Origin of the sequence: Fluoribacter gormanii, from assembly GCF_900156395.1 — a bacterium.
Taxonomy (GTDB): domain Bacteria; phylum Pseudomonadota; class Gammaproteobacteria; order Legionellales; family Legionellaceae; genus Legionella; species Legionella gormanii.
Map to the genome: position 1 here is coordinate 1 of NZ_FTNL01000002.1, position 115,343 is coordinate 115,343.

The following is a 115,343-nucleotide window of genomic DNA, read 5'->3' on the forward strand; positions in this document are numbered from 1 at the left end:
AATGGCGAAGGAAAAATTTGAACGTAAAAAGCCACACGTAAATGTTGGCACGATTGGTCACGTAGACCACGGTAAGACAACATTAACAGCGGCTATTACCACAATTATGGCGAAGAAGTTTGGCGGCACGGCGAAAGCATATGACCAGATTGATGCGGCCCCTGAAGAGCGCGAGCGTGGTATTACGATTTCTACAGCACACGTAGAATACGAATCAGCGAATAGACACTATGCGCACGTAGATTGCCCAGGACATGCTGACTATGTTAAGAACATGATTACTGGAGCGGCGCAAATGGACGGAGCGATACTGGTAGTATCTGCAGCTGATGGTCCTATGCCACAAACTAGAGAACATATTCTGTTATCACGCCAAGTTGGTGTACCCTATATTGTTGTGTTTATGAACAAAGCCGACATGGTTGATGATCCTGAATTATTAGAGTTGGTTGAGATGGAAGTGCGTGACTTGTTGAGCAGTTACGATTTCCCTGGCGATGACATCCCAATCGTTGTTGGTTCTGCACTGAAAGCATTGGAAGGCGATGAGAGTGATATTGGTGTTAAAGCAATTGAAAAATTGGTTGAGACCATGGACTCTTACATTCCTGAACCAGTACGAAATATTGATAAAGCATTTTTATTGCCGATTGAAGACGTATTTTCTATTTCTGGACGTGGAACAGTAGTAACTGGCCGTGTAGAGAGTGGAATTGTGAAAGTGGGCGAAGAGATTGAGATTGTGGGAATCCGTGATACTCAAAAAACCACTTGCACAGGTGTTGAGATGTTCCGTAAGTTGTTGGATGAAGGTCGAGCTGGAGATAACGTAGGTGTGTTGTTACGTGGAACCAAGCGAGATGAAGTTGAGCGCGGACAAGTACTAGCGAAGCCAGGTACAATTAAGCCTCATACAAAATTTGAAGCTGAAGTATACGTGTTGTCAAAAGAAGAAGGTGGACGTCATACTCCATTCTTTAATGGCTATAGACCACAGTTTTATTTCAGAACAACAGACGTAACAGGTACATGTGACTTGCCATCTGGAGTAGAAATGGTAATGCCTGGTGATAACGTACAATTGACTATTCACCTGCATGCACCTATTGCGATGGACGAAGGTTTACGTTTCGCAATTCGGGAAGGTGGCCGTACTGTTGGCGCCGGTGTTGTCGCTAAAATTATCGAGTAATTACAATGAGTAGCAATCAAAACATTAAAATTAGATTAAAATCCTTTGATCATCGGTTGATTGACTTATCAACTCGAGAAATTGTAGAGACAGCAAAACGTACTGGCGCACAAGTTCGTGGGCCAATACCATTGCCAGTCCGTAAGGAAAAATTTACTGTATTGACTTCACCGCATGTTAATAAAGATGCTCGAGATCAATATGAATTACGTACTCACAAACGTCTGGTCGTTATCGTTCACCCAACTGAAAAAACAGTTGATGCGTTGATGAAATTAGATCTGGCTGCTGGGGTTGATGTTCAGATAAGCCTTGATGACTAAATGTTAGGGTGAAGGATATTAAAGAGGTGTTAGAATGATGATCGGTTTATTAGGCCGTAAAATCGGTATGACGCGGGTCTTCATGGCAGATGGAGTTTCTGTTCCAGTTTCTGTTGTTGAAGTTCACCCTAATAGAGTCTCACAAGTTAAAACCAAAGAAACTGATGGTTACTCTGCTGTTCAATTGACTGGTGGAACTAAAAAAGCAAGCAAAGTTAACAAACCTTTAGCAGGACACTTTGCAAAAGCTGAAATTGAAGCAGGTGATGTTTTAGTTGAGTTTTTAGTGGATTCAGAAGACGCATTCAAAGCTGGTCAGGTAATATCAGTATCAGATGTGTTTGCTGCTGGCCAGTTTGTTGATGTTGCCGGAATCACTAAAGGTAAAGGTTTTGCTGGTACTGTAAAGAGATATAATTTTAGAACACAAGATGCTACTCATGGTAACTCCAGATCGCATCGTGTCCCTGGTTCTATTGGTCAAAACCAAACTCCAGGACGTGTGTTCAAGGGTAAGAAAATGGCTGGTCACATGGGTAATGTTCGTTGTACAGTTCAAAGCCTTGAACTGGTGCGCGTAGATGCTGAAAGAAATTTACTTCTTATCAAAGGTGCTATACCTGGTGCTCCTGGCTCACAAGTTGAAATTAAGCCTGCAGTTAAAAAGCAAGTACGAGGTGAGTGATGGAAATTACTACTATAGATACAAATTCAAAATTAACACTGAACCAAGAAGTATTTGCGTATGGTTATAATGAAGGCTTAATTCATCAAGCTGTAGTAACCTATATGAATAACGCACGTAGTGGTAATAGTGCTCAAAAAACACGGTCTGAAGTTAGAGGCGGCGGCAAAAAGCCATGGAATCAAAAAGGTACTGGCCGTGCTCGTGCTGGTACAATTAGAAGCCCTCTCTGGAGAAGTGGTGGGGTGACTTTTGCTTCTAAGAAAAGAGATTATTCACAAAAAATTAATAAAAAAATGTACAAACGTGCATTACGTAGTATAATCTCCGAACTTTGTCGCACTGGTAACCTCGTAGTTGTAAGTGATTTCCAATGTGAAAGCAAAAAAACTAAAGATTTTGTTAATAAAATGAACCAAATGAGTGTAAAAAATGCTCTTATTATCATGACTGAAGTTGGTGAGAATGAATATTTTGGTTCAAGAAACTTAATTGACTATGACATCTGTGACGTTACAACTATAGATCCTGTATCTTTACTCAGATTTGAGAAAGTTGTTGTTACAGAAGCTGCAATTAAAAAAATTGAGGAACAGTTACAATGAACGCTGAAAGATTGTTGATGGTTCTACGTGAACCACATACTTCTGAAAAAGCTACTGTCATAGCTGATAAGCTGAAACAGTTCACTTTCAAAGTATTGAAAACTGCAACTAAAAATGAAATTAAAATGGCGGTAGAGCATATATTTAACGTTAAAGTTAAAAATGTATCTGTTATCAATGTGAAGGGAAAAACAAAGCGTTTCAAACAAACAAGCGGTAAGCGTAGTGATTGGAAAAAAGCATTTGTAACTCTTCATGCTGATCAAGATATTGACTTTACAGCTACCGAATAAGGCAGATTAAGATGGCACTATTAAAATCTAAACCTACATCGCCAGGAAAACGTGGCGAGTTACGCGTGGTTCATCACCATATTCATAAAGGGAAACCACATGCTCCTTTAATTGAAAAGCTAAAGAAGACTGGTGGACGTAATAACCAAGGTAGAATTACTGTAAGACATATCGGTGGTGGTCAACGTAATCAATATCGTATCGTTGATTTTAAACGTAACAAAGATGGTATTGAAGCACGTGTTGAGCGTATTGAATATGATCCAAACCGTACAGCTTTAATAGCATTAATAGTTTATAAAGATGGTGAACGAAGATATATTATTGCTCCAGCTAACTTAAAAGCTGGCGATACTGTTGTAAGTGGTGCTGATTCACCCATTAGCATAGGCAATTGTCTTCCATTAAAAAATATTCCTGTTGGTACTACAATTCACTGTGTTGAAATGAAACCAGGAAAAGGTGCGCAGGTCTTAAGAAGTGCTGGAGCTAGCGGACAAATCGTTGCTAAAGAAGGTATTTATGCAACATTAAGACTTCGCTCAGGTGAAATGCGTAAAATACATGTTCTTTGCAGAGCAGTGATAGGTGAAGTAAGTAATAGTGAGCATAGTCTTCGCGCATTAGGTAAAGCTGGAGCTAAACGCTGGAGAGGTATTCGCCCGACAGTTCGTGGGGTAGCTATGAACCCAGTTGACCATCCACATGGTGGTGGTGAAGGCCGTACTTCTGGTGGACGCCATCCAGTATCTCCATGGGGAATGCCTACTAAAGGTTATAAAACCAGAAGTAATAAGCGTACTGATAGTTTTATTGTCAGAAGACGTAAAAAGAAATAATTATTGAGAGGATATCAAGTGGCTCGTTCTATAAGAAAAGGTCCTTTTGTTGACCATCATTTGATTGCCAAAGTAGAGGCTGCAATTGAATCAAAATCTAAAAAACCAATTAAAACATGGTCTAGACGATCAACAATCGTTCCTGAAATGATTGACTTAACAATTGCTGTTCATAACGGCAAAGATCATATTCCTGTATATATTACAGACAATATGGTTGGTCATAAATTAGGTGAGTTTGCCATGACTCGAACTTTTAAAGGTCATTCTGGTGACAGAAAGGCTAAAGGTAAATAAGAGGATATGATGGAAGTTACAGCAAAGTTGAAAGGTGCTCCCTTATCCGCTCAAAAGGGCCGATTGGTAGCCGATATGATACGTAATATGAAAGTATCTGGTGCGCTTGATGTCCTCAAGTTTACACCAAAAAAAGGTGCTCAATTGATGCTTAAGTTATTAGAATCAGCTATTGCAAATGCTGAAAATAATAATGGAGCAGATATTGATGATTTAAAAGTAGGTATGGTCTGCGTTGATGAAGCTATGACGTTAAAACGTATTAGTCCCAGAGCTAAAGGGCGTGCAAATAGAATTTGTAAACGTACCTGCCATATCACGATTAAAGTGTCTGACGAGGAATAGCAATGGGACAAAAAGTTAACCCTATAGGTATACGGCTTGGTATTATTAAAGACTGGAACTCCAAATGGTTCGCAGGAAAAAAATACGCTGAATTTTTAATTCAAGATATTAAATTACGTACAGATCTTAAAAAGAAACTTATGGCAGCAGCTGTGAGTAAAATTTTAATTGAGCGTCCTGCTAATAATGCTGTTGTTACAATACTTACTGCCCGACCCGGTGTGATAATCGGTAAAAAAGGTGGCGGTATTGAAACATTACGTACTGAAATTTCTAATAAATTAGGTGTGCCAGTTCACCTTAACATTGAAGAAATTAAAAAGCCTGAGTTAGATGCAACTTTAGTTGCTGAAGGAATTGCACAACAATTAGAACAACGCGTTATGTTCAGACGTGCTATGAAGCGTGCGGTTACTTCTGCTCTTAAAGCAGGTGCTAAAGGAATTAAAATTTGTGTTAGTGGAAGACTTGGTGGTGCTGAAATTGCTCGCAGTGAATGGTATCGAGAAGGACGTGTACCTTTACATACATTCAGAGCAGATATTGATTATGGTACAGCAGAGTCTAAAACTACCTACGGTATTATTGGCGTAAAAGTCTGGATCTTCAAGGGCGAAATTCTCCCTCAAAAGAAAAGATCTTCTGACGTTGCCCAGTGAGTGAGGATTAAGAATCATGTTACAACCTAAACGTACAAAATACCGAAAACAGATGAAAGGCCGTAACAGAGGTTTAGCCTTACGCGGTAGCAACATCAGTTTTGGTGAATTTGGTTTGAAAGCTCTTGAGCGTGGTCGTTTAACTGCACGTCAAATCGAAGCTGCTCGAAGAGCAATGACTCGTCACATCAAGCGTGGCGGAAAAATTTGGATTAGAGTATTCCCAGACAAGCCGATTACTCAAAAGCCTTTAGAAGTAAGACAGGGTAAAGGTAAAGGTAGCGTTGAATATTGGGTTGCTCAAATACAACCTGGCAAGGTTTTATTTGAAATGGAAGGTGTATCCAGAGAGCTTGCTATGGAAGCTTTCGATCTGGCTAAAGCAAAACTTCCTTTCAAAGTTATATTTGAAGAAAGGAAGGTGATGTAATGAAAAAAATTGAAGAATTACGCGGTTTATCAGTAGAAGAACTGCAAAATGAACTGCTTTCATTGCGTAAAGAACAACTAAATTTGCGGATGAAGAAAGCAAGTGGCTCACTAGATAAAACACATCTCATCACCATGGTGCGTAAGTCAGTGGCAAGAGTAAAAACAATGTTGACTGAAAAGGCAGGTAAGTGACATGTCTAATAGTGAATCAAATGCCAGAACAATGGTTGGAAAAGTAGTTAGCGACAAAATGGATAAAACCATAGTTGTGATGATTGAGCGTTCTGTTAAGCATCCAAAGTATGGAAAAATTATGAAGCGTAGAGCTAAGTTACATGCTCATGATGAAAATCAAGTATGTAAAATTGGTAATATAGTAAAAATCCGTGAGTCTAGACCACTCTCTAAAACAAAAAGCTGGGTATTAGTCGAAGTAATTTCTTAATCAACCCTGTTGATTTACTTTTAAAACCCTAAAAGGCCTGATATAATCAGCAACCTTTTTCTGGTCGAAATCAGAGCTGGAGTAAAAAATGATCCAAATGCAGACAGTGCTCGAAGTGGCTGACAACAGCGGAGCACGTAAAGTTATGTGTATAAAAGTGCTAGGCGGGTCACACCGTAGATATGCACGTGTAGGTGATGTAATTAAAGTTAGTATTAAAGATGCAATACCCAGAAGTAAAGTGAAAAAAGGTGCTGTAATGAAGGCAGTTGTTGTTCGTACAGCACAAGGCGTTCGTAGAGATGATGGGTCATTGATCCGTTTTGACGGTAACGCTGCAGTACTGTTAAATAACCAAAACGAGCCAATAGGTACTCGTATATTTGGCCCTGTTACTCGCGAGCTACGAGAGAGATTTATGAAAATAATATCTCTGGCTGCAGAAGTTTTGTGAGAAGGATTTAGATATGAAACGTATTCAAAAAGGCGATGATGTAGTTATAATTGCCGGAAAAAGTAAAGGTCATAGAGGTAAAGTCCTACGTGTAACTGATAATGGCGTTGTTGTTGAAGGCGGAAACTTGATTAAGAAACATGTTAAGCCTAATCCACAGAAGCCTGAAAATAAGGGTGGAATTGTAACCCTTGAAGCACCAGTTCACGTTTCAAACGTTGCTCATTATAATCCCAACACTAAAAAAGCAGATAAAGTAGGATTTAAATTCATCGAGAGTAACGGTGAGAGCAAAAAAGTTAGATATTTTAAATCTGACAATGAAATAATTGACCGTGTTTAATTAGGTGATTCAAATGGCAAGACTTAATGAATTTTATAAAAAAGAAATCATCCCTATGATGATGAAACGGTTCAACTATTCCAGCGTTATGGAAGTTCCAAAGTTGCTTAAAATCACCTTAAATATGGGTGTAGGCGAAGCTGTTGGTGATAAAAAGGTAATGAACCATGCTGTTGAAGATATGACTTTAATTGCTGGTCAAAAGCCTGTTGTTACTAAGGCAAGAAAATCTATTGCTGGTTTTAAGATTAGGGAAGGATGGCCAATTGGCTGTAAAGTGACTCTAAGACGTCAACGTATGTATGAGTTTTTAGACAGATTGATTTCCGTAACTTTACCGCGTGTAAGAGATTTTCGTGGTTTAAATCCAAAATCTTTTGATGGAACTGGTAATTACAGTATGGGGATACATGAGCAAATCGTATTTCCAGAAATTGATTACGATAAAACAGATGGTATCCGTGGTTTAGATATCTGCATTACTACGAGTGCCAAGACAAATGAAGAAGCTAAAGCTTTATTAGAAGCCTTTAACCTTCCATTGAAAGATAGAGATAAAAAATAAGGGTGAAATTGTGGCTAAAAAATCAATGCTTATGAGAGAGTTAAAGCGTAGCAAGCTTGTAAATAAGTATAATAAGCGTAGAAACGAATTGAAATTATTGATTAAATCATCTGATGATTTTCAGGTAATTATGGATAGTCAGTTAAAATTAGCTAAATTACCTGTTAATTCAAATCCTGTTCGTTTTAAAACACGATGTCAACAATGTGGTCGTCCACATGGTGTTTATCGTAAATTTGCTCTTTGCAGAATTTGCTTAAGACAACAACTAATGGTTGGTAATATACCAGGCGGAAGAAAATCTAGCTGGTAATTTTTTAATTGGAGAACGATTGTGAGTATGCATGATCCAGTTGCTGATATGCTGACCCGAATTAGAAATGGTCAACAAGCAAAACATCAGCAAATAACTTTAACTTCTTCTAAGTTGAAAGAAGAAATTGCTCGAGTTTTAAAGGAAGAAGGTTATATAGAAAACTTCTTTGTAGAATCACTAGATAATAATCTTAAATTGATGACGATAAAGCTGAAATATTATCATGGCAGACCTGTTATCGAACTCATTAAGAGAATTAGCAGACCTGGATTGAGAGTATATAAGTCTTATAAAGATTTGACTTCTATTCCTGGTTTTGGTGTGGCTATATTGTCTACATCACAAGGTATAATGACCCATATATCTGCAAAGATGAAAGGCGTTGGTGGTGAAGTCATTTGTGAAGTGGCTTAATACTTGCGAGGAATGATATGTCTAGAGTAGCAAAAGCCCCAGTAGTTCAACCTGCAAATGTTGAAATAACAATAGGCGATGGCGAGATTACTGTTAAAGGGCCTAAAGGAACACTAACCCAAAAAATAAATAGGTTAGTAAAAGTAACAAAAAATAATGATTCAAACCATGTTGAATTTGCTCCTGCAGCAAATGATCCAAAAGCCTGGGCTCAGGCCGGAACTGCTAGAGCATTAGTTAATAATATGGTTAAAGGTGTAACTGAAGGTTTCGTTGTTACCTTGGAACTGGTCGGTGTAGGTTATAGAGCACAATCTAAAGATAGATCGATCTCATTATCGTTAGGTTTCTCCCATCCTATCGAATACCACTTGCCTCAAGGTGTTTTAGTTGAAACTCCAAGCAACACAGTAATATTGTTGAAGGGGTTGGATAAACAAATTTTGGGCCAAGTAGCTTCTGAAATAAGAGCATTTAGACCACCAGAGCCTTATAAGGGTAAAGGTGTTAAACTTGCTGGCGAGTATATTGCTCGTAAAGAAGCGAAAAAGAAATAAGGTTTAAGTTATGAATAAACACAACTCACGTAATCGACGTGGATTAAAAGCAAAAGCACTGATTCGTAAATCAGGCAGAGCAAGACTTGTCGTTTTTAGAAGTGGTTTACATATTTACTCACAAATTATTGAAGCTGATAAACTGGGTGATAAAGTAATAGCTGCATGTTCAACTAACGATAAAGAATTACGTGCCAGTCTGACCGGTAAATGTAAAGTAGAACAAGCTAACCTAGTTGGCAAACTACTTGGTAAACGTGCGAGCGAGCAAGGCGTTACTCAAGTTGCATTTGATCGTGCTGGTTATAAATATCATGGCCGAGTGAAAGCCCTTGCAGAAGGTGCACGCGAAGCTGGATTGGATTTTTAAGGAACGATTATGGCATTCGATGAATCATCACCTAAATCAGATGGCTACCAAGAAAAGCTAGTATCAGTCAATCGTACAGCTAAAGTTGTTAAGGGAGGCCGTGTTTTTGGTTTTGCAGTGCTTGTTGTTGTTGGTGACGGCAAGGGTAAGGTTGGCTTTGGTAGAGGTAAAGCCAGAGAAGTTCCAATTGCTATTCAAAAAGCAATGGAACAAGCAAAGAAAAACATGGTTTATATACCACTTTCTGGAACAACAATTTTCCACGAAATCACTTGGAACTATGGTGCTTCTAAAGTATTTATGAAGCCTGCAAGTGAAGGTACTGGAATTATTGCTGGCGGTGCTATGAGAGCTGTGTTGGAAGTTTTAGGCGTACAAAATATATTAGCGAAAAGTATTGGTTCTACCAATCCAAGCAATATTGTAAGAGCAACAATTGCTGCTTTAACTAATATTGGTACACCAGATTATGTTGCAGCCAAGCGTGGTAAAACTGTTGAAGAAGTTATGGCGGGCTAATTATGGAAAAGAAAATCAAATTAACTTTGGTCAAAAGCATTATAGGCAGAAAACCAAAGCATGTTTCTATCGTAAAACAATTAGGTCTTGGTAAAACTAATTCGAGCGTATCACATAATGATACCCCAGCGATTCGTGGCCTTATTAATAAAGTTGATTACCTATTGCTGGTTGAGGAGAGTGTATAATGAATTTAAATTCACTATCACCAGATCCTGGTTCAAAACGTCCAAAAAGACGCTTAGGACGTGGTATAGGATCCGGTTTAGGTAAAACTAGTGGTAAAGGACATAAAGGTCAAAAAGCCAGAGCAGGTGGTTATCACAAAATTAACTTTGAAGGCGGTCAAATGCCAATTCAAAGACGACTACCAAAAATGGGCTTTAAGTCACGAGTTGGTAGAACTGTAGATCAAGTTTGTCTCAGTGAGCTTGCAAAATTATCTGCTGATGTAATTGATCTAAATGTCCTACGCGAAGCTGGACTAATCAATAGTTCTATTAAAGATGTAAAAGTTATTTTATCCGGTGAGTTAACTACAGCCATCAAACTTAAAGGTTTAAGGGTCACTAAAGGAGCTCGTTTGGCCATTGAAGGTTTAGGCGGCAGCATAGAAGAGTGACTATGAAAAACCAAAAACATAATGCAAGCCAATCTCGTGGAGGATTGGCTGAACTAAAATCTAGATTATTGTTTGTTGTTCTTGCTATTCTGGTTTATCGCTTAGGCGCCCATATTCCTGTTCCAGGTTTGGATCCTGCACGATTAGCTAACTTTTTTAATGAGCAACAGAATACAATTTTTGGCTTATTCAATATGTTTTCTGGTGGTGCATTATCGCGTGTGACAGTTTTTGCTATCGGTATTATGCCATACATTTCAGCATCTATTATTCTTCAACTTTTTACAGTTGTTTCTCCTAAACTGGAACAACTAAAAAAAGAAGGTGAATCAGGGCGCAGAAAGATAAACCAATATACGCGATATTTAACTTTAGTGCTTTCTGTGTTTCAATCTTTAGGGATGGCGCGGTGGTTAGCTGGACAACAAATTGCGCTTCAAGCTGACTTTTCATTCTACTTTACCGCAGTTGCTACCTTAGTTACCGGTACTATGTTTTTAATGTGGTTAGGTGAGCAAATTACTGAAAAAGGTGTTGGTAATGGTATTTCGCTAATTATCTTTTCAGGTATTGTATCAAGTATGCCTACAGCAATCGCTTCAGTTCTTCAGCAAGTAAAAGAAGGACAAATGCAAGCATTGACTTTAATCATTATTGCGGTAGTAGTAGTAGCAGTAACAGGATTTGTAGTATTTATGGAGCGTGCGCAGAGACGTATCAGAGTTAATTACGCGCAAAGGACACAAGGTAGAAAAGTATATGCTGCACAAACGAGCCATTTACCTTTAAAGATAAATATGTCTGGGGTAATTCCTCCAATTTTTGCATCCAGTATTATATTGCTACCAGCAACCTTAGCACAGTTTTTCTCTCATACTAAAGGTTTAGGATGGCTTGCTGATGTTGGAATGGCTTTATCTCCTGGACAACCTTTGTATTTAATTGTTTATGCAGTAGCAATTATATTCTTTGCGTTCTTTTATGCCGCTCTGGTATTTAATCCCAAAGATACTGCTGATAATTTAAAAAAATCTGGTGCATATATACCTGGAATTAGACCAGGGGAACAAACAACTAAATATATTGATGGTGTAATGACTCGTTTAACATTAGTCGGAGCACTGTATTTGGTTTTGGTCTGTCTTTTGCCTCAGATATTGATGTATACATGGCATGTCCCTTTTTATTTCGGAGGAACGTCTTTGCTGATTATCGTAGTTGTTATTATGGATTTTGTAGCTCAGGTACAAGCTCATTTAATGACTCAGCAATATGATTCTTTAATGAAAAAGGCTAATTTTAAAGGTACAAAATTACCTGGTCTTTTATGATTTTTATCGGAGTTAGGAATGAAAGTAAGAGCATCTGTAAAGCGAATTTGTCGCAATTGCAAAATTATTAAAAGAAGTGGCACTATACGGGTTATTTGTAAAGATGCCAGACACAAACAAAAGCAAGGTTAATATCTGCTTGATTTAATTTTATAAAAATAGTATTCTTCTGTCCCTTTCGACAGAACAAATAACGTTCGGAGAAGTTAATGGCTCGTATTGCAGGAGTTAATATACCTGATCACAAACATGTTGTGATTGCTTTAACAGCTATATATGGTATTGGTAAACCTACATCCTTAAAATTATGTTCTACAGTTGGTATTGAACCTTCTAAAAAGGTATCAGAGCTGACCGATGCTCAATTAGAGTCATTGAGAACAGAAATTGCAAAAATAACAGTGGAAGGTGATTTGCGTCGTGTTGTGACAATGAACATTAAGCGCCTTATGGATCTAGGATGTTATCGTGGTCTAAGACACAGAAGAGGGTTGCCATTGCGGGGTCAACGTACGAAAACTAATGCTCGTACACGAAAAGGCCGCAGAAAAGGCACTACCGTTTGATTTTTCATGTAGGAAAGTAAGATGGCAATAACTAAGTCAAAACAACAAAAAGTACGCAAGAAGGCAAAGCGTGTCGTATCTGATGGTATCGTTCACGTACATGCTTCTTTTAACAATACTATAGTGACCTTTACTGACAGGCAAGGCAATGCACTGTGTTGGGCAACATCTGGTGGTTCTGGATTTAGAGGCTCAAGAAAGAGCACGCCTTATGCCGCACAAGTTGCTACTGAGCGTGCTGCTGCTGTTGCAAAAGAATACGGTATGAAATCTGTGGCTGTATTTGTTCATGGTCCTGGACCTGGAAGAGAGTCCACTATTCGTGAATTAATATCACAAGATTTTAAAATTGTTGAAATTACCGATGTTACAGGTATACCTCATAACGGGTGTAAGCCACCTAAAAAACGTCGTGTATAAGACTCAGGAGTAATTAATGGCTAGATATCTTGGTCCAAAATGTAAGCTATCACGTCGTGAAGGTTGTGATTTATTACTTAAAAGTGGTGTCCGTGACCACAAGTCCAAATGTAAATCTGAAAAATTACCTGGACAACATGGCGATAAGAAACCACGCCTGAATGGTTATGGAATTCAGCTTAGAGAGAAACAAAAAATAAGAAGACTTTATGGTGTTCTTGAGAAGCAATTCCGTGGCTATTACAAAATGGCTGCTCGTATGAAAGGCGCGACAGGTGAAAACTTAATGTCTTTGCTTGAAAGACGTTTAGATAATGTTGTGTATCGTATGGGTTTTGCGACTACACGTGCCGAAGCACGACAATTGGTTACGCATAAAGCCATACTTGTTAATGATAAAATAGTTAACGTTCCATCATTTTTAGTAAAGCCTGGTGATGTTGTATCTGTTCGACAAAGAGCAAGAAGTCAAGGTCGTATCCAAGCAGCTCTAACTTTGTCTGAGCAAAGAGCTCCATGTGATTGGATTACTGTAGATACTTCTTCTTTTAAAGGAACATTCTCTACAGCACCAACGTTAACTGACTTATCTTCAGACTACAACGTAAACTTGGTTGTAGAACTTTACTCTAAGTAAGCTCGGAGAAATAGCTGAATGTATACTGAAATCAATGAAATGTTGACACCTAATGTTCTTAAGGTCCAGGCAGAATCGCCATATAAAGCTAAAATAGTTTTAGAGCCTTTGGAGCGTGGCTTTGGTCATACTCTCGGCAATGCTTTGAGACGTATTTTACTATCATCAATGCCTGGAAGTGCAATTACTGAAGCTTCAATTGAAGGTGTTCTACATGAATACAGCACAATTGAAGGTGTACAGGAAGATGTCGTTGACATATTACTGAACCTAAAATTAGTTGCAATTAAAATGTCAGTCGGTGAAGAAGCTATTGTAACATTGAATAAGCAAGGTCCTTGTCAAGTTACAGCTGGAGATATTCAACTGACTCATGGATTAGAGATTATTAATCCTGAGCTTGTCATTGCTAATTTGAATGAAAAAGGCAAATTAAATATGACATTGAAAGTTGAACGAGGAATTGGATTCCACAGTACTGATTCATTCATTAGACATTTCGATGATGAAGTAGAAAGAAAATCTGTTGGGAAGCTTAAAATTGATAATAGCTTCTCACCAGTTAAGAAAGTAGCTTATTATGTTGATAGTGCTCGTGTAGAAAATCGTACAGACCTTGATAAGTTAACTATTGAATTAGAAACTAACGGAACTATTGATGCTGAAGAATCAATAAGAATTTCTGCTAGTATTCTTCAAAGACAACTTCATGCTTTTGTTGATATGAAATTTGAAGAGTCGCGATCAGATAATAAAGAACGCAATGATTTTGATCCTGTTCTATTACGTTCCGTCGATGATTTAGAGTTAACTGTTCGATCTGCAAATTGTTTGAAAGCAGAAAATATTCATTATATCGGCGATTTAGTACAAAGAACTGAGAATGAACTCTTAAAAACACCTAATCTAGGTAAGAAATCATTAACTGAAATTAAGGATGTTTTAGCTTCACGTTCGTTATCGCTAGGTATGAAACTTGAGAATTGGCCGCCAGCAAATCTTGGCGAATAATGTTTAGGAGTTTTGGTTATGCGTCACCGTAATTCTGGCCGTAGTTTTGGCCGTACAAGTAGCCACAGAAAGGCTATGTTTGCAAACATGTGTTGTTCTTTGATTGAGCATGAGTTGATAAAAACAACTCTGCCTAAAGCTAAGGACCTACGACGTTACATTGAACCTTTAATTACTGTTTCAAAGGTTGATTCAGTGGCTACACGCCGTCATGCGTTTGATATTCTTAGATCTAAATCAGCTGTTGGTAAGTTATTTAAAGATTTAGGTCCACGTTTTGTTGAGCGTCCTGGTGGTTATTTACGTATCATCAAGTGTGGTTTCAGAGATGGTGATAATGCACCTATGGCTATTGTTGAATTATTAGATAGACCTACTGCCAGTGACGATACTGAAGAGTAAGTTATTATTCTCATAATTTTGAAACCCGCACTATGCGGGTTTTCTACTATCGGATTATGCTTCACACCTTCGAACAAAATATAAAACTCGCCCTCTTTTAACATGATTACTTTCTCTGATAATCTTAATCTTCAGAGTTCCTTTAACAGACCAAAAAACTCATTATCTGTGGTATGGGTATGTCATCTATGCTCACCTTTTAACTGTGCACGCTTGCCGAATTGACCATTTAATTCACCCTTAATTTGATATGATCTATCTTATTAAAGTGTATAAATTTTCAGATGAATCAACTTTTACGGTGTTTATACGGAAGCATTTGTTAATGTAGATATTGACTAATTTAGTTTGTACTCCAGAAGTAACGATTACACATTGGATTATGAATACTATGTAGTATCGATCTGTTGAAATGGAACTTTTGGTAATGCGATTCTGTATTGATAAGTATACCTGGGTTCCGCCTTGCCGTACCCAGGATACATTTTGTTTGTAAAGGCTTATATTTAAGTGCCTTAGAATGGAACATCATCATCCAATTGATCAAAAGCATCTTGCGCTACTTGAGGAGACTGTTGTCTGCCAGAATGCTGATTGCTCGGTGCAAATTGGGTTTGTGGCATCTCGTCGAAACTTGATGAGCTAGAGCCTTTACTGTCAAGCATTTGAATATCATTAGCTACTATCTCAGTAGTGTATCTGTCTTGGCCTTGCTGATCTTGCCACTTTCTTGTTCTTAAACTGCCTTCTATATAGAGCTTGGATCCTTTGCGTACGTATTCACCGGCGATTTCACCTAAGCGGTTAAAACATACTACACGATGCCATTCAGTCCGCTCTTGTTTTTCACCGGTTGCTTTATCTTTCCATGCTTCACTAGTGGCAATTGATAGTGTAGTGACCGCATTGCCGTTCGGTAAGTAACGTACGTCAGGGTCAACACCGACATTACCAATTAAGATGACCTTATTTATACCACGTGCCATTTCTGATCTCCTGTATGCGAAAGTTAGGAGAAGAGTATACCTAATTTATATTTTCCTTGCACGGATGTGTTGAAATAGGGACTCGGTAACAAAATGACAAGCAAATTGTCCGGTGTGCTTGTTGCCAGCTTATAGTTTGGAAACCCTTTCGAGCCCATCTTTTGTCGATCTGCTCACTTTTCGCCGTTAATTATTTTATTATAAACAATAGCTTTCATTCCCTTGAATTTCCAAAGGTTTTCCATGAGTTGATTCTATACGATTAATGATTCGGCAAAATGAAGCTGATTCGCCTTGGTGAGTACCTCATGAATGCATTGAAACCAATATCCATCAATGCTGCGATCACGCAAGTCAACAATTTCGGTTCTTAGTCCGTGATCCTCCGGACTATGTCCTCCTTAAAACCATTTTCTAATTAGTGGCTCGTAGGTTTGCATTTTCTTTAACCTATAGGTTATTGATTAAATTTATGAATTCTTTTGTCACGGAAATACCAATTGTTGATTGAGGAGCGTTAGGTACATTATTCATTAACCAAATTGAACCAATTATCCTAAAACTGTTTTTTTCTTTTTCGTTAAAACGAAATTGCAGATTTGCTTCAACTTGAGCTTATTGCGCTAACTCTTTGTGATTAACTACTTGTTTAATGCATGAAATTACAAGTTGTGGTGTCATACGACAACCCTCTATTGGTGATGGAGCGATTTACCGAAACTTCTGTCAGCTGGTTAAACTCTTTCGAATACCATTATTTCATCGCTTTTCCTCCTTGTTGCCAAGGCTAATGGATGGCGTAAGGTTAGAGTTCAGCATAGTTAATCAAAAAGTGTTTTATCCGAACTTGAAACCAGTTCATACAGGCGTGTAATTTGTTTTTGAGTCACTCGATGTGTTGAAAGTGGTGGTAAGTGGGTTAAGTCAAAAAAATCAATTTCAGAAATCTCTAGATTTTCTTGTGCTGTTCCTGACAAAATTTTGCAATGAAAAAAACATTTATAGGTGTGGGGCCATTGTAGTGGATGATCATGTTTTTGTTTATCCCATAAAGCAAGTAGTCGGATTACAGATACATCGAATCCAGTTTCTTCTTTAGCCTCTCTAATGACTGATTCTGAAGCGGATTCATTTGTTTCTGCCCAGCCACCAGGTAAGGTCCATAGTTCATCCGCGCGTTCTTTAACCAATAAGATTTTATTATTTTTTAGAATAAAAGCACGAACATCTATTTTAGGTGTTGCATATCCTTTTTCTAATGAAAAGATCTGTTTTATCTCCGAAAGCGGAGTATCTGAATAGTTCGCCATCAATTCAGAAGCAATCTCACGAAGTCTTAAATAACGTTCTATATCAAATTCATTATTTGAATAACATAGTCCATTTTGAGCGATTGCTTGGATTTCAGTAATATATTTTAGCCAATCAAAATCACTTTTAGACACAATGCATTATCCCTGTATAATGTTATTTTTATTTTTCTATTGACTCTCACGTTGCGTGATAGTTTAAAATTCGCTTTCTGGAGAAAGTTGAATGAAATATTACCAAATTAAAGAGATTAGCCAAATGACCTCATTAACAGTTAGGTCATTACAATATTATGATGATATTGGTTTATTAAAACCAACAAAACGTTCTATAAGTGGCTATCGTCTTTATTCTGAAATGGATTTAATACGATTACAACAGATTACCACGTTAAAGTTTTTGGGTTTTTCTTTATCGACCATCAAAATGATTATAGAAAATCCAAATTTTGATGTGATGGCATCTATTGGCATACAAGCACGTGAATTAACTGAGAAAGCGGCGCGGATTAATGAAGCGGCTTCTTTACTCACTTACATTTCCAGTCAAATGGAAGTGAATCAACCTGTGAATTGGAAAAGTACTGCAAAAATTATAGAAATATTGGAGTTAAATACAATGAATGATCAAGTTCTGCAGAAATATCACTCTGAAGCAGCAAAATCGGAATTAGGGAAAAAATCTGCATATGATGATACATATAACCCGGATCGGTTATACCCCATTCCGAGAGCAGGCAAGCGACAGGAAATCGGAGTGGATCCAATGCAATTGCCTTTTTATGGCTTTGATTGCTGGAATCACTATGAAGTTTCCTGGCTTAATAATAAAGGCAAGCCTATGATCGCCATTGCTGAATTATTTTATGATTGCAGCTCACCTAATCTGATCGAGTCAAAATCATTAAAACTTTATTTTAATTCATTCAACAACACGCGTATTCAAAATGTTGATGAACTGGAAAATACAATTAAAATAGACTTACAAGCTCGTGTTGGTGCAGAAGTTTGGGTGAAGCTTCATCTTTTAGATACAGCTTATCAGTTTGTGGTACAACAGTCTTTAACGGGAGAGTCACTGGATCATCTTGATATAGAGTGTTCTGTATATCTTGTTGAACCTTCATTTCTCTCTACTAGCGATGAAGTAGTAGAAGAACAATTATTTTCCAATCTATTGAAGTCAAATTGTCTGGTCACCAATCAGCCTGACTGGGGAAGTGTGCAAATTTCTTACAAAGGAAAAAAAATTAATCGCGAAGGTTTATTGAAATATCTTGTTTCATTTCGAAATCATAACGAGTTTCATGAACAATGCATCGAGCGAATTTTTGTTGATATTATGAACTATTGCAAACCAGAACAGTTGACTGTGTATGGTCGTTATACACGACGAGGAGGTTTGGATATCAATCCCTACCGTTCTACAGAAAAGACTTCATTTACAGATAAAAATTTGCGTTTGGTCCGTCAATAATACAACAAATATATAGAGGTTTGAGTTACCAATAAAGTTAACTCAAATCGGATCTAAGGAGGCATCATGACAAAAAAAATATTTTGGCAAGATCCTTATCTTACTGAATTTGAAACAACATTGAATACAGTCAATGGAAATCAAGTAACAGTTTTTATGTCTTTTCTGGAGGCCAGGAACGTGATCATGGAACCATAGAGGGGTATGAGGTTTTAGAAGCGAAGAAAGAAGGCAAATAAATCGTTTATACTTTTCCAAGCCACCATGATTTAAATACTTTTCACAAGTGCCTTGTGGAGGAACTGATGTCAAGCGCACTCGGGATAGCGGAACAATTTGCCTGAAACGGGTTAATCCTGGAAAAGGAAAAGAACGTATCGAGATTTATGTAGATTAATGCTGTTGATTAATTATTTTGTACTTTAGACCTGCAAATAATTAAGAAAAGAAGTTAATGACTTTTTCATTAATATAGGTCCTTAGATTGCTGCGAATATCTGTTTCTCTAAAGATTTTTTTGAGGCAATTTGGTGACAATTCACTGATTCATATTTTTAATATTTTGTTAATAATTATTGGATATAATTTGCGCACAAATTAAGCTGTGTGATTAACCAATGAAGATATTGTATATCCCATTTTCTATTGAGGATGCTTTGTTTGATTTACAAAGAAAAGCCAATATTTGGTATGAGCGATCTAAAAAGAAGAATGCGGATGTATTCATTGTCTATCACGATAGCGGCAAAGTCGCTCAGCAAGAAAAAATTCAACAGGCTTTGCAAAATGGGGAATGCCACATTTATATTTTAAGTCATGGAATGGATACCTCAAAATTCATGGTATGTAATCAATCAATTGATGATGATACTTATCAAGAACTGACGATAGAGAAGGTTGCAGAGCATTTTATAAAGGATTTAGTAATATCGAACTTTAGTGATAAAAACATCGTCAAGTTGTTCTTTTGTGATGAATGTCGACTTGAGAATAAATCTCGTAGCATGGCTGAGCAATTTCGTAAACAATTAGGAGAATCACTCCAAAAGATAGAGATCGAATATTATTCAGAGGTGAGTCTGAGTGTCCCTGGAGTAGAGGAGCACAGCTTGTTTGGGGGCGCTAAGGGTGCTTTGAAAACACTCCGCATGAGCAATGATATATTTGATTTTAACTTAACTTGTCTTGTGGGAAAAGCTAAAACATTTAGACATGGGTTAAACGAAAAGTCATCTATAAGTGCTCTCTCTTCTTCTGTATCTTCAGCACGATTCTTTGACAGCCGAGTACAACAGGAAAAAGTAAAATATCCAAAATATTCACATCCAATTCTCAAAAATTTGGCTGAAAAATTAGTTAAACTTATACAGTCTGATAAACTCTTATCAAAAAATCAAGAGCATATTATTGATGAGTTACTCGCTTTTTTACCTTGCGATATAAAAAGCTATAAGGAGAGTTCAATAAAATTTACAGGCAAGAGTATCAAACTTGAATTTACTATCAATAAAGCAATTCTCGCGCTTTATTTGAATAAATTAGGGATTACTACAGAAGAATCTGAAACGTTAGAGAGCGTCAGAAAATAAAATAATCGCGGAATGCTCATAAAAGTACGATTCATCAAATTCATTTGTCAATAGGATCTTTTTGCAGTATTGCCCCAGTTATAAACACCCTTTTTCAGGGGGATAAGTCGATAAAATTATTTCTGCACTGCCTTCCGTGTAACGTTCTCTATTAATTCGCAAATAAATAACATGCTCATTTTCTGCGAGTGCAACTTCAATCACACCTTTGATGTTTAAAAGTTGAGCAATAATGTTTTCATTTCTCATGGACCAAGGATAGGGCAAAATAAGTGTTGAAACGGAGACATTTGATTTCATTGAAACGGAGATAATTAACCATAAAACACCTAGGATAGCATTAGTAATAAAGATTCCTTGGCTACTGTTCCATTGGTATAACACACCAGATAGTGCTCCGCCAATAAAAAGTCCTAAAAATTGGCTGGTTGAGTAAATACCCATGGCCGTTCCTTTACTATTGGGATTTGCCTGTTTCGATACCAAAGAGGGTAAAGCTGCTTCGAGAATATTAAAAGCAACAAAGTAAATTAACATAAGAAAGCACAAACTAAACCAATTTTGAAACGTATACGCCAGTAATAATTGTGCTACGGTCATTGTAAGAACCGATGAAAGAAAAATGCTTTTCATGCGCTTTTTCTTTTCCGCAAGCACAATAAACGGGATCATCAGTAAAAATGATAGGAGCATGAGAGGCAGATAAAAATGCCATTGTTCGGATAAATGGCCTTGTTCTACTTGTTTTCTTAAGATATAGGGGATAGCAAAAAATGTGGCTGTGAGAATAAAATGTTGGCAGAAAATACCTACATTCAGGCGTTGTAGTTGCAAGTTGGACATAACTTGTTTCAATAAAGCAGGATTTGTTTCGCTATCAATATGAAAACGTTCATTTACAGGTTTAGGAATCACCAAATGAAGTAAAATGATTCCTGCTATTGCTAACAATGCAGTGAGGTAAAAAATACCGGCTAGTCCGAAATGATGCGTAATGGCAGGACTCACAACCATCGCCAGACTAAAAGATGTCCCTATAGTCATACCAATGACTGCCATTGCTTTAGTTCGTTGCTCATCAGGCGTAAGATCAGCAAGTAAAGCGATTAAAACGCTTCCAATGGCACCTGTACCTTGTAATGCTCTAGCAAAGATCATCCCATAAATAGAGTCAGTTATAGCGCCAAGTAAGCTTCCACAAGCAAAAAGAAGCAAGCCCAAAGTAATCATGGGTTTTCGACCTATTTTATCGGAGAGCATACCAAAAGGCATTTGGAGGATCCCTTGAGCAAGTCCATAAATTCCTAGCGCCAATCCGACTAATGCAGGGGTCGCGCTTCGCAAATTTTCTGCATAAATGCTAAATACAGGAATGAGTAAAAACAAACCTAGCATGCGAAAAGAAAAAATTGCAGCTATAGGGAATACAGTTTTAAACCAAGAATGCTTCATTCATTAATATATGTTTATCTTAATCGTGTGCCGATAGTACAAAGTTAGCCCTCTAGAAACAAGATATTTAAAAATTTAATGATCTAATCATTGCTTTATCGATAAATAAAAATGAAAATGTGGTTTTTTGTAACTGATCGTCCAAGGGTGTCGATTTACGAGCGCTTGGTATCTTGAAATCGTAGCCTGGGTGGAGCGAAACGGAACCTGGGGTTTTGTAGGGAACAAATTCCCGGGTTCCGTTTCGCGTTCACCCAGGCTACACGCAACAGGGACATGATTTCTTAAGTGGGTACCATTGTTTTATCAACAGTTGCTTTTATTTTTAATAAATTGAAGTTGATGAGGAATATTCCATGAGTTTGGTTTTTGCAGATAAAGTTGGATTAATTACTGGCGGTGCGCGAGGTATCGGTAAGGCGACTGCATTAAAGTTAGCACAGGCGGGATGCGATATTGCTATAGTTTATTACAACAGTTCTGATGAAGCTCAAGCTTTAGTTGAAGAAATTCATGCCATGGGACGCAAGGCAATTGCTCTGCAGGCTAATGTGGCCGATCATCAGTCTGTAAAAGAAATGTTTACTCAATTCCGAGAACACTTTGATCGACTTGATTTCTTGATTAGTAATGCAGCCAGTGGTGTTTTAAAATCGGCACTTAAGATGTCAACCAAGCATTGGCGTTGGTGTTTGGAAACAAATGCCTTGGCATTAAATCATTTAGCGACAGAAGCTCGTTCATTAATGCCTAGAGGGAGTCGAATTATTGCTTTATCCAGTCTTGGCGCAGTTCGAGCGATTCCAAATTATGCCTTTATTGGTGCGTCCAAAGCCGCTCTTGAAGCGTTAGTTCGTTCTTTAAGTCTTGAGTTAGCTGTTGATGGGATTACTGTGAATACTGTTTCTGCGGGAGTAGTTGATACAGATGCATTAAAGCATTTTCCTAACAGAGAACAATTACTTGATGAATATCAGGCCCACTCGTTGACAGATAGGCCATTGACAACACAAGATGTGGCCAATGCAATTTATCTCTTATGCTTGCCGGAAGCAGCCATGATTAATGCGCATACTTTATTTGTTGATGCAGGGTATAGTCAGGTTGGTTAATACCGCATCACTTTAATTTTGTGTCTTTAAAAAAATATATGGTATAATTCCGGGCTTTTTAAATTAGCTGATCTCTGAGGAACAAAATATGAATGTAGCAGACGTTTATCCTAAAGTTAGGGAAATTGTTGCTGATGTGTTAGTAATTGATGCAGAAGACGTATCTCTTAATAGTCGATTGATAGCAGATCTAGGCGCTGAATCTATTGATTTTCTTGATTTGGTTTTCCAGTTAGAAAAAGAATTCAAAATTAAAATTCCTCGTGGTCAATTGGAAAAAAATGCACGTGGTGATTTGGCAGAAGATGAATTTGAAAAAGGCGGCGTCCTCACTGAGCAAGGTTTGAAGGCATTGCAAAACTATTTAAGTGAAGTTCCTGCAGATCAATTCAAACCGAACATGAAAGTCAATGAAATCCCCTTGTTATTTACTATTGAAACATTTTGTAAATTAGTTGTTGTTGCAATCAAAGAGCAACAAACGGCCGGAGCTGGGGCTTAATTTCGGTGTTACTTTTAAAATCAAGATTAATAGGGTTTAATAAATACTGATGAGATTCTTATTTGTTGATCGTATAGTGGAGTCATCTCCTGGTCAGTTGATCCGGGGAATCAAACATGTTACCTCAAATGATACGTTCCTCACAGTTGATGAACAAGGGCGGCCTTGTTTTATCCCTTCTTTAATCGGAGAAACACTGGGGCAATTGGCTGCATGGAATGTGATGGCACTGCAAGGATTTACTCATAGGCCTGTAGCTGGAATCGTCGCACGTGCCTCCATGCATCGGAGAGCATATGTCGGCGAGACTTTATTGCTTGAGTCATTTATAGAACACTTGGATGATTCAGTCATGCAATATCATAGTGAAGCCAGGGTAGGTAGTGAGCTTGTCTTCAGTATTGATGGCGCTCTAGGCCCTTTACTGCCTATGGATGATTTTATCAATTTGGATGAAGTGAAACAGCAATTTTCTGAAATTAACCGTCCTGGTGATTGGTCGGTTATTAGTACAGAGAGTGGTCCCGTGGCAGATGAATATCTGATAATGGGTTCGGAATTATCTGTAGTGCCCATGACCTTTGATAGAATTTGCTCCAGTCAACCAGGGATTAGTTTAATCGCTGAAAAAAGAATATCACGAGCAGCCCCTTATTTTGCAGATCATTTTCCTAAAAAACCAGTATTACCTTTGACGGTATTATTGGAATGTAAGCTCAATTTAGCTTATGAGTTTGTTTTACGCGCAGGATATTCAACGCACTATCAAGTGAGCGAATTTCGCAAAATAAAAATGAATGAATTTGTCTATCCTGGCGATGTTCTTGAATGTTATGTAACAGTTAAAAAACAAACCGAAGACGAGTTAATTTTGGCTTATCGCAGCGAGGTTGCTGGTAAACGTGTTTGTGTTGTGGATGTAGTACTTATTCCCAGAGGTAAATAAAGTGAAAAAAAGACGAGTCGCTATTACAGGTTTGGGAGCGGTTTCCCCTTTAGGGCTTGATGTCCAGTCAACATGGTCTAATTTATTGGCAGGACACTCCGGAATTGCTGAAATTAAGCAATTTGATGCCAGTGCTTTTCCAACTTATATTGCGGCTGAGGTAAAAAACTTTACCCTCGATCCCAAATTAGTTACCAAACGTAGTCGATTCTCTGTGCACTTTACCCGTTATGCTCTTGCAGCTGCCCAACAGGCTTTTGATGATGCTGGGATCGTGCCTACAGAACAAACAGCAAGTCATTGGGGGGTAGTTACAGGCAGTGGTATGATGACTGCTGAATTTGATTATCTATCCCGATTTCAACGAATTTGTGCTCAAGATGGTGAAGCAGATTGGGGACGTTTGCTTGCTAATACCCAAGAATTTTACAAATTATCCGATTTTGGTAAAACGACGCCAAACTCAGGGTTGTCTTTGTTGATTCAGCAATTTGGAATCAGAGGCTATGCTTCCTCAGTACACACCGCTTGTGCGTCAGGCGGCCAAGCTTTAGGATTAGCAATGCAAGTAATTCGTCGGGGTGAAGCAGACTTTATGTTAGCTGGCGGGTTTGATTCAATGATTAATCCTTTGGGATTATCCAGCTTTTGCCTATTAGGTGCCTTATCAACTTACAATACTACACCGGAAACCGCTAGCCGTCCCTTTGATGCCACACGTAATGGTTTTGTCTTGGGAGAAGGAGCTGCATTTTTAATTCTCGAAGAATGGGATAAGGCAAAAGCCCGCGGCGCTCGTATTTATGCGGAATTGGCTGGCGAGGGCAATTCTTTAAGCTCTTATCGAATTACTGATTCACATCCCAATGGTGACGGTGCTATTCAAGCAATCGAACGTGCTCTTCAAGATGCAGGAGTGCAGGCTTCCGATGTAGATTATATTAATGCACATGGTACCTCAACCAAGATGAATGACTTAAGTGAAACGAATGCGATTAAAGCAGTTTTTGGCGAGTCTGTAGCATCCTTGCCTGTAAGTTCGACTAAAGGTCAAACAGGACATTTGATTGCTGCGGCAGGGGCACTTGAAGCTGTATTATCAGTTAAATCGATAGAGCAGGCACAGATACCTAAAACGGCTAATTTAACAAACCCCGATCCAGAATGTGATTTGGATTATGTAATTGATGGGCCACGTGAACGTTCTGTGGGAGTGGTTTTATCCAATTCTTTTGGATTTGGTGGCTCCAATAGTTGCTTGTTGTTTAAGCATCCTGAGTTTGGGGGAGCAGATTTATGAGTCAGGACAATAGAGTATTTATCACAGGTCGAAGTGCATTAACTGCATCAGGCGCTACTGCAGATGCAACTTGGGATTCAGTTCTTTCTGGTAAAAGTGGAATTGCTGAAATCGTACAATGGGATTTATCACAATGGTCTCATCGTTTGGGGGGCGAACTAAAGGAGTTCAATCCTGCAAAAATGCTGCCGGATCGTAAGTTGATGAAAGTCATTTCACGTCAAGATGTGATGGGAATTAATGCTGCAGTACAAGCAATCGAGCACAGTCAAATGATTGATTATCGCGATACTCTTGATGATCCTAATTCATTTAATGAGCAAACTGCGGTGTTTGTAGGTTCGCCTGGGAATAAATATTTTCAACAGTATGATTTTTTACCGTTGCTGGCAAAAACTCAGGGCAATATGCAGCAATTTGCCCAACAATTATTTGAAACAGTCCATCCGATGTGGTTATTACGAATACTACCTAATAATGTTCTTGCATACACAGGGATTACTTATGAGTTTAAAGGTCCTAATCATAATGTAACGAATCATGCTGCTGGTGGAACACAAGCTTTATTGGAAGCATATCATGCAATTCGTAGTGGTCAGGCAGAACGCGCTGTCGTTGTTGCCTATGATATGGCTATTGAGCCTCAAGCTCTATTTTACTATGAGCAATTGGGGGTATTGAGTACTCAACATTTAAAACCTTTTGATGAAGCCCATGATGGCACTATTTTAGCTGAAGGCGCTGCGGCTTTGGTATTGGAAAGTGAAGCCAGCATGCGTGCCCGATCTGCAACGTGTTATGGTGAAATTATCGGCGGTTTATCAACTAGTGAAACAGAGGGATTATTTTCTGTGGATACAAGCGGGCAAAAGCTTGCTGAATTGATGCAGCGTACTTTGGATCTTGTAAAACTAAATACTAATGATTTAGGTTTTATCGTTGCTCATGGAAATGGTAATAGTAAATCAGATTATAGCGAATCTCAGGCAATACAGAATGTTTTTGCCCAAGAGGAGGTTCCAGTAACTGCCTTTAAATGGTCTATGGGGCATACTATATGCGCTTCTGGTTTGATTGATGCAGTAATGACAACCTATGCACTTTCATCTAAATGTGTGCCAGGGATAGCTAATTTGCAAAATATTGCACCCAGTTGTAATGGTTTATTCGTAAGTGCAGATCATCAACCTCTAAAAAGAGGGCCTTATGCACTGACAATTAATCGAGGATTTGCCAGTATGAATGCGTGTTTGGTGATCAAAGCTTGTGACTGAATTAGAACAAAAAATTAATGAATTGCCAGTGAGTTGGCTAGGCCGATTTGTCCATAAATTTTTACCCTATAAGCGGCAAATAGTTATGGCTAATATCGATCGTGTCTTCGGTGATCAATTAAGTAAAGGGCAAAAAAAGCGACTTGCTATATCGTATTACTCACATTTGCTTAAATCCTTTAAAGAAGCCATCCAATTGCGTTTTATGTCTGAAGATGATTTACGGAATCAGGTTGAGGTTCGTGGTCATGAAAACATGTTGGCGGTTGTAGCACAACAAAAAGGTGTTTTGGTTCTGACAGGGCATTTTGGAAATTGGGAAGTTGCACCAATCGGCGGTGTTTTAAATTTTAAAGAATTTCAGGGGCAGTTTCATTTTATCCGTCGCACTTTATCAATCAAATTTATTGAGCGAAGTTTGTTTAAGCAATACTACCAAGTCGGTTTAAACGTTATTCCTAAAAAAAACTCGCTAGATAAGGTTTGCGCTGCTTTAGAGCAAAATCATGCAGTCATTTTTGTTCTTGATCAACATGCTTCTTTAGCGAACCGAGATGGTATTGCCGTGGAGTTTTTTGGTACGAAGGCAGGAACTTATCGGAGTTTAGCCACTTTATCCCGTTATACAGGAGTACCAGTAATTCCTGCAGCAGGCTATAGATTACCCAATGGCAAACATGTTTTAGAATTTTATGATCCAATTCCTTGGAAAGATTATGGGAATGCTCAAGAATCTCTTTACCATAATACATTGGCTTATAACCAAGCTTTAGAACGTATTATTCTGGCTCATCCTGAGCAATGGAACTGGATGCATAAACGTTGGAAACTCAAATTGTAATCGTTTAATTACTTATCGCAGTATTAAACGATTCAATATGTTCCACCTCAAAGGTATCTTCCTCTTCTTGTGCAGGCTGTTTCATTTTAGAAAAAAAACCTTCAGCCCAATGGAATGCGCTTTGTGCATATACAGTTGCTTCACACGCATATTCAGAAAACACTTTAGTGGCGCTTGTAACGAAATCAGTGGTTTCCTGTGCTTTTAAAGGTTTTGGGGTGGGAGTGATTATTAATTCCGGCATTGGATAATCCAATTCGTCAGAAACAGATTGTAGATGATCCGAATCTTCATTGACTTGTGCAAGTAATAAATCCACCTCGCTACGTTGTTTTTCTTTTAATGTTAATTCCAACAAACGGAATCGATTTACAATAAATGGAGTTTGGTTTTCTTTTAGCCAGCGATATAGCCCTTCGTTGTTCTCTTTATGAGTCATCACGTAATGATACAAAGTATGGAGTTTTTGTCTTGTACTGAACTCTTCTTTAGGCATTGGCTGTAACGAATAACTATCTAATGCTTTAATAATGTCTTCAAATTTTTCCTGAGTTAATGGCAAACTAATTTTTTTTAACAAATCCAGAATATCTTTTCCTGTGTCTGGGGCTGGAATGTTTTTCGGGACTCGTTTTGTGGATTTTTTTCTATTGTTTTCTATTGGTGCCCATGACTCTGAAGCAACATAATCAGGTGCGTTAGGTTTAAAAAAACCAGTCCAGCCATAAGTCCAACATCGTTTAATCCATTTAATTAGATTAGCAAAAAATCCCTGATTTTGAGTATAAGTTAACTCTTGTTGTGCCTCTGAAAGCGCCTGTTGAGCCACTTGAATAATTTCTTGATTTATTTCGGAATTAAGATTTTTTAGCGCCAAGGTACACAACTCGATCACGCGTTGATAATTATCTTTTCCACCCCGTAAACCAAAATAACGGATGATCCTCTTTGCATCAAATAAAAACAATTGATAGCTGACTTGTTCATCAAAAAAAATGGGATGATTTAAAAAAGCAGTAAATATTGCTTCCTTGATTGATTCATCTAATTCAGGACGTCTTAACATAAAACTGATATGGTGTATTGCTTGATTTCGCGATCTTAACTTTTCTGATCCCCCATAGAACTCCATGTAGTCATTAATTAGTTGTGTGATAGGTTCTGGGCTGCCTTTATAGTGTATTAAAAAATACTCAAAACAATTTATCGACTTATCATGTTTAATCAATCCCTCAATAAAGGGGTTTTCATCAGAATGTAATGATAGATTTTGCTCCCTAGAAACTCCGGGAATGGTTGGGCTTAAATATACAGTTTGGATCAGTCGTTGAATATTGATTCGCTTATTTTGATAAAATAATGCAACTTCGCCTTTTAGTGCACTATTTCTTAAATAGCGATTCGTTAAAAAAGCGGTCCCTTTTGCTAACTCCTTAAATGCAAGTTTATCATTTAGGAAAAAAAGCAATTCTATTGCTTCCAGCGAAAAAGAATGATTTTTACCTAATAATCTTTTTGCTAGTTGATTGATATAACTTGCATAAGCCTTATTGTAATGGCCGTTAAGATATAAACGTATCGCCAAAATCAAATGAGATTCTTTATTCGCATGCTCTAAAAATTTCAGAGACATGTTATTAAACAATCCTAAATGCTCAATAATATTGATAAGGATTGTTTCTTTCTGATTTGATTCCATTTTGCTTAATTCATCGATGACATTGGGTGCTGCAATGTTCATTAAATGCGCCAAGACGTAATGGGCATTAGGCATAGATGAAAAATGGTTGAGCCAATAGGTAAGAACCTTGTGTCTCTCATAGAGGGGGTATCTTTCAATCAGCGCTTCTATTTGTTTTCTGGTTAATTGATGAAAGTGAGGAATTGAGCAAAGAATACTTACTGCTGCCTCGGGTTCCAATTTGCCAATTAATTGGGGTGAGAGTGTTTCCAAATCAAGTTGATGAACCAGGACATTAAGACGTGATGGGATATGATGATCTTGAAGTGTTAATCTATTTAATAATGAATCCCCTCTTAAACAAGACAGGAATTCTTTTTGGCTTAGCAAATGAATAATTAAGAGGGATTTTACTTTTAGGCTTTGCACTATTTTTATCGACTCAAGAATGTTTGAGGCGGTAAATTGCTCTTCTTCAAGGGTCGTTAAAAATTGAGCTTGGCTCCTTATATCCTTATCGATCTCTTTTAAATATTCAGAGTTTCCCATAGCGGCTTTGAATAAATCAAAACTTTGTATTTTGCTTCCTGTCATGGCACTCTCCTTTTAGCCAAGCACCAGTTTCCAAAATAGATTTCTGTCGAACTCTACCGTGGCGGCAAATCACTTCGTCAATGTGGTGCTCGAATCCTCATGTACTCCGTGTACACTCCGGTTCTGCGCGCTCCACTTCTTTCTCGTATGTACTCACTGCCGCGAGTTTCTAAAGAAGTTTAATGGGGCGTTGCGAGTGTGAGGTCGTTCTTTCAGGATAACTCTTTGTAAATAAAATTCAATACTTGTGTTAATTTTGCATAAAAAGTGAAATTGATACAAAGATGAGTAACTATCGACTTTTAAAACAAGATACCTTCATAAACAAAAACAGCCGGACCAGTCAGGGTGATTGCTTTATTAATTTCTGGCCAGTCAATAAACAAATCTCCGCCAGGTAAAGTAACTTTTATTTGTGCATCCAGTTGATGGTATAAACGTCCAATAGCCGCCGCTGCCACAGCACCACTTCCACAGGCCTTTGTTTCTCCACAGCCGCGTTCATACACACGTAATCGGATATGTTGTGGACTTATAATTTGCATAAATCCAACGTTGGCTTGAGCAGGAAAGTAGGGATGTAAGCTGATTTGTTTTCCTAGAGTGTCAACTGGAGCGGTTTCTGTATCGTCTACCAATAATACTGCATGTGGATTTCCAACACTTAAAGCATGGAAGTTGACCCTTTTGGGGGATTGAAGTTCTAAAGAATACTCAATGGCTTGTTTCTCCGCTTTAAGTGGAATAGCCGATGGAGCTAACTCGGGAATTCCCATTTCGACGCTTACACTAGAGTCTGAATTGATATGTAAACTCATCTGAGTCGTTTGGGTCGCAACGGTTAAGTGATTTTTGTCGGTTAAACCGTAATATTTTGCAAATAAAGCCAGGCAGCGTGCTCCATTACCGCATTGGCCCACTTCCTGACCATCGGCATTAAAAATTCGATAATTAAAGTCAATACCATTTTGCTGGCTTGATTCAATCAACAAGCATTGGTCAAAACCGATGCCTGTATTACGTTGAGCCATAGCGGCGATTTGTTGGGGATTTAGATTAATATTCTGATTAATTCCATCAATCACCATGAAGTCATTGCCTAAACCATGCATTTTAGTAAATTTAATTTTCATATTTTTATCTATTGAGTTGATAGTTATTTGCTAACAGAACTTTTTGTTGATTCAGGCAAATAAAGCGGTCCTTTTTGCCCACAAGCCGACAAGAGTAGTGCAATACAAACCATAAATAAAAAGTAAATTCGTTTCATTGGAAATAAGCAAGTTAACGATTAGAGGATTACTATCTATTTATTTAAGTAAAAATTCAAGTAATATACAATTTTTTTAAAGTAACCCGGGAAAATTAAATAAAAACCCCGGGTTCTGCTGCTTATACTTTGCGATCTAGTGCTCTTGCTGCTCGTTCGTCATCAACTTCAGCATCATCATCAATCGATACATCGAGCTTTTTTCTATGTTCGTTCAATGTAGAAACTACATTTTGTCCGGCAGATTGCCAAAATAAAAACGATTTTACCGAGGAATAGCCAACATTGTTATAAGCGGCGAGTGCAATTAATCCGAGGCCTGCCAAAAGAATACCTGCAGCAATTACGACATTTCTGATATATCGAATTAATTCCGGATCACGATGTTTTGTCAGAGTCGTTTCCACTTTATCAAGATAGTTGTAAAACTGACGCGCGCGATCTTTAGGGTGAGGAATTCTCTTTTTATCTTGCAAAATATTAAGCAGTTTGGTGACTTCTCTAATTTTGTCCATTATTTTATCATCGGATTTTTTAATTTCATCATCTTCTTCCAATTCTTTAGCTCTATTGGATAATTGAGATTGGAGTGAAGCCAAATATTCTGCGGTTAATGGAATGAGCTTTTTATTAATAAGACGTAAATGCTTCGAATCGTTTTCATCGTTCATTCCATTAAGATATTCGTTCATGCCTTTATAATATTCGTTTTTTTTGATTCGTACACTTCTTAATACAGCGTTAGTCTTTTCCAGTTGCTGTTCTTTTTCCACTAGATTTTGCTGCAGCTGTGCAATTTGCGATGTTAATCCTTTCTTTTCTGCTTCTAAGGCGGTTTTTTCTTGCTTAAGGCGATCAATTACCCCATATTTGTTAATCGCATGGCGTTCAACTAACTCTTGAAACGTGCCTTTTTCAGCGGGCTCAGGCAATGCATTAGGTCGGTCTCGATAAAATTTTTGTGCTGCAATGTCAATTAACGCACTGGCTGTTTTTCGGAGAGACAGTTCATGTTTATTGAAAACAGCTTCTTCAGTAGCAAGCTCGCGTACTCGACCTAATGCTGCTAGGTCATCAATAAAGACTTCGATTTGATGGTACAGTTTTTCAAATTCATCAAAAGAACTGCCATATTGCTCCTCAAATCGCGTTACAAGTTGATCGACTAAATCTTCTTCAGCCTCACTTTGAGGCAGTTTATCTTTCAATTGTTGGCAAATGTATTCTATTTTTATTTTAATTGGATGATCCGCTAATTTAGCAAAATCAGGACTATTAAAGATCGCAAGAATTTGCGGATTAATCTCTGAGTTAGAAGCGCTCTCATCATTTTCCGGATTAACTTCCGCATTTTCATCTTTCTTATTAATCTGAGTTAATAAGGTATTAAAAAAGCGCTGCAAGTTTGCATTGATTGGCGTTTGCAAACGATTAAAATCATCCTGCAAGTTTGCATGTTGTTGTACCACTGTTTGGGCAATTACTTTTAGACTCAAGGTATAAAGAGATTTGACAAATTCTTGTATAGTCGGGTTGTCTATTTGTAATAAGTGATCAAATTCTTGAAATGTTGCAATGATTGCATCAAAGAGGTCTTGCTTTTCTATTTGCTTACTCTCTTCACTCCAGTCATCTATCAGATATTGTTGGCTTACTCTTTGAAGTAATGTACCAAATGAACTCAAGACATCTTTACGTGCATCCTCATTATCAAGTATTGCTTCGCGAGCAATTGGTTTATCAACACCAGAAGATGAAAGATTCGTAATGACTTTTATGTTCTTAGATAATACATTTTGTGCTGATTTAATTAGTCCTGCCAGGGTTTGATCTTCGTGTGAATCGACTTGGAGTATTTTGAAAAAATACTCTTTCATTAAAAAACTGTGCTCTTCGTTAACATATCCCATGTTTTTAGGAAAAATCTCAGTTAGGAGTCCATATTTATGGTCAGTGCGTAGTACTTTTCTTTGCGGCGCTACGCCCATAGCAAGGTAGCAAGTCATATTGAATGCTTCATAGGCTGCTCTATTTGCATAAATTTTGTCATAAAGCTTGCGAAATATGGTTGGAAAATCAAGTTTTGCTACATCAACACCCTCATCAATATCTACCTCGTCCAGAAATGAGATATTTTTTCTACCTAGACCGGTGTATTCATGAAAAATTTCTTGAGCATCTTTAAATTCAACACCATGATTCACTAAAAAACGAAGTAATTTAAAAATCATTAATTTTTGCACGTGGGTCGATTTGGTTTTCTCAGGAGAAACGACTTTGCTCCGTTGTGATGCATTACTGCCAGCAGAGCCTGTACCATGATGACCGGGTAGCGTGTTGCGAATGAGTACCTGATTTTCTGGATCTGAAGCTTCTGGATAGATTGGAGTAAAGCCCCAGTCTGAATGTTCATTTTCGTAATAGACAATTTCTGCGTATTTAACAATAGCTGGAATAGTAAAAAATCTCGAGTCGTACCAGGTTACTGGCCAGACGTCCCCAGGGACAGGGTCAATGATAAAAAGGCTCATTGATACGTTGGGGATATTAGTTTTTAGTGCATTAAACCAGAGCTCTTGGGCTGCTTTGTCTTTAGGTAATTGAGTCAATAGGGGTTTAATAATGTCAGGAGTATTATTAGTGGGTTTGCCGTTTTGTCTCTCTGTTTGTTGTTTCGTTAGCTCTTTTATTAATTGCTCGAAATTTTCACAAGAGTTAATCGCTTCTTTTATTGCATTGATTTCATGAGCAATCAGAATGGATTCAACTCCGCCTCTACTGTGTGCAATCTCATTAAGGTCAGTTTGTCCTCGAACAAGAGCATTTAAAGCAATACCTAGCCCAATTCCAATTTTTTCGCCAACATTGGTTCCATCATTTTTAGGGCCATTAACAACCCCGACGTTTAATGATTGATAAGGAACAAGCAGTTTGTGATCAATAACTGGGTCATCTGTTTTAATCAAGGTAGAAACAATACTTAGAGTTTCTCCCTTAGGGTAATATTCCTTTACTGTATCCCCTAATTTTACAGGTGCTTTTTTCTTGTCTTTTAGAGTGGGAGTATAGACTGTGCCTGTCCCCAACATCGTAAGGGTAAATGATTTAGATTCTATCTTCTTAAACATATTCTTGCCACTTATTGACTCACTGTAGCGCACTATAATTCATGTTGGCTAATAATGGAATAGGCCGAGCGGTTTTTTTGATTTCTAATTGTGCAAGTTGGTATTATTTTATTTTGTTTTTGATGAGATTAGATTCAATTAAATATCGAAAACGTATAACTTGCACTGTGCTAATGCATTAGCGATAATTTCCCTTTTTGTCTGTGAGGGGATTTGTTTTGAATGTACTTATAAATGAGTCACAGGCTAAAGCCCAGGCATGCGTTATTTGGATGCATGGATTAGGCGCTGATGCTTCCGATATGATGGGTTTAGTCGATCAGTTAACGATTGCAGATCTTGCGATACGTCATGTATTTATTAATGCTCCCTTGCGTCCTGTGACTTTAAATGGAGGCATGGTCATGCCTGCCTGGTATGATATTATGGGCATGAAACTGATTGATAGAGAAGATAAAGAAGGAATTGAACAATCCGAATTGCTGATTCGTAAAGTCATGGATGAACAATTAAACGATGGTTTGGCGTATAATCAGATTTTTTTAGCAGGATTTTCACAAGGAGGAGCGATGGCATTGCATACCGCCCTTCATACAACAGCGCGCTTAGCAGGGGTTGTTGCTTTATCTGCTTATTTACCTTTAGCAATGCATACCAGACCAAAGCTGGATAAAAGCACACCTTTTTTCATGGGAGCAGGGCAATTTGATCCCTTGGTTTTGCCTCAATGGACTGAATCAAGTAAAGATTGGATATTGAATAAAGGATATGAGCATATTTCTTATTATAAATATCCTATGGAACATTCAATTTGTTTTGAGGAAATTAAAGACTTAAGTCTTTGGTTTAGAGATAAAATTCGGGGAGAAGCATAATGCCCATAGTAAAAAAGTCACGAACGGTTAATTATACCTGTGAACAAATGTTTTCCTTGGTGAATGAAGTAGAGCGGTACGCGGAATTTCTACCTTATTGCGCAGAAAGCTTGGTGCATCATCGCGATGAAGATGAAGTGCAGGCAACTTTAATTATAGGCGCTGCCGGTATGAGTAAGTCATTTACCACACGCAATATGCTACAAGTTAATAAAATGATAGAAATTCGTCTTGTTGATGGGCCATTCAGTCATTTAGAGGGGTTTTGGCGCTTTGATGAGGTCGAAGAAGGATGCAAAATCTCTTTTGATCTGGAATTTGAGTTTGCAGGACGCATGTTCTCCATGCTGCTAGGTCCTGTTTTCGAACAAGTAACGGATAAAATGGTTGATTCATTTTGTGAGCGAGCCAAGGCAATTTATGGTCAGAGTTGAGCTGGTTTATGTGGCTGTAGACAAGACCACGGTACATATGACTTTAGAGCTCAAACAGGGGGCAACAGTCCTTGATGCGCTGAATGCATCAGGAATATATGATATCCATCCGGAAACACAAGGCATGTCTGTTGGAATTTATGCAAAGCAGGTTTCTTTAGAACAGGTGCTGCAAGAAGGGGATAGGGTAGAGATATACAGACCCCTGGTTTTAGATCCAAAAGAGAAGCGTCGTCAAAAGGCGATTCGCATCCGATGATATTCTATAGAGTACGCAGCGAAACCCGGGTTTCGCTGCGCTGCACCCGGGCTACAATAGATCAAGACTTTATGAGTCCTACTTATTCTTGATTAATGTCAGGTTCATTCATAGACGCTACACCTGGTTTTAGCTTGCCGCGTTCGATTCGTGCCAGAGCACCATTTTGAAAGTATAAGCTCACTGTTGACATGGTCATATATCCTCGTCCTCTACGCCAAGTGTATGCATAGTCCCAGCGGTTATCGTTAAACGTAGGACTTAACAAACTGGTTCCCATCAATATAGCAACATCATTTTTACTCATTCCTATTTTCAGTCGATCTATTTTTGACTGTGGTAACAAATTTCCTTGTTGAACTACTCGTCGAGACAGATCAAACGATGAGCATTGAGTAAGGGTTAAGGTGCATACGATTCCTAGTAGAAAAATTATTATTCTCATTTTTTTGCCTATCGTGAAAAATTTCGCCATAATAACACGTCATTTACTGAAAGACACCTTTAACCTGGAAAAGCAGTTGAAACCTTACTGTGCAAGCTAAAGGTACCGAATCTTCTGGAATTTTTCCAGGTTTAGAGAAGACAAATTCGTTACTGCGAAGGAGCATTAATGGAAGAGAGTAAGCAGCTAAAAAATGCTGGATTGAAGATTACTTTACCACGTTTAAAAGTATTGCAAATATTGGAGCAATCTCCTAACCATCATTTAAGCGCCGAAGGTGTGTATAAGGCGTTATTGGAGACAGGGGAAGATGTTGGTCTTGCTACCGTTTACCGCGTGTTAACGCAATTCGAAGCTGCAGGATTGGTGAATCGGCATAATTTTGAAGGAGGACACTCAGTATTTGAATTGAGTCAGGGAGCGCATCATGACCACCTGGTTTGTATCAAATGTGGCTGTGTTGAAGAGTTTGTTGATGAGGTCATTGAACAAAGGCAGAAAATTATAGCTGAGCGCGCCAATTTTCAGATGACGGATCACGCATTGAATATTTATGGGATATGCCCACGTTGCCATAAAGGCCAATAAAAATCGTTGGCAGTTTTATTGTTCTTTTTTCCCCAAAAGGAAATAAGTTTTCACAGTACCAATCCCTTTCATTTCTGTAGTTCCTCGTGGCTCAATAAGGAATTCATCTTGAAGCATAAAGGCCATTTTTTCCGAGATATGGATTTTATTAGGAAGAGAGGTTTCTTCCAGTCGACTGGCTAAATTGACTACATTACCCCATATGTCATAAACAAATTTTTTGTGACCAATGATTCCTGCGATTACGGTACCATAGGTGATGCCAATCCGAAATTGAAGATCCATGTGATTTTCTTGATTAAAAGTCATCATTCGTTCCAGAATGGCCAAAGCATAATTCGCAATATTAATTGCATGTCGCGTTGTTTGTTCGGGAACTCCTGATACTGCCATATAGTTATCACCAATGGTTTTAACTTTTTCTACATGATATTTTTCAGTAAGTTTATCGAGCTCAGCAAATAATCGATTTAGAATATTTACCGTTTTTTTAGCTCCCAACTGTTCTGTGAGTTGAGTAAAATTAATAATATCAGCAAACATGACACTGGCTTGGGAATACTCATCAGCAATATCCTCTTCACCCATTTTCAAGCGTGAAGCAATCGCTTCTGGCAAAATATTCAAGAGTAATAAATCATTTTCCTCATTTACCCTCGATAATGTCTTTAATGCATGAATGATAAAAAAGAGCATAAGTATGGTCGATAGAAGTGAAAGTGCAAGTGCTAAAGCAATAATTTTTGACATCTTGAGATCAATTTTTTCGTTAGTTATGAATGTTCGATTATCTACCAGAGTAAAAAATTCTTGTAAGGGTTTCATCACCTGTAATTTGGCGCTCATATAATCAGCGCCAAAAACCATTTGTTGCGCTAATTGAGGATTCGGTTTCCCGATAATGGTGTAATCACCTGATTTATCTTGATATTTTCCATCAAATAAATTCATTGCTTTGATTTCAGTTTCTGAGAGTTGATTACTTTGGTTTTCTGCTTTAGCCAATAAAGAAAATTCTTTTAGAGTAAAATGATGTTCTAACATCATTGCAGATAACGATTTTGCTGGGCCATAAGGTTGGGGACGTTTGTTATCAATAACCAAATCCCAATACAATTCGTCATAATTTAAAGGTAGTGGCGAAGTTCCATTACGTATACTTAAAATTTCATCGTAGTACTTACGGTATTTTTTCTCGCCGGTGACCACATAAAGGCGAGCCATCTCAGTTAAATCATCGGAGCTTTGACGAAGTTTGTTAGCTAGCATATATAGTTGGTAGCGTTCATTTCCATCAATAACCTCTTGAACTGCGATGTGTTTTAATGCAAATAAGCAAATGATTAGGCTCACTAAAGAGAGCGCTAAGAAGAAAAAAAAGTAGTATAAAAGACGTGTGTTTTTAAGATGGAGCTTTGTAAGCACGTTTAACTCTCCTATTAACTTACATTCAAGAATAGCTTATTTATATAATTATGGAGCTATTTCTAATAACTAATTTTAAATGCTATTCTTTAAAGAAGAATATATCTGTTTTATTAGGGAATGTTTAGGACGAGCCAGACTTGATCCTTAAATTAGTTCAAGGATTAATTAATGAAATTGTTATTTTTAGGCGCCGGTAGCGGTATTGGAACGGATTTCGAAAACTTTCAATCAAACATGTTACTTCTAACAGATAGTGGTAAGAAACTATTGATAGATTGTGGCACAGATATTCGTTTTTCATTAACTAAACTAGGATACCATTCTCAAGATATTGATGCAGTGTATATTAGCCATTTACATGCTGATCATATTGGTGGTATCGAATGGTTCGCCTTTCAACGAAAATTTGCTTCCCAACCGAACCAAAAGCCTCACTTAATTATTCATGAACACTTAGTAGATCTATTATGGAACAGTAGTCTCAGTGGGGGGTTGAAAACACTTGATGATAAAGAAGCTACTTTGAGTGATTATTTTAACGTCCAAGTAGTTCATACTGGCCACACTTTTAGTTGGGAAGGTCTGAAACTAAATCCAGTGCAAACAGTTCACATCTATTCCAACAAGGAGTTGATGCCAAGTTATGGGTTGGATATTAGTTATCAAGGAAAAAACTACTTCATTACCACTGATGCACGATTTACGCCGGAACGCTTCGAACCATATTATCGAGATGCGGCTTTGATTTTTCATGATTGTGAAACCTTAGATACTCCCAGTGGAGTGCATACTCATTTTAATCAGTTAGTTACATTAGATCCTCAAATTAAAGCAAAAATCTGGTTATATCATTATAATGATGGAGTGCTACCCGATGCACAAGCTCATGGTTTTGCAGGTTTTGTTCGTTGTGGTCAGAAGTTTGATTTCAGTTAAAATCGAGTAATGGCTTACTTAAGAAGTTCAATTTAAAAAACAAAGCCCAATTGGAAAACTGTTTGCCAGAATTATATTCTCGCCAGATTATAGATAGCTTTTCTTTTCAAAAATGAAAACTATCTAATAACTTTATGCATAATTACATAAGAAAAACTCCAGTTTATTCTTAAAGTTTTATGTATTTCATTGATATAATGATCTACTTTTCAAATCGTTAATATGGATATTTATGTGGATTGTATGGATTGCGCTTTCGCGACCTTACACGTTTATTGTAATGGCTCTGATGCTTCTTATTATTGGGCCTTTAGCAATAATGCGGACTCCTACAGATATTTTTCCTGACATCGATATCCCGGTTGTGAGTGTTGTATGGAATTATGCGGGCTTGCCTCCTGATGAAATGGGTAATCGCATTGCGAGTGTATTTGAGCGAGCCGTTACTACCACTGTGAATGATATTGAACATATTGAATCCTCGTCGCTGATTGGTGTCAGTGTGATCAAATTATTCTTTCAACCTGATGTCAATGTTGACTTGGCTTTAAGCCAAGTTACAGCAATTGCACAAACGATACTCCGTAATTTGCCGCCTGGGACTTTACCGCCATTGGTATTGAGCTATAAAGCCTCAACAGTTCCTGTTTTACAACTGGTGTTATCAAGTGGAACCATCCCGGAACAAAAGCTAAATGATTTAGGTAATAACTTTCTTCGTACGCAACTTGCAACAGTACAAGGAGCCGCGGTACCGTATCCCTATGGAGGAAAAATACGTCAAATCCAGGTCGATTTAGATCTGCAAGCCATGCAAACCTATGGTATTTCGGCACAAGAGGTGAATAATGCAATTCTTGCCCAAAATCTGATTATCCCTGCAGGTACACAAAAAATAGGTGAATATGAATACATTGTTAAATTAAATGGTAGCCCGCTTTCAGCAGTTGAATTAAATGATGTGCCGGTTAAATCTACTCCTGGTCGCGTTTTATATGTGCGTGATGTTGCGCATGTACGCGATGGATTTGCACCGCAAACCAATATAGTACGAGTGGATGGAAAACGGGCAGTAATGATGTCAATTCAAAAAACCGGCAATGCGTCTACTTTAGATATTGTGAATCGGGTTAAGGCTTTATTACCTAAAGTTAAGAACATGCTTCCGGAAGGACTTAATTTGTCTAACTTTGCGGATCAATCAATCTTTGTTACTGCTGCAATTCGCGGGGTAATTACGGAGGGAGTGATAGCGGCTGCATTAACTGGGCTTATGATTTTACTCTTTTTAGGCAGTTTACGTAGCACTTTTATAATAACTTTGTCCATCCCGTTATCCATCATCGCATCAATTAGTATCCTGTCTGCTTTAGGAGAGACAATCAATATTATGACCTTGGGTGGTTTGGCACTTGCTGTGGGTATTTTAGTTGACGATGCGACGGTAGCTATTGAAAACATTAACTGGAATTTGGAGCAAGGTAAAGAAGTAGAGCAAGCAATTCTTGATGGCGCGAAACAGATTGCGATACCTGCATTGGTATCGACTTTATGCATTTGTATCGTGTTTGTTCCTATGTTTTATTTGGGAGGTGTCGCCCAATATTTATTTGTGCCTTTAGCTGAAGCCGTAATTTTTGCCATGCTCATGTCTTATATTTTATCACGAACCCTGGTTGCTACCCTGGCAAAATATTGGTTGCACAAACACGAGCTGATGACGGAAGAGAAAAATAAAAGCCGATTTGCTCGTGTGCACGAAGCATTCGAAGAACAATTTACACGATTGCGGTCGCAGTACTCTAAATCATTATCTTGGGCATTGAACAATGCTAAGGTTTTTATTTTTTATTTCTTAGGCTTTGTTAGTATTTCAATAGTATTGCTTTGGCCATGGCTTGGTTCGAATTTTTTTCCTAGTGTGGACGCCGGACAAATCAAATTGCATATTAGTGCTCCTACAGGAACCCGCGTAGAGGAAACAGCACGGCTTGTAGATAATATTGATACCACGATTCGACAAGTAATACCGCCTAAGGATCTAGGAAGTATTGTTGATAATATTGGCTTACCGGTAAGCGGAATTAATTTATCGTACAGTAATTCAGCAACGAATGGGCCAGAAGATGCGGATATCTTAATTTCTTTGAAAGAAGGGCATCGACCCAGCTCGAATTATGTGCATCAATTAAGATCGGTTCTGAGAGAACGTTTTCCAGCAGTGACGTTCGCATTTTTACCTGCTGATATAGTAAGCCAAATCATCAATTTTGGTTTGCCATCACCCATTAATATTCAGGTTATTGGCTTAAAAAAAGAAGACAACGCTCATTATGCCAATAAACTGATGAATCAGCTAAAACGAGTACCTGGTCTCACCGATGTACGAATAAGGCAATCTAATGATTATCCTGAGTTTTTTGTGGAGGTTGACCGTAGTTTGGCAAATGAACTTGGATTTACGCAATTCAATGTCGCCTCTGATTTGTTAGTTACGCTATCAGGCAGTTTTCAAACAACACCCACATTTTGGTTGGATCCTAAAAATGGAGTGTCTTATCCGATTGTTACACAGGCACCGCAATATGTGATGACCTCATTAAATGATTTGCTTAATATTCCAATTGGAAGTTTAACTCTGCCTAGTCAACTGCAAATTTTAGGTTCTTTTGCAAAGCTGAAACGTACTTGGACCTCAGTTGTTGAGTCACATTATAATGTTCAGCCTGTCATTGATATTTTTGCTTCAATCCAGGATAGAGATTTAGGCTCAATAACTAAAGATATCCGGAGGATAATCCGTGATACGCAGAAGGACCTACCGAAAGGATCATCTGTAGCGATTCGCGGTCAGATAGATACTAAGGAGCATGCATTCAATGGTTTATATTGGGGATTGGCTTTTTCTATTTTATTAGTTTACCTGCTGATTGTTATTAACTTTCAATCCTGGGTTGATCCATTTATTATTATTACCGCATTACCTGCTGCGATTGCAGGAATTGCCTGGATGTTATTTATTACTCATACCGCAGTAAGTGTACCTGCTCTAACAGGAGCAATTATGTGTATGGGAGTTGCAACAGCAAATAGCATCCTCATCATTAGTTTTGCTCGCGATCATCTTGCAACTGAAAATGATCCCATGAAAGCCGCGCTTGAGGCAGGGCAGACGCGTCTAAGACCGGTAATGATGACTGCATTGGCCATGATAATCGGTATGTTTCCTATGGCATTAGGCTTGGGAGATGGGGGTGAGCAGAATGCTCCGTTAGGGCGGGCAGTAATTGGAGGGCTATCTTTTGCAACGATGGCTACTCTCTTTTTTGTCCCTTCAGTTTTTTATGTGATTCACGAATTCAAGCTGAAGAAGAAGCAAAGGAAGGATCATGCTTAAATCAATTCAATCATCTGGACAGGACCATAAACATAGGCGACGTATTATCGCGATTACAGTTTTTTTATTCATCATGTTGGTGATAGTTTTTTTACGTGTTTACGCAGCAATTCACTTGCGTAATGAAACGCTTGCTGATGCGGTTCCTGTGGTGCGAGTGATGAAAGCCCAACAAGAGAAAGGAGTTGATAAAATTATTTTACCAGGCAATGTTCAAGCTTGGCACGAGTCACCTATTTATGCACGCACTAATGGTTATATTAAAAAATGGTATGTCGATATTGGCAGTCACGTTAAAAAAGGGGATTTGCTTGCGGTCATTGAAACACCGGAGCTTGACGCGCAGGAGCGCCAAGCAAGAGCCGATTTGAAGACTGCAATAGCAAATAATCAATTGGCACAGATTACTGCAAGGCGTTGGCTTAATTTAGTTAAAACAGAATCAGTATCCCAACAAGAGACAGATGAAAAAGTAAGTACAGCTGCAGCTTTAGAGGCTGCGATGTTTTCAGCTAAGGCTAACTTGCAACGATTACAAGAATTAGTTGGATTTGAACGTGTTATCGCCCCTTTTGATGGAGTGATCACGGATCGCGCCACAGATATTGGTGATTTAATTGATGCAGGAAGCAGTTCAACAGCAAAACCTTTATTTCGTATTGCCCAAACAAGTCCTTTGCGAATTTATGTCAAAATTCCCCAGTATTACTCGTCGCGAATTAAACCAAATATGATTGTAGATCTACATTTCGCGGAGCATCCCAAGCAAGTTTTTTCCGCCAAACTATTTGAAACAGCACAAGCAATTGATCCCGATACACGTACTTTGCTCGCTCAATTTATTTCTCCTAATAAAAATGGGGAGTTATTGCCGGGTGGTTATACTGAAGTATGGTTTACTTTGCCCATTCCTCCAAAAACGGTGATTCTTCCTGTAAATACCTTGCTTTTTCAGGCTCAAGGATTACAAGTAGCAACTTTGGATAAAGACAATAAGATTGTCTTAAAATCGGTTACTCTTCGACGTGATTTTGGCGCAACAGTTGAAATTGCCACAGGAGTATTGCCGGGCGATCGAGTAGTGCTTAATCCTCCTGATGCTATTGTTAATGGGGAAATTGTGCGAGTTGTTTCATGAGAAAATTGATTGGTGCTGGGGTACTTGTTTTTGCATTAATGGGTTGTTCTATGGCCCCAACCTATCATCGCCCAACCATGCCTGTCCCAGAGCACTTTAAGGAACCAGGAGCATGGGTGGAAATTAAATCGACACCACGAATTGTGGCTCCAGATGGCTGGTGGCAAGCGTTTAATGATCCTGTATTAAATGATTTGGAAAACCAGCTGAATAGTGCAAACCAAGATTTGAAATTGGCCTATGCTCATTTTCAGGAATCAATTTCATTAGTACAAGTAGCTCGATCGTATTTTTTTCCAACCATTCAGGGATTATTCAATGCAGATCGTCAGCAAAGTTCACGCACGGTAGCAAATCCAGTAAAGACCCCTGTATTTAACCAATTTCTATTGGGTGGTTTTCTCGCTTATGAGCTTGATGCTTGGGGCAGTGTTCGCAATTCGGTCATTGCCAGTGAGCGTAATGCTTCGGCAAGCGCGGCTGATGCTGCTTCGATTCGGTTGAGTTTACAGGCAGAACTTGCTAATGATTATTTTGCATTAAGAGGGAGTGATGAGGCACAACGTATATTGGATACTACCGTTATTGCTTATCAAAAAGCGCTTTATTTAACGAAAAATCGTTATCGAGGCGGTGCTGCGCCTATAGCCGATGTTGATGAGGCAGAAACTCAGCTTGAGAATGCAAAAACCATGGCGGCTGACATGCGATTACAGCGAGCCCAGCTTGAACATGCAATCGCAGTATTGGTTGGGGAAATACCCAGTAATTTTTCTTTACCTCCTGCCCAATCACCTAAAGTTTTTCTGGAAATAGCCCCTAATATTCCTTCGACCCTTCTAGAGCGAAGACCTGATATTGTTGCTGCCGAATCTCGGGTGCAAGCGGCCAATGCAAATATTGGCGTAGCACGAGCTGCTTTTTTCCCTGTGATTGACTTATCTGGAAGTACTGGTGTTCAGAGCAAAAGCCTTGCGAATCTCATTTCAAAACCGAGCCTTTTTTGGTCACTTGGTCCTTTGAGTTTATTGACCTTAACTCAACCTGTAGCGCAAGTAACGATTTTTGATGGTGGTCGATTGCGTGGTCTATTAAATCAAGCTAAAGCCCAGTATTTTGAAACAGTTGCTACTTATCGGCAAACCGTCTTAACTGCATTTCAGGAGGTGGAGGATAATCTGATTGCGGTTCACCAGCTCGATCAGGAATATCGAAGCCAAGAGGCAGCAACTCGAGCAGCAAAACGAGCTTGGGATCAGGAGTTATACCGATACAAAGGAGGCTTGGTTACGTTTCTGCAGGTTGTCGTCGTTGAAAATACTGCATTACAATCAAAACTGGCATTAGTTAATATCCACACTCGTCGTCAAATTGCGAGTATTCAGCTGATTAAAGCCTTAGGCGGTGGTTGGTCTTTAGATATGGGCAAGAAAGGATAAGATAGGGATAAAGGCAAGGAGTCCAGACTGATATTTATACTCCAGGAATCTCTCTTGCCTTAATTCTTCATCACAGGTTTACTTATTAATCAAGATTAATAGTATAGGAGTAACTACCCATGCCATCGTATACAGTATCAATGTAGCGAATTCCATTACAAGAAGCACTAACAACTGGATGATTCATTAATGGACCATCTTTAATATCAAGAACACACCAATTCTCTGAATCATAAGCTACAGTAACATGGGCATAACCAGAACGGCATGCAAATGAGTCTAAAATCTCAAAACTACGTGGTCCAATTATGTGAAGCATCACATCTGCATCATTAAATCCACTTACGACGTAGATACCAGGGTGGGAAGTATCGCTTAAGCGGAAATAATCTTTATATCCACACCAAGATTTATCAGCATGAGCATTCATCATCATTAAGCTGGTTGTAGCCAGTAGAATCCATTTTTTCATTTCAGAACACCTTTTTTATTATTTTTATTATTTGGAGCCGTTGGCGATTATAGGGAAGTATTGACTCAAAAACAATCACTCTGCTGCAAACTTTACGGATGAGCGTACAAAGGTGGGCTGAGCAAGCCAAATCATGGCAAGCAAGAATATGAAAATCCAGGCTGCGAGTCTGAAAATGTCGTTTGTAGCGAGCATAAATGCTTGATTGATTATCGTGGCATAGAGGACTCCGAACCCCTTGAGACCCGTAATTCCCAATGAATGCAGTTGATTGAGTGATTGTTGCAACAAAGGATTGTATGCGGTTATTTGTTCCACCAGATGACTTTGGTGCAAAGCCTCTCTATGATTCCATAAGGTGACGCTGATTGATGTTCCAAAGCTGCTCCCCAAAATTCGGCAAAAGTTGACAAGGCCCGATGCACTTGCCAAGCGATCAGGGGGCAGCTCAGCCAAAATAAGCACAATTAATGGGGTAAAGAAAAAAGCAAGTCCAATCCCTTGAATAAATCGAGGTCTAATCAGTTGAATAAAACTCATTTCAGTATAAAAGGTAGATTGCCATATGCACGTCCCCGCAAACACAATAAATCCAAGGCTGATAATAATGCGTAAATCAAATTTACCCATATAATTACCTACAATAGGCGTTAAAAAGAAGGGCAAAATCCCTACTGGAGCCACTGCAAATCCTGCCCAAGTTGGGGTGTAACCCATTTGCGTTTGTAGCCATAATGGGAAAATAACTACAGTGGAGAAATACACCATAAACCCTAAAGTTAAACTCATTGTCCCAATAGAAAAATTGCGATTAGTAAATAAATATAAATCAATAATTGGATGTTTTTGTGTTAAAAGCCAAATGATTAAGAAGCTAAGCGTAACGGTCGAGACGATTGCTAAAGTAACAATAAACGGTGAATGAAACCAATCTAAATCATGTCCTTTATCTAATAAAATTTGCAAACAGCCAACTCCTATTGATAACAATAACAAGCCAATAAGGTCAATTGGTAGTTTTGTGATAGGTGTCTCTCTTCCACTAAGAGTAATCAACGTAAATAGTACTGAAAAGATACCCACAGGGACGTTAATATAAAAAATCCACGGCCAGGTGTAATTATCGGTAATAACACCACCCAGGATTGGACCAAATATAGGTCCCACAATAGCAGTCATGGTCCATATACCAGTTGCCAATCCTCTTTTTTCAGGAGGATAATTAGCGAGGAGGATACTTTGTGATAAAGGAATCATTGGTCCCGAAACAGCACCTTGAATCACTCGGAAAAAAACCAACATTTCTAAACTCATTGATAACCCACAAAGCACAGAGGCAATTGTAAATAAGGTTGTAGAGAAAATAAATAAACGAACCTCGCCAAAACGCTTGGCTAGCCATCCGGTTAGAGGAAGCATAATGGCTTGACTTACAGCAAACGAGGTAATAACCCACGTTCCATTATCTGGGCTAACGCCTAAATCGCCTGCAATGGTTGGAATGGCTACATTAGCAATAGAGATATCAAGGACATTCATAAAGATAGCCAATGATAAAGAAATGGTCATCAGAGTCAATCTACTGCCAACTAGTGGAAGATGCTCGGCCATTATGATTTTGTCCTTGGGAGGAACATATCGGGTGAGTTTGCATGTAAAATTTCATCAATAAGTGATTTTACTTCTGCGAGCTGTTTTTTATAAATTTTTGTTTGATACTTAAATTTAGGCTCGGCTGTTTGTGGAATCCGATTGCCGTTTAAGTTATGAGTATCAATAGTAACCCGCATGGATAATCCTAGTTGTAATGGAATTTTTTTCAATTCAGCGGGGTTTAAACTAATACGCACAGGAAGTCTTTGTACGATTTTAATCCAGTTTCCTGTGGCATTTTGTGGGGGGAGTAAAGAAAAAGCCGAGCCTGTTCCCGCATTTAGGCCAACAACCTTTCCATGATAAGTTATTTCAGGATAAGCATCAGCATAGAGAGTAACTGGCTGACCAATGCGAATATCGTTGAGAGAAGATTCTTTGTAGTTTGCATCTACCCAGGTATCGTGGAGCGGAATAATCGCCAACATGACTGAGTTCAGCGATACTTGCTGTCCAGGTTGCACACTACGTTTTGCTACGTAACCGGTGATTGGGGCGGCAATAGTTGTTCTTTGAAAATTCAGATAAGCTGTTTTTAGATTTGCTTTCGCAGTTTCAACAAGTGGATGAGTATACAGATGTGCATTTTCAACTAGCGCAAGAGCTGCATCCAGTTGATGCAATGAGCTATCATAAGTTGCCTGAGCCGCTTCCACGGTTGTTTTATAATGTTGCATCTCTTCACGGGATACAGCACGATTACCAACCAAACCTTCGCGACGTTTTAAATCCAGTTGCGCTTTGACCAGATTTGCTTTGTTCACATTCACATTTTGTTGTACCTGAGCTGCATTTTCAAAATACTGACGCACTTGTCGTACGGTTTGTGCCAGATTTGCTTTAGCTTTTTGTAGCGCTATTGCATAATCGGTAGGATCTAATTTAATTATGATTTGACCTTCAGTGACCAGTTGAGTTTCATCGGTGTTTATCGTGATAACTGTCCCGGGGATTTGAGGCATCAGTTGCACCATATTTCCGTTGACGTAGGCATCATCGGTATAGAGTTCAAACCGTCCCCAAATGAGCCAATAGAGAAACCATAACAATGCAGTAAGTAAAAAAATACCGCCAAGAACGAGCATAGCAATTTTGCGTTTGCGTAATGTTTCAGTTGTTGCACCAACTTTTTTCGATTCGACCTCAGTTTCTTCTTTTTCTGCCATAATTCTATAGCTCTCCACCTAAAGCTGCTAATAAGGCTACAAAAGCTTGCTTTTGACGTGTTTGCAAATTATTCAAAATAGCTTTTTGCTGGATTAATAACTGTTTTATTTCAATTAGTTGGGTGTAATCAATAATTCCTTGAGTATAACGCGCCTGAAATAATTTGTAATTGGATTGGATATTAATTAATGCTTGGTTCTGTGCTGTAATTTGAGTATTAAGTGTTTTTAGGGCTGAAAGTTGATCACTGACTTGTTGTAATGAATTTAAAATAGTTTGATTATATTGGTTCACAGCAAGTTCAAATTGTGCATAGTTAACCCCAAGATTCGCTCTTCGTGCACCTGCATCAAAAATAGGTAAATCAAAAGCAGCAGCGGCATTATCGTTTTGGAGCCATATATTAAACGCTTTACTAAAGTACAGACTTTGCAAGCTGAGCAACCCCTTCAAATTAATATTGGGGAAAAAAGCGGTTTTTGCAACATTCACTTGATGTGCTGCAGCTTCGGTAAGCGCCCGTGCTGAAGCAATATCCGGTCTTTGTGCCAGTATATTTGCCGGGATTATTGGGGGTAACTGGAGCTGCTTTTTGTCATATACAAAAGGAGCTGGATCAATTTGTGTATTCAAGGGATTTTTACCCATTAAAACGGCTAATTGATGTCGCGATTGCATTTCAGCACGCTTGTAATCTTCTATGGACAATATAGCTTCTTGAGCATTAGCAACAGCTGTTTTTACGGGAATATTTGATTCAATGCCTTGTCGTTCGCGATCAGCGATGATATCAGCAAGTTGCTTTAACAAGCGTGCGTTTTCTTTGGCTAAATGTTGTTGAATAATGTTATTTTGAACTTCAAAATAAGCGGTTGCAATCGAAGCACTCAAAACCAGTCGGGTTTCAGCCAGCTCCATCTGTGCCGCAAATGTTTCACTTAATCTAGTAGCTAAGGTTTCTCTATTTTTGCCCCAAAAATCCAGCTCATAATTAAATTTTAAGCCAATATCTGCAACTTTTACTTGATCGATTTTTATTGAGTTAATTGGAGGCGGTATTTTGCCACGTATAGGAAAGTAAAATTGTTCCAAATAACCGCCCGAGTCTATAAATGGCCATAGTGATGATGAGGCGATTTTTGCAAGTTGTTGGGCACGTATCACTCGTGCTTTGGCGCTGCGCATATCAGGGGTATCCGCAAGAGCGACTGAGACAAGTTGATCTAATTGCGGATCATTAAACTGTTTAAAATAATGCGCTGATTTAATTTTTTCAGGTTTTTTATAAACGTGTTTTACTGCTAAATCAGTTGTATTGAGCGGTTCTGTACTCGTATGGGTTTCACCCAATAGGGAGCAGCCTGTAGATGCTAACGTGATTAAAATGCAAGTTACAAAAGACAGGCGCAAAATTTATTTCCCTTTATATGCGTGAAATTGGATAATGTATCAATATTTTGTGAAAAATACATTAATGATCATATTACTTAAACTTATTATTAATTTCTAACTTTATAAAAATATGGACTAAAATAATCTACATAAAGGAAATTTTTAAAAACAAAAAAGAGGGGAAAATTATGAATACTCTGAAAAAAATAGCAATCGTAAGTATTTGTCTTACAACACTTGGCCTGCTAAGTTCTTGTGGAACGGTGCATGGCTTTGGAAAAGACGTGTCTACCGTGGGTAAAGATATTCAAAGAGCATCACAATAATTTCTTTACGACTCCCCTTAAGGGGAGTCGAATCTTGGATAATAAGTTAAATCTTCATCTATGGCTGAATCAATTGTTGAGTCTTCATCTAAGCCTGAATCAATATAAAAAACACAAGCGTAGGGTGTTGCTGTAATTGTAATGGATTGATCGCCACTGGTTAAAAAATGATGATGCTCGATTGCATCAGGATGAAGAATAAAAAAATGTCCCTTAAAATCAAATTTTTGGACTATTTTTGTTAATGAGCTCACTTCGGCTTCTGTGCCATGCAAGGTTATTTCATCATCGTCAATTTCTTCTTTTTCTCCACCGATAAATTGAAGTGATATTATGTCAATCGGAGTATCAGGATATAAGTTAAATTCGGCACGAAGACTTTCGAGGAAGTCTTCAAAAGTTTCCTGAGCTAACTGGTCTCTGTTTTTATTTGAAAATCCAAAGCCTGACCAATGATATAACCCACAAAAACTGATTTTCTCTTCAAGCTCATCATCCCAGTATTGGCCCCTAATCATAAAAGCAATGCAAGTACAAACCCCTTCAGTAATCAATGCTGTAAATTGGTTATTTGTGAATGCGAGCTCATCCATCTCAACAGTTATTTTTGAAAATATTTTAGGCATAGTGAAAAAAATGTATGGATCACATAAATATTTCATGCGAATTGTATTAAAAAAAGTCATTATACCGGAACAAGACTCTGAAGTCTTTATCCGTTCAATTCCTATTCTATGATTAATTTAAAGAGACTGGACGATTTCAGGTAGGGCCTGGATTCTCCGGTTTTTGGCTTCAAATTCCTTTTTTATAAAAGGCTGCCATTGCCATGAAGGGATATCGTAATTTTGCGCATGAAATAATTCGTTTAAATGAGCGATTAATGCATTTTTATCGGGCAAGTCAGGGGTGATTTGAATTGTAAATTGATTTAATGCGTGTTGTTGGATGGTGTAATCATCGAATTCAAAAGTGAAGGAGGCCATTTTCTGACGTATCAGATCAGCAAAGAGGGGAAATACTTTATTATTTTGGGTTGCATAACAAATATCACCTACACGGCCTTCAATTCCTTCCAACCGTGTAAAAACGTCATTTGATTGTTCTTCAATCAACACATCATCTAAACGATAGCGGATTATGGGTTGTGTTGTTCGCAATAAGTCCGTGATAATGGGGACAAAACGCTTTTCATCCAGCCAATCCTTTTCGATAATTAAATATTCTTCATTCATTAATAAACGATTACTGTCTTTGTCACTAATAGCTAAAAATCCTTCCGTGCATTGATATACTTGCGCGACCTGACAATTAAACGCGGTACTTATAATTGCTTCATCACGTTTTTCCAAAACTTCAGCAACAGCAAATATTTTTTCAGGAGTAATTGATAAGCGTTGTTTTTCCTTAGTTAAAGCTAGTAATACTGAGGTGGGTGCTGATAAAAGGGTGGGTTGTATTTCATTTAAGCGATCAATATGAGTTTCGAAGTTTTCGAGTAAATCAAAAAAATGAAATTGAATTTTTTTACTTTTGCTCAGCGTCGTGTAGAGCTTATTATTAGCTCTAAGGAAAAATGCAATGCGCTCTTTTCTCTTTAAGCCCTTCGGTAAGGCCTTAGCTAATAAAATGCCAGCCCAGGCATCGCGTTCCTTTTTATTGACAAGAAATAACCCTCGATTTCCTGATGTGCCAGAAGAAAGTCCAACGGCAATCCCATCGATTAAGGCGGAAAAATCGCGTGTATTTTCTGCTTTTAAAGCCAGCTTCAAGGCCCGATCTTTCTTAATTTTGACCGTATTTATTTCATCAAAATGCTGCATCATTATTTTTTTGTTGATAATTGGCCATTCATTAAATGGTTTATCCAAATAGGGTTGATAAAAAGGAGATTTATATAAGGTTTTTTTTATTAACTTTCTAAATTGCTTTTCCTGATAAGTCGATAATTGGTCTCGTGATTTAAATCGCTTTCGCAGAAAGTGGGTCTTGAAATAAAAATAAAGGAGTCTGAGTATCATGATTGATTTCCTGAAAGACGAGCCCGTATATGCTGACAATGGGAAGGAATCATATCGATTTCTTTGTTATTATTAAAAAGTTGGTGCAATTTCTTGATTGTTTGCTGATAACTTTCTTTATTATCGTGAATCAAGTATGTGAGATTACTTGGAAACATCATTTTCTTAAAGGATTCTTGATGCCAACAACTGTCTGCAATCAAAAAGGTTTCTTGAGCTGCTTTAAAGTATAAACCTATTTGTCCCTTGGCATGTCCTGGTAAGGGGATGGCAATGAGCTGTCGATCATTAAAGAGATCAAATCCAGTAGTAAAGGGTAATAGATTGGGTTTCAGCGTAACCTCGTTTTTTAATAAAACCAGGCGCTCATAAAAGTCTTTAGGAAGTAATCCGGGTAAGAATCCCTGCATTAATGCTTTTATTCCTTTCTTTTGATGTATGTCGCTTATGGCATCAGGATGGCAGAAAAATTGTGCATTAGGAAAATCTTTTAAACCACCAATGTGATCTGCATGAAAATGTGAGATCACAATCCCTTTGATCTCTGATGCTTGGATACTTTGTTCCGCTAATTGTTCTTTAAGTGATTTTTTTATATGTACCGGTGTTAAGTGTCTGTAAAGGGAAAAAGGGAATTTCTGGGTTAATTCGTAGAATCGGTTGCTATACCCCGTATCGAATAGAATATAACCTTGAGTTGGATGTTTGATTAAAGCACAGAGGGCAGGATATTCGCTTTGTTTCCAGTGAGCATTCTTTAAGGTCATGCGCGCACAATGTTTGCAAAAACCAACTTCAAATAATTGATATTCTATCATGATTTTTGATACCACTCCGCAAAATGTTCTATTCCTTGATTAATAGTGACTTTCGGTTGATAACCCAAATCTTTTTGGGCCGCTTCAATATTTAATGTTTGTCCCATACATAAAACAGCTGCGCTGTATCGGGTTAAACGTGGTTCTTTTTGAATAAATGGGAGGCTGTAAAGTTCTTCCATACACGCAGCATATAATTTTGCAATCGAGTAGGGGATAAATTTGGGTATAAATGGCTTTTGTAAGACTCTAAAAAGCTCAGAAATAATGCTTAATAACGTCCTTGGTTCACCATTGGTTATATTGTATTTATTACCGCAAAATTGTTGTTCTGCTTGTGCTGCTAAAAGCAAACTTTCTACTACATTTTCAACATAAGTGATATCGATTACGTTGGTCCCATTCCCAATAATAGGCAGAATTCCTTTTTTTTCATTCTGGAGGATCCGCGGTAAAATGGCACGATCATAAGGGCCAAAAATAGCACGAGGACGTATGGTAATCACATTAAGACTTTTTTCTTGAAAGGCCTTATTTATCAGTGTTTCAGCAAGTAATTTGGTTTTTACATAATAATTGGCCGGTTTTGAGGGTAACGATGCATCTTCCTTGATATTATGTTGCTCTGAGAAATTAAAATAAATACTTGGAGATGAAACATGGACTAAGCGTGTATTTAAGGGCGTTGCGTCGATTATGTGTTGGGTGCCCAGAACATTGGCATCATAAAAATCTTTATACCGTCCCCAAGGACTAGATAAGGCCGCGCAATGAAAAATAGTTTGGGCATTTCGAGTTATTTTTTTTAACTTCTCTTGATGAAGCAAATCAACCGATATAAATTGTGCGCCAGATTGAGTAATGATTTTGCCAAGCCGCTCATTGCGGCCCAGGGCGATTACCTCATAACCCTCTTTGATCAATCGTTGAGTCAAATTCAATCCGAGACAGCCCGTAGCTCCTGTCACAACGCAAACCATATCAGTACTCCAAGATGATGCCGCCGGCTGCCAGGCCAGCTCCAGTACCCATTAATAACACTAATTGCCCGCGCTGTAACTGTTGGCTGTTAATTAAAGTGTATAATGCAGTAGGAATAGATGCGGCAATTTGATTTCCATGATAGGGATAAATGGAAACGAATTTTTCAGTTGGAATATTTAATCTTTTCTGCACGTGATGCATCGCAAGCTGGCTTGCTTGATGCGGAATGAACCAATCTATATCACTTAGATTAAGCTTGGCTTTGCTGAATAGATTGTCCATGAGATTGTCTAATAATTTTGAAGCTAATTTGAATACTTTTTTACCTTCCATATAAAATAGGCTTTGTTCTATACGCAGTAAGGGATTTTTAGGGGGTAAGCGCGTACCTCCCGCCTCTATCTGACAGAATGTAGAACCAATACTATGTGTTTCATGATGCGAGGATAGAATACGATTTGTTCCATTACTTTTTTCAAGCACGCAGGCTGCAGCGCCATCGCCGAAAATAGTACACGTTTCCATATCTTGCCAATTCAATCCTGCCGACGCGATATCACTAGAAACAATAAGAGCACGTTTAAATCGCCCGCCTTCGATTAAATAGGATGCAATGTCTAAGGCGCTAATAAAACTTAAGCAAGTACTATTTACATCAAAACATGCAATCCCTGATTGTTCTAATCCTAGTTGTTTTTGAATTAATGCAGCAGTACAAGGAATTGGTTGTTCATATACGCCGCAGGCACTGATGATGACATCAATATCGGTTAATTGAATATTTGCTTTTTGGACTGCAATTAATGCTGCTTGTGCTCCCATATAAGACGTTGTTTCATCAGGGGATGCAAAGTGTCGTGAAATCAGACCGGATTTTTTTTGTACAGTGCCTTGGGGCAGGTTAAGTTGTAAATCAAGTTCAGTGGAAAGAACTTTGTTTCTGGGTAAATAACTCCCTATTCCTGTTATTTTTACAGCAGGCATATTTAATTCCTTACGCATTGATCGCCTATAAAATTTCAAAATAGACCATGGGAAGTGGGGTTTATTGTACTTCGTGTTTATTTTTTATTCAATTAAATTGAAGTGCAATACCTCTACTAAAAATAACAATTCTGTTCACGGAAACTGTCAACCCACGCAGATCCATGATAAATTAATAATTATTCATCAGATGATTGGCAAAGGATTGTCGTTAGTGTTTGATTTTAGACAGCATATAAAAGTTTTTATACTGGTTTCTCTGAGTACAGTGTTGCAAACTTCTTGTATGGTAGGACCTAATTTTCATTCACCCAAGCCCCCAAAAGTAAAAAAATATACTGAAAAACCATTACCGAAGAAAACCGTAAGTACTCTTGGAAAAGGTGGCCAGGCACAAACGTTTATTACCAATAAGGACATCCCTATACTCTGGTGGGAACTGTATCATTCACCTGAAATCAATCAATTAATTCATATGGGATTAACAAATAGTCCCAATTTAGCCGCAGCCTCTGCTGCCTTGCGTCAAGCACAGGAAAACCTTAAAGTTCAGATTGGCAATTCGATGTGGCCGTCAATAGATGCATCGCAAATGGTACAAAGGCAGCGTTATTCAGGCTTGCAAATAGGGATTCCAAGTGACAGCGTGACATTTAATCTGGTTTATACTTCATTTAATTTATCCTACACCCTGGATGTTTTTGGTGGAGCACGGCGTCAAATTGAAGCATTAAAAGCTCAGGTTGATTACCAGCAATTTCAAGTAATTGCTACCTATTTGACGCTGACTTCTAATATCGTTACCACCTCAGTAGCTGTTGCATCCTACCAGGCACAAATTGAAGCTACTGTTGATTTAATCAAAGCAGAACAAGGCTTGCTTGATGTTTTAAATGACCAATATCGTTTAGGGGGTGTTTCCAAAGAAAATGTATTGACCCAGGAAACCTTACTGGAACAGACCAAAGCAACTTTGCCACCACTCCAAAAAAGCTTATCTCAGGCCAAACATGCTTTATCTACGCTCGTAGGGGCTTTCCCAGAGGCACCTTTACCCACTATTCAATTGGACCGCTTAAAATTACCTGCAGAGTTACCTGTGAGCTTGCCTTCAAATCTTGTGCGTCAGCGTCCAGATGTGCGTGCCTCTGAAGCGTTACTACATCAAGCATGTGCTCAAATTGGAGTAGCAACAGCCAATTTATTTCCGCAATTTACCATTACCGCTAATGAGGGATGGCTTAATACCTCGTTTACAAACATTTTCACCAAAAGAAATGAAGTTTGGGCTCTAACCGGCCAAGTTATGCAACCTTTGTTCCATGGCGGTGCTTTATGGGCGCAACGACGTTCTGCAATTGCAGCTTATCAACAAACTGCAGCGCAATATAAACAAACGGTATTACAAGCCTTTCAAAATGTAGCTGATGTTTTAAGAGGAATAGAAACCGATGCGCGTACATTACAAGCGCAAATTAAAGCGGAAAATGCAGCTCGAGATTCTTTAAATCTTACATTAAAACAATATCGTTTAGGTGGGGTAAGTTACATCAATTTATTAAACGCACAACAGCAGTACCAGCAGACGCGAATTAGTCGCATTCAAGCACAAGCTGCGCGTTACAGTGATACGGCCGCATTATTCCAGGCTTTAGGTGGAGGCTGGTGGCATAAACCTTGGTGTGTCAAAGAGTGTCTATGATGAAAGAAATTTTTTTTAAAAAACAGATGATCATTATGTTGGTTTCCGTGGGAGTTCTTTTCGGTCTGATTTTTGGTTGGAAGGCTTTTGTTAATTACATGAGAAACCAATTTTTTCTCCAAATGAAGTCACCTCCAGTTACGGTGTCGACGATGAAAGTTGAGCCTTCATTATGGCAACCCACTATAAAGGCAGTAGGTAGCATACGGGCACGACTAGGTGTGAATGTTACTACAGAGCTTGCGGGTATGGTTCAAACAATTTATTTCACTCCAGGGACGGCGGTTAAAGAAGGTACTGTTTTGGTGCAATTGAATGCGGGAACCGAACTTGGATTATTGCACTCATTACAGGCGCAAGTTGAATTGGCAAAAATTACCTATAAACGCGATAAAGCCCAGTATATGGTTCATGCGGTAAGTAAACAGACAGTAGATGCTGATGAATGGAATCTTAAAAATTTACAGGCTCAAGTCGCACAACAAGCTGCAACAGCTGAAAAAAAGACGATACGTGCCCCTTTTTCTGGCCAGTTAGGTATCAATAATATTAATCCAGGACAGTATCTCAATGTAGGAGATGCGGTGACTACATTACAATCTTTAGATCCGATCTATGTCGATTTTTATTTACCCCAACAAGTTTTAGCAAAGTTAGAACTTGGGCAAACAGTAAAGGTTGTGACCGATACGTTCCCTGATAAAATTTTTCAAGGAAAAATTACTACTATAGAACCTATTGTAGATAGCTCTAACCGTAATGTTCGGGTGGAGGCGACTCTGCCTAATCCTGACTTTAAATTGAAACCAGGTATGTTTACTCGAGTAGAGGTCGTTACTGGAGCGAAACAAAACTATCTCACGCTACCGCAATCGGCGATTAGCTTTAATCCTTATGGTGATATTGTCTATCTGGTTAAAGACAGCGGACAAAAAGATAAAAATAATCAACCAATTCTTGTAGTAAAACAGATTTTTGTGACCGTTGGAGAAACTCGAGGCGATCAAATTGCTATTTTAAAAGGGTTACAAGCAGGAGATATGGTAGTTACCAGTGGCCAATTAAAGCTTAAGAACGGCAGCCAGATCATTATAAACAATAAAATACAACCGAGTAATGAGGCCTCACCAAAGATAGTTGAGAAATAATGATAATACAGAGTGATGATAGTTTTGTAACCCGGATTTGGGTTGACTGGTTAAATGAACGTCTCATTCTCGGGTTATGCTGCGCTTCATCCAGTCTACGAAGTGACTCGTTTGGATAAAAGAATAATCTAAGGATTGTAAGAATGCGGTTTACAGATATTTTTATTAGAAGACCTGTACTGTCTACAGTGATTAGTTTGATGCTTTTAGCAATGGGCTTACGCTCTATTAATTCTTTGCCCATAATGCAGTATCCATTTACCCAAAATGCCATAGTGACTGTTACTACAGTTTATACCGGGGCTGATCCTGATGTTATTGCTGGTTTTATTACCACTCCTCTAGAGAATTCCATAGCACAGGCTAATGGTATTGATTATATGACCTCCGTTAGTTCCCCGAGTACCAGCACGATTACAGTAAATCTTCTTCTGAATTATGATCCGTTGAAAGCATTGTCAGATATTACAACCAAAGTGAATGCTGTGCTGAATCAGCTACCTAAAAACTCTCAACAGCCAGTAATTACTGTGTCGGTCGGGCAAACGATTGATTCAATGTATATAGGATTTTACAGCGATGAATTGCCAATCAATAAAATTACCGACTATTTGATTCGTGTAGTACAACCTAAATTACAGGCAGTTAATGGCGTACAAAAAGCAGAGATCCTCGGGAATCAAACTTTTGCTTTACGCGCCTGGCTGGATCCGGTGAAGCTGGCTGGATATGGCATTTCTGCCGCAGAAATCGGTGCTGCTCTTGCAAATAATGATTTTATTTCCGCAGTAGGTCGTACAGATGGACAGATGTTTATTCAAAACCTTACTGCAAGTACCGATCTTACTGATGTGAATCAATTCAAGAAGATGGTCATTAAAGCCCAAAATGGAGCAATTATTCGTTTGGAGGATGTGGCTACGGTGAGCTTAGGGGCCCAAAATTATAATTCTTCAGTCAGTTTTGATGGGCGAACAGCAGTTTATATCGGTATTGTCGTGGCACCTTCAGCTAACCTTTTGACAGTAATTGATGATATTAAAAAAATATTTCCAACAATTCAGGAACAACTGCCTCAAGGATTACAAGGCAAGATCGTCTATGATGCCAGTTTATTTGTTAATTCTTCTATCCATGAAGTTATTCTTTCATTATTAGAAGCATTTTTTATTGTAACCGCTGTTATTTTTATCTTTCTTGGCTCGCTTCGATCTGTAGTTATTCCTATAGTTGCTATTCCCTTATCTCTCATTGGTGCATTTTGGATTATGCTCATCCTGGGGTACTCAATTAACCTGCTCACTTTATTAGCGTTAGTGCTTGCAATAGGCTTGGTAGTTGATGATGCGATTATTGTTGTAGAAAACGTACAACGTCATATCGAAGAAGGAAAAACTCGATTTAAAGCGGCTTTATTGGGGGCACGGGAATTAGCAAATCCAATTATTGCAATTACAGTGGTTTTAATTGCTGTTTATTTGCCGGTAGGATTTATGGGTGGTTTGACAGGCGCTTTATTCACAGAGTTTGCTTTTTCACTTGCAGGAGCAGTCACTGTTTCTGCTTTAATTGCATTAACTTTATCTCCAATGATGTGTTCTAAATTTCTTAAACTGGGTGATGGGGGGACTAAAGGACGTTTTATGACTTATGTTGATAATTCGTTTGCAAAACTAGAGAAATCTTATGAACGAATTTTATCTAAAACATTAAATCATTTGCCGGTAGTTATTGTCTTTGCTGCGATTATTCTTTGTAGTAATTACTTTCTTTTTGTTACAACGGATTCTGAGTTGGCACCACAAGAGGATTTAGGTGTCATTATTGCCCAGGTTACCGCTCCAGCTAACTCATCCTTAGCTCAAACTAAACTTTATGCAAATGAGGTTAATGAAATTTTTAAAAAATTTCCTGAAACGGATCACATCTTTCAAGTCGATGGAGCTCAAGGATTGAATACCTCTATTATTGGTATGGTTTTAAAACCCTGGGATCAACGCCAACGCACCTCGAATCAATTGCAGCCGTTAGTGCAAAATGAACTTGATAAAATTGCGGGCGCGAAAGTAGCTGCGTTTCAGTTACCTTCTTTACCTGGAGGAGGGAGTGGTCTTCCTATTCAATTTGTTATTAATACGACGGAAACTTTTGATAAGTTAAACGATGTATTACAGCGTATTTTGGATAAAGCGTATGCTTCGGGTATTTTTGCTTATATTGACCCGGATCTCAAAATCGATCAAATACAGACAAAGATTAATTTAGATCGCGATAAAATCTCCGAGTTTGGCTTGACCATGCAGGATATTGGCAATTTGTTTGGCTCCGCGCTTAGTGAGGGATATATTAACTATTTTAATTATGCAGGGCGTTCTTATCAGGTTATTCCCCAAGTGATGAGAGACACACGTTTAAATGCGGATCAGATATTAAATTATTATATAAAAACTGCTTCTGGAGATTCAATCCCTCTTTCCACCGTTGCTAGTTTGCAGCGGCAAATTGTTCCTGAGTCTTTAAATCATTTTCAACAGCTTAACTCGGCCACAATTTCTGCTGTTGCTTTTCCTGGCGTATCTATGGGTAAAGCGTTGGATACTTTTGCATCTATTGCCAAGGAAGTTTTACCTCAAGGGTATTACATCGATTACGCGTCGCAATCACGACAATTTATTCAAGAAGGTTCCAGTCTGATAACCACTTTTTTCTTCGCGCTCATTATTATCTTTTTATCATTAGCTGCCTTGTTTGAAAGTTTCCGCGATCCACTTATTGTGCTAATTAGTGTACCCATGTCGATTTGTGGCGCAATGATTTTTGTTAGTTTAGGTATTGGTGAAGCAAACCTTAATATTTATAGTGAAGTAGGTCTTGTTACCTTAATTGGTCTTATCAGCAAGCATGGTATTTTGATTGTACAATTTGCCAATGACTTACAAGCCAATGGACAAAAAAAGTTAGATGCAATTAAAGCGGCTGCTGCAATTCGATTGCGCCCAATTTTAATGACTACCGCGGCTATGGTTTTAGGGGTTATCCCTTTAATTTTTGCTACAGGTGCCGGTGCCGCGAGTCGCTATAACATTGGATTAGTGATTGCAATGGGTATTTCAATTGGTACTTTATTTACTCTTTTTGTTGTTCCTTCAATGTATCTTTGGTTAGCAGAAGATCATACAAAAAAAGCTGAAGCGGAACACTTGAGTGATGAAGAGTCGTTAGGATGATAATTTATTATTGAATAATAATTCGGCAGTAGATTAAGGAATTGGCATTGCAGGTGCTGCATATCTTTTTGCTTCGACCTTTTTTTGTGCCTGGGTGGTGGCAAATAGACCAAAACGTTTCGTTAATTCTCCGATCTCGGGAGGTTTTTTTACAGCATCATTGAGTTGGTCAAGAAGTTTTTTTCGGGTAGGTGTATATAAATTTAATGCTTCCAGCAGGGAGATAAAACACATTTTTAAGTACGTAAAACTAAAGCTATTTACTTTTTTAGGTTCCAGGATAATTCTTGTGAAATTAGGATCTTTGACTACGTGGGTCCTTATTTGTCGCAAGCGCTCTTGAACTTCTAATGTTGTATCAGTAGCAATTGTATTTAACGTTGTAATGCACCTTGATTTTTCATTTAAAGTTTCTTTACTTTCAAATAAAGCCTCCCCTTTATTAATTGCGATTCTGGAGTTTTTGAAATAAATTTTAAACTGAGCCAAAGCCACAAGTACTTCATCAAGATGATAGTAATCTACATAATACTTTTTCTCAAATTTACTGATTTCTATTTGTAACAATTTATTGATGCTTCGATCAATATCTTTAGCTGGTTCTGACTTAGCAACTATTTCAGTTTTTAGTTTAAGTAAATAGGCTTTAAGTTGGGTTCTATATTCTATATCAGTATATTGTAAACCAACTTGGTCATTGCACATTTTTTCAAGATGTTTGTCAAACGACTCAATAGTGAATTGTTTAATAAAAGTCAGTTTCTCTTTCCTCTGAGTTGGAACTAAATCCTGAAGATAATCCAATTTCTCTTTTAAGGTATCTAACTTCATTTGATGTGTTGCTTTTAGACCCAGATAATAATGATGACTTGCAGTAATTAACGCCTCGATTTCCGTAAAATGTGGGTCATATGCTTTAAGTCCGAAATTACATAGTTCATCAAGTTGATGGTCTTCAGGATACTGGCTTGGCGGAATTTCAACTTTCTTATCCCGCTTGAGTTTTGCCAGTTTGGGAAGAGCTTTTTTATAAGCAGCATTTAATTCAAATTTTGCTTTATCCAATTCCTCTTTGTTCAGGTTTGGCGCAGTCAGATCGAACGCTTCAATTGGAGTTGTAACTATACGATACCAATGATACAGATTTTCAATATCTTGATATTCTTTCTCTATTTTTTTTATAAATTTTTCTACATTATGGATCCTTTTTTTAGTTATGTCAGTCCTTTGTTTCAGTGGTTCTTCATCACACACTAACCTGATGTATTTTTTTGATTTTAAATCGAGTGGGTGTAACAATCCCTTAAAGAATTCATCAGTAATTTGCCGTAATGGACCTGATAGTGCTCCTGGGGCGAGTCCCAATTTGTTTTCCCAGAGATCTGCCTCAAGAAGCATGGGGGTGAATACGGTAGATCGCATCTTCTCTAAATTATCTATTATTCCATCGTGAGAAGTGGTCGTAAATTCATTTAGTTTGGTGGTGAGTTCCTGATACAGGTAAATCATGCGTGGGGTTTGCAGGAACAGTTTAAAATATGAATTAGAGTTATTAATCAGATCCTCTATAAATGAGGTTGCTTTTCTGGCTCGCAGATGTAATTGGTTAAGTTCTTCCGTGGTTAGGAAATTAGTATTTTTTAATGCCCTAATATGTTTTGGGCTAATGTAAAAGGCATTCAGAACATACCAAAGTGTATTGTATTGTACTTTTGTTTCGCCGTATGGAACTTGCTCAGGGCTCACCTGATATGCATCGGAGTGTTCTTGGAATGTTGCATAGAGCTCTTGTGCCTTATCCAGTAAATCACGAGCTATTAGTCCTAAATGTGGATCAGCAGCCAATCGCTTCGATGACTTAACGATTTCATTAAGATGTCCATAGGCTTTTAATAAATAATAAACATAACGACTTTTAGCACTCTTGTTATTTAAATTTTCTAACTCAAGAGCAATTCCTTCTAAATGAAATAAACTGTTAAATATGTCTTTTAAAGCGCAAACTTGCCTGCTCTGAGCCAGTCTTTTGTTATTATCCTCCATTTCAGGGAACGGTAGTGAGGATGGCGGAAATACAGTTCGCATGGCCTGACTCAATAGACCTTCGGGTGACATATCAATCACTCTGGGCAATGATTGTTCTGAATCTTGTGGTGTTAATGCAATTTGCATTGTGTTGTTAAGTAGTTGAGTTACTCCAAACAGGGATTGTCTAAACTCATGGATGCATTTGGAATAGTTTGTATGTTGGATAACATAGTGTTCTCTACCCGTTTTAGGCTCTGCTTTTAGTTTAGTTAACTTATTTTCGAGAATAAATTTTTTCTGTGCCAAGTTATAAAAACGCTCTCTCCTCCGATTCCATTCCTTAGTGATGTCTGCAAAGAACTCTTGAAAGTGCATGTCAAGATCCAGAAACATTCGCACGGAAGGAGCATTCTTTATAGAGATTTTATTGTTCGATAAGATAGCAACCAGATACTTATCAAGCTTTAACGCTTCCTTTTTCATTTCAGGAGGCACGGCACAAATAAAGAAAGGTTGGAAAATGCTATATAAATTACGACATTGATCTTTTACTTTGGGATCAATGCGATTTAGAAGTAACATATTTCCCTTAATTTGAGGCTTCGTACGGATTTCTTTTCTAAGTAACGTGATAAATTGAATATAGGCATTTTGAACTACCAGAAATTTGGTATGCTTATTTCGATACCACTGGTAGACTTCAAGTGCTTGGTCTGCGCTTAGCTGTTCCCGATTTTGCAGTAAATTATCGCCATTAACGCTTTTAAAATGCAGTTTTTTCTCTTTCGCACGTTTGCTTCTCAGAGTCATGGACTCATTTTCATCCAGAAATCTGACTTTTGTAAAATCATAATACATTTGACTTTTATCTTGCCATTTGGCAAGAAAATCCTGGACGTGTACATCCAATTGTAGAAACAAAGATGAAGGGGGGGCTTCTAAGATTTCTACTGGTTTATTTGCAAGTAATGCAGCTAAATATTGTTCGAAATTTTGTGCGGAGTTTCGAAGCTTTGGCGGGATTGCAAACTTGAAAAAAGGTTGAAAGATTGGATATAACTCTCGACATTCTTCTTTGGCATGCTCATCAAGACTCGTTAATAATAAATTATTACCATAAAGTTGCGGTTTTTCTTCGATTTGCTTTTTTATTATCTGAGCAAAGCGAGTGTAGGCCATCAAGATTTTTTTAAATTTATTTTTATTACACCATTCGAAATTTATATGATCGAAGAAGGTTTGAATATTTTGATCCAATCCAAGAAAAAGTTCTGTAGATGGAATATCTGAGACTGCTTTTTTTGCAAATAGAGCCGATAAGTAGCACTCAAAATTTTTCGCCGATTTTTTAACTTCAGAGGTTATGATGGAACTTAAATAAGGTTGGAGTACTTTCTTTTTTCCTGCCTCGTCAAATTCAGGTAAGATGATTGAGGTTAAGTAAGGTTGAAATATGTTAAATAACTTTAGGCACTCTTCTTTTACTTTATCGTCCAGTAAGCTTAGATCCAAATTTTTTTCATAAAGCTCGGGATTTGCTTTTATTTGATTTTTTATTATCTGTGCAAAACGCAAATAAGCATTTTGAATTCGTCTAAACTCTTCTTTTGTTAGCCTCGATTTTTTATCTTTCTCTTGTTCGACTTGTAGTGGTATCGTTTCATCAAGAGTGTAGACATTTGTTTTCTCACTATAAGGGAATAAGGCTAAATTTGCTTTTTTATGGACCGAATCAATTAAATCTTTATTTAAATTAATGTGAAAGAGCTGGCTGTTTTCATCTTTAGTAATTAAATCAGTCAGCATCTTCATCTTATCTTTGTTTAAAAGAAGGTCTATAGTTGGCTCTCTTTTAAAGCGTTGTAGAGATCTTCCTATAAAACTGTACCAGTCTTCTTTTTTTTTCTCTTCTTTTTCAGGTTTTACTAGATTTGAGATGATTATTTGGTTTAAATCTATGTCCAGTTGAATCATGTAAGGTTTAAGCAGCTTATAGTGATTTATAAGTTCTTGTTTCACCTCAGAAGGGAGTTGGGATAAACGAAAGGTTTTATGATTTTTTAATATTTGAAAAAATGCTTCGCTCGCGGTCTGCGCTTTTTGAATTCTATATAATGCTTTATTGGCCTTATCAATCCTTTTATAGACCATTTCCAGTCTTAATTCGATAAATCGATGATCTTCGATTTCGAGTAACTCTTCTCCTTTGGCTTTAAAATCAATTGCTTTTTTAGGTAGATAAAGGAGTTGGTCATACAAGACTTTGACTTTTTCCATCAAAGGGATAGACAAAGTCCCAGGCTTAAGCATCGCATTGTCTTCAATTTTATCAACCAAACTAAATAGGCCGGGTAATACGTTGTATTTGAGTTGGGCTAATTTATCACGGAGCACGTCTTGAGATGATTCACTGAGCTCTCCCATTTGTTCTAACGAGCTCATAGATAAAGTGATAACATTGCGAATTATATGAATGTAATTTAAAAATTTCAGGGAAACAAAAACACTGTTCCCTTTTAAATTTTCGATCTCATTTAATAAGTTAAGAGCTGCATTTTGTAACTCGTCCAGTTTTTGCTTATTCAGTTTTTCTTCTGATTCTTTAATTTCAGATGAAAATTGTTTTATGTAGTTGGTTAATCTGTCAATATAGCTTGGCAAGACGGCACTGAATTGAGCAAGGAAATTATAATCTACATCACTGCTGATGGGGCGCATTTGATCAACGGCAATTCCAGCCACCGTCCCCGCTTTGTAAGCTAAAGGCAAAGGGTCGAGTGCTTTTATTGTCGCATGGTTCTCTCCCATAAATTTTTCAAAAAAAGTTTGCACTTGACTGAGGAAGGGAAGAATAAGAGAGAGCTCCTCTTGAAACATTTCTCTTAAATCAACATCTAAATGAGTGAGCAGATAGCTTGCTTCATAGGCCAAATCTATTGTTTTACTGTAGAGTAAATTTAGATCAGAATAGCTTCGATTTTTATTTCTGACATCTATGTTTTCCAAATCTAAAAAAGTCAGACGCGCATAATAAAGCGCGTTGATTAGTTTTTTAATTTGGGAAATATTATCAGGATCGAGAGAGTAATTAGTAAAAGGAGCCCACTTGGTATGGCCCTTCCTCGACGTTGCTGAGAGTACTTGCGCTCTAAAAGCATCCAGCGTAAAGGGTAGGGTATGATTTCTTTTCGATGTAATATTAAGAATTTCAGGCATAAAAGGCTCTAGATCTCTAGGTGTAAAATTTGAGCCTAAATTAATTTTTAATTCTTCTTTTTTAATTAGAGCGACTACCAATTTGCCAGTGGGGTCTATAACGGTATATTCAAGACCTGTTGCGAGCATTCGAGCATAAAAAAAACCTGCTTCGGGTTTTACTAAATTGGTTCTTAGGGCGATGGTGTATTTAAAAGGCGATGGTGCATCAAGCTCGTCCAAAACCGCATCTTGGATCGTTTGGTTGTCTGGGGTGATTACTGAGTAGGCTATTTTGCCATTTTGTTCTCTTATGTATAACTTTCCAGCCTCTAATTTTGTTTCATCCGACATGAAACAAAGTTCATAGCGAGGAAAATAGGGGACTATTCGAGGACTAACATGCTTGCTGTAGAGAATTTCGAAAATTTTCGTGTCAATTTGCTCCAGTATTTTAGATATCTGGTTTTGCTTGAATGACTCTAATAATTTTACATATTCTTCAAATATCATTACAGATAGCCTAATGAATTCATAAATTGTTTGCTGTCAATATGTTATTGGGCATTAATAATACCACAGTTTGGCAATATTTTCGTCTGTTCTTGGAGATAAATCAATGATTACTTTTGTCCTCATTCTGAAAAATGCGAATTAAATTAAGAGCGTATTTTTACTGACAACTCTAAAACAAACTCGGCAACTGATTCTTTAAGGTCAGGATAATCGGTATAGGCTTTAATCTGAATCGGTTGGGTTACTCGTGTTCCTGTTTTTTTAGCTTCTTCTAACATTGTGGCGACTTTTGTTCCTTCACGACAAACAAAATAAACGTCAGATTCCGGGCGATGTAAAAATTGTGCTTGAAATGATTTGAACACGAGAGAAATTTTGAGCTGCTTCTGCGCCGCATGATAAAAACCATGTAACCCACCTGCCAAGTCGGCTCCAACACACAGCGCGCCAAAATACATCGAGTTTAAATGATTACGGCTACGTCGATTTAAAGGCAAACAAATAATAATCTCATTGTCAGTAAGTTGGAGCAGCCGTGGCTTTAAGTAGCCTATCATGCGAACTTTAAAATGGCTAAATTTCCAGAGAAACAATTTAAAACGAGTCAAGATATTCACGAGTTTTCCTTTTTAATCATATCCATGCTCTGAATGAGCAAACGCCCACCGCCATTGGATTGAGGGTTTGCTTCGATAACTATAAGCGAAAATGCAATCGTAAGATTTAATTCAGGAATGAAAAACACTTCATTAATGCGCCAAAAATGGACTCCAAGAGCGAACCCTTTTTCAGCGACATAAGGCTCTGTAATTGCCTTAGGATGCAGTGTAAGATAGTTTTCTCGGATAACCTCGAGATAATTGCCTAAGAAATTGTTAAGGGCGTCCCAGGCATTCGCAGTATAATTTTTACGTAATTCTGCATCATCACTTACTTTATAGTTGTAATCCACGGATAAGGTATTCAATAGAATTTGTTTTACCCATTGACAGATTTCCGCATCATTTTGCGCATAAAGAGTAAATGGGGATATGAGTAATACGAGCCATAACAGGATCCTTGGCAAAAGAGCATTCATATTAAAATCCTTTTTAATGTTTTAAAATGAAGAACTTAATTTTTTTATTGTAGTATAATCTGTAAATGAGAAATGTGTACTGAAAAAATTGCGTTTTGTGGTGCAAAACAGATGTTAAAATAAGAAATTATTGTGATTTACATTTCCAAAAAGAAATACTTATTTGCTCTATACGCTCCATTTTTTTGACGTATAATTGTATACTTTGTTGCCGAAAAATATAAAACCCAAACGTAGGGTCTGTTTATATTTCTATTATCCTGGCCAAAATAGCCAGATTTTCTGTGCTCCGATACCAACATAGCTCATCTATGCTCGGTTTCGGTGCTCGAAAAGATACCTATTTTGAACCAGGCTAGCGAAATATAAACAGCCTCTAGTTTTTAAACCAAATTATCGAATTTTATGCATACTATCACCATACGTGGTGCAAGAACCCACAATCTAAAAAATCTCGACTTGGATTTACCCCGTGATAAATTAATTGTAATTACGGGGTTATCTGGGTCAGGGAAGTCCTCTTTAGCTTTTGATACATTATATGCAGAGGGGCAACGTCGCTATGTTGAATCTTTATCTGCTTATGCGCGCCAGTTTTTGGCAATGATGGAAAAGCCTGATGTAGATTCGATAGAGGGGTTATCACCGGCAATTTCTATAGAGCAGAAAGCAACATCCCATAATCCTCGTTCTACAGTAGGGACCATTACCGAAATTTATGATTATTTGCGATTGCTCTACGCCCGAGTGGGTGAGCCGCGTTGTCCTACACACCATGTCAGCTTGCATGCACAAACAATCAGTCAAATGGTGGATCAGGTTTTGGCCTTACCTACTGACAGTAAAGTAATGATTTTGGCTCCGGTAGTTCGTGAACGTAAAGGGGAGCAGGTCCAGCTTTTACAGCAGTTACAAGCCCAAGGCTATGTGCGTGCTCGTATAGATGGCGAGTTGTATGAACTGGATTCTCCTCCTAAGCTGGGTTTGCGTACCAAGCACACGATCGAAGTCGTTGTAGATCGTTTTAAAGTGAGACCCGATATCGCGCAGCGCTTAAGCGAATCATTCGAAAATGCTTTAAATTTAGCAGAAGGTCTTGCCATAGTGGCTTCCATGGATAATCAATTTGATGATCTTGTTTTTTCTTCCAAATTTGCATGCCCTGAGTGCGGATACAGCCTCAGTGAGTTAGAACCCAGACTTTTTTCATTTAATAATCCGGTAGGCGCTTGTCCCTCTTGTGATGGATTGGGGGTTGATCAGTTTTTTGATCCGGAGCGGGTTGTACACGATCCAACCGCCAGTTTGGCTGAGGGTGCTATTCGAGGCTGGGATAAAAAAACTACTTATTATTTCTCAATGCTTGAGTCACTTGCCGGGCATTATGGTTTTGATGTCAATACTGCATTTTGTGATTTGTCCGAGGAAATTCGGCAGATTATTTTATACGGTAGTGGGCGGGAGGTTATAGACTTTCATTATCACCGTCCTAATGGAGGATATACAGTAAAAAGACATGCATTTGAAGGAATTATTCCAAATATGCAACGACGTTATCGTGAATCTGATTCAGGAATGATACGTGAGGAGCTTGCGAAGTATTTATCTTCTCGCCCGTGCCAGAGTTGTCATGGTGCACGATTACGTGAAGAAGCACGGCATATCTTTATCGATGATAAAAATTTGCCTGAAATTACAGCTTATTCGATCGAAAATGCTTATGTATTTTTTAAAAATCTGCGGATGTCGGGATATAAGGGTGAAATTGCGGCAAAAATTAATAAAGAAATTGTTGAACGATTAGGATTCCTGGTCAATGTGGGCTTGGATTATCTTTCATTAGCTCGCAGTGCTGAAACTTTATCCGGTGGGGAGGCGCAACGTATTCGTTTAGCCAGCCAGATTGGTTCTGGACTGGTTGGGGTTATGTATATTTTGGATGAGCCTTCGATTGGATTGCACCAAAGAGATAATGACCGTTTATTAAAGACCTTAATGCACTTACGAAATCTGGGGAACACGGTTATTGTTGTGGAACATGATGAGGATGCAATTCGCAGCGCTGATTTTGTCCTGGATATAGGTCCCGGGGCTGGGGTACATGGTGGTGAAATTGTTGCAAGTGGTACACCGCAAGAAATTATGCAAGCTCCAGCGTCCTTGACTGGTCAATATTTATCTGGAAAGCAATCCATTACAATTCCTAATACACGCTTACCCGTTAACTCCGAAAAAATGATTCATCTAAAAGGAGTGTGTTGTAATAACTTGATTGATGTCGATGTCAGCATTCCCTTAGGTTTACTTACTTGTATTACAGGCGTGTCAGGTTCGGGAAAATCGAGTTTGATTAATGATACTTTATATCCAAATGCTGCCAATCTATTAAATAGGGCAAGTTTATACACTCCTGGTTCAGCCAAAGAGATTGTCGGTTTGAATTTATGCGATAAAGTAATTGATATTGATCAGAGCCCGATCGGTAGGACTCCTCGTTCTAATCCAGCTACCTATACAGGTATTTTTACTCATATTCGCGAGTTATTTGCAGGAACTCCTGAGTCTCGAGCAAGAGGTTATCAGCCTGGACGTTTTAGCTTTAACGTGCGTGGCGGGCGTTGTGAAGCGTGTCAGGGGGATGGTTTAATTAAAGTTGAAATGCACTTTTTACCTGATATTTATGTATCATGCGATGTGTGCAAAGGAAAACGTTATAATCGAGAAACTCTGGATATTCAGTATAAAGGCAAAAATATTCATGAAGTTTTAGAAATGACTGTTGAAGACGCAGGTCAGTTTTTTGCAGCGATTCCTGTTTTAGCGAGAAAATGTCAAACATTGATGGATGTTGGTTTGTCTTATATTAAATTGGGGCAAAGTGCGACGACTCTTTCTGGAGGGGAGGCTCAGAGAATTAAGTTGTCTCGAGAGTTGTCAAAACGGGGTACAGGAAGCACCCTGTATATTCTTGATGAACCGACTACAGGATTACACTTTCACGATACCAAACAATTATTAGCTGTACTATTCCGTTTACGGGAGCAAGGGAATACGGTTGTGATCATTGAACATAATCTGGATGTCATAAAGACTGCAGATTGGATTATTGATCTGGGACCTGAAGGAGGAAGTAAAGGAGGGCGCATTGTGGCAACAGGAACACCAGAGCAAGTTGCAGCATGTGACCATTCTTATACGGGACATTTTTTGAAGCCTATTTTAAAGGTGTCATGAGCTCCCCAACTTGAAATCATGAATTAACAACATTGGCTTTATTTAAATAGTGATAGATATAAAAGCTGGCTGGTAAGAGAAATGCCCAGGTAACTCCTACAAAAAAATAAAATGGATAACTTTTTTCGATCACTACGATATTGCATGATTCACCAATCTTATAAGCAAAAGGCATCAAAAAAAGGATAAGCAGGAACCAAATGAGATAGTAGCGAGTCAGTTTTTCATTAAGGATAATAAGATTCAATCCGAAACTTAACCAAATACAAATCATCCATGGGGCTGTAAAATAAGAGCTGAAGGGATTTGCTTTAAAATAAATATAATTTTGATGCAGCCAAAATGTATCAGTGATTGAGCCAATGGCCCCAATAAAAAGTGCAAAATATAGAGCATTTAAATAAGGCAATCGATTAATCGATTGCCAGGCGATTTGTACGGCAATTAGCAGGAAACCAATCATTGTTCCAAGCAATACTTCATTTTGTGCTGCAAAATAGAAACAAGCTATCCAACACAGATAATAGGCTAAAAAATGAATGCACCACCCAATTTGATTTTTATTCATCAACTTTTACTCTTACGGTTAGCAAAAAATCCTTACTCATTCCACTATTTTTTTTGTTATTTTCGATCTATAACTAAATTGTAGAAAATTTTACATAGGATGAAAAATGAGTACTTTTCTTATTGCCCTTATTATTATTGTAGTACTTTTATTTCTATGGGCTATCAGTGTTTACAACACTTTAATTCATTTAATTGAGGCGATTAATAACGACAAAAAGCAAATAGATATCCAACTGGATCGTCGTTATAAGGTTTTTGAATCGCTCATTGAGGCTGTAAAAAAATATATGGATTACGAGAAAACTACATTAAAAGATGTAGTTGCTTTGCGTAATCAAGCGCAAACTGCCAAAGCCGCAGGAGATGAAGAAGGTCGCATGGCTGCAGAAAACCAAATTTCTCAGATTGCATCTGGGCTTAATGTAGTCTTTGAAAATTACCCCGATTTGAAAGCAAGTCAAAATGTCCTGCAATTGCAGGAAGAAATTGTTAATACTGAAAATAAATTGGCCTATTCCAAGCAGGCTTATAACGATGGTATAGAGCGTTATAATGCGAAAAAGAAATCGTTCTTTGAATCTATGGTGGTATCTATGTTTTCTTCAGCATTAGATAAAGATTTTGTTTATTGGGGGCTTCCTGAAGAGCAGATTCAAGCTAAAGAAGACTATACTGTAAAATTTTGAGTTTAGAATATGGGCCTTGAAGACTATCATGGTAGCGTAGGGAATTGGCGCGAACAAATACAGTTGAATCAGCGCAAGACCTATGGGGTTATCGCTTTTTTTGTTGCAATTTTTTTTGCAGTGGGCTTCGTTGCTGATTTATTTGTTTTACAATCGACCTATCCACAGGTTACTTTGCAGCAATGCTTTTTTGCGTTGATTCATCTGCGCGTTGTTCCCTATGCCACTATTATTATGGTTGGTATCGCCATAGTGTCGCTATTAATAACGTATGCGTTTTATGATCGCATTATGTTATTAGGTACAGATTATCATGAAATTACCCCGCAAACCGCCCGAGATTTGCGGGAACAACAATTGTATAATGTAGTTGAAGAAATGAAAGTTGCTGCTGGTTTGCAGTACATGCCCAGAGTTTTCATTATCGAAGCAGATTATATGAATGCATTGGCGAGTGGGTATAGTGAAAAATCAGCAATGGTTGCCATTACTCGCGGTTTAATGGAAAAACTGGACAGAGCCGAGCTGCAAGCAGTGATGGCTCATGAATTAAGTCACATACGTCACTATGATATTAAATTAACGCTAACCGTGGCGATTTTGAGTAATATTCTTTTGATTGTAGTGGATATTCTATTTTATTCCGCGGTATTTAAGCGAGATGGTAAACGAGAAGACAACCGTTTGTTAATGGTGATTATAATTCTTCGTTATGTTTTACCCTTACTCACTATTTTATTAACCTTATTCCTGAGTCGAACACGTGAATATATGGCTGATGCGGGCTGTGTGCAGTTAATGCGCGATAATGAACCTTTAGCCCGGGCATTGCTCAAAATTAACAACGATCATCAACAAAATGCGGAACATTATTCAGTGGAATACGGTAATACTCCACATGAGCAGGTGAGGCAGGCATCATATCTTTTTGATCCCTCTGATATTGATCCTGTGAAGTCTTTAAGTAGTGCGTTTGCAACACATCCTTCAATTGAACAACGTTTGCAGGCTTTGGGATTTACCCGTAAATAAACGGTCATCAAGTTAAGGGAAAGGAAAACCTGGATTCCGCTTCGCTGTATCCAGCTACGAGTTTAAGTAGGCATGATAATTATTCGCGAAATCCCACGCCTTTTTTTAATAGAAACATATTGAGAAGTGTCAATAACACTAACATCAGGCAAATAATTCCCATGGCTAACGAGATATTGACCTCACTTTGGCCAATCATTGCTTGTCTCAGTGCATTAACCATATACAGAATGGGATTTAGCCAGGATACCTTCTGCCAAAACTCTGGTAGCATGTTGATGCTGTAAAATACACCACCTAAGTAGGTGAGTGGCGTAAGTATAAATGTGGGTACAATCATAATATCATCAAAATTCCGCGCAACCATGGCATTAGTGAATCCGGCCAGTGAAAAAACAGCAGATACCAGCAACACCACGAGTAACGTCATTGGCAAGTGACTTAATTCAATAGTTAAGAAAAAACTGGCAATGATATAAACCAAGACAGCAACAATTAATCCTCTAAATACGCCACCCAAAACATAGCCTAGCAACAAGAGGCTGTTGCGCATCGGACTAACAAGCATTTCTTCGATACTTTTTTGAAAGCGGACACTGTAAAGGGAAGATGATACATTACCGTAGGAGTTAACAATAACGGACATCATAATCAATCCAGGAGCAATGAACATTGGATAACTGACTCCTTGAATGGAGCCGATACGCGGTCCGATTAGACTACCAAAAATGAGGAAGTAAAGCGTGGTCGTAATCACGGGAGGTAAAAATACTTGACTTGCAATGCGAAACATACGAACCAACTCGCGTCTTACCAGAGTATATAATGCAATAACTTGTTGTTTAATGGCCATTTTTTATAAGATCCAAAAAGAGTTCTTCCAAGCGATTGGTTTTATTTCGCATACTATGAATTTTTATTCCATGTTTGGTGAACAGAGCAAATGCATCATTTAAATTCAAATTGTTGTCTACACGGAGTTCTATTGTAGTGCTATCAACCAGTGTGGGCTTAAACGGAAATAAATCGGGTAGAGTATCGATACGATTTTCTGTATTGAAGATAAAGGTTTGATGGTGCAGTGTTTGCAGTAACGCCTTCATCGATGTGTTTTTTATAATTTCCCCTTTATCTATGATGGCGATGTTTTTACATAATTGCTCTGCTTCTTCCAGGTAGTGGGTTGTGAGAATAATTGTTGTGCCTTGAGCATTGGTTCTGCTGAGAAACTCCCACATACTGTGTCGGATTTCTATGTCCACACCTGCCGTAGGCTCATCGAGAATCAGTACTTTAGGTTGATGCACTAAAGCCCTGGCAATCATAAGACGACGTTTCATTCCACCGGATAAGTGTCGCGCTATAGAGTTTCTTTTCTCCCAAAGACCTAACTGTTGTAAGAGACTTTCAACTCGAGGTTGTGCCTTCTTTCGTGAAATTCCATAATATCCCGCTTGATTTAGAAGGATTTGTTCACAATTTTCAAAAATATTAAGATTGATTTCTTGGGGCACAAGACCCAAACAGGATTTGGCTTTTTCAGGTTCTTTTTCCAAATCATAACCATGAATACTGATGCTACCTGATGTTTTATTGAGTAATGAGGTTATTAGACCAATGGTTGTTGACTTCCCTGCACCGTTGGCACCTAATAAAGCAAAAAAATCACCTTTATTTATGGTCAAATTAATGCCTTTTACTGCTTGTACCCCATTAGCATAGGTTTTGAATAATTGTTTAATGTCTAAGGCATGCATAGAAGATTAAATGAAAATAAAAATATCATTATACACAATAATCATATTGTTTCACGAGCAAAGGTTAAGGGGGGAGTTACTAATTTACTCGCCTGTTTTATCTTCTTTTTTACAAATCGGAGAACGCGCCTTTGTTCAATACAAAGTGAGCATGAGTTTTCATCCAACCGGTAATACTGTATCGAGGCTGATGAGTAACACATACTTCATGAGGCAATTCGCTATTAAAACATATAAAGCGATTTCCTAATGGCAGCACACTCTCAATTAATTGATCCTCTGTATTGTAGAGTTGTAGCTCACCTCCAAATTCAGCGTTCCAGTGCTCGTTTAAATAATATACACATGAGATTTTCCGTGTTCTTTGCGCCGCGAACTGATCAACATGTTTTTTATAATAAGTACCTGGTTGATATGCAGCAAAGTGGGTTTCAAATTCATGCAAACCTAAAAAGAGCGATTGATTTAATATTTGAGCTAATTCTTTTATTTGTCCTAAAAAAATTTGTATTGCTGGATTTGTTTCATTTCCTTCGAGCCAGAAAATTTCATCAGTACGAATTAAATCATTCTTATGGGATTCCAGTTTAAGACCAATTTTAGCACCGCGAAATAATCCTTCTTCATACAGTTCTTGTGCTGTTTCACGCAATGATTGGCATTGGCTTTGCTCAAGAAAGTCATCGATTATACAAAATCCCTGGTTACAAAGGTTATGGATCAGTTGTTCGGAATCAATCAAAGCACACGTCCTTCAAGGTGATATTCATATTCGCGCCATTGTGGCATAAATTGACCCATTAACCCATAAAATCGTTTATTATGACTTGGTTCTAACAGATGAACTAACTCATGAACAAGGACGTACTCGAGACAAATCGACGGTTTTTTAATAAGATTAAGATTTAACCAAATACGTGCCGCTCGGGTGTTACATGAACCCCAGCGTGTTTTCATTTTCCTTATTCCCCATTCAGCGACTTTAACTCCAACTATAGCTTCCCAGCGATGAATAAGCTCAGGCAATAGCATTTGCATTTGCTGTTTATACCAACGCTCAATAATGGTTTGGATTTGGGAGGGAGTGCTGTTCGGCGGGGTATAACAGAGCATCAGTTCCTCATTGATCTTAATTTTTGCAGGTCCATGATGTTCTTCGATGATTAATAAATAATTGTTGCCTCTGAATGCTACAGTTGAGCCTGTTTCAAATGTACATTCCTCGACAACAGCACGACTACGAATTCGTTCTCTTTGTTTATGAATCCATGCACTTTTAGACTCAAGACTTTGTCTTATAAGTTGTTCGCTGAATCGAAGGGGTGCACTTACCTTGACTAATCCATCGGGTGGATAAATGCGTAAGTGCATGTTCTTGATTTTTTTTCTTGATATTTCTATGGGAATACCATCGAGTTCAATGATCATCTCATTAACATAATGTAGCCTGGGTGCAGCGCAGTAGAACCCGGGAAAGTTAAGCTTCAGCACTCCCCGGGTTTACTGCGCTGCACCCAGGGTATGATGATTCCAAGTATCACAAGGAATGAATCAGAGCTATTGTACTATCTCTGTGCGCCGATACAAGGGCTGTCTATGTATTCACCATTAATATCTAATACCATATTAACATTAGCACGTTGGTAACGGGCGAGAATGTCATATTCCTGTTTGGTGATGTAGCCATAGGAATTGCCACAGTATACGAGTGAGGTTGCTCCTGGTTTGGGTTTAACTTTCACCGGCAAGTCACATTCCCAGCGAAATTGGGTTAAATCGCAATTTGCGAAAGCGAAACTAAAGGGTAAGAGAGATACAGCAATAGCCACATACCATTTCCTTTTCATTGTGTGCACCATTTGCATGTTTATGTTTTTTAAGTATAGGATAGTATTCAAAAAAAGCAGTCAAGGATCGCCATGCTCTCATCCAGCTCTGAATACATTAAAGCTTTGCGCGAAGGAAAATATCTACTTTTTTTGGAGTGGACTGATTTTATTACCCAAAAATATAAATTGTTAGATGCTGATGACACAGTAAATTTTTTAATTTTTGAGTGGTTAAATAATGGCTATTCAGAAGAAGACGCCCTGAAGTTAGCTGTCTTACAAGCGGTATATGATGTGGAATCGAAGCCATTACAAGGAAAATTAGACTATTCGCTTAAATCAATTACCATTGCTTTATTCATCTGCATGGTTTTTCAGAAACTTGAAGGGGATGTAACCGAGCTATCAAATCAAGACACTGCACGGGATGCAGTACATCAGTTTATTGAAAAAAATCTTGTCAAGTTGAATCCATTTACTTATCAGGAACGATTAGAAGGGATGCAAACACGGTTTTATCAGTGGGTGGAAGATATCGATAAAAAGGAATTAACTGATGCATTTCAAAAAATTCACGCGATTACGCAACCAAGATATCTTCTTGAAGACTATATTCTACATTTAGAACGTATCAAAATAAAAGAAGATGAACTTTATGCTACCCGACTAAGTTTGGCAAAACGTTTTCTCGGCTATTTATATGAACAAACTGAACTAACGCCCGAAGTAGCTGAGGTAATTGCTACGTACGTTAATTCGCTCCGTGAATTGCATCCTGGTAAAGGAGAAATAGAGCAATTGGATAAAATTTCTCCTCCTTCAACACTGGAACATACTTGGAGAAAAGTAACCACGATAGGGATTAGCTTTTTTAATATCGTCTTAGGTGAGAAGTCGATTGGTGAATTAATTTCCGGGGAAACTATAATCTTTAACTCGATTGATTCGCCTGATTCCAATCTAAAAATGTAGAATCTCATCTAATAAATAATTCTTATCAAACTTGAGTTGACTGTCCGTAAATCTTAGGTCACAAAAAATACAAAAGTACTCAATGAAGTTCGGTTTGTGCCTCAATAAGATGTGGTCTTTTGTTGTGCACTTGATGCTTTTGTTGAAATCATTGGTCTTTCAATGTACAATCCCCACCCAGCAGGGGCATTAATCATCCTCTAAAAATATTAATTAATTTACAGGTGTCGCTATGTATAGATTCACTCGAGAAGATAAAGCAGATATGGAGAATAAAGTTCAACTATTGGGATATTTAAACAATGTTGGAGCCGATGTTAAACAAGTTATTATCACCATTGGATCTGGACCTACTCCAAGTGATTCCTATGCCCAAAATATCGTCTTTGATTCAGAAAGCAAACACTTAATTATAAATATTGATATATGTTATCCAGGTGATTTTCCTTGTGGACTTCTTAAAGTGTCTGTTGATCCAACAAGATTCAATTTTAAGAACGAAATGGACAAAGTATTAGAAAATAAAAATGCGGTAATCCTGTACAATGACGACCTTTATTATGCATCTCCTAAGGATTTTCATATTTGTAAACTTAATCCACAGAATTCTAATCAAGATGACTTTAATTTGTTGAAATCAAAGTGTACTGATTCATATCATGTTGCAGATGAAGAGGAATTAGAGTTAATAATCCGTGTAACAGGTCGCACTCAACATGTGAAGGCAGCTCGTGTTAATACTGACGATAAAAAATATTTAAGGATGAGTTTTGATAGTTCAGTGGCTTCGATAATCAAAGAACCGATTACTGATTTGCTCCAAAACGATGTCACCGTCGTTATATCCGATTTCCGCTCACCATTTCTTGCAGAAGATGTTCGTATTTTGGTACAGCCTCTCTTGGATTATTACAGAAGTCCTGATAGCAATGAAGGCAATCTTATACTAACGCAGGGATATTTTGATTTTTATCCTTTGTTTTGGCCAACAAAAGAATATCTCTCCACAACAAATCCGAAGGATAGTAAGGACTATTCAGATGCGATGCATGCACTTCGTTATAAAGCTGTGGGAAGTGAAGCATTGGGTAATTATTTTGGTAAGGTTGAGGATGCGGTATGTTCTATGACGGTATTATTACCTGGTCATGATACGGGCATTCTCTTTTCTTATCCTGCTGTGGGAGAACTTCGCAAAGCGAAGGTAGCAGAAAAACCAGAAGCCCAGGATGAGTTACATCAGACCAGTATGGCTTTATAAAAAATGAGTGAAAAATAAAAGAACTCAAGCTCTTTTATGCATCTGTAGATGTTGATGTGGTCAAGCAAAATGAACCAAACTGGTTTAGCCCTCCATTTTCAATAGATGTATCTGACCTCATACTGATTTGGCTCTGAAAAATGCACACATAGGCGCCTATGCCGCACGTTTTTTAGGGTCATAATTCAATCTGTATTCAAATATGACATTCCCTCCAAGATTTTCAACTTTTGCCTAAGAGACAGGCGTTTACAGCCTGCTTGCTGAAAATTCATGTTATATATAAGAATTCGCTTATGAAAACTTTCACACTCTTTATTAGGTTTATCGAGATTTTAAGACGTGAGCATGATAGGACTTCAAAGTGACTTGTGATTAATAAATGAGCTAACTGTTGGTAAATAGCATATAATATAATCATGTTATTTTAAAGAAAAGCACTATGTTAGAGAAAGATTTACAAAATGCCTTAACAAAGCCTGAGGAATTTAAGCGAATTATAGCGGACAACCGTGACCTACGATGGGCCGCACAACAATTCCCAAACCTTGCTGATGAGTTAATTCGCCATGTATTAAACGATCCTCAAGAATTTAAACGACTTATAGAAAATAACTATCAGCTCCGAGAGACTGCAAGACAATTTCCAAGCCATGCTGATGAGTTAATTAGCCATGTATTAAATGATCCAGAAGAATATAAGCGACTTATAGAGCATAACATTGGACTCCTACTGGTTGCAGAACAATTCCCAAATCATGCTGATGAGTTAATTCGCCGGGTGGTAGAAGACACTGAAGAATTTAAGCGACTTATAGAGAATAACTCGGATCTCCGAGAGACTGCAGAACAATTCCCAAATCATGCTGAAGCGTTAATTAGTCGGATGTTAAATGATCCTGGAGAATTTAACCGGCTTATAGAGAATAACTATTCCCTTCAACTAACTGCGCAACAATTCCCAAACCATGCTGAAGAGTTAATTAGTCGGGTATTAAATGACCTTGAAGAATTTAAGCGACTTATAACGAGCCTCTATGAACTCCGAGAGACTGCAGAACAATTCCCAAATCATGCTGAAATATTAGGAAAAGAATCCCTGGAAGAAGCATTAGAATCTTTAAAAGAACTATTAAGACAAAAGGACTTAAAGGAATTAGGAAAAAACGCAAGAATCATGGGGCTTTTTAGGGCGCAGGAGAAAACTTCATTGCACGAATTACCTCCTGAAATTGCCGAAAAGATTATCAAGGATAACAGAAGTTCAAGTCATATAAGTGATGAAGAAGCAGAAAAGAAAATTGAGGAAGAATATAATAAAGGAATTCAGCAAATAACGTCGAAGAAATAACAAACGTAAGCTACGCTGATGAAAAGTTTTAGAAGCAATTAAATAAAATAAAACTAACACTAACTTTTGGATAAGAAAATTATTGCTGCAGGTACTTTACTGCGGGTTGTCCTTGCTTGCAGTGTTTTGGCGATTATTATCTCTATTTCTATTGGAACTGTATTTAAAGCGAGCTTCGAACTATTACCACTAGAAGAGCGAGCAAGTGGTTTTACTTTATTTTTTAACCTAAGTCATTCTTTACTTGGTGGCACAGCACCACTGATTATCTTGCTTTTGAGTTATGTTTTCACAAATTTTGCACTGGTTCTTTTGGGGAGGGTAAGGTCATTATCTGTTAACTTTGACTTAATATTAGTCATGTATCATGTAGTAATTATTAATCAACTCCATAAAGAGGACCATCATGCAAGAGAAATATGAAGATCAATTACCCGAGATACCCGCAGAGATTGTAGAGCATATCATATAATGACATTTTTAGGCCCAAGAGATTTAGCAAATTTAGAGTTAGTCTGTAAAGATTGGCAGAACCTTGCTTCGAGTGATGTTGTTTGGAAGAGCGCTGTAGGCCAAACAAAAGAAGAATTTTCAAATCCCGAGTTATACACAATTTTAACTTTGCCTAGGATTTCTGGATTTAGTTTTGGGTATGTAGTTAAGTCTCATGCGCTTGTTGAAGAAGAGCTGCAAGGGTTCTTTCAAAATACAAAGTATGTTAAACAAATATCATTCCCTGAAGCCATTGGAAATGAAACAACATCTTCCAATACCAATCCTGGCGGTTGGGAGTATAAATACAAGAATAAGGTTTTTAAGAGTGAGGAAGACCTCAATAGTGTTTTTGCACAGGCACGTAAGGAAAGTCACGAATATACGTGTTATTCCCAGACTGAGTTTTTTGCCCGTTATAAAGAAATAAATGATGAAATACATTTATATGCATTAAAGCACATTACTGTGCATGAGGAATGGACAATATTTCAGAAACCGTTTATTTTTAATCGAAGCCTTGTAAATAATTTTCCTTCCGTGAAGCCTGCATCGACTAATACCGAAGATAAAACAGCTAAACCTGCCCAAAAAACAGCGGATAGTCCATTACACAGCACTCCTGTTTCGAATGCAACAAGCAAGCATGTGGATCAACAAGAAGTGGAAGGAAAATCCCAACCCTTAGCGACCGCCGCAGCATATCAGCCACTCTTCTTTCAACCAACGCCAACACCAGCTCCTGCAAGTACGAAAGTAGTCAACCGCGCACCAGTTTGTTTGCCAAGCGGTAGCGGCTCATGCACAATCTCTTAATGTGAATTTCTTTCTGCCTACTTCTTCGAGATCCATCTCGAATGTAGGCTTCGTTGAGCCCACAAACAAGTCTTGAGAAGGGTTATGTGAGGCTCAATCTGTTGAGTTACATTATTTCCTATTGTGTCCTTCCGGTTTTGGCCAACAAATTTTGCATTTTCGATTTATTTGATCGTGATGGATTTATTGTCTCTTCCTGCGCTATGGTGAATGTCTGATAAACGCTACTAAGTACGTCATTTGATCCAACCTTCGGCACAGTAGGGTCAGATTATTTTTTCCATGTTTATATTCTTGTTTATAATGATTAAATACTGGAGAATATTCCTAATATTACTGTCATTGCAGGGATTAACATGTCAGAGTCTCATCAACCATATCTTGAAGCCGCTATAGAAGAAGCGCGCCGAAGTCTTGCTCAGGGAGGAATACCCATTGGTGCTGTACTTGTTTATCAAGGCAAGATCATTGGGCGCGGGCATAACCAACGGGTTCAAAAAGGAAGCAGCATATTACATGCTGAGATGGATGCATTAGAGAATGCGGGTAGACAGCAAGCTAAAGTTTATGAGCAATCCATTTTATACACCACTCTTTCACCTTGCCCCATGTGTAGCGGAGCTATCCTTCTTTATAAAATTCCTCATGTTGTCATTGGAGAAAATCAAACCTTTATGGGGGAAGAATCATTATTAACATCACGTGGTATAAAACTTGAGGTTTTACAAAATAAAGAATGTATTACCATGATGCGACACTTCATTGCTCAAGATAGAACGCTATGGAATGAAGACATAGGTGAGTAATTTTGCCTCCTGTGGGTTTTATTTTTAAGGCGCGACACACAGAGCGGTTATTTTAAGTCGAGCCGCGACCTCATTATTCAATTCAATAGCATATCTGCAATAACGATCATTAAGGTTAGGTGTTTTTTGTTTTTTAGGTTTGTTTGTGATCACCATGGTCTGTTATGGTATAATTTGTGTCATTTCAAGCATCAATCCAATCAGTAAAATCAGCAATAGTGTAACCCGATTGTTTTCCGAGCCTGATGAATAATTTAGGAACTATACAATGAAAAAAAAGAGTTTTAGCTTTTTGATTATTTTTGCAATGAGCCTATCTTCCTTTTCTTTTGGTCAAAGTACAAACAATTATATTATTCCTGGTTGGCCAAGCTACCTGGCTATGGGAACCATAACGAATGGTGCTCCGCAAGAGCCGACAAATATTCGTGTTGATGCTGTATTTACATACAATGGTGCGGGCGGCGATGGTGATCCTGGAACAATAGAAACTCCTTATAAAATTTGGAATATGATTAACATGGCTAAAAATATTAAAAAGAATACTGGCCATGCTGTTAATCCTGTTTTAGTTGAATACGGTTGGCAACTAAGTGGTGGTTGGAATCCGGATAGTGTCACTAATTTGGATGATCTAACAAAACATTTTTTTAACCTAATGTTTTTGGCTAAAACATTAGAAGCTAATGCTTATAGCAATACTGGAACTTATGGAACTATATTATTAAACCCAGATATGTTGGGTTATTTAGGGAATACAAATCGGGTGGAAGAAGTTAAATCGTTATACATCCCGGTAAATAAGGCTGTTTCTAACGCTTATTGCATGATGAGTAAAAAAGTTAATTTTAGTCCTGCAACTACACCCACCTGCACTTATGGATGGGACAATAAACCTGTAGTAATCAATGGTACCCCTACTGATTTACTTCTTTGGCTCAAATCTAAAACTGATAATTATACTGCTGGACAAGCTTTTGCTACCTGTGTCAATGATTATGTGATACCCCTTTGTGGTGTGGCCAATCCAGATCAGAACATCCCTGGGTTCTCAGATAACTTTAATGGATGGTTACACGCTCAAAACTGGATGGCTAAATATTTTGGACCTCATGTTGCTCTTGGTGTTCATGAAAATATTTCTGCAGTTCCAGAAGGGGGATGGTGGATTCATCGGGGGCCAACTGCCGTGAAGCCCTATGTGGACAAGGTTCTGGCTGATTTAAAGAGTTTTGAATTATTCAGCAGCAAATATAAACCTGATTTTATTTATTTTGATCGTTATGGTGCCGATGATTACAGCAGTAAATTTCCAAATTTACTCATTAATCAGGCAACCTTTTATAATGACGCCGCCTGGCAAAATTTCCTGACGATGACGCAACAAATGAGTGAGGGTTTGGGAAAGCAAGCTGGAAAAAGCCATATACCTGTTATGTTATGGCAGATACCGGCTGCTCATATCCCTACACAGGATGAACCTCTTGTCGAGGCTCAAGAGGAGGGCTCTGCACCTGTATATTTTTTTGGTGATTCTAAGTTACAACGTGATTTAAGCAATATCGCCTCTTGGATTAATATGGATATTGCCAATTTACCTAAAGGGTACAGCTTATGTGCTGGCAAAAATGCGACTCAGTGTTTGACATTAAACAATTTTAATTGGGCTCATAATAATACCGAGCAATTAAAAAAGGCAGTTGATGCACACATATTTGCAATTTTGTGGGGAGCAGGTGCTTTTGCAACAGGGGTTTGGGAAGTACCAGGAACAACTTTTCCTGATAATGGATGGATGGCAAAAAAACTGTCGATTTACTATAAGAAACCTACAACCTTTGCAAAGAATTAACGTATTAACATGAAATGGGGAAATTTAGTTAAGATTCGGTAATTTTTTGTACTTTTTGATCGATATTTTGTGCTAAACGATGAGGGTTTGCTACAATTATAAAACATTATGGCAAATGTCTGATGCAGGCTAGACGGGGAGTTTATGCTGTAGTACTGAGCGATGTATTTTTTGATTTGATGTAAGAGCACGTTCATTTCATAAAATGAACCATCATGCTTAAGCTTCATCGAAAATATCAACGTCTCATACCTATCTCATATTTCTTGTAGATAACGAATTTTCATTTGCAGAGGTAATAAAATGAAATTCAAATCGTTAATGTTCTCCATACATGGATGGTTTGATGCGAGTCTTAAAGAGAACAATCTCAAGCAAGGTACGATACATTGGGCCCGTGCATTTATTTTTGTACTTCTACATTTGTGTTGTTTGGCCGTGTTCTGGGTGGGATGGAGCTTTACAGCTGTTTTTACGGCCATGCTCCTTTATTTTTTGAGAATGTTTGCAATAACTGGCTTTTACCATCGTTATTTCTCACATAAGACCTTTAAAACGAATCGGTTTTGGCAATTTATTTTCGCTGTAATCGGTAATGCAGCTGTACAACGGGGACCACTTTGGTGGGCAAGCCACCATCGTCATCATCATCGCTATACAGAGCAATCACAAGATCCTCATTCTCCGGTGCAACATGGTTTATTATGGAGTCATGCTGGATGGATTTTTTATTCGGACAATTTTAAAACAGACTATAAAGCGATACAGGATTTTGCAAAATATCCGGAATTATGCTGGTTGAATCGTTATGATAACGTGGTACCTATTTGTTTACTCTTCATACTTTATTTTATAGGTAGCTTTTTGGCAAATTATTATCCTCAGCTACATACTGATGGTATGCAGCTAGTTGTTTGGGGGTTTATTTCAACAATTGCTCTCTTTCATGCTACTTTTACTATCAATTCACTTTGTCATGTATGGGGCACAAAAACATTTGAGACAGAGGATGAAAGTCGTAATAATTTTCTTTTGGCGTTAATTACCCTGGGTGAAGGTTGGCATAATAATCATCACTATTATCCTCGTTCAACACGCCAAGGATTTCGCTGGTGGCAAATAGATATAACGTATTATTTATTATGCTTTTTGGAGAGAATTAGAATTATTTATGATGTTAATAAAGTTCCATTGGAATTAACAAAAAGTAAGTTACAACCTCAAGAAAACCAACTTGTAAAAAAGCCTGATGTGCTTCAGTAAATTATAATTAAAACAAGCAATAGGGTCTGCTGCCTATGGCCTTGGATGAACCGAGGCATGCAGACGGATAAGACCAATTGCCAATATGCCCTAGAACTTTTTATATTCTATTTTTTCGTACTGTTGCAAGCTTAAGAGATTGTAGTTTTCTGATATAAAACCATCCCAGATCGAACTCATCATTTCTAAAAGAGAACCGGGCACTTGCCGGGTTGGCATGGTGATTATTGTGCAACTCTTCACCGCAAGCAAAGATACCTAATCGGGTTACATTTTTGGAGGTATTATCAACTTCAAAATTAGTATAGCCTTTAGTATGAGCAATGCCATTCACATAAAATGTTGCAATAAATGTCTCCATAATCATTTGGGCACTCCATACAGGAACGGCCCAGATTCCTATAGCTAGAAACTCTAAGAACAAGAAAACAAACGGACCTTTATCTGAATATTTTTCATATATATGTTTCTCTAAAAAATCATTATCACGAATGTCATTGAAATTTCGTACCATTTCATTATTCATTGATAAATGGGTGATTTCTATGCCATAAAAGAACATATTGCGAAGTCCAAAAATAACAGGCGAATGCGGATCCTTTTCAGTATCAGTATACTTATGATGAAGATGATGAATTGCTACCCATCTTCTTCTTGATATGCCAGTCGTTAACCACATCCAAAGTCTGAAAAAATGAGTCACAGCAGGATGAAATTTTACTGCTCTATGTGATTCTCCTCGATGCAGGTAAATCGTCATGATAATCTCAGTTAGATGTAAGGAGAATAAAAAAAAGATTGAAATATATAACCAATTTATTCCTAAAAGACCGGTTCCCAATGAAGGATATTTTATTGCCAGCGTCCACGTACATCCTAATACAATCACTGAGAGAATAATTGATTCTATTAGAGCGGAGTTAGATTTTTTCATAGCAACACCTATACGACTTATTGACGATACCTAAAATTTCCAGAAAAATCCTAGGGACTATTGAGATGAGTATTAAGTAATTTTACATATCCAACAGTGATTACCTATGTTCTTCAGCCTTGGTTATGGTATTGTTTTTGGCCAGCAAAATGGTTAATATTTTATATTATAGTTTATATTTTGAGCATTTAAAGTGGTGGAAGCTAATTGGACTCTAATTAATGGAATTAATTGGGTAGAAATGAGATTTGGCCAGAAAAACACCTGAATCCTTTGCAGGATAATGCACATTAGCCAAATCGATTAATAAGGAATAAAATAAACTTATCTGGAAGATAGCTCAATAAGTTTGTGATATGGACGAGTGAAGCGGGTATTTTGATTTCTGCTTTTTTTTGTTCAATTCCATTTAATATTTTTTTAGCAGCTTTCGTGGAACTGTAAAGAAAGAATTGGGGAATCTTAAGTTCATCTGTTAAAGGGGTTTTTATAAATGTAGGTAGGATTGTTGAGACAGTAATTTTTTCCCTTGCCAACTCCATTCTTAGTCCTTGCAAGAAATTACGGCATGCAGCTTTACTTGCCCCATAAGCCTCAGCTCTTGGCAAACAAATATTTGACATGGCGCTACTCATGCCGACAAGATGAGGATTTTTACTTGCTCGTAAAAGAGGCAGGGCTGCTTCAACACCATAAATCATACCTAAGAAATTGATTCTCATGGTCTCTTCAACAATAGTGCTGTCAAAATTTTTTACGTCAAGAGCTTCATATTTACCCGCATTAAGAAAAACAACATCAACATATCCATATTTCTCTTTTATTTTCGCTCCGACCTCTAAATTTTGCTCTCTTTCTTTTACGTCAAACACAAAAATTTCACCCTGGGTATCATGAGCTACCTGTTGTAGTTTTGTTTGATTACAGTCAGAGAGAATGAGTTGATAACCGTGTTCATACATTTCTTTAGCTACCGCTTCACCTATACCAGAGGCAGCACCGGTAATCCAAGCAATGCGTTTCATTTGAAAAACCTTAGTGAGTTAGTGATACAATTAATTTAAAAACCATAATTTACAATTATAGTTTAATAATAAAAAATCAGGCCAAGCGTTTTTTATTTGATGAGAAATGAAGCAAAATAACCTGATTACAAATTAGTTTTGCTTGTTTTGAGGGGTATTCCACCATCCTCCTCCCAAGGACTGAAAAAGTGCCACCGTATCATTATAACGTGCTGCGTTTGCTTGAATTACATTCAAATGAGCACGCAGATAAGCTTCTCGCGCGCTTAAGACAGACAAATAATTTGTTTTACCAAGTTGATATTGAGTTGTGATTAACTGTAATCGGGTTTGTGTATTTTGCTCGGAATTTACCTGAGCCTGAAGAAGTTCGGCATCAAACTCAAGAGCATGCAGTACATCTGCTACGTCTAGAAAAGCTTCAAGCATAATTTTTTTATATCTGGCACATGCGTACTCGAATTCTGCGATTGCCATTTTTCGTTTAGCACGTAATGCACCTCCTTTAAGTAACGTTTGTGCGATTTGTCCTCCGTAATTCCATACATTATTCATAGGATTAACTAAAGTGCTTAATGTTGTTGAGAACCACCCATAATTAGCCAAGATGTTAAATTTAGGGAATAGATCAGCTGTCGCAACACCTATCTCTGCACTGGCTTTATGCAATAGCGATTCGGCACTGCGTATATCAGGGCGTTGCTTTACCAGTTGAGAGGGTAAGCTGACTGGTAATTCCGTAGGTAAATGAAGACTGTTTAGACTGAAATTAACGAAATAGTTCTCGCTAGGTAACGATCCAACAAGTACAGCAAGAGCATTATATTTTCTTGCTAAACTTTCTTTAATTGAGGGTAAAGTCGCTAGGGTTTTTTTCAGATGATTTTCACTATTCAGCACATCAAAACGAGATATATGTCCTAAATTGTAATTGTTTGTTGTTATTCGTAACAACTCTCTTTGGCAATTAATGAGCGCTTGTGTCGTCTTTAACTGATCATGTAATGATGCTATAGTGATACTTGTAGTCACTATATTTGCCGTCAAAGTTAAGTAAGCAGCTTCCAATTCAAAAAACTCATAATCAATCGCAGCACGTAAAGCCTCTACTTGCCGAAGATTGCCTCCGAATAAATCCAGGCTATAAGATACACTCACCGATGCATTATAAAGATCAAATTGATTCTTGATAGAAAACGGGAGTTTTTGCCCTGGTAATGGGTTAATATTTATTCCAGTAGCAAGCAACGTATTTCGTTCACGACTTCCAAAAAATTGAGTATTGACGGTTGGGAGCAACTTTGGGCCAGCAACGAAACGTAAATTAGCATGCGCCTTACGTAAACTTGCTTTGCTCATCGCTACTGTTGGATTATTTTTTAATCCTTGATCGATGAGATAGTTTAATTCCTTAGAGTGAAAAAGAGTCCACCAGGAATTGGAAATATCTCGATTATAGTGTAAATGCTGTGATTTTCCTGCGGAATTGGAAGCACTCACAGTTTTTGTAATTAAAGGGCCCTTATTGTAACGAGTGGTCTTTGGTGCTTCAGGTGCATGGAAATTAGGCCCGACCTTACAGCCTGCAATTAGTACCACACATAAAAACAAAAAAAATTTTTGCATTTGATCTTCTTATATAAAAATAAATTCTATTTACACCATACAAGTGAGGCAGTGTGCTTGATTCAGTTTGATTATTCTTCTGAATCATAAATTCAAATTAATACTCACAGGTTGGCCTGGATGTAGGTAATTAAATGCTGTTTTGACTGGCTTGGCCTCAATTCGATAAACAAATTTTGTTCTTGAGGTTTCACTAAATATATAAGGGGGCGTATATTCTGTTTTAGAAGAAATATAACTTATAGTTGCTGGGTAAGCTTTGTTGCATCCGTCACAACTGATCATTACTTGATTTTTTAATTTTAATTTTGCTAATAACGGTTCAGGAACATAAAAAATAACTTTAAGATTCTCGGGAGCAACAATTGATAAAACAGGGCGTTCCTTAATCACTAATTCACCAACTGTGAAATAAGTATCATATATATATCCTGAAATCGAAGAGTACATCTTTTTATTCGACTCACCCCATTGTGCTTCTGCGAATTCTGCTGTAGAAGATTCAACTACCGCTTCTTGAGCTATTAATGCTGCCTTGGCATTTTGGTAATTATGTTTTACCCCTTCGAATTCCTCGCGACTTACTCCCCCTGAAGTTATCAATTTTTGATATCTTTTCAATAAATTACTTTGGTATTCAAGGGCAGATTGTTTTAATTTTGCTATAGCTATAGTTCGTGTAAGATTTGCTTTAGCTTTTTTAAGTTGGGATTTTTGTGGCTGTACATCTAGGGTAAATAAAAGATCTCCTTTATGAACTGGATTTCCTTTTGCGATATCTAAGCTAATGAGATTCCCTGAAAAGCTACTTGATACATAGGTGTAATCCGCATCAACATATCCTTGCAATGAGTTTTCTTCCTCTTTGCAAGCACTAATCAGTACACATAAGATTGGAACAATTAAACATTTCGCGAAGAATTCTTGCATATTCTCTCATTGTTAAATAAAAACATCCTAATTGATAAGATTAGAAAATTAACATCAAATTACAATGATTGACAATAATCAAAACGATAAAGTATCTGAGCTCAAAGGTAATATAGGTTTATGAGAAACAATGATTGTCAGTACGGCTACTATTAAGATAGGATATTCATACTGAATTCTTCCTACACTAAATGCAGTAAAATCAATTTTGTTACTTGAAGGACAATGGTGCTTTATCTTATTGAAACAGAATTTCAATATTACTTCTCAGGGAGTAGTTCTTCTTGTTGGACTTAATTTGGGTGGTTTTTCTGTTCAACGTTAAGGGATATAAATGTTAGGAGATAAGTTTCTTCGCGTTTGGTCTATTGCAAAAAAGGAGTTTATCCAAATTCGAAGGGATAAAGTAGTTTTTTTATGGCTATTGTTTGCTCCTGCAATGCAAATTCTTTTATTTGGCTTCATTATCAACACAGATCCCAAGCATTTACCGACAACAATTATTTCTTCAGAAGATACCCCTTTTACACGAAGTTTATTACAAGGATTGAAAAACACGCATTATTTTTCAATTGACGCAGTTGCTAAAGATGAAAAAAGTGCGGAGCGGCTATTACTTAGCGGTAAGTCATTATTTATTATCAACATTCCACCTAATTTTTCTCGAGATCTACTAAGAGAAAAATATCCACATGTATTAATTGAAGCGGATGCTTCAGATCCTCTCACTGTTGCAAATGCATTTCGTGCCGCAACAGAACTTCCATCAAGGGTATTTGAGCATGATTTACATGGAGCTCTTGAATACCTCGCACCTAAGGAGGAGATACCCTTTGAGTTTGAGATTCAGGCTAAATACAATCCTGAAAATATCCCACAATACAATACTATACCTGGATTAATTGCCTATTTAATATTCGCAACATTTACAGTTCTTACTGCAGTATCCATTAACTCAGAGTTTGAACGAGGGACTTTTGAAACACTTCTAATTACTCCTTTAACACCAGCGAATATCATATTTGGCAAAGTAATACCTCATTTTATTTTGGCCTATTTGCTTTTTTTTGTATTACTCGCAATTGCTTATTTTATATTTTCGATTCCTTTTTATGGCAGTCTACCTCTCTATTTATTGTTATTGGCACCTTATTCAATATCCAATTTAGGTACTGGACTTGCTATCTCTGCTCTTACTAAATCACAATTTACAGCAGTGAGCCTATCAAATGCTTATATACTGGTAGCTACATTAATCTCGGGATTTTTATTCCCATTTAATGGAATACCTCATTGGGCACAGTACTTGAGTCAAGTTATGCCACTGACTCATTTTTTAAGAATAACCCGAAATAGTATGCTAAAAGGAGCTGGTTTAGATATTCTATGGCCCGATACCTGGCCAATAATTATCTTTACCGTATTTATTATCTTTTTAGCAATTTTTCTTTTTAGAAGAACATTAGACTAATGAAGAACTATGCTAAAAGCATCCGAATTTTAAAGGCAGGGATATGAAAGAAAAATCAGAAAATTATGCGGAGCTTATTTTACATCATCCGCTTTTTTGCCTGCTTGATTCTCAAAGTGCCCATCAGCTGATACGGCATTTCAAGTCTGAATTTGTAGAACCAGAACAGATTATTGTTGTTGATGGGGATCCCATTGATTGTATTTATCTTATTATTTCTGGAGGAGCCGAAGTGATAAGGTCAGTACATACTTTAGGAAACCATCGCGAAATGCGTATTGCCGAATTAAAAGAGGGGGATTTTATTGGTCTCTCATCAGAGGGTTTTGCTTCACGTACGGGTCTGCGTACTGCTTCAGTAAAGGCACTGACTACGATGCATTTACTAAAAATTAGTCTTTATGATTTTCTGCAATTTCTAAAGCAACCTCAAATAAGATATCCCAATTTAAAAAAATTGAGCGAAGAGTTCCTCTTGATTCAATTTATTCGTTCTCATCATACATTTCAAAATCTGTCCCATGAAAAAATCCAGACCATAGTAAAAACTGCGCGGAACATTAAGGTATCTGAAGGAACTTGTTTGTATAAGGAAGGAGATCTTGCAGATACCTGTTATTATCTTCTCAATGGCGAAGTCGTCCTTTTAAACTTAAAAAAAAGTAGTTCTACTGTAGTTAAAATAAATCAAATGTTTGGTGAAGAAGAATTTTTAACCAAGATGAAAAGAAAAGAAAGTGCTTATGCAAAATCTGATAGCGAGGTGTTAATTATGGAAGCCGAGATCGTTAAAAAATTGATAAACGTTGAACACTCGTCATCACTATTTCAAAAAGTTATTTCGAGATTTATAAGAAACAAATAGGATTGGTTTTCAAGTTTTGTGCTAGGAATAGGATTTTTATGGATAAAAGTAATTATATCATTGACGTAAGCCATCTTACTAAAAGATTCAATAAAAATTATGCAGTTAATGATCTTGAACTTAAAGTGGAATATGGTGATATCTTTGGTTTTATTGGGCCTAATGGGGCAGGGAAAACTACTTCGATAAGAATGTTATGTGGTCTTATTACTCCGGATTCTGGCATCGGGCAATGTGTTGGCTTTGATATTTTGACTCAATCGCGACAGATCAAAACGCTTGTTGGCTACATGTCACAAAATTTTGGCTTATATAAAGATCTCACCGTTTACGAAAATATGCTTTTTTTTTCAGAAATATATGGAGTCGTCGATAGAAAGAATCAGATTGAAAAATATTTGCATAAATTTGATTTATATAAACATAAGCATCAAATTGCAGGTACATTATCTGGTGGATGGAAACAGCGCCTCTCCCTTGCAGTTTCTTTGTTGCATGATCCGTTATTGTTATTATTAGATGAACCTACCGCGAATATTGATCCGAAAGCCAGACGTGAATTCTGGGAGCTGATGCACCAATTATCAAGAGAAGGGATTACTATTTTATTGAGTTCACACAATTTAGATGAAGTAGATAAATGTGACAAAATTGCATACATGTATTATGGGCGTACTCTGATGTCTGGAACTATTGAAGAAATCTTAAGAACTGTGAATTTGTCTACCTGGGCTATAAAAGGAGTCAATTTAGCAATGTTGGCACATCAATTAGAAGCTACAGACGGGGTAGATCAAGTGTTACGATTTCATAACACCTTGCATGTAAGTGGTAAAAATCACGAAGAATTATCCAAGGCGATACACCCCTATATCAATAATGAATTTTTTCAGGGAAAAATAATCGATTCAACTTTAGAAGACGTATTCGTTTGGCTTGCGACATTTGGTGCACAGAGATTATAAAATGATAAAAATGGAGCTTTGGCGGGTTTTATCAGTTACTAAAAAAGAGTTTATTCAGATCAAACGAAATATTTCAACTTTTTTATTCTTATTCTTAATTCCTGTAATGCAAATACTTTTATTTGGATTCATGATTAATACAAATCCTAAATATTTACCTACTACAGTGATTTCGCCTGAAGAAAGTTCATTTACGCGATCCTTGCTCGAAGGGTTTAAACATACAGACTATTTTTCGCTAGATTCTGTTGCACAATCAGAACAAGCAGCAGAGAAGTTATTGCTTAGTGGAAAAGGGCTTTTTGTGATTAACATACCGCCTAATTTTTCAAGGGATTTGATACGAGGGAAAAAACCGCATGTACTAATTGAAGCAGATGCATCAGACCCAATATCAATATCAAATGCATTCCGTGCTGCAGCGGAATTGCCCTCGAAGGTCTTTGAACGCGAGTTGCAGGGCTCTTTAGATTATCTTTCTTATCATCAAACACCTTTTGTTTTTGATATCCATCCTAAATTTAATCCCGAAGGTATTTCACAATATAATATTGTACCAGGTCTAATTTCCGTATTAATTTTTACCACACTCACGCTTCTTACGGCAATGTCAATTACTTCAGAATATGAAGTAGGAACTTTCGAAACGTTATTAATTACTCCTCTTAGTCCTGCAAATATTATTGTTGGCAAAGTGCTCCCTCATTTTATAGTCGGTTATTTTATTTCATTTATCTTGCTCATGATTTCTTGTTTTGTTTTTTCTGTTCCTTTTTATGGAAGCTTATTCCTTTATCTATTCATTATGGCATTTTACTCTATTAGCAATTTATCCTTGGGTCTTGCTGTTTCAGCATTTGCCAAAACACAATTTCAAGCTGTTGCGATAATCAGTGCTTGTATCCTAGTGGCCGTAATGAGCTCCGGGTTTTTATTTCCTTTTAGTGGAATGCCTGTTTGGGCTCAATACATCGGTCAAATCTTACCCCTGACACATTTTATTAGGATTACACGTAATATAATGTTGAAAGGTGCTGATTTTAATATTCTATGGCCCGATGTGTGGCCAATTATTTTATTTACGATAATTATTGTTATCTTAGGTACTTTGGTATTTCGAAAAACTCTAGATTAAAATTGATAGAAAGACAAGGATAAGGTTATTACTAAAGTAGTTTTAAAAAAATCCCCGCAAGTGCGGGGATCATTGAATTTAAAGCAGAAGGAATTAAATATTAATCCGCTTTTTTACCTGCTAATTTTTCTTTGATGCGAGCTGCACGGCCAGCTAAATTACGTAGGTAATAAAGTTTGGCACGACGTACATCACCTCGTCTTTTTACAGTAATGCTGTCAACAATTGGACTGTAAGTTTGGAATACACGCTCAACACCAACACCGTGTGAAATCTTACGAACAGTGAATGCAGAGTTTAAACCACGATTACGTTTTGCTATGACAATACCTTCAAAAGCTTGTAAACGTTCACGGTTACCTTCAATTACTTTCACTTGAACCAAAACAGTATCGCCAGGATTAAAAGCTGGGATTTCCTTGCCTTGCATTTGCTCAGCATTCAGTTGGTCAATAATATTAGTCATGGACTACTCCTCAAATTGGTTCATCCTTTAGGAATCACCGTGTTCATACTTAAACTCAGCAAGCAATTGCTGGTCTGTTTCACATAACTGTATTTTTTCAAGTAAATCTGGTCGTTTAAGCCAGGTTTTACCCAGAGATTGCTTTCGCCGCCACAGTTCTATATCTCTATGATTACCACCTAATAAAACAGGTGGTACCTCCAATCCGTCAACGGTTGCTGGTCGAGTATAATGAGGGCAATCCAGTAAACCATTCATAAATGAATCTTGTTCTGCTGAACCAAGATGCCCCAGGCTTCCCGGTATTAAGCGAATGATCGCATCAATAAATACCGTAGCGGCCAGCTCACCACCACTTAAAACAAAATCTCCAAGAGACCATTCTTCATCTACATAATTTTGAAGAATACGCTCATCAATTCCTTCATATCGCCCGGCAATAAAGAGCAGGGGTTGTTTGTCATTTGCCACTTGATTCAAGTCATTTTGTCGAATTACCTTGCCCTGAGGACTGAGGTAAATCGTTTTACAATGAGTTGGCATTTGACTGCGTGCCTGCATAATCGCCCCTTTTAAGGGCTCATACATCATAACCATTCCCGGGCCACCCCCATAAGGCTTATCATCAACTTGCCTATAGGGCCTGGAAGACCAATCTCTTGGATTCCAGTAATCGATTTTAACTAATCCTTGCTCAATGGCTCTGCCCGTAATGCCATAACTCAAGGCATTAAGTATTTCGGGTATTAAGCTGATGACTCCAAGATGAAGCACCACTTAAAAATCCATATCCCAATCAACAGTAATTAACTGCTGGTTGGCATCAACATCTAATATAAATTTTCCAGGTAAATAAGGTATTAAGTGTCTTTTATTACCTTCTACAACCAGCACATCATTTGCACCTGTAGGGATTATTTCAATGACTTTCCCAAAAGATTTACCTTGTTGGTTGATCACATTCATGCCTATAAGTTGATGCCAGTAATATTCACCTGGTTCCAGTTTTTCCAGTTGTTCCTGTCGAACTGCAATTTCTATATTAGTGAGTTGGGCTACAAGCTCACGCTCAGGATAACCTTCAATTTGGGCTATGATGGATTTATTTTGTACTTCAGCACGCAACAATTTAATTGGTTGCCATTTATTGTTAATAAAGGCATGCCAATTTTCGTACTTTAGAACATTATCACGAGGTTCTGTAAAGGAGTGAACCGTAACAAAACCTTTAACACCATGTGGCCGCCCAAAACGGGCAATAATTATCCAGTTTTCCTGATTATTCACGTTATTAAGCAGCTTCGCCTTTTTTATTAAATTCTTTAACTAAAGCGCTGACGCGATCAGATAATTGCGCCCCTACTTTTTGCCAGTGGCTCAATTTTTCTGCATCGATATGCAGACGCACTTCTTGTCCACGAGCTACAGGGTTAAAATAACCAATACGCTCAATATAACTGCCATCGCGACGTTTGCGGCTGTCAGTAACGACCATATGATAAAACGGACGCTTTTTGGCGCCACCTCTTGATAAACGTATAACGACCATTGTTTTCCTCTACTTTAGAGTGGTTACGTAAAAATGCCGTGTATTGTACGAAAATTAATTCGGCATGTGAAGTAATTCTTGCGAATTATTTAAAATCATCGGGTAATATGCCTTTTAACCCTGCCATACCACCGATTCCACGCATCATTTTTTGCATTCCACCAGGTTTTGTAAATTTTTTCATCATTTTTTGCATTTGTTCAAACTGTTTTAATAATTTGTTCACATCTTGAATTTGTGTTCCTGAACCCAACGCAATGCGTTTTTTGCGTGAACCCACAATAAGCTTGGGGATACGACGTTCTTTGGGGGTCATGGAATTGATAATTGCAATAGTTTGTGCCATTGCTTTATCACTGACTTGCTTCATTGCCTGTTGAGGCATCATTTGACTGACGCCGGGTAGTTTGCTCATCATGCCAGCAATACCGCCCATATTATTCATTTGTAGTAGTTGTTGTTTAAAGTCTTCCAGATCAAAACTTTTTCCTTTTTTCAACTTCTTAGCTAGTTTTTCACTTGCTTGTTTGTCTGCTTTCCGTTCGACTTCTTCAATAAGGGTAAGAATATCACCCATACCAAGAATTCTTGAGGCAATTCGTTCGGGATGGAATGGTTCCAAAGCTTCTACTTTTTCACCGCTACCAATAAATTTGATAGGTTGTCCCGTGATTTGTTTTACAGAAAGAGCCGCACCGCCACGAGCATCGCCATCTGTTTTGGTGAGAATGACTCCGGTTAATGGTAAGGCTTCATGAAAGGCTTTGGCTGTATTGGCAGCATCTTGTCCGGTCATGCTGTCTACAACAAAGAGTGTTTCAATTGGGTTTATTTCGTGATGTAAGGCTTTAATTTCCGCCATCATATCGGCATCGATGTGTAAACGACCTGCAGTGTCTAGCAGCAATACATCCATATATTGTTTTTTCGCAGCATCAAGCGCTTTTTTAGCAATAGCAAGAGGTTGCTCGTTTGCTTCTGCGGGGAAGAAGGTGACATCTATTTGTTCTGCTAATACTTTAAGCTGTTGTATCGCAGCAGGTCGATAAACGTCGACACTGGCCACCATTACTTTTTTGTTTTCAGATTCTTTTAGATAGCGTGCTAGTTTTGCAGTACTGGTTGTTTTTCCTGAACCTTGCAATCCAGCCATTAAAAATACTGCAGGTGGTTGGGTTTTAAAGTTAAGCTCAGCACGTTCATCACCCATGATATGAATTAATTCATCATGAACGATTTTAACAAAAGCTTGATCGGGATTTAACTCAGTTAAAACGGTCTGTCCTAAAGCTTTTTGTTTTACTTCTTCGATAAATTCTTTAATAACAGGTAAGGCAACATCTGCTTCAAGCAGTGACATCCTGACCTCACGCAGAGCGTGTTGTACATTGTCTTCAGTTAATCGACTCTGCCCTCGTAGACTTTTGAAGGAGCGGGTCAACCGTTCGGTTAAGGTTTCAAACATGATCTATTACCCGAAAAAAATAGGAACTATAGCACAGAGAAGCTATGATATGAAACTGTCCAGCCCATGATCTAATTTGAGGCAAGTTAGGGATTATTGTTTCTTACTTAAAATCCTAAGAATTAATTCCATAGGTATTATTATAACGAACTCTAAAAAACTGATCGCTGCTGATTACGCTTTTTACATGATTTTTTCAGTCCATCAGCTTGTTTTGTTATGAGTAGGTGCATTGTTCATAACATTTTTTTATTTTGATTAGCAGCAGGAAGTTTGAGTGATGTTCACTTCTCTGGCTTGGGCTAATGATTTTGTGCATTAAGACAGGAAAAAATGCAGAGATTTTCTTATTAAATCATGTTATTTTACAGTGCAAGCTAAAATTCTATGGGCTCGTAAATAAAATCAAGGAACATTTTGTTTAATTATTGCCCGATTATTAAGGGTTCCTTAAGCTAACTTTTATATAATTAGGCTTCTGCACGCCCAAAACTGCACTGAAGGAATGCGATGATCGATAAAAAACATTCACTGACAATTTTCAGTCTGACTATGATAACAGTTGGTTCTGTAGACAGTATACGTAATTTACCTGCTACAGCCTTATTTGGTAGTCAATTAATTTTTTATTTTGTTTTAGGTGCTTTATTTTTTCTAATCCCAACTGCCTTGGTTTCAGCAGAGCTGGCTTCAGGATGGGCTAAGCAAGGTGGGATTTACATTTGGGTGAAACAGGCTTTTGGTAAAAAAATCGGTTTTTTAGCCATTTGGCTGCAATGGATTGAAAATGTAATTTGGTATCCAACGATTCTATCTTTTGTGGCAGGTACTATTGGTTATTTAATTAATCCTGCATTGACGAGTAATCCTTATTTTCTTTGGGCGGTAATTGTTAGTGCATTTTGGGGGGCTACGATATTGAATTTGCGGGGAATGAAGTCTTCAGCCGCATTCAGTAATTTATGCTCTCTTGCAGGTTTGTTATTGCCTATGTCGCTGATTATCGGCCTTGGAGCTTTTTGGGTTACACAAGGTAATCCCTTGCAAATTCAATTTGATATTCCAAGTATCGTACCTCATTTAGATGACAAGTCCATGTGGGTCTCCTTAACTGCGATCATCATGTCATTTTGTGGTATCGAAATTGCGACTGTTCACGCGAATGATGTGAACAATCCACAGCATGCTTTTCCCAAAGTATTAATTTATTCAGTAGGAATTATTTTAAGCACATTAATTCTGGGCTCTTTGGCTATTGCAATTGTTTTGCCTGGAAAGGACATCAATTTAGTAGCAGGAATTATGCAAGCATTTGAAGCATTTTTTTCCAGTTATCACATGTATTGGATGATGCCTGTAGTTGCTGTGATGTTGGTTTTAGGTGGGCTTGGTGGCGTGAGTAACTGGATAATTGCACCGACAAAAGGATTATTGGTTGCTGCAGAAGATGGTAATTTACCTGATTATTTCCAACGTACGAATGCAAAAGGTGCGCCGGTTGTTATGCTGTTCACTCAGGCAAGTATTGTCACTGTCTTGTCGGGTTTATTCTTATTTATGCCCAGCGTGAATGGATCTTATTGGTTGCTAACCGCTTTAGCGGCTCAATTGTATATGCTGATGTATTTTATTATGTTTGCAGCAGCAATTAAATTGCGAATTGCTGAGCCACACCATCATCGACCTTTTGCAATCCCAGGCGGACTAATCGGTATGCTATTTGTTGCAGGTGTAGGTATTGTTGGTGTATGTGCTACTTTGGCAGTGAGTTTTATCCCACCAGAAGGGATTAATGTTGGCGGTATGGCCCGCTATGAATTGACATTGATTGGTGGCTTAATTCTCATGTGTTTACCACCATTTGTAAGTTCTTGGTCACGAGAAAAAGCAGCGATATTGGATGCTGCTGTTCCAGATTAGGATTTTTGCAGACGTTCCTGATCCTCCGTTGTAAAAAGGATTTATAAGGACAAAAGCACAATGGATATACCAACAGAATCTAATGAATTGTTGAGCCAGTTAATGGCAAGATTACCTGAATTGGAATGGAAAATTAGCGAGCTCGGCTCATTTTTTTCAATTAAACGCTTGCCCAAAGGAGTATTCCGTTTAGACACAGAAGCTAATGGAGCTGCATGTATCGCAGAAATTAAAGCGGACATACATGCATTATCTAAACAACAAAACAAGCGAAGTGCTTTATATCTGGCAGAACGAATCAGACAAAAAATTAATATTCTGGTTGTATTATGTCAAATGCATCAGGGCAAAAAAAAGTCAGAAGAAAAAGTTTCCTTCGGCATAAAGATGTTGAGCACCAGGCAGCAATGGATAAACGATCTTGAAATGGAAATTAATAAACTTGTGGCACAACAACAGGCAATGACCAAGGCTTTGGAGCACCACAGGCATAGCCACAATTCCAGTGCAATTTTGCATTTAAAAGCGGAGTTAGGGGAAGTTGAGCGTCGTTTAACTTTAGCTAAGGAAACCTTAAATCGAGCTGTTTCTTAATCAAAAATCTTTTTCTGAATAAAGTAATGCGGTAAATTAGAGTGCCTTCAAGGTATATTATTAAAAATAATCACTCAAACTAAAACATTAACTTATTTTCTCATGAATAACAAAGAAGATGTTAAACAAGAATGAGTGATTACAAAAAAGGAGCTTTTAAATGTCAGATAAATTTTCTCAAGTTACCAAAGATATTAGTACTCAATTAGCTAAAATGCGTAAGGAAATGCCGGAAGTAATGTCTGGATTTTCGGCTTTAGCCCAAGCAGCAACTAAAGATGGTGCCTTAGATAAAAAAACTAAAGAGTTAATTGCTATGGCTTTGGCTGTTGCCAAACAATGTCCTGGCTGTATCGGCTTTCATTCGCAAACATTAATTAAATTACAAGCGACGCGCGAAGAACTTTTAGAAACTTTAGGTATGGCTGTGTATATGGGCGGTGGCCCCTCTCTGATGTATGCCGCTGAAGCTTTAGAAGCGTTCGAAGAATTTAGTAAATAAATTTGTTGCACTAATCTTATAGCCTGGAGGCAATGAATTAGAATCCAGGCTTCGTTTATCGGAATGTACATTAAAGATAGTCAAATTGGTTCGATTACACATCTACCCAGCAAATTATAAGTCAATGCACGGTGGTAATTAAAGCCCCAGGCTGTTTTTTTACCAGGATTAATTAGGATACCGAAATAACCGCCTTGACGTGTAAAGTTGATGATGCCGTTAATAATACTATTTGCACAGCATGACTATTTTTAATATATTTGGTTAAAATGACCTCGATAAGGATCCTGATGTGCACTAAATCGTCCAGCTGTATATGCCACCATTTGGAAATAGCTATTAAACAAGATGATACAAAAAAGCTAAAAGCTATTTTTGGTACTTGCTATGTTGATGAGCTTTATAATTTTCTATCAGACGCCTATAAGTTATGCCAAATCAATGAGAATCATAAATTTGCAACAAGCATCAATAGATTAGTTAAAAACTATCTTCTAGAGAAATCTCCAAAATCAATTAATGTCCAGAATGAACGTATAAAAAAAGGCTTCATGGATTTATATGATGAAAAGATTGACGATCTTGAATCAGCAAAATTATTGCTTACTGAGAAACTAATTCTGCTAATAAAAGATGTTCAGCACCTAGCCTACCAAAACCTTTCTCATCTCGATTCCTTTAGGGATTGCCTCGAAACAGTTGATAAATCCAATACTATAGCTGTGGAAGATAAGAAAGCTCACAACAGGAGAGAATGCTGTATTCTCTAAGAAGATGTGAAAATGGGTCAAAATTCGGATTTCTGGTTTTGATTTTATGCCAATGGTAGGTTTTGGTTACTGGTAGTAACTCATGATCTCTGTTTTCTCGTTGATGATTCACATCCTTTATTTCATGATTTATGCTGCCCTTTTGGGCAACTATTGATAAAACACTTTATTGATAGAGACCCCTTAGATTTTATTATGTTGGAGATTCATTACATTATGTTTCGAATCGAGTTCTTCAAGGCGAGTCTGCCAAAACACCAATTCCTTATTTAAAAAAGCGTTATATTTTTTCGTTTGTTCTTCCATCTTAGAGTAAACGATTTCATATAAGGCAGATCGCGATTCATTACTAATACCCTCTGTCTTTATTGATGAATCGAATTGGGACATAATCTTTTGAGTTTCTTCATCATATTCTACAGACTTGGTTCGCATTTTTTCCTGGATATGATCCAGTGAAATGTTAATAATATTTTTTCTTATATTTAATAAATGATCAGAAGATAATTTTTTAAATTCAATTTTGAATGTAATGAACATTTTTTCAAGTTTGCACGCTTCATTATAAGCGCTATGCATATTGATTAATAAACTCGATAAAGAAGAATTTTCTAAAGGAGTTTTCATTAAATTTTGAATAAAAGAATAGGATTTTTCCAAAAGTTGTTGTCTTGAAATTCTTAAAGAGCGCCGAGATATTTCACTTGTCAGAAAAAGCTCTCTTTCTTTAAGGAAGGAATATATTATTTCTTGAACTTCTTCAGGGATATCTTCCAGCATGGCATCCAAACTTCATTGAAAACACGCCTAATCTTAGCAAAAGGTAAAATTAAGATCTAGATGTACTTATAAGACTCATTTATATAGTTGTGTCTTTAGTATTACTGCATTATTCACATCTTCCGAAAGTATTCTATGCTGAATAGAAACAATCTTATTATAAAAATCAGATGTTGCAGGCTGACGGCGATTAAACAAGGAATGTCCCTGATAGCTATTTGCAATAGCTGCTTGTGCAATAATCGCCTCTAATGTTTCAACCGCAGTTTTAATTTCGCCCTTTTCATATTTTTTATACAGATCAAAAATAGCGGCAACACCTCTGGGTAATCTAATTTCATCGCCGTTATCTAGTTTTCGTTTTTCGCCCCCTAAGCAGCCCACTTGACCATCAAGGTTAATGATATCCGCGAAAATTTCGTTAAGCGGTTTAACTGCATTCCTCTCAATACTATTTTCTTGAGAGTTTTCTGGATCACTTTCCCATGTTGTCTTGATTTTATTAAAAATAAACTCTGCTTCACTGTCGTTAAGATGAAGCTCTAATTTGAGATGATTCTTGGTTTTTTGCTTTCGCAAAGATGAATCGGTTGCTTCCGTTTTATATGTATAGGCTTTTACATCTTGATCTGGCTTATAATGGTTTTTAAAAAGTTCGACATGTAATGTTTCTTTAACTAGAAGATCAAATTTATTTCCTAAATCTTCAAGATCAAGGCGCAAAGGACTATCTTCATTATAATCAGCATTATATTTTTTAAATTCATCAATTATCTGCTCTTTTAAATTAGGATTTTCGATAAGAAAATATAAAAATTTTTTGTTTTTTATAAGCTCTGCTTTGAGTAGTTTGCTACGCCGGGTTTTGTGAGCTACCAATTCTTCTTGTAGTTTAGGATTCTCAATCGTTTCCTTAGCAATGGCTCGATAAATTTGCTCGTCGAATAAAGCTCGTTTAAGAAAAATCGAAAAAGCATCCTTGATAAAATCAGTATTATTCTGAATCCCGTGCAGATTTAAAGTGTGACTATCAGTCTCATCAGGAAAATTACGTGGTTTCGCATCGCTTAAATGCGGGAAATTGGTAATATCCTTTTGCGTTATGGGAAAAGCATCTTTAGGCCTTATGCCATAGGCTCTTTCACCCTCCATTAAAAGAGGCTTATTTGGATTTACACCTTGATATTTTGATGTGATTGGCCAGGTCGATTGATCGTGATCAATTTTGTAGGATATAAGTTCGACTGGATCATAGCCGATATTACCGCCATGCAAATCATTCTCTTCCTCAGTGTAGGCTGCAGCTAATATTCTGCCAATACCTGATTTGACTAAGTCATCCTGCGGCGGCGATTTAAGGCAGACGCTTGTTCCTTCTCTTAAATAGTAATCATGCAAAGATTGAAAATTATCGATGGCCCTCGAAATAACCCCAACTCGATTACCTTTACTATCATGGACACTTCTAACCCTGGGGGTGCGGTCATTTAATAAAAGGCGATAACACATGCCATTGAAGGCTTCAATTTCAGTAATCCGTCTTCCAGATTCATCTGTTTTTAAAATTTCTTTTGCTTCTTTATCAACTTTTTTTACTATTTGAGCACTATGAGAAGGAGAGGGGGCACCTTTTTCTCTTGTAATTTTAGCTTGAACTGGATGATATTGTGCGTACTCTTTACTTTTTGGTGGTGGATGGTGCGTTTTTGCTGCAATGGTTAGCTCATTTTGGAGCTGCTCTAAACGATCGAGTAAAGCGTCATTGCGCTTGTGAGCATAATCAGGACTTGAGCGAATCGCGTTAATAACAATGCCAACCTTTCTAATGCTGGTAATTGTTAAGACTCGTGTCTGTTTTTTAACTTCTTTGTATCCTAACTTATTAAATTGAGGAAAATTTTTGATTAGATAATCAATACTCTCAGAATTAGCAGGTAATGTTAAGATGATAAATGGCTGCTTTGCTGGTTTCTCTATATCTTTTGGAAGAGTATCTTGATGTGTATAAATCTCTTGAAAGCCTATCCCTCGTTTACTATGAATCTTCATCGTTATACTTCTGTATACGTCTATTATAGAATATATTTTAACCAATAAAAATTAACAGAATATTAATCGAGGCACCTAAAATTGGGCAAAATGGATTTTTTTAGGAATAAGAGCTCATTTTCGTTCAATTCAAATAAATAAAATTCATATGGATAATAAGCTCATTGGCCTATTTCATCAGGCTGTAAGTAGTCTAATGAAATAGCTAGGCTTGATAACCGTTCATTAAAAAGTCTTCCATACTGCATGATTAGATCGATCTATATAAAAACTCTATTGTTTGGTCGGCAGTTGTTTGTCTTCCGAAGGTTGCCCTAGCGCTGCAGAAACATGAAGCATTTCATTCTTTGCTGCTGTATTTTGCTGGCATGGATAGTGTTTACTCGCACCTAACCAGGCAACCTGAGATACCGTCATGGAGTCTTTATCACTTTGCTGGCTTGAGATTTCTTTATAAGTTTGCTGAATCAATTCACACAGAGTAAATGCACTAAGCTGTACACCTGGTGGTAAGCAAAAAATAGGATTTCCTTGGTTTTTTGCAACTTCATTTGCCTGAATCATTGTTTCTGCAATACTTTCACATGTGATTGTCAAAACATGGCGAGCAGAACGTGCCCATGCTTGTGCTTGGGGGTCTGCTTTAACTTCCATCTGAGGAATATTATCAGCGATACTCATGTAGTTTTTTATGGTGTCTGCATGGATACAATGACAAAAAAACAGGAAACTGATTAATACTATACGCATAATGATATCCGTCCGATCAAATGCCGTGAGGCTTAATTAAACCCAGTTTAAAAGCAATTAATAAAAATATAAATAAACCCACTGAAATACTGATTCTTATAGTTAAGGCTTTAACCGTTCTTTTGGAGTTACCTGAATCACGAATGAGGAAGACAAGACCACTTGCCAAAGATCCGGCGATGATAATCATGACACAGATGATGATAATTTTAGTGATCATTTGTTATACTCCCGAAATTGCTGTCTAATTATGACTAACATTTAAACAATTAATTAATGATGCCTAGTTTAACCTGTTTTAAATTTCGTTTCACCCCAAGCTGGCCGATGTCGATTTTGGCAATCCTGTTTTTTTCTTTATTTGTTCGGCTTGGCTTTTGGCAAATTCATCGTGCGGACGAAAAAACAAAAATGATTGTTGCACAAAAAACACAAGAGAAGCAAAAACCAGTTCCTTGGTCTGCAAAGAAAAAACTGCCTGTACAATATGAACGGATTACGTTAAAAGGTCACTATTTGTCGCAAGTATTTTTATTGGACAATCAGCATCACAAGCATCAGTTTGGCTATGATGTCTTATCACCCTTGCAGTTGTCTGATGGTTCAATCATTGTAATTGATAGAGGATGGGTTCCTGGTGAACTGACACGACGAATTCTTCCTAACATTCAGGTTCCCCAAGGAAGAATAGAATTGCAGGGGATGGCCTATTTTCCCAGCAAAAATCAATGGGTTTTGGGGCCTGCTATAGAAGAAAAGGGGAATAAAATGATCATTTTGGAGCGTGTGGATGATCAATTGTTCAGTCAAGTTTTGCAAAAATCAGTCGCTCCGTTTATTATTCGCCTCGACAAGCAAGATACAAACGGATTTGTGCGTGAATGGGAGACGGTATCCATGCCTCCGCAGCGGCATTTAGCTTATGCATTGCAGTGGTTTGCTATGGCTTTGGTAATACTAATTATATTTGTAGCCTTAAATCTGAAGAAAGAAAATGAAAAAACAAGCCAGTAAATATTATATTTTAGTGTTGTTGGTTGTAATATTCGTCGCTCCGGGCGTAGCGGCTTATTTATTTTACCAACATCCATCCTGGTTGGGTGCTACACGGGTCAATAAAGGGACCTTACTGAATCCACCGGTAATGTTGAATGCTTTGGACGGAACGTCGAAATGGCGCATCATCTTTTGGAGTCCAGAGGCCTGTGCTCAAGAGTGCATGAAACAGCTGAATATGCTTGCTCGAGTTCGCCTGGCATTAGGACGCAAATTATATCAGGTGGATCAGTGGCTTCTTCTCAGTGATAAAGCATCTGCTTTATCACAAGAACAACAATCCTATTTAAAGGAAATTGATTTTAAAGTGGCAAGGTTATCTGCAGCTGAGGTAAGTACTAAAGGGACTTTATCGTCTGAAACTAAAGTATTTATAGCTGATCCAGGTAATTATTTAATTCTCAGTTATACATCGCAGGTTAACCCCAATGATGTATACAAAGATTTGAAGTTGTTGCTCAATACAACAGAAAACAAGAGTGATTAATCTAATGCAGAATAAATTATTACGATATGTCGTATCATTTGCTGTGCTGTTATCTTTATTCGTTGTTATGCTCGGCGCATATACGCGTTTGACCGATGCAGGCTTGGGCTGCCCAGATTGGCCTGGTTGTTATGGTCAGATGGTTCTTCCCAATGCTAAGGAAAAATTGCAGGCAGCACAAACCCAATATCCGGAAATTCCTATCGAGTCTAGAAAGGCATGGACAGAGATGGCTCATCGTTATGCTGCAGGTTCTTTAGCGTTGTTAATTTTTTTTATAGGTTTTTATGTCGTGCGCAAGCGATTACAGGGTAGTAATTTGCCATGGCATTTGCCTGTTGCACTACTTATATTGGTTTTTTTTCAGGCCGCTTTAGGGATGTGGACCGTAACCTTAAAGCTGTTACCCGTGGTTGTTATGGGACATCTTTTAGGCGGTATGCTGATCGTTGCCTGCTTAAGCCGTTTTCGATTGCAAATCAGTGCAGTAAAGGGGCAGGATTTATCACAATGGCGTTCTTGGTTACGTCTTGGGATGCTTATCGTTTTCATGCAAATTGCATTGGGCGGTTGGGTTAGTTCAAATTACGCAGGAATCTCTTGCATTGGTTTCCCTATGTGTAATGGCGTGTGGTTACCTGATTTGCATTTTGCACAAGGGTTTAATTTATTTTCACCTGTAGGTGCTAACTATCAAGGTGGTTTACTGGATCATGATGTTAGAGTAACGATTCAATTTATTCACCGATTAGGTGCAATTATCACAGCAGTTTATATTCTCGTGCTCGCCTTATTGATTCTATTGAGAAGCCGCTTCAATTATCTTAAAACCGCAGCTTTAGTTTTGTGTTTATTAATATTAGTTCAGTTTACTTTAGGTATTTTGAATGTAATTTATTTACTGCCAATTAGTGTCGCTGTAGCTCATAATGGAGTTGCTGCTCTATTGTTAGCAACACTATTTAGTACACTTCATTTTACACGTAAGGGGCAAAATGATGCACGCTGAGCATGTAGTTCAATCTTCGTCAGCTACTTGGCGTGATTATCTCGAGTTATGCAAACCTCGAGTTGTACTGCTCATGTTATTGACTGTAGTTGTCGGAATGTATTTGGCAACTCCAGGTTGGGTTAGTATGTCGCTGATGTTTTTTTCTTTGCTTGGTATTGGCCTCTGTGCAGGAAGTGCCGCTGCAATTAATCATTTGGTAGATAAACGAATTGATGCCATTATGACCAGAACCAAAAAAAGGCCTGTTGCTAGTGGCCAGGTTTCTGTACGGCAGGCCTTATGGTTTGCTTTAATCATGGGAGCTCTTGGACTGACGGTTTTGGTGATTTTTGTAAATCAACTCACTGCATGTCTTACGTTTGTTACATTGATTGGCTATGCTGGTATTTATACAGGCTATCTAAAAAGAGCCACGTCACAAAATATAGTCATCGGCGGATTGGCTGGGGCAGCACCTCCGTTGCTTGGTTGGACTGCAGTGACTAATCAACTGGACCCTCAAGCTTTATTGCTGGTATTAATCATCTTTATTTGGACACCGCCTCATTTTTGGGCTTTGGCTATTTATCGCTACGAAGAGTATCAACATGCTCAAATTCCAATGTTACCTGTGACCCATGGGATTGCGTTTACTAAATTGAATGTTTATTTATATACCATTTTATTGCTCGTAGTGAGTGTATTGCCTTTTGTTATAGGGATGAGTGGCTTTTTTTATTTAATAGGCGCTTTAGCGCTTGGTGGGCGATTCTTATTTTGGTCGCATAAATTATATCGTACAGATAAGCCTGTAGTTGCCATGCAAACATTCAGATTTTCAATAGTGTATTTAATGTTATTGTTTGTTTTTTTATTGATCGATCATTATTTATAAGGAATGGGTATGAAATAAGTCCCATGAACCAGTTTTTTTGTAAAAGCAGATGGTTGTGAGACTTATTCCATGTTTGTTCCTCTAAGGGGGTAAAATGAGTTTAAAGGCTAAGAGTGTTACCTTTACTGTAGTTGTTTTGCTGGCTCTTGCAGGATTACTTTCAGGAATTTTTGTAGGCCAACATGTTCATTTTAAGAAAAAAATTGATGTGTCGAGATTTCATGGTACTTATCTTGAAAATCCAAGACAAGTCAATCAGTTCAATTTGACAGGAATTGATGAAAAACCATTTGATAATAAGAGCTTAAAAGGTAAATGGACCTTAATGTTTTTTGGTTTTACAAACTGTGGTTATGTTTGTCCAACTACTATGGCAGAATTATCGAAAATGTATCGTATTCTTGAAGAGAAAGGTGTAAAGAATTTGCCTCGCGTCGTGATGATATCAATTGATCCTGAGCGTGATAATCAAGAGAAATTAGGCCATTACGTCACTTCATTCCATCCTGATTTTTATGGGGCCCGTGGAGATGAGCAATCCATTAAGTTGATGACCCGAGAAATGGGCATTGCTTATGCAAAAGTAATTGAAAAGGGAAGTAATGACACAACAAACTATGATATTCAGCATAGTGGTGCTTTGATGCTATTTAATCCTCAGGGAGAGCTCAATGCATTTTTTACAACGCCACATCACGCAGATTTATTAGCGAAGGATTACATGTTGTTGGTTTCTTAAAGGAACATTTTTATAAAATATATTTTGTCAGTCAAAGGTGATTTTTTCATTTTTGGACTAGGCTTTATTTATACGAGCCAGCTGTAAATGAAGCATTTAAGAAGGCTCGACATTTCTAGAATAATAAAAAAATTGAGGAAAGCGTTTTTCATGAAAATTGCAATATTGGCTACTAATCCACATTTGTACTCACACAAGCGTCTGAAAGCAGAGGGAGAAGCTGCTGGTCATGAGATTAGGATTATTAACCCTTTATATTGTTACATGAATGTCGCCGCTTCCTGCCCTAAAGTTCATTATAGAGGCGGGTCACCCTTGCCTCATTTTGATGCAGTAATTCCAAGAATTGGTGCATCGAATACCTATTATGGTACTGCCGTTTTGCGCCATATGGAAACTATGGGTATGTACACGTTAAATGAATCTTTAGCCATCGCGCGTTCTCGGGACAAATTCCGTTCATTACAGTTATTAGCCCGTAAAGGTATTCCTATGCCATTAACGAGCTTTGCTCAATCACCTGATGATACTGAGGACCTGGTTCGTATGGTTGGTGGTGCACCATTAGTTATTAAATTATTGGAAGGAACCCAGGGAAAAGGAGTTATTCTCGCCGATAGTCATCAATCAGCGGTGAGTATTATCAATGCTTTTAAAGAAATGCATGCCAATATTTTGGTGCAGGAGTTTATTGAGGAGTCACGCGGAGTCGATATCCGTTGTTTTGTTGTCGGGGAAAAAGTAGTTGCCGCGGTGAAACGACAAGCAAAAGATGGTGAGTTTCGTGCTAATGTTCACCAAGGCGGGAAAGCAGCAAAAGTAAAGTTATCACCACAAGAGCGTGCAATTGCAATCAGTGCTGCTAAAACAATGGGTTTAAAAGTTGCGGGTGTTGATTTAATTCGATCGAATCATGGACCTTTGGTTTTGGAAATTAATTCCTCACCTGGCCTTGAGGGTGTGGAAAAAGCCACCGGCATCAATATTGCTGGAAAAATTATTGAGTACATTGAGAAACATGCAAAACCGATTAGTGCGAATGATCGGTTCCATGGTTAATTGTCAGCTAGGGCGCAAAAAAGTAGAATCTGCGAGAATTAGAGGTTAGCAATATGAAACCTACGCATCTCTTCTTCCAAAGCGAGTTTGCATAAGACGAACACCTTGTTTACTAAGCGTTAATGAGCCTATTGTTGATGTATCTATTGGGCTCGCATAATACAAATACCCAAAAATTATAAGCACAAGGCTTTAATTAGAGATGATATATGTTTTATGCGACCATAAAGCTGTAAATGAATATATTAGTGGGATGAGTCACTCTTGCCGACTAACCAATCAGCACTTACCTCAAATTCTTCTGCTAATGCATTGAGTAGTTTTTCATCTGGGCTTGTGGCACCGTTAAGCAATGCTTCTGCTTTGAACTTTGGAATCTTTACCAGCTTCGATAGTACCTCAATACGTTCTGCACTTGATTCGGGTGCACCAATATTATCAAGCTCTTTATTTAGTCTTTCAGAAAATCTCTTATTAAGCATTGGCTTCTCCTAATAATGATTTAGGTTAAGGTAAAATACATCCAATTATTCCTCTAAGTCATCGCCTCACAGCTAAGCCATGAAAGTCAGGCAGAAGCGAACGGATATCTTATTTATTTGATATAGCATAAAAATGAGGTTTTGCAATGATTGTCCTAAAACATTCAGCACATTAAACTTTTTCATTCAAATTGCAACTCCTTTTTCAAGGATAATCTTGATTTGGGTTGATCTGCACAATCTTTCAATTTAGTATTGAGCCATCAAAAGATGATTGTTTGGGATAAACATGATCGAAGAAGTTGCTGTCAAATATCCTTGTGATTTAATTATATTTGGTGCTTTGGGGGATCTGTCTTGCCGTAAATTATTTCCTGCCCTCTATCAGCTCGAACGCGCCAATTTGCTTCATGCCAATACCCGCATTATTGGTTGCGCGCGGGATCCATTCACATTAGCAGACTATACGGGGTTAATAAAATCTAAAGTACAGGCTTTTATCGGTGAAGGGTCGGATGAGCAGGTTTGGTCACGTCTCATTAATAGAATGGCCTATTGCCCGATTGATCTGACACAACCTGAAGACTATGCAAAAATAGCAGATTATGTGAGTCCTGATGAGCGGATTAGCATTTCTTATTTTGCAATTCCTCCTTCTCTTTATGCTCAAACATGCCAGGGCCTCTCAAGTATTGGTTTAACCAAGCAACCGTCACGAGTGGTTTTGGAAAAACCAATTGGCCATGATTTACCTTCATCTATAGCGATTAATAATGAAGTTGCCCATTTTTTTGCTGAAGATCAAATTTATCGAATTGATCATTACTTGGGTAAAGAAACTGTATTGAATCTTTTAGTACTGCGTTTTGCCAATGCGATTTTTTCCTCAAACTGGGATCATCAGGCCATTGATAAGGTTGAAATTAGCGTTGCAGAAGAGGTAGGTGTTGAAGGACGGTGGTCATACTATGATAAATCAGGTCAAGTGCGGGACATGCTGCAAAATCATTTATTACAAATTCTGTCGCTTTTGGCCATGGAACCACCAATGAGTCTATCTGCTGAATGTATTCGTAGTGAAAAATTAAAGGTATTAAAGTCATTACGGCCTATTTCTGATGCTCATGCTCATGAACATACTGTGCGAGCGCAATATGTGGGAAATGTGATTAAAGGTCAACAGATACCTGGGTATTTAAATGAAGAAGGAGCCAATAAAGGGTCGACTACTGAAACGTTTGTTGCAATTAAAGCATACATAGACAATTGGCGCTGGTCTGGGGTTCCTTTTTATTTATTAACAGGTAAAAGATTATCGAAAAAACAAAGTGAAGTAGTGATTTACTTTAAGCCGCAACCTTATAATGTTTTTAAACAATTAAAACAGGAACTGTCTCCTAATCAGCTCATCATCCGTTTGCAACCCGATGAAGGTGTAGAACTACGAATGATGAATAAAATTCCTGGTCTTAGTGAAAGCATGCAACTGCGAGACAGTAAGCTGGATTTAAATTTTAACCATCTCTTTAACTCACAAAGAATTGCCGATGCTTATGAACGCTTATTGTTGGAAGTAATGTTAGGCCACCAATATCTGTTTGTAAGTCGTGAAGAAGTAGAGCAAGCTTGGAAATGGATTGATGAAATTAAGCAAGCGTGGGAAAAACAAGAGACCCCTCTCTACACTTATCCAGCAGGTACTTGGGGGCCTTTGGAGGTAATTCGTTTATACAATGGCAAGGCGCATGTATGGGGTGATCAAAATGCTGTTACATAGTTTTAGTGAAGCTTCTATCTTAACCGATGATTTGGTTGAGCAGTTAAAACGGATTCTTTGTAATGCAGTGGAGCAACGCGGTCACGCTTATTTAGTGGTTTCGGGTGGAAAAACTCCAATTGATTTATTCAAGGCTCTAGCCAAAGCTGAGCTTCCCTGGGATAAAATTACCATCACACTGACCGATGAGCGTTGTGTTCCTGCCCATGACCTGGATCGAAATGAACGGTTAGTCCGACATTTTTTACTGCAACACCATGCAGCTAAAGCTCATTTTTTGAGTTTATACAACGAGAGTGATTCTCTAGAACAAACAGAGCACATGATTGCTTCTTTACCTACTTTTGATGCGGTAGTTTTAGGGATGGGAGAGGATGGGCATATTGCATCTTTGTTTCCTTGCGCTGATGAACTCAGTATGGGGTTGGATGATAATGCCGCAGCAGTTCTTCGAATTAGTCCAAAGACAGCACCTCATCAACGAATAAGTTTATCGAAAAAAAGATTATTAGATAGTCGCGTTATCTTTTTGCATTTACTAGGTCAGAAAAAATTGACTGTATTGCATCAAGCGATGGCAGAGCATGATTCTATGGTGATGCCTGTGAGTGCTTTTTTAAATAACGTTGATGCAAATGTTCAGGTGTTGTATGCACCTTAAGGAAAAATAATGCACCCGGTTGTAGCTCAAGTTACGGATAACATCCGTGAACGGAGTATCCGTAGTAGAGATCTTTATCTGAAGCATATAGAGCAATCGCGAATTAAAGGTCCTCAGCGAAGCGTGCTTCACTGTGGAAATTTAGCACATGGCTTTGCTGCCTGTGCAAAGCAGGACAAAGCAAATCTGAGAGGCATGACTAAAGCAAATATAGCAATTGTTTCTGCTTATAATGACATGCTTTCAGCGCATCAACCTTATCTGAGTTATCCCCCGTTAATCAAAAAAGCTATTTCTGCTGCGGGAGGGGTAGCACAATTTGCAGCGGGTGTTCCGGCAATGTGTGATGGAATTACCCAAGGCCAGATTGGGATGGAATTAAGTTTATTAAGCCGAGATGTAATTGCCATGTCAACAGCGATAGGTTTGTCGCACAATATGTTTGATGGCGCCCTTATGCTCGGTATTTGCGATAAAATTGTTCCTGGATTGCTGATGGCGGCTTTGAGCTTTGGTCATTTACCTTTTATTTTTATACCAGCAGGTCCCATGCCGTCGGGTATTTCAAATCAGGAAAAAGCACGTATTCGTCAATTGTATGCAGAGGGAAAGGCAGATAAAAATGCATTGCTTGAGGCAGAAGCAGCGTCATATCATTCTGCAGGCACATGTACTTTTTATGGCACTGCTAACTCCAATCAACTGATTATTGAAACGATGGGGCTGCAACTTCCTGGCTCATCATTTATCAATCCTGGTACGCCTTTACGTGATGCACTCACTTGGACTGCTGCGCAACAAATTCTTTCTTTAACGGATTTAAATGGTCATTATACGCCGATAGGTCAATTAATGGATGTAAAAAATATTGTTAATGGCATTGTTGCATTATTGGCATCAGGTGGTTCCACGAATCACACGATGCATCTGGTTGCTATAGCGGCTATGGCAGGCTATTCGATCAACTGGGATGATTTTGCTCAACTGTCAGCCGTTACACCTTTGATTGCCAAGATTTATCCGAATGGCTATGCAGACATCAATCATTTTCAACGAGCTGGCGGCATGGCGTATTTTATCCATACTTTACTGGATGCAAAGTTGCTGCATGAAGATGTTCAAACAGTGATGGGGCATGGTTTGCAGCGATATACACAACAGCCCGTATTGGATAATGAGCAATTATTATGGGTTTCTGGTCCTTCTATTTCAAATGATGAGAGCGTATTAACTTCCGCCCAAACTCCATTTAAAGCTCAAGGGGGCTTGCAAGTATTAAGTGGAAATATAGGACGTGCTGTAATTAAAACCTCAGGACTTGCTGCTGGAAAAAGTAAAATTGAAGCGCCAGCCGTGGTGTGTTCCAGTCAGGAGGAATTTGAACAGATGTTTCAAGAAGGCGTTTTAGATAAAGATTGCGTGGTGGTAGTGCGCTTTCAGGGACCTAAAGCGTGCGGAATGCCCGAATTACATCAATTAACACCCAAACTTGGGGTGCTTATGGATAAAGGGTATCAAGTTGCTTTAGTCACTGATGGTCGGATGTCTGGAGCATCAGGTAAAGTTCCTGCGGCGATTCATGTCACACCAGAGGCAATAGATAATGAAGTACTTTCTCGCATTGAAACTGGAGATATGATTTTAATTGATGCCGAACAAGGAATGCTGCAATTATTAGTTACCGATTATGAGTTGGGATTAAGACCTAAAGCTGTTTTAGCTGAT

At 37.9% G+C, this 115,343-nt stretch carries 119 protein-coding genes and 1 pseudogene (1 of these 120 running past the window's edge); 79 read left to right on the plus strand and 41 right to left on the minus strand.

Annotated features, from left to right (window positions below; all coding sequences use genetic code 11):
- Window position 1: 1 nt before the first annotated feature.
- The 29 genes from tuf to rplQ all read left to right on the plus strand — a co-directional run bounded on the left by tuf (window position 2) and on the right by rplQ (window position 14,642).
- Window positions 2–1,192: an elongation factor Tu gene (gene tuf / locus BW930_RS01310; protein WP_058466797.1), complete on the plus strand. Its 1,191-nt coding sequence runs from the start codon at window positions 2–4 to the stop codon at window positions 1,190–1,192.
- A gap of 5 nt (window positions 1,193–1,197) precedes the next feature.
- A complete protein-coding gene (rpsJ, locus tag BW930_RS01315) occupies window positions 1,198–1,515 on the plus strand; it encodes a 30S ribosomal protein S10 (RefSeq protein WP_010654833.1) in 318 nt (105 codons plus the stop codon).
- A 34-nt stretch (window positions 1,516–1,549) separates the two neighbouring features.
- Window positions 1,550–2,200: a 50S ribosomal protein L3 gene (rplC, locus tag BW930_RS01320; protein ID WP_058466781.1), complete on the plus strand. Its 651-nt coding sequence runs from the start codon at window positions 1,550–1,552 to the stop codon at window positions 2,198–2,200.
- The gene (rplD, locus tag BW930_RS01325; RefSeq protein ID WP_058466780.1) at window positions 2,200–2,805 is read left to right on the plus strand and encodes a 50S ribosomal protein L4; all 606 of its coding nucleotides are present in this window, start codon (window positions 2,200–2,202) and stop codon (window positions 2,803–2,805) included. Before rplC ends, rplD begins: the two co-directional genes overlap by 1 nt.
- Complete coding sequence (gene rplW / locus BW930_RS01330; protein WP_058466779.1) at window positions 2,802–3,098, plus strand: 50S ribosomal protein L23; 297 nt, start codon at window positions 2,802–2,804, stop codon at window positions 3,096–3,098. The genes rplD and rplW overlap by 4 nt, the downstream gene beginning before the upstream one ends.
- Before the next feature lie 11 nt (window positions 3,099–3,109).
- Entirely contained in the window at window positions 3,110–3,937 is an 828-nt protein-coding gene (rplB, locus tag BW930_RS01335; RefSeq protein ID WP_058466778.1) for a 50S ribosomal protein L2, read from the plus strand.
- An 18-nt stretch (window positions 3,938–3,955) separates the two neighbouring features.
- Window positions 3,956–4,234 (plus strand): 30S ribosomal protein S19, encoded by a 279-nt coding sequence (gene rpsS / locus BW930_RS01340; protein WP_010654828.1) that lies wholly within the window; start codon window positions 3,956–3,958, stop codon window positions 4,232–4,234.
- 9 nt (window positions 4,235–4,243) lie between these two features.
- A complete protein-coding gene (gene rplV / locus BW930_RS01345) occupies window positions 4,244–4,579 on the plus strand; it encodes a 50S ribosomal protein L22 (protein WP_003633087.1) in 336 nt (111 codons plus the stop codon).
- A 2-nt stretch (window positions 4,580–4,581) separates the two neighbouring features.
- Window positions 4,582–5,238, plus strand: coding sequence for a 30S ribosomal protein S3 (gene rpsC, locus BW930_RS01350; protein WP_058466777.1), 657 nt, complete (start codon window positions 4,582–4,584; stop codon window positions 5,236–5,238).
- 16 nt (window positions 5,239–5,254) lie between these two features.
- Window positions 5,255–5,668 carry a 50S ribosomal protein L16 gene (rplP, locus tag BW930_RS01355; protein ID WP_003633085.1) on the plus strand — a complete coding sequence of 138 codons (414 nt, stop codon included), beginning with the start codon at window positions 5,255–5,257 and terminating at the stop codon, window positions 5,666–5,668.
- On the plus strand, window positions 5,668–5,862 hold the full coding sequence (gene rpmC / locus BW930_RS01360; protein WP_058466776.1) for a 50S ribosomal protein L29: 195 nt from the start codon (window positions 5,668–5,670) through the stop codon (window positions 5,860–5,862). Before rplP ends, rpmC begins: the two co-directional genes overlap by 1 nt.
- Window position 5,863: 1 nt before the next feature.
- Window positions 5,864–6,115 (plus strand): 30S ribosomal protein S17, encoded by a 252-nt coding sequence (gene rpsQ, locus BW930_RS01365; RefSeq protein WP_058466775.1) that lies wholly within the window; start codon window positions 5,864–5,866, stop codon window positions 6,113–6,115.
- An 88-nt stretch (window positions 6,116–6,203) separates the two neighbouring features.
- Window positions 6,204–6,569, plus strand: a complete 366-nt coding sequence (gene rplN, locus BW930_RS01370; protein ID WP_006872243.1) for a 50S ribosomal protein L14 — start codon at window positions 6,204–6,206, stop codon at window positions 6,567–6,569.
- 13 nt (window positions 6,570–6,582) lie between these two features.
- Window positions 6,583–6,912, plus strand: coding sequence for a 50S ribosomal protein L24 (rplX, locus tag BW930_RS01375; RefSeq protein WP_058466774.1), 330 nt, complete (start codon window positions 6,583–6,585; stop codon window positions 6,910–6,912).
- Window positions 6,913–6,925: 13 nt separating this feature from the next.
- Window positions 6,926–7,477, plus strand: coding sequence for a 50S ribosomal protein L5 (gene rplE, locus BW930_RS01380; RefSeq protein ID WP_058466773.1), 552 nt, complete (start codon window positions 6,926–6,928; stop codon window positions 7,475–7,477).
- A gap of 10 nt (window positions 7,478–7,487) precedes the next feature.
- Entirely contained in the window at window positions 7,488–7,790 is a 303-nt protein-coding gene (rpsN, locus tag BW930_RS01385) for a 30S ribosomal protein S14 (RefSeq protein WP_058466772.1), read from the plus strand.
- A 27-nt stretch (window positions 7,791–7,817) separates the two neighbouring features.
- Entirely contained in the window at window positions 7,818–8,207 is a 390-nt protein-coding gene (gene rpsH, locus BW930_RS01390; RefSeq protein ID WP_202972257.1) for a 30S ribosomal protein S8, read from the plus strand.
- A 17-nt stretch (window positions 8,208–8,224) separates the two neighbouring features.
- Entirely contained in the window at window positions 8,225–8,764 is a 540-nt protein-coding gene (gene rplF / locus BW930_RS01395; protein WP_058466770.1) for a 50S ribosomal protein L6, read from the plus strand.
- Between the two features lie 10 nt (window positions 8,765–8,774).
- A complete protein-coding gene (rplR, locus tag BW930_RS01400) occupies window positions 8,775–9,134 on the plus strand; it encodes a 50S ribosomal protein L18 (RefSeq protein ID WP_058466769.1) in 360 nt (119 codons plus the stop codon).
- A gap of 9 nt (window positions 9,135–9,143) precedes the next feature.
- Window positions 9,144–9,653 carry a 30S ribosomal protein S5 gene (gene rpsE / locus BW930_RS01405; RefSeq protein ID WP_058466768.1) on the plus strand — a complete coding sequence of 170 codons (510 nt, stop codon included), beginning with the start codon at window positions 9,144–9,146 and terminating at the stop codon, window positions 9,651–9,653.
- Window positions 9,654–9,655: 2 nt separating this feature from the next.
- The gene (gene rpmD / locus BW930_RS01410) at window positions 9,656–9,841 is read left to right on the plus strand and encodes a 50S ribosomal protein L30 (RefSeq protein ID WP_058466767.1); all 186 of its coding nucleotides are present in this window, start codon (window positions 9,656–9,658) and stop codon (window positions 9,839–9,841) included.
- Window positions 9,841–10,275 carry a 50S ribosomal protein L15 gene (gene rplO / locus BW930_RS01415; RefSeq protein ID WP_058466766.1) on the plus strand — a complete coding sequence of 145 codons (435 nt, stop codon included), beginning with the start codon at window positions 9,841–9,843 and terminating at the stop codon, window positions 10,273–10,275. The genes rpmD and rplO overlap by 1 nt, the downstream gene beginning before the upstream one ends.
- 2 nt (window positions 10,276–10,277) lie before the next feature.
- Window positions 10,278–11,606 (plus strand): preprotein translocase subunit SecY, encoded by a 1,329-nt coding sequence (gene secY, locus BW930_RS01420; RefSeq protein ID WP_058466765.1) that lies wholly within the window; start codon window positions 10,278–10,280, stop codon window positions 11,604–11,606.
- 18 nt (window positions 11,607–11,624) lie between these two features.
- Complete coding sequence (gene rpmJ, locus BW930_RS01425; RefSeq protein WP_010946099.1) at window positions 11,625–11,738, plus strand: 50S ribosomal protein L36; 114 nt, start codon at window positions 11,625–11,627, stop codon at window positions 11,736–11,738.
- A 77-nt stretch (window positions 11,739–11,815) separates the two neighbouring features.
- A complete protein-coding gene (rpsM, locus tag BW930_RS01430) occupies window positions 11,816–12,172 on the plus strand; it encodes a 30S ribosomal protein S13 (protein ID WP_028381376.1) in 357 nt (118 codons plus the stop codon).
- A 21-nt stretch (window positions 12,173–12,193) separates the two neighbouring features.
- The gene (gene rpsK / locus BW930_RS01435; RefSeq protein WP_003633055.1) at window positions 12,194–12,592 is read left to right on the plus strand and encodes a 30S ribosomal protein S11; all 399 of its coding nucleotides are present in this window, start codon (window positions 12,194–12,196) and stop codon (window positions 12,590–12,592) included.
- Window positions 12,593–12,608: 16 nt separating this feature from the next.
- The gene (gene rpsD, locus BW930_RS01440) at window positions 12,609–13,229 is read left to right on the plus strand and encodes a 30S ribosomal protein S4 (protein WP_058466764.1); all 621 of its coding nucleotides are present in this window, start codon (window positions 12,609–12,611) and stop codon (window positions 13,227–13,229) included.
- Window positions 13,230–13,247: 18 nt separating this feature from the next.
- Complete coding sequence (locus BW930_RS01445; protein WP_058466763.1) at window positions 13,248–14,240, plus strand: DNA-directed RNA polymerase subunit alpha; 993 nt, start codon at window positions 13,248–13,250, stop codon at window positions 14,238–14,240.
- An 18-nt stretch (window positions 14,241–14,258) separates the two neighbouring features.
- On the plus strand, window positions 14,259–14,642 hold the full coding sequence (gene rplQ / locus BW930_RS01450) for a 50S ribosomal protein L17 (RefSeq protein WP_058466762.1): 384 nt from the start codon (window positions 14,259–14,261) through the stop codon (window positions 14,640–14,642).
- Between the two features lie 515 nt (window positions 14,643–15,157).
- Here the strand turns inward: rplQ and ssb are convergent.
- Together ssb and BW930_RS01460 are read right to left on the minus strand one after the other, a co-directional pair.
- On the minus strand, window positions 15,158–15,628 hold the full coding sequence (ssb, locus tag BW930_RS01455; protein ID WP_058466761.1) for a single-stranded DNA-binding protein: 471 nt from the start codon (window positions 15,626–15,628) through the stop codon (window positions 15,158–15,160).
- A gap of 821 nt (window positions 15,629–16,449) precedes the next feature.
- Window positions 16,450–17,073, minus strand: coding sequence for an NUDIX hydrolase (locus BW930_RS01460; RefSeq protein ID WP_058466760.1), 624 nt, complete (start codon window positions 17,071–17,073; stop codon window positions 16,450–16,452).
- A gap of 124 nt (window positions 17,074–17,197) precedes the next feature.
- Here BW930_RS01460 and BW930_RS17475 point away from each other — a divergent pair.
- The 4 genes and pseudogenes from BW930_RS17475 to BW930_RS01470 form a co-directional block, all read left to right on the plus strand.
- A pseudogene (locus tag BW930_RS17475) lies at window positions 17,198–17,317 on the plus strand (MerR family DNA-binding transcriptional regulator); the annotation flags it as partial.
- A 240-nt stretch (window positions 17,318–17,557) separates the two neighbouring features.
- Window positions 17,558–18,415 carry an NADPH-dependent 7-cyano-7-deazaguanine reductase QueF gene (gene queF / locus BW930_RS01465; protein WP_058466796.1) on the plus strand — a complete coding sequence of 286 codons (858 nt, stop codon included), beginning with the start codon at window positions 17,558–17,560 and terminating at the stop codon, window positions 18,413–18,415.
- Between the two features lie 66 nt (window positions 18,416–18,481).
- A complete protein-coding gene (locus BW930_RS17420) occupies window positions 18,482–18,613 on the plus strand; it encodes a hypothetical protein (RefSeq protein WP_265682840.1) in 132 nt (43 codons plus the stop codon).
- A 458-nt stretch (window positions 18,614–19,071) separates the two neighbouring features.
- Complete coding sequence (locus BW930_RS01470) at window positions 19,072–20,004, plus strand: hypothetical protein (RefSeq protein WP_131756793.1); 933 nt, start codon at window positions 19,072–19,074, stop codon at window positions 20,002–20,004.
- 78 nt (window positions 20,005–20,082) lie between these two features.
- Here BW930_RS01470 and BW930_RS01475 read toward each other — a convergent pair whose 3' ends face one another.
- The gene (locus BW930_RS01475; protein WP_058466758.1) at window positions 20,083–21,456 is read right to left on the minus strand and encodes an MFS transporter; all 1,374 of its coding nucleotides are present in this window, start codon (window positions 21,454–21,456) and stop codon (window positions 20,083–20,085) included.
- Between the two features lie 356 nt (window positions 21,457–21,812).
- Here BW930_RS01475 and fabL point away from each other — a divergent pair, with 356 nt between their 5' ends.
- The 6 genes from fabL to BW930_RS01505 all read left to right on the plus strand — a co-directional run bounded on the left by fabL (window position 21,813) and on the right by BW930_RS01505 (window position 27,431).
- On the plus strand, window positions 21,813–22,568 hold the full coding sequence (gene fabL / locus BW930_RS01480) for an enoyl-[acyl-carrier-protein] reductase FabL (protein ID WP_058466757.1): 756 nt from the start codon (window positions 21,813–21,815) through the stop codon (window positions 22,566–22,568).
- A gap of 88 nt (window positions 22,569–22,656) precedes the next feature.
- Window positions 22,657–23,070 (plus strand): acyl carrier protein, encoded by a 414-nt coding sequence (locus BW930_RS01485; RefSeq protein WP_058466756.1) that lies wholly within the window; start codon window positions 22,657–22,659, stop codon window positions 23,068–23,070.
- A gap of 49 nt (window positions 23,071–23,119) precedes the next feature.
- On the plus strand, window positions 23,120–24,016 hold the full coding sequence (locus BW930_RS01490; RefSeq protein WP_058466755.1) for an ApeI family dehydratase: 897 nt from the start codon (window positions 23,120–23,122) through the stop codon (window positions 24,014–24,016).
- 1 nt (window position 24,017) lies between these two features.
- The gene (locus BW930_RS01495; protein WP_058466754.1) at window positions 24,018–25,316 is read left to right on the plus strand and encodes a beta-ketoacyl-[acyl-carrier-protein] synthase family protein; all 1,299 of its coding nucleotides are present in this window, start codon (window positions 24,018–24,020) and stop codon (window positions 25,314–25,316) included.
- Window positions 25,313–26,590, plus strand: a complete 1,278-nt coding sequence (locus tag BW930_RS01500) for a beta-ketoacyl-[acyl-carrier-protein] synthase family protein (protein WP_058466753.1) — start codon at window positions 25,313–25,315, stop codon at window positions 26,588–26,590. The genes BW930_RS01495 and BW930_RS01500 overlap by 4 nt, the downstream gene beginning before the upstream one ends.
- A complete protein-coding gene (locus BW930_RS01505; protein ID WP_058466752.1) occupies window positions 26,583–27,431 on the plus strand; it encodes a lysophospholipid acyltransferase family protein in 849 nt (282 codons plus the stop codon). Before BW930_RS01500 ends, BW930_RS01505 begins: the two co-directional genes overlap by 8 nt.
- A gap of 4 nt (window positions 27,432–27,435) precedes the next feature.
- Here the strand turns inward: BW930_RS01505 and BW930_RS01510 are convergent, their stop codons facing one another.
- The 4 genes from BW930_RS01510 to BW930_RS01525 form a co-directional block, all read right to left on the minus strand.
- Complete coding sequence (locus BW930_RS01510; RefSeq protein ID WP_058466751.1) at window positions 27,436–29,706, minus strand: hypothetical protein; 2,271 nt, start codon at window positions 29,704–29,706, stop codon at window positions 27,436–27,438.
- Between the two features lie 302 nt (window positions 29,707–30,008).
- Window positions 30,009–30,839, minus strand: a complete 831-nt coding sequence (dapF, locus tag BW930_RS01515; protein ID WP_058466750.1) for a diaminopimelate epimerase — start codon at window positions 30,837–30,839, stop codon at window positions 30,009–30,011.
- 23 nt (window positions 30,840–30,862) lie between these two features.
- Complete coding sequence (lptM, locus tag BW930_RS01520) at window positions 30,863–30,976, minus strand: LPS translocon maturation chaperone LptM (protein WP_076547458.1); 114 nt, start codon at window positions 30,974–30,976, stop codon at window positions 30,863–30,865.
- A gap of 122 nt (window positions 30,977–31,098) precedes the next feature.
- Complete coding sequence (locus BW930_RS01525; RefSeq protein WP_058466749.1) at window positions 31,099–34,104, minus strand: hypothetical protein; 3,006 nt, start codon at window positions 34,102–34,104, stop codon at window positions 31,099–31,101.
- A gap of 218 nt (window positions 34,105–34,322) precedes the next feature.
- On the opposite strand from BW930_RS01525, the gene BW930_RS01530 reads away from it, so the two are divergent.
- The 3 genes from BW930_RS01530 to BW930_RS01540 are packed head-to-tail and all read left to right on the plus strand — an operon-like array spanning window position 34,323 to window position 35,672.
- The gene (locus BW930_RS01530; protein WP_076547460.1) at window positions 34,323–34,979 is read left to right on the plus strand and encodes an alpha/beta hydrolase; all 657 of its coding nucleotides are present in this window, start codon (window positions 34,323–34,325) and stop codon (window positions 34,977–34,979) included.
- A complete protein-coding gene (locus BW930_RS01535) occupies window positions 34,979–35,413 on the plus strand; it encodes a type II toxin-antitoxin system RatA family toxin (protein WP_058466747.1) in 435 nt (144 codons plus the stop codon). Before BW930_RS01530 ends, BW930_RS01535 begins: the two co-directional genes overlap by 1 nt.
- Window positions 35,400–35,672: an RnfH family protein gene (locus BW930_RS01540; protein ID WP_058466746.1), complete on the plus strand. Its 273-nt coding sequence runs from the start codon at window positions 35,400–35,402 to the stop codon at window positions 35,670–35,672. The genes BW930_RS01535 and BW930_RS01540 overlap by 14 nt, the downstream gene beginning before the upstream one ends.
- A gap of 82 nt (window positions 35,673–35,754) precedes the next feature.
- Here the strand turns inward: BW930_RS01540 and BW930_RS01545 are convergent, their stop codons facing one another.
- On the minus strand, window positions 35,755–36,147 hold the full coding sequence (locus BW930_RS01545; protein ID WP_058466745.1) for an outer membrane protein assembly factor BamE: 393 nt from the start codon (window positions 36,145–36,147) through the stop codon (window positions 35,755–35,757).
- Between the two features lie 138 nt (window positions 36,148–36,285).
- Here BW930_RS01545 and fur point away from each other — a divergent pair, with 138 nt between their 5' ends.
- Entirely contained in the window at window positions 36,286–36,705 is a 420-nt protein-coding gene (fur, locus tag BW930_RS01550; RefSeq protein ID WP_058466744.1) for a ferric iron uptake transcriptional regulator, read from the plus strand.
- Between the two features lie 15 nt (window positions 36,706–36,720).
- Here the strand turns inward: fur and BW930_RS01555 are convergent, their stop codons facing one another.
- Window positions 36,721–38,130, minus strand: a complete 1,410-nt coding sequence (locus tag BW930_RS01555) for an adenylate/guanylate cyclase domain-containing protein (protein WP_058466743.1) — start codon at window positions 38,128–38,130, stop codon at window positions 36,721–36,723.
- 171 nt (window positions 38,131–38,301) lie between these two features.
- Here BW930_RS01555 and BW930_RS01560 point away from each other — a divergent pair, with 171 nt between their 5' ends.
- The 4 genes from BW930_RS01560 (at window position 38,302) to BW930_RS01575 (ending at window position 45,043) form a co-directional block, all read left to right on the plus strand.
- Complete coding sequence (locus tag BW930_RS01560) at window positions 38,302–39,069, plus strand: MBL fold metallo-hydrolase (RefSeq protein ID WP_058466742.1); 768 nt, start codon at window positions 38,302–38,304, stop codon at window positions 39,067–39,069.
- Between the two features lie 232 nt (window positions 39,070–39,301).
- The gene (locus BW930_RS01565; protein ID WP_058466741.1) at window positions 39,302–42,466 is read left to right on the plus strand and encodes an efflux RND transporter permease subunit; all 3,165 of its coding nucleotides are present in this window, start codon (window positions 39,302–39,304) and stop codon (window positions 42,464–42,466) included.
- On the plus strand, window positions 42,459–43,604 hold the full coding sequence (locus BW930_RS01570) for an efflux RND transporter periplasmic adaptor subunit (protein ID WP_058466740.1): 1,146 nt from the start codon (window positions 42,459–42,461) through the stop codon (window positions 43,602–43,604). The genes BW930_RS01565 and BW930_RS01570 overlap by 8 nt, the downstream gene beginning before the upstream one ends.
- Window positions 43,601–45,043 carry an efflux transporter outer membrane subunit gene (locus BW930_RS01575; protein WP_058466739.1) on the plus strand — a complete coding sequence of 481 codons (1,443 nt, stop codon included), beginning with the start codon at window positions 43,601–43,603 and terminating at the stop codon, window positions 45,041–45,043. The genes BW930_RS01570 and BW930_RS01575 overlap by 4 nt, the downstream gene beginning before the upstream one ends.
- Window positions 45,044–45,128: 85 nt before the next feature.
- Here the strand turns inward: BW930_RS01575 and BW930_RS01580 are convergent, their stop codons facing one another.
- From BW930_RS01580 to BW930_RS01595, 4 genes are all read right to left on the minus strand, one after another.
- Window positions 45,129–45,515, minus strand: a complete 387-nt coding sequence (locus tag BW930_RS01580) for a hypothetical protein (RefSeq protein WP_058466738.1) — start codon at window positions 45,513–45,515, stop codon at window positions 45,129–45,131.
- A gap of 75 nt (window positions 45,516–45,590) precedes the next feature.
- Window positions 45,591–47,126, minus strand: a complete 1,536-nt coding sequence (locus BW930_RS01585) for a DHA2 family efflux MFS transporter permease subunit (RefSeq protein WP_058466737.1) — start codon at window positions 47,124–47,126, stop codon at window positions 45,591–45,593.
- The gene (locus BW930_RS01590; RefSeq protein ID WP_058466736.1) at window positions 47,126–48,334 is read right to left on the minus strand and encodes an HlyD/EmrA/EmrK family protein; all 1,209 of its coding nucleotides are present in this window, start codon (window positions 48,332–48,334) and stop codon (window positions 47,126–47,128) included. Before BW930_RS01590 ends, BW930_RS01585 begins: the two co-directional genes overlap by 1 nt.
- A 4-nt stretch (window positions 48,335–48,338) precedes the next feature.
- Entirely contained in the window at window positions 48,339–49,745 is a 1,407-nt protein-coding gene (locus BW930_RS01595) for an efflux transporter outer membrane subunit (protein ID WP_058466735.1), read from the minus strand.
- 170 nt (window positions 49,746–49,915) lie between these two features.
- On the opposite strand from BW930_RS01595, the gene BW930_RS01600 reads away from it, so the two are divergent.
- Window positions 49,916–50,053 (plus strand): entericidin A/B family lipoprotein, encoded by a 138-nt coding sequence (locus BW930_RS01600; protein ID WP_064276625.1) that lies wholly within the window; start codon window positions 49,916–49,918, stop codon window positions 50,051–50,053.
- Window positions 50,054–50,070: 17 nt separating this feature from the next.
- Here the strand turns inward: BW930_RS01600 and BW930_RS01605 are convergent, their stop codons facing one another.
- The 5 genes from BW930_RS01605 to BW930_RS01625 form a co-directional block, all read right to left on the minus strand.
- Window positions 50,071–50,679 carry a hypothetical protein gene (locus BW930_RS01605; protein ID WP_131756795.1) on the minus strand — a complete coding sequence of 203 codons (609 nt, stop codon included), beginning with the start codon at window positions 50,677–50,679 and terminating at the stop codon, window positions 50,071–50,073.
- A 117-nt stretch (window positions 50,680–50,796) separates the two neighbouring features.
- Window positions 50,797–52,074, minus strand: a complete 1,278-nt coding sequence (locus tag BW930_RS01610) for a F390 synthetase-related protein (RefSeq protein ID WP_058466733.1) — start codon at window positions 52,072–52,074, stop codon at window positions 50,797–50,799.
- Window positions 52,071–52,892 carry an MBL fold metallo-hydrolase gene (locus BW930_RS01615; protein WP_082647048.1) on the minus strand — a complete coding sequence of 274 codons (822 nt, stop codon included), beginning with the start codon at window positions 52,890–52,892 and terminating at the stop codon, window positions 52,071–52,073. The genes BW930_RS01610 and BW930_RS01615 overlap by 4 nt, the downstream gene beginning before the upstream one ends.
- Complete coding sequence (locus tag BW930_RS01620; RefSeq protein ID WP_058466731.1) at window positions 52,889–53,872, minus strand: NAD-dependent epimerase/dehydratase family protein; 984 nt, start codon at window positions 53,870–53,872, stop codon at window positions 52,889–52,891. The genes BW930_RS01615 and BW930_RS01620 overlap by 4 nt, the downstream gene beginning before the upstream one ends.
- 1 nt (window position 53,873) lies before the next feature.
- On the minus strand, window positions 53,874–54,860 hold the full coding sequence (locus tag BW930_RS01625) for a beta-ketoacyl-ACP synthase III (protein ID WP_058466730.1): 987 nt from the start codon (window positions 54,858–54,860) through the stop codon (window positions 53,874–53,876).
- 214 nt (window positions 54,861–55,074) lie between these two features.
- On the opposite strand from BW930_RS01625, the gene BW930_RS01630 reads away from it, so the two are divergent.
- From BW930_RS01630 to BW930_RS01640, 3 genes are all read left to right on the plus strand, one after another.
- Window positions 55,075–56,562 (plus strand): efflux transporter outer membrane subunit, encoded by a 1,488-nt coding sequence (locus BW930_RS01630; protein ID WP_058466729.1) that lies wholly within the window; start codon window positions 55,075–55,077, stop codon window positions 56,560–56,562.
- Complete coding sequence (locus BW930_RS01635; RefSeq protein ID WP_058466795.1) at window positions 56,562–57,710, plus strand: efflux RND transporter periplasmic adaptor subunit; 1,149 nt, start codon at window positions 56,562–56,564, stop codon at window positions 57,708–57,710. Before BW930_RS01630 ends, BW930_RS01635 begins: the two co-directional genes overlap by 1 nt.
- 143 nt (window positions 57,711–57,853) lie before the next feature.
- Window positions 57,854–60,937, plus strand: coding sequence for an efflux RND transporter permease subunit (locus BW930_RS01640; RefSeq protein ID WP_058466728.1), 3,084 nt, complete (start codon window positions 57,854–57,856; stop codon window positions 60,935–60,937).
- Window positions 60,938–60,970: 33 nt separating this feature from the next.
- Here BW930_RS01640 and BW930_RS01645 read toward each other — a convergent pair whose 3' ends face one another.
- From BW930_RS01645 to BW930_RS01655, 3 genes are all read right to left on the minus strand, one after another.
- Window positions 60,971–66,673 carry a hypothetical protein gene (locus tag BW930_RS01645; RefSeq protein WP_058466727.1) on the minus strand — a complete coding sequence of 1,901 codons (5,703 nt, stop codon included), beginning with the start codon at window positions 66,671–66,673 and terminating at the stop codon, window positions 60,971–60,973.
- A 146-nt stretch (window positions 66,674–66,819) separates the two neighbouring features.
- Window positions 66,820–67,233 carry a PaaI family thioesterase gene (locus tag BW930_RS01650; protein WP_409365704.1) on the minus strand — a complete coding sequence of 138 codons (414 nt, stop codon included), beginning with the start codon at window positions 67,231–67,233 and terminating at the stop codon, window positions 66,820–66,822.
- Between the two features lie 56 nt (window positions 67,234–67,289).
- Window positions 67,290–67,754, minus strand: coding sequence for a hypothetical protein (locus BW930_RS01655; RefSeq protein WP_058466725.1), 465 nt, complete (start codon window positions 67,752–67,754; stop codon window positions 67,290–67,292).
- A 405-nt stretch (window positions 67,755–68,159) separates the two neighbouring features.
- On the opposite strand from BW930_RS01655, the gene uvrA reads away from it, so the two are divergent.
- Window positions 68,160–70,988 carry an excinuclease ABC subunit UvrA gene (gene uvrA / locus BW930_RS01660; RefSeq protein WP_058466724.1) on the plus strand — a complete coding sequence of 943 codons (2,829 nt, stop codon included), beginning with the start codon at window positions 68,160–68,162 and terminating at the stop codon, window positions 70,986–70,988.
- A gap of 16 nt (window positions 70,989–71,004) precedes the next feature.
- Here uvrA and BW930_RS01665 read toward each other — a convergent pair whose 3' ends face one another.
- On the minus strand, window positions 71,005–71,556 hold the full coding sequence (locus BW930_RS01665) for a DUF2878 family protein (protein WP_058466723.1): 552 nt from the start codon (window positions 71,554–71,556) through the stop codon (window positions 71,005–71,007).
- A gap of 106 nt (window positions 71,557–71,662) precedes the next feature.
- On the opposite strand from BW930_RS01665, the gene BW930_RS01670 reads away from it, so the two are divergent.
- Together BW930_RS01670 and htpX are read left to right on the plus strand one after the other, a co-directional pair.
- Window positions 71,663–72,244 (plus strand): LemA family protein, encoded by a 582-nt coding sequence (locus BW930_RS01670; RefSeq protein WP_058466722.1) that lies wholly within the window; start codon window positions 71,663–71,665, stop codon window positions 72,242–72,244.
- A 9-nt stretch (window positions 72,245–72,253) separates the two neighbouring features.
- Window positions 72,254–73,276, plus strand: coding sequence for a zinc metalloprotease HtpX (htpX, locus tag BW930_RS01675; RefSeq protein WP_058466721.1), 1,023 nt, complete (start codon window positions 72,254–72,256; stop codon window positions 73,274–73,276).
- Window positions 73,277–73,355: 79 nt separating this feature from the next.
- Here the strand turns inward: htpX and BW930_RS01680 are convergent, their stop codons facing one another.
- The 5 genes from BW930_RS01680 to BW930_RS01700 all read right to left on the minus strand — a co-directional run bounded on the left by BW930_RS01680 (window position 73,356) and on the right by BW930_RS01700 (window position 76,880).
- Window positions 73,356–74,129 carry an ABC transporter permease gene (locus BW930_RS01680; protein ID WP_058466720.1) on the minus strand — a complete coding sequence of 258 codons (774 nt, stop codon included), beginning with the start codon at window positions 74,127–74,129 and terminating at the stop codon, window positions 73,356–73,358.
- Entirely contained in the window at window positions 74,119–75,033 is a 915-nt protein-coding gene (locus tag BW930_RS01685; protein ID WP_058466719.1) for an ABC transporter ATP-binding protein, read from the minus strand. The genes BW930_RS01680 and BW930_RS01685 overlap by 11 nt, the downstream gene beginning before the upstream one ends.
- Window positions 75,034–75,142: 109 nt before the next feature.
- On the minus strand, window positions 75,143–75,775 hold the full coding sequence (locus BW930_RS01690; RefSeq protein WP_058466718.1) for a 2OG-Fe(II) oxygenase: 633 nt from the start codon (window positions 75,773–75,775) through the stop codon (window positions 75,143–75,145).
- A complete protein-coding gene (locus BW930_RS01695) occupies window positions 75,772–76,461 on the minus strand; it encodes a M48 family metallopeptidase (RefSeq protein WP_058466717.1) in 690 nt (229 codons plus the stop codon). The genes BW930_RS01690 and BW930_RS01695 overlap by 4 nt, the downstream gene beginning before the upstream one ends.
- Window positions 76,462–76,598: 137 nt before the next feature.
- Window positions 76,599–76,880 carry a hypothetical protein gene (locus BW930_RS01700; RefSeq protein ID WP_058466716.1) on the minus strand — a complete coding sequence of 94 codons (282 nt, stop codon included), beginning with the start codon at window positions 76,878–76,880 and terminating at the stop codon, window positions 76,599–76,601.
- Between the two features lie 72 nt (window positions 76,881–76,952).
- On the opposite strand from BW930_RS01700, the gene BW930_RS01705 reads away from it, so the two are divergent.
- From BW930_RS01705 to BW930_RS01740, 8 genes are all read left to right on the plus strand, one after another.
- Complete coding sequence (locus tag BW930_RS01705) at window positions 76,953–77,834, plus strand: helical bundle domain-containing protein (protein ID WP_058466715.1); 882 nt, start codon at window positions 76,953–76,955, stop codon at window positions 77,832–77,834.
- A gap of 232 nt (window positions 77,835–78,066) precedes the next feature.
- Window positions 78,067–79,095 (plus strand): hypothetical protein, encoded by a 1,029-nt coding sequence (locus BW930_RS01710; RefSeq protein ID WP_058466714.1) that lies wholly within the window; start codon window positions 78,067–78,069, stop codon window positions 79,093–79,095.
- Window positions 79,096–79,537: 442 nt separating this feature from the next.
- A complete protein-coding gene (locus tag BW930_RS01715) occupies window positions 79,538–80,446 on the plus strand; it encodes a hypothetical protein (protein ID WP_058466713.1) in 909 nt (302 codons plus the stop codon).
- Window positions 80,447–80,512: 66 nt separating this feature from the next.
- On the plus strand, window positions 80,513–80,869 hold the full coding sequence (locus BW930_RS17500) for a hypothetical protein (RefSeq protein ID WP_058466712.1): 357 nt from the start codon (window positions 80,513–80,515) through the stop codon (window positions 80,867–80,869).
- Window positions 80,870–80,917: 48 nt separating this feature from the next.
- Window positions 80,918–81,754, plus strand: a complete 837-nt coding sequence (locus BW930_RS01725; RefSeq protein ID WP_058466711.1) for an F-box protein — start codon at window positions 80,918–80,920, stop codon at window positions 81,752–81,754.
- 356 nt (window positions 81,755–82,110) lie between these two features.
- Window positions 82,111–82,560 (plus strand): nucleoside deaminase, encoded by a 450-nt coding sequence (locus BW930_RS01730; protein WP_058466710.1) that lies wholly within the window; start codon window positions 82,111–82,113, stop codon window positions 82,558–82,560.
- 268 nt (window positions 82,561–82,828) lie between these two features.
- Complete coding sequence (locus BW930_RS17080) at window positions 82,829–84,412, plus strand: hypothetical protein (protein ID WP_058466709.1); 1,584 nt, start codon at window positions 82,829–82,831, stop codon at window positions 84,410–84,412.
- A 303-nt stretch (window positions 84,413–84,715) separates the two neighbouring features.
- On the plus strand, window positions 84,716–85,675 hold the full coding sequence (locus BW930_RS01740) for an acyl-CoA desaturase (protein ID WP_058466708.1): 960 nt from the start codon (window positions 84,716–84,718) through the stop codon (window positions 85,673–85,675).
- Between the two features lie 100 nt (window positions 85,676–85,775).
- Here BW930_RS01740 and BW930_RS01745 read toward each other — a convergent pair whose 3' ends face one another.
- The 4 genes from BW930_RS01745 to BW930_RS01760 all read right to left on the minus strand — a co-directional run bounded on the left by BW930_RS01745 (window position 85,776) and on the right by BW930_RS01760 (window position 90,190).
- Window positions 85,776–86,609: an acyl-CoA desaturase gene (locus BW930_RS01745; RefSeq protein ID WP_058466707.1), complete on the minus strand. Its 834-nt coding sequence runs from the start codon at window positions 86,607–86,609 to the stop codon at window positions 85,776–85,778.
- A gap of 290 nt (window positions 86,610–86,899) precedes the next feature.
- The gene (locus BW930_RS01750; protein WP_058466706.1) at window positions 86,900–87,634 is read right to left on the minus strand and encodes an SDR family NAD(P)-dependent oxidoreductase; all 735 of its coding nucleotides are present in this window, start codon (window positions 87,632–87,634) and stop codon (window positions 86,900–86,902) included.
- A 132-nt stretch (window positions 87,635–87,766) separates the two neighbouring features.
- A complete protein-coding gene (locus BW930_RS01755; protein ID WP_058466705.1) occupies window positions 87,767–89,260 on the minus strand; it encodes an efflux transporter outer membrane subunit in 1,494 nt (497 codons plus the stop codon).
- Window positions 89,261–89,344: 84 nt separating this feature from the next.
- Window positions 89,345–90,190: an HlyD family secretion protein gene (locus BW930_RS01760; RefSeq protein WP_058466704.1), complete on the minus strand. Its 846-nt coding sequence runs from the start codon at window positions 90,188–90,190 to the stop codon at window positions 89,345–89,347.
- Between the two features lie 334 nt (window positions 90,191–90,524).
- Here BW930_RS01760 and BW930_RS01765 point away from each other — a divergent pair, with 334 nt between their 5' ends.
- From BW930_RS01765 to BW930_RS01780, 4 genes are read left to right on the plus strand one after another with little or no spacing between them, the layout of a single operon-like run.
- Window positions 90,525–91,661 carry an ABC transporter permease gene (locus BW930_RS01765; protein WP_058466703.1) on the plus strand — a complete coding sequence of 379 codons (1,137 nt, stop codon included), beginning with the start codon at window positions 90,525–90,527 and terminating at the stop codon, window positions 91,659–91,661.
- A 43-nt stretch (window positions 91,662–91,704) separates the two neighbouring features.
- The gene (locus BW930_RS01770; protein ID WP_058466702.1) at window positions 91,705–92,526 is read left to right on the plus strand and encodes a cyclic nucleotide-binding domain-containing protein; all 822 of its coding nucleotides are present in this window, start codon (window positions 91,705–91,707) and stop codon (window positions 92,524–92,526) included.
- A gap of 38 nt (window positions 92,527–92,564) precedes the next feature.
- Complete coding sequence (locus BW930_RS01775; RefSeq protein ID WP_058466701.1) at window positions 92,565–93,491, plus strand: ABC transporter ATP-binding protein; 927 nt, start codon at window positions 92,565–92,567, stop codon at window positions 93,489–93,491.
- A 1-nt stretch (window position 93,492) separates the two neighbouring features.
- The gene (locus tag BW930_RS01780) at window positions 93,493–94,626 is read left to right on the plus strand and encodes an ABC transporter permease (protein WP_058466700.1); all 1,134 of its coding nucleotides are present in this window, start codon (window positions 93,493–93,495) and stop codon (window positions 94,624–94,626) included.
- 100 nt (window positions 94,627–94,726) lie between these two features.
- On the opposite strand, the gene rplS is transcribed toward BW930_RS01780, so the two are convergent.
- The 5 genes from rplS to ffh all read right to left on the minus strand — a co-directional run bounded on the left by rplS (window position 94,727) and on the right by ffh (window position 98,106).
- On the minus strand, window positions 94,727–95,092 hold the full coding sequence (rplS, locus tag BW930_RS01785) for a 50S ribosomal protein L19 (RefSeq protein ID WP_058466699.1): 366 nt from the start codon (window positions 95,090–95,092) through the stop codon (window positions 94,727–94,729).
- Window positions 95,093–95,119: 27 nt separating this feature from the next.
- Complete coding sequence (trmD, locus tag BW930_RS01790; RefSeq protein ID WP_058466698.1) at window positions 95,120–95,869, minus strand: tRNA (guanosine(37)-N1)-methyltransferase TrmD; 750 nt, start codon at window positions 95,867–95,869, stop codon at window positions 95,120–95,122.
- Window positions 95,870–96,379 (minus strand): ribosome maturation factor RimM, encoded by a 510-nt coding sequence (gene rimM, locus BW930_RS01795; RefSeq protein ID WP_058466697.1) that lies wholly within the window; start codon window positions 96,377–96,379, stop codon window positions 95,870–95,872.
- A gap of 4 nt (window positions 96,380–96,383) precedes the next feature.
- On the minus strand, window positions 96,384–96,641 hold the full coding sequence (gene rpsP / locus BW930_RS01800) for a 30S ribosomal protein S16 (protein WP_058466696.1): 258 nt from the start codon (window positions 96,639–96,641) through the stop codon (window positions 96,384–96,386).
- A gap of 85 nt (window positions 96,642–96,726) precedes the next feature.
- Complete coding sequence (gene ffh, locus BW930_RS01805; protein ID WP_058466695.1) at window positions 96,727–98,106, minus strand: signal recognition particle protein; 1,380 nt, start codon at window positions 98,104–98,106, stop codon at window positions 96,727–96,729.
- Window positions 98,107–98,616: 510 nt separating this feature from the next.
- Between ffh and BW930_RS01810 the strand changes: the two genes are divergently transcribed.
- The 4 genes from BW930_RS01810 (at window position 98,617) to BW930_RS01825 (ending at window position 101,892) form a co-directional block, all read left to right on the plus strand.
- Window positions 98,617–100,026, plus strand: coding sequence for an APC family permease (locus tag BW930_RS01810; RefSeq protein ID WP_058466694.1), 1,410 nt, complete (start codon window positions 98,617–98,619; stop codon window positions 100,024–100,026).
- A 60-nt stretch (window positions 100,027–100,086) separates the two neighbouring features.
- Window positions 100,087–100,620, plus strand: a complete 534-nt coding sequence (locus tag BW930_RS01815; RefSeq protein WP_058466693.1) for a hypothetical protein — start codon at window positions 100,087–100,089, stop codon at window positions 100,618–100,620.
- A 160-nt stretch (window positions 100,621–100,780) separates the two neighbouring features.
- Window positions 100,781–101,122, plus strand: a complete 342-nt coding sequence (locus BW930_RS01820) for a carboxymuconolactone decarboxylase family protein (RefSeq protein WP_058466692.1) — start codon at window positions 100,781–100,783, stop codon at window positions 101,120–101,122.
- A gap of 326 nt (window positions 101,123–101,448) precedes the next feature.
- Entirely contained in the window at window positions 101,449–101,892 is a 444-nt protein-coding gene (locus BW930_RS01825) for a hypothetical protein (protein ID WP_238587817.1), read from the plus strand.
- 183 nt (window positions 101,893–102,075) lie between these two features.
- Here BW930_RS01825 and BW930_RS01830 read toward each other — a convergent pair whose 3' ends face one another.
- The 4 genes from BW930_RS01830 to BW930_RS01845 form a co-directional block, all read right to left on the minus strand.
- Complete coding sequence (locus BW930_RS01830) at window positions 102,076–102,672, minus strand: hypothetical protein (protein WP_058466690.1); 597 nt, start codon at window positions 102,670–102,672, stop codon at window positions 102,076–102,078.
- Between the two features lie 75 nt (window positions 102,673–102,747).
- On the minus strand, window positions 102,748–104,766 hold the full coding sequence (locus BW930_RS01835; RefSeq protein WP_131756797.1) for a hypothetical protein: 2,019 nt from the start codon (window positions 104,764–104,766) through the stop codon (window positions 102,748–102,750).
- Between the two features lie 228 nt (window positions 104,767–104,994).
- The gene (locus BW930_RS01840) at window positions 104,995–105,471 is read right to left on the minus strand and encodes a hypothetical protein (RefSeq protein ID WP_058466688.1); all 477 of its coding nucleotides are present in this window, start codon (window positions 105,469–105,471) and stop codon (window positions 104,995–104,997) included.
- 16 nt (window positions 105,472–105,487) lie between these two features.
- Window positions 105,488–105,691 (minus strand): twin transmembrane helix small protein, encoded by a 204-nt coding sequence (locus tag BW930_RS01845; protein WP_058466687.1) that lies wholly within the window; start codon window positions 105,689–105,691, stop codon window positions 105,488–105,490.
- Between the two features lie 59 nt (window positions 105,692–105,750).
- Here BW930_RS01845 and BW930_RS01850 point away from each other — a divergent pair, with 59 nt between their 5' ends.
- The 6 genes from BW930_RS01850 (at window position 105,751) to rimK (ending at window position 110,698) form a co-directional block, all read left to right on the plus strand.
- Window positions 105,751–106,485, plus strand: a complete 735-nt coding sequence (locus tag BW930_RS01850) for an SURF1 family protein (RefSeq protein ID WP_172461626.1) — start codon at window positions 105,751–105,753, stop codon at window positions 106,483–106,485.
- Entirely contained in the window at window positions 106,466–107,014 is a 549-nt protein-coding gene (locus BW930_RS01855; RefSeq protein ID WP_058466685.1) for a hypothetical protein, read from the plus strand. Before BW930_RS01850 ends, BW930_RS01855 begins: the two co-directional genes overlap by 20 nt.
- Window positions 107,015–107,018: 4 nt before the next feature.
- Window positions 107,019–108,023 carry a COX15/CtaA family protein gene (locus BW930_RS01860; protein ID WP_172461600.1) on the plus strand — a complete coding sequence of 335 codons (1,005 nt, stop codon included), beginning with the start codon at window positions 107,019–107,021 and terminating at the stop codon, window positions 108,021–108,023.
- On the plus strand, window positions 108,013–108,900 hold the full coding sequence (cyoE, locus tag BW930_RS01865; RefSeq protein WP_058466683.1) for a heme o synthase: 888 nt from the start codon (window positions 108,013–108,015) through the stop codon (window positions 108,898–108,900). Before BW930_RS01860 ends, cyoE begins: the two co-directional genes overlap by 11 nt.
- 94 nt (window positions 108,901–108,994) lie before the next feature.
- On the plus strand, window positions 108,995–109,639 hold the full coding sequence (locus BW930_RS01870; RefSeq protein ID WP_058466682.1) for an SCO family protein: 645 nt from the start codon (window positions 108,995–108,997) through the stop codon (window positions 109,637–109,639).
- 150 nt (window positions 109,640–109,789) lie between these two features.
- Window positions 109,790–110,698, plus strand: coding sequence for a 30S ribosomal protein S6--L-glutamate ligase (rimK, locus tag BW930_RS01875; protein WP_058466681.1), 909 nt, complete (start codon window positions 109,790–109,792; stop codon window positions 110,696–110,698).
- Window positions 110,699–110,943: 245 nt separating this feature from the next.
- On the opposite strand, the gene BW930_RS01880 is transcribed toward rimK, so the two are convergent.
- On the minus strand, window positions 110,944–111,180 hold the full coding sequence (locus BW930_RS01880; RefSeq protein ID WP_058466680.1) for a hypothetical protein: 237 nt from the start codon (window positions 111,178–111,180) through the stop codon (window positions 110,944–110,946).
- 289 nt (window positions 111,181–111,469) lie between these two features.
- On the opposite strand from BW930_RS01880, the gene zwf reads away from it, so the two are divergent.
- The 3 genes in view from zwf to edd are tightly spaced (at most 9 nt apart) and all read left to right on the plus strand, a layout consistent with a single transcriptional unit that may run on beyond the window.
- Window positions 111,470–112,957, plus strand: a complete 1,488-nt coding sequence (gene zwf / locus BW930_RS01885) for a glucose-6-phosphate dehydrogenase (protein ID WP_058466679.1) — start codon at window positions 111,470–111,472, stop codon at window positions 112,955–112,957.
- A complete protein-coding gene (gene pgl, locus BW930_RS01890) occupies window positions 112,944–113,618 on the plus strand; it encodes a 6-phosphogluconolactonase (RefSeq protein ID WP_058466678.1) in 675 nt (224 codons plus the stop codon). Before zwf ends, pgl begins: the two co-directional genes overlap by 14 nt.
- Window positions 113,619–113,627: 9 nt before the next feature.
- On the plus strand, window positions 113,628–115,343 hold the 5' portion of the coding sequence (gene edd, locus BW930_RS01895) for a phosphogluconate dehydratase (protein WP_058466677.1). 117 nt of this gene lie beyond the right edge of the window; 1,716 of the gene's 1,833 nt are visible here — the first part of the coding sequence; the start codon lies at window positions 113,628–113,630; its stop codon lies off the right edge, out of view.

Bases quoted from the DNA above. Each gene is read 5' to 3' on its own strand.
- tuf (WP_058466797.1), top strand. From the start codon at position 2: ATGGCGAAGGAAAAATTTGAACGTAAAAAGCCACACGTAAATGTTGGC.
- rpsJ (WP_010654833.1), top strand. From the start codon at position 1,198: ATGAGTAGCAATCAAAACATTAAAATTAGATTAAAATCCTTTGATCAT.
- rplC (WP_058466781.1), top strand. From the start codon at position 1,550: ATGATGATCGGTTTATTAGGCCGTAAAATCGGTATGACGCGGGTCTTC.
- rplD (WP_058466780.1), top strand. From the start codon at position 2,200: ATGGAAATTACTACTATAGATACAAATTCAAAATTAACACTGAACCAA.
- rplW (WP_058466779.1), top strand. From the start codon at position 2,802: ATGAACGCTGAAAGATTGTTGATGGTTCTACGTGAACCACATACTTCT.
- rplB (WP_058466778.1), top strand. From the start codon at position 3,110: ATGGCACTATTAAAATCTAAACCTACATCGCCAGGAAAACGTGGCGAG.
- rplV (WP_003633087.1), top strand. From the start codon at position 4,244: ATGGAAGTTACAGCAAAGTTGAAAGGTGCTCCCTTATCCGCTCAAAAG.
- rpsC (WP_058466777.1), top strand. From the start codon at position 4,582: ATGGGACAAAAAGTTAACCCTATAGGTATACGGCTTGGTATTATTAAA.
- rplP (WP_003633085.1), top strand. From the start codon at position 5,255: ATGTTACAACCTAAACGTACAAAATACCGAAAACAGATGAAAGGCCGT.
- rpmC (WP_058466776.1), top strand. From the start codon at position 5,668: ATGAAAAAAATTGAAGAATTACGCGGTTTATCAGTAGAAGAACTGCAA.
- rpsQ (WP_058466775.1), top strand. From the start codon at position 5,864: ATGTCTAATAGTGAATCAAATGCCAGAACAATGGTTGGAAAAGTAGTT.
- rplN (WP_006872243.1), top strand. From the start codon at position 6,204: ATGATCCAAATGCAGACAGTGCTCGAAGTGGCTGACAACAGCGGAGCA.
- rplX (WP_058466774.1), top strand. From the start codon at position 6,583: ATGAAACGTATTCAAAAAGGCGATGATGTAGTTATAATTGCCGGAAAA.
- rplE (WP_058466773.1), top strand. From the start codon at position 6,926: ATGGCAAGACTTAATGAATTTTATAAAAAAGAAATCATCCCTATGATG.
- rpsH (WP_202972257.1), top strand. From the start codon at position 7,818: ATGCATGATCCAGTTGCTGATATGCTGACCCGAATTAGAAATGGTCAA.
- rplF (WP_058466770.1), top strand. From the start codon at position 8,225: ATGTCTAGAGTAGCAAAAGCCCCAGTAGTTCAACCTGCAAATGTTGAA.
- rplR (WP_058466769.1), top strand. From the start codon at position 8,775: ATGAATAAACACAACTCACGTAATCGACGTGGATTAAAAGCAAAAGCA.
- rpsE (WP_058466768.1), top strand. From the start codon at position 9,144: ATGGCATTCGATGAATCATCACCTAAATCAGATGGCTACCAAGAAAAG.
- rpmD (WP_058466767.1), top strand. From the start codon at position 9,656: ATGGAAAAGAAAATCAAATTAACTTTGGTCAAAAGCATTATAGGCAGA.
- rplO (WP_058466766.1), top strand. From the start codon at position 9,841: ATGAATTTAAATTCACTATCACCAGATCCTGGTTCAAAACGTCCAAAA.
- secY (WP_058466765.1), top strand. From the start codon at position 10,278: ATGAAAAACCAAAAACATAATGCAAGCCAATCTCGTGGAGGATTGGCT.
- rpmJ (WP_010946099.1), top strand. From the start codon at position 11,625: ATGAAAGTAAGAGCATCTGTAAAGCGAATTTGTCGCAATTGCAAAATT.
- rpsM (WP_028381376.1), top strand. From the start codon at position 11,816: ATGGCTCGTATTGCAGGAGTTAATATACCTGATCACAAACATGTTGTG.
- rpsK (WP_003633055.1), top strand. From the start codon at position 12,194: ATGGCAATAACTAAGTCAAAACAACAAAAAGTACGCAAGAAGGCAAAG.
- rpsD (WP_058466764.1), top strand. From the start codon at position 12,609: ATGGCTAGATATCTTGGTCCAAAATGTAAGCTATCACGTCGTGAAGGT.
- BW930_RS01445 (WP_058466763.1), top strand. From the start codon at position 13,248: ATGTATACTGAAATCAATGAAATGTTGACACCTAATGTTCTTAAGGTC.
- rplQ (WP_058466762.1), top strand. From the start codon at position 14,259: ATGCGTCACCGTAATTCTGGCCGTAGTTTTGGCCGTACAAGTAGCCAC.
- ssb (WP_058466761.1), bottom strand. From the start codon at position 15,628: ATGGCACGTGGTATAAATAAGGTCATCTTAATTGGTAATGTCGGTGTT.
- queF (WP_058466796.1), top strand. From the start codon at position 17,558: ATGAATGATCAAGTTCTGCAGAAATATCACTCTGAAGCAGCAAAATCG.
- BW930_RS17420 (WP_265682840.1), top strand. From the start codon at position 18,482: ATGACAAAAAAAATATTTTGGCAAGATCCTTATCTTACTGAATTTGAA.
- BW930_RS01475 (WP_058466758.1), bottom strand. From the start codon at position 21,456: ATGAAGCATTCTTGGTTTAAAACTGTATTCCCTATAGCTGCAATTTTT.
- fabL (WP_058466757.1), top strand. From the start codon at position 21,813: ATGAGTTTGGTTTTTGCAGATAAAGTTGGATTAATTACTGGCGGTGCG.
- BW930_RS01485 (WP_058466756.1), top strand. From the start codon at position 22,657: ATGAATGTAGCAGACGTTTATCCTAAAGTTAGGGAAATTGTTGCTGAT.
- BW930_RS01490 (WP_058466755.1), top strand. From the start codon at position 23,120: ATGAGATTCTTATTTGTTGATCGTATAGTGGAGTCATCTCCTGGTCAG.
- BW930_RS01500 (WP_058466753.1), top strand. From the start codon at position 25,313: ATGAGTCAGGACAATAGAGTATTTATCACAGGTCGAAGTGCATTAACT.
- BW930_RS01510 (WP_058466751.1), bottom strand. From the start codon at position 29,706: ATGACAGGAAGCAAAATACAAAGTTTTGATTTATTCAAAGCCGCTATG.
- dapF (WP_058466750.1), bottom strand. From the start codon at position 30,839: ATGAAAATTAAATTTACTAAAATGCATGGTTTAGGCAATGACTTCATG.
- lptM (WP_076547458.1), bottom strand. From the start codon at position 30,976: ATGAAACGAATTTACTTTTTATTTATGGTTTGTATTGCACTACTCTTG.
- BW930_RS01525 (WP_058466749.1), bottom strand. From the start codon at position 34,104: ATGTTTAAGAAGATAGAATCTAAATCATTTACCCTTACGATGTTGGGG.
- BW930_RS01535 (WP_058466747.1), top strand. From the start codon at position 34,979: ATGCCCATAGTAAAAAAGTCACGAACGGTTAATTATACCTGTGAACAA.
- BW930_RS01540 (WP_058466746.1), top strand. From the start codon at position 35,400: ATGGTCAGAGTTGAGCTGGTTTATGTGGCTGTAGACAAGACCACGGTA.
- BW930_RS01545 (WP_058466745.1), bottom strand. From the start codon at position 36,147: ATGGCGAAATTTTTCACGATAGGCAAAAAAATGAGAATAATAATTTTT.
- fur (WP_058466744.1), top strand. From the start codon at position 36,286: ATGGAAGAGAGTAAGCAGCTAAAAAATGCTGGATTGAAGATTACTTTA.
- BW930_RS01560 (WP_058466742.1), top strand. From the start codon at position 38,302: ATGAAATTGTTATTTTTAGGCGCCGGTAGCGGTATTGGAACGGATTTC.
- BW930_RS01565 (WP_058466741.1), top strand. From the start codon at position 39,302: ATGTGGATTGTATGGATTGCGCTTTCGCGACCTTACACGTTTATTGTA.
- BW930_RS01570 (WP_058466740.1), top strand. From the start codon at position 42,459: ATGCTTAAATCAATTCAATCATCTGGACAGGACCATAAACATAGGCGA.
- BW930_RS01575 (WP_058466739.1), top strand. From the start codon at position 43,601: ATGAGAAAATTGATTGGTGCTGGGGTACTTGTTTTTGCATTAATGGGT.
- BW930_RS01580 (WP_058466738.1), bottom strand. From the start codon at position 45,515: ATGAAAAAATGGATTCTACTGGCTACAACCAGCTTAATGATGATGAAT.
- BW930_RS01585 (WP_058466737.1), bottom strand. From the start codon at position 47,126: ATGGCCGAGCATCTTCCACTAGTTGGCAGTAGATTGACTCTGATGACC.
- BW930_RS01590 (WP_058466736.1), bottom strand. From the start codon at position 48,334: ATGGCAGAAAAAGAAGAAACTGAGGTCGAATCGAAAAAAGTTGGTGCA.
- BW930_RS01600 (WP_064276625.1), top strand. From the start codon at position 49,916: ATGAATACTCTGAAAAAAATAGCAATCGTAAGTATTTGTCTTACAACA.
- BW930_RS01605 (WP_131756795.1), bottom strand. From the start codon at position 50,679: ATGCCTAAAATATTTTCAAAAATAACTGTTGAGATGGATGAGCTCGCA.
- BW930_RS01610 (WP_058466733.1), bottom strand. From the start codon at position 52,074: ATGATACTCAGACTCCTTTATTTTTATTTCAAGACCCACTTTCTGCGA.
- BW930_RS01615 (WP_082647048.1), bottom strand. From the start codon at position 52,892: ATGATAGAATATCAATTATTTGAAGTTGGTTTTTGCAAACATTGTGCG.
- BW930_RS01620 (WP_058466731.1), bottom strand. From the start codon at position 53,872: ATGGTTTGCGTTGTGACAGGAGCTACGGGCTGTCTCGGATTGAATTTG.
- BW930_RS01625 (WP_058466730.1), bottom strand. From the start codon at position 54,860: ATGCCTGCTGTAAAAATAACAGGAATAGGGAGTTATTTACCCAGAAAC.
- BW930_RS01635 (WP_058466795.1), top strand. From the start codon at position 56,562: ATGAAAGAAATTTTTTTTAAAAAACAGATGATCATTATGTTGGTTTCC.
- BW930_RS01640 (WP_058466728.1), top strand. From the start codon at position 57,854: ATGCGGTTTACAGATATTTTTATTAGAAGACCTGTACTGTCTACAGTG.
- BW930_RS01645 (WP_058466727.1), bottom strand. From the start codon at position 66,673: ATGATATTTGAAGAATATGTAAAATTATTAGAGTCATTCAAGCAAAAC.
- BW930_RS01650 (WP_409365704.1), bottom strand. From the start codon at position 67,233: ATGATAGGCTACTTAAAGCCACGGCTGCTCCAACTTACTGACAATGAG.
- BW930_RS01655 (WP_058466725.1), bottom strand. From the start codon at position 67,754: ATGAATGCTCTTTTGCCAAGGATCCTGTTATGGCTCGTATTACTCATA.
- uvrA (WP_058466724.1), top strand. From the start codon at position 68,160: ATGCATACTATCACCATACGTGGTGCAAGAACCCACAATCTAAAAAAT.
- BW930_RS01665 (WP_058466723.1), bottom strand. From the start codon at position 71,556: ATGAATAAAAATCAAATTGGGTGGTGCATTCATTTTTTAGCCTATTAT.
- BW930_RS01670 (WP_058466722.1), top strand. From the start codon at position 71,663: ATGAGTACTTTTCTTATTGCCCTTATTATTATTGTAGTACTTTTATTT.
- htpX (WP_058466721.1), top strand. From the start codon at position 72,254: ATGGGCCTTGAAGACTATCATGGTAGCGTAGGGAATTGGCGCGAACAA.
- BW930_RS01680 (WP_058466720.1), bottom strand. From the start codon at position 74,129: ATGGCCATTAAACAACAAGTTATTGCATTATATACTCTGGTAAGACGC.
- BW930_RS01685 (WP_058466719.1), bottom strand. From the start codon at position 75,033: ATGCATGCCTTAGACATTAAACAATTATTCAAAACCTATGCTAATGGG.
- BW930_RS01695 (WP_058466717.1), bottom strand. From the start codon at position 76,461: ATGATCATTGAACTCGATGGTATTCCCATAGAAATATCAAGAAAAAAA.
- BW930_RS01700 (WP_058466716.1), bottom strand. From the start codon at position 76,880: ATGAAAAGGAAATGGTATGTGGCTATTGCTGTATCTCTCTTACCCTTT.
- BW930_RS01705 (WP_058466715.1), top strand. From the start codon at position 76,953: ATGCTCTCATCCAGCTCTGAATACATTAAAGCTTTGCGCGAAGGAAAA.
- BW930_RS01710 (WP_058466714.1), top strand. From the start codon at position 78,067: ATGTATAGATTCACTCGAGAAGATAAAGCAGATATGGAGAATAAAGTT.
- BW930_RS01715 (WP_058466713.1), top strand. From the start codon at position 79,538: ATGTTAGAGAAAGATTTACAAAATGCCTTAACAAAGCCTGAGGAATTT.
- BW930_RS01725 (WP_058466711.1), top strand. From the start codon at position 80,918: ATGACATTTTTAGGCCCAAGAGATTTAGCAAATTTAGAGTTAGTCTGT.
- BW930_RS01730 (WP_058466710.1), top strand. From the start codon at position 82,111: ATGTCAGAGTCTCATCAACCATATCTTGAAGCCGCTATAGAAGAAGCG.
- BW930_RS17080 (WP_058466709.1), top strand. From the start codon at position 82,829: ATGAAAAAAAAGAGTTTTAGCTTTTTGATTATTTTTGCAATGAGCCTA.
- BW930_RS01740 (WP_058466708.1), top strand. From the start codon at position 84,716: ATGAAATTCAAATCGTTAATGTTCTCCATACATGGATGGTTTGATGCG.
- BW930_RS01745 (WP_058466707.1), bottom strand. From the start codon at position 86,609: ATGAAAAAATCTAACTCCGCTCTAATAGAATCAATTATTCTCTCAGTG.
- BW930_RS01750 (WP_058466706.1), bottom strand. From the start codon at position 87,634: ATGAAACGCATTGCTTGGATTACCGGTGCTGCCTCTGGTATAGGTGAA.
- BW930_RS01755 (WP_058466705.1), bottom strand. From the start codon at position 89,260: ATGCAAAAATTTTTTTTGTTTTTATGTGTGGTACTAATTGCAGGCTGT.
- BW930_RS01760 (WP_058466704.1), bottom strand. From the start codon at position 90,190: ATGCAAGAATTCTTCGCGAAATGTTTAATTGTTCCAATCTTATGTGTA.
- BW930_RS01765 (WP_058466703.1), top strand. From the start codon at position 90,525: ATGTTAGGAGATAAGTTTCTTCGCGTTTGGTCTATTGCAAAAAAGGAG.
- BW930_RS01770 (WP_058466702.1), top strand. From the start codon at position 91,705: ATGAAAGAAAAATCAGAAAATTATGCGGAGCTTATTTTACATCATCCG.
- BW930_RS01775 (WP_058466701.1), top strand. From the start codon at position 92,565: ATGGATAAAAGTAATTATATCATTGACGTAAGCCATCTTACTAAAAGA.
- BW930_RS01780 (WP_058466700.1), top strand. From the start codon at position 93,493: ATGATAAAAATGGAGCTTTGGCGGGTTTTATCAGTTACTAAAAAAGAG.
- rplS (WP_058466699.1), bottom strand. From the start codon at position 95,092: ATGACTAATATTATTGACCAACTGAATGCTGAGCAAATGCAAGGCAAG.
- rpsP (WP_058466696.1), bottom strand. From the start codon at position 96,641: ATGGTCGTTATACGTTTATCAAGAGGTGGCGCCAAAAAGCGTCCGTTT.
- ffh (WP_058466695.1), bottom strand. From the start codon at position 98,106: ATGTTTGAAACCTTAACCGAACGGTTGACCCGCTCCTTCAAAAGTCTA.
- BW930_RS01810 (WP_058466694.1), top strand. From the start codon at position 98,617: ATGATCGATAAAAAACATTCACTGACAATTTTCAGTCTGACTATGATA.
- BW930_RS01815 (WP_058466693.1), top strand. From the start codon at position 100,087: ATGGATATACCAACAGAATCTAATGAATTGTTGAGCCAGTTAATGGCA.
- BW930_RS01820 (WP_058466692.1), top strand. From the start codon at position 100,781: ATGTCAGATAAATTTTCTCAAGTTACCAAAGATATTAGTACTCAATTA.
- BW930_RS01830 (WP_058466690.1), bottom strand. From the start codon at position 102,672: ATGCTGGAAGATATCCCTGAAGAAGTTCAAGAAATAATATATTCCTTC.
- BW930_RS01840 (WP_058466688.1), bottom strand. From the start codon at position 105,471: ATGCGTATAGTATTAATCAGTTTCCTGTTTTTTTGTCATTGTATCCAT.
- BW930_RS01845 (WP_058466687.1), bottom strand. From the start codon at position 105,691: ATGATCACTAAAATTATCATCATCTGTGTCATGATTATCATCGCCGGA.
- BW930_RS01850 (WP_172461626.1), top strand. From the start codon at position 105,751: ATGCCTAGTTTAACCTGTTTTAAATTTCGTTTCACCCCAAGCTGGCCG.
- BW930_RS01855 (WP_058466685.1), top strand. From the start codon at position 106,466: ATGAAAAAACAAGCCAGTAAATATTATATTTTAGTGTTGTTGGTTGTA.
- BW930_RS01860 (WP_172461600.1), top strand. From the start codon at position 107,019: ATGCAGAATAAATTATTACGATATGTCGTATCATTTGCTGTGCTGTTA.
- cyoE (WP_058466683.1), top strand. From the start codon at position 108,013: ATGCACGCTGAGCATGTAGTTCAATCTTCGTCAGCTACTTGGCGTGAT.
- BW930_RS01870 (WP_058466682.1), top strand. From the start codon at position 108,995: ATGAGTTTAAAGGCTAAGAGTGTTACCTTTACTGTAGTTGTTTTGCTG.
- rimK (WP_058466681.1), top strand. From the start codon at position 109,790: ATGAAAATTGCAATATTGGCTACTAATCCACATTTGTACTCACACAAG.
- BW930_RS01880 (WP_058466680.1), bottom strand. From the start codon at position 111,180: ATGCTTAATAAGAGATTTTCTGAAAGACTAAATAAAGAGCTTGATAAT.
- zwf (WP_058466679.1), top strand. From the start codon at position 111,470: ATGATCGAAGAAGTTGCTGTCAAATATCCTTGTGATTTAATTATATTT.
- pgl (WP_058466678.1), top strand. From the start codon at position 112,944: ATGCTGTTACATAGTTTTAGTGAAGCTTCTATCTTAACCGATGATTTG.